General features: G+C 60.0%; 107 protein-coding genes and 2 tRNA genes (2 of these 109 running past the window's edge). 35 read left to right on the top strand and 74 right to left on the bottom strand.

The features are described from left to right. Positions 1-454, bottom strand: the beginning of a protein-coding gene (malZ, locus tag D781_RS04650) for a maltodextrin glucosidase (RefSeq protein ID WP_015671156.1). It extends 1,367 nt beyond the left edge of the window; the window shows 454 of its 1,821 coding nt (coding positions 1-454); it begins with the start codon at positions 452-454; its stop codon lies beyond the left edge, outside the window. 243 nt (positions 455-697) lie between these two features. Here malZ and D781_RS04645 point away from each other — a divergent pair, with 243 nt between their 5' ends. Continuing rightward, positions 698-1,963, top strand: coding sequence for a mechanosensitive ion channel domain-containing protein (locus D781_RS04645; RefSeq protein ID WP_015671155.1), 1,266 nt, complete (start codon positions 698-700; stop codon positions 1,961-1,963). A gap of 128 nt (positions 1,964-2,091) precedes the next feature. Continuing rightward, positions 2,092-2,349, top strand: coding sequence for a hypothetical protein (locus tag D781_RS04640; RefSeq protein ID WP_015671154.1), 258 nt, complete (start codon positions 2,092-2,094; stop codon positions 2,347-2,349). A gap of 450 nt (positions 2,350-2,799) precedes the next feature. Here the strand turns inward: D781_RS04640 and proY are convergent, their stop codons facing one another. The 6 genes from proY to phoB all read right to left on the bottom strand — a co-directional run bounded on the left by proY (position 2,800) and on the right by phoB (position 10,344). Further along, positions 2,800-4,191: a proline-specific permease ProY gene (gene proY / locus D781_RS04635; RefSeq protein WP_015671153.1), complete on the bottom strand. Its 1,392-nt coding sequence runs from the start codon at positions 4,189-4,191 to the stop codon at positions 2,800-2,802. A gap of 72 nt (positions 4,192-4,263) precedes the next feature. Further along, complete coding sequence (gene brnQ / locus D781_RS04630) at positions 4,264-5,580, bottom strand: branched-chain amino acid transport system II carrier protein (protein WP_015671152.1); 1,317 nt, start codon at positions 5,578-5,580, stop codon at positions 4,264-4,266. A 443-nt stretch (positions 5,581-6,023) separates the two neighbouring features. Continuing rightward, positions 6,024-7,130 (bottom strand): cobalamin-independent methionine synthase II family protein, encoded by a 1,107-nt coding sequence (locus tag D781_RS04625; RefSeq protein ID WP_015671151.1) that lies wholly within the window; start codon positions 7,128-7,130, stop codon positions 6,024-6,026. A 231-nt stretch (positions 7,131-7,361) separates the two neighbouring features. Next, a complete protein-coding gene (locus D781_RS04620; protein WP_015671150.1) occupies positions 7,362-8,297 on the bottom strand; it encodes a phosphate ABC transporter substrate-binding protein PstS family protein in 936 nt (311 codons plus the stop codon). A 16-nt stretch (positions 8,298-8,313) separates the two neighbouring features. Further along, entirely contained in the window at positions 8,314-9,630 is a 1,317-nt protein-coding gene (phoR, locus tag D781_RS04615; protein ID WP_015671149.1) for a phosphate regulon sensor histidine kinase PhoR, read from the bottom strand. Between the two features lie 24 nt (positions 9,631-9,654). Continuing rightward, positions 9,655-10,344 carry a phosphate response regulator transcription factor PhoB gene (gene phoB / locus D781_RS04610; RefSeq protein ID WP_015671148.1) on the bottom strand — a complete coding sequence of 230 codons (690 nt, stop codon included), beginning with the start codon at positions 10,342-10,344 and terminating at the stop codon, positions 9,655-9,657. Between the two features lie 254 nt (positions 10,345-10,598). Between phoB and sbcD the strand changes: the two genes are divergently transcribed. After that, the gene (gene sbcD / locus D781_RS04605; protein WP_015671147.1) at positions 10,599-11,825 is read left to right on the top strand and encodes an exonuclease subunit SbcD; all 1,227 of its coding nucleotides are present in this window, start codon (positions 10,599-10,601) and stop codon (positions 11,823-11,825) included. Continuing rightward, positions 11,822-15,076, top strand: coding sequence for an exonuclease subunit SbcC (gene sbcC, locus D781_RS04600; RefSeq protein ID WP_015671146.1), 3,255 nt, complete (start codon positions 11,822-11,824; stop codon positions 15,074-15,076). The genes sbcD and sbcC overlap by 4 nt, the downstream gene beginning before the upstream one ends. A 33-nt stretch (positions 15,077-15,109) precedes the next feature. On the opposite strand, the gene mak is transcribed toward sbcC, so the two are convergent. Beyond that, positions 15,110-16,018 (bottom strand): fructokinase, encoded by a 909-nt coding sequence (mak, locus tag D781_RS04595; RefSeq protein ID WP_015671145.1) that lies wholly within the window; start codon positions 16,016-16,018, stop codon positions 15,110-15,112. A 174-nt stretch (positions 16,019-16,192) separates the two neighbouring features. On the opposite strand from mak, the gene rdgC reads away from it, so the two are divergent. Continuing rightward, positions 16,193-17,104 carry a recombination-associated protein RdgC gene (gene rdgC / locus D781_RS04590; RefSeq protein ID WP_015671144.1) on the top strand — a complete coding sequence of 304 codons (912 nt, stop codon included), beginning with the start codon at positions 16,193-16,195 and terminating at the stop codon, positions 17,102-17,104. Between the two features lie 43 nt (positions 17,105-17,147). Here the strand turns inward: rdgC and ppnP are convergent, their stop codons facing one another. Both ppnP and D781_RS04580 read right to left on the bottom strand, forming a co-directional pair. Then, positions 17,148-17,438: a pyrimidine/purine nucleoside phosphorylase gene (gene ppnP / locus D781_RS04585; RefSeq protein ID WP_015671143.1), complete on the bottom strand. Its 291-nt coding sequence runs from the start codon at positions 17,436-17,438 to the stop codon at positions 17,148-17,150. A 106-nt stretch (positions 17,439-17,544) separates the two neighbouring features. Next, positions 17,545-17,943, bottom strand: coding sequence for a nuclear transport factor 2 family protein (locus tag D781_RS04580; protein ID WP_015671142.1), 399 nt, complete (start codon positions 17,941-17,943; stop codon positions 17,545-17,547). 100 nt (positions 17,944-18,043) lie between these two features. Between D781_RS04580 and D781_RS04575 the strand changes: the two genes are divergently transcribed. Next, entirely contained in the window at positions 18,044-18,778 is a 735-nt protein-coding gene (locus tag D781_RS04575; protein WP_015671141.1) for a helix-turn-helix transcriptional regulator, read from the top strand. Between the two features lie 6 nt (positions 18,779-18,784). Here D781_RS04575 and aroL read toward each other — a convergent pair whose 3' ends face one another. The 7 genes from aroL to D781_RS04540 all read right to left on the bottom strand — a co-directional run bounded on the left by aroL (position 18,785) and on the right by D781_RS04540 (position 25,365). After that, on the bottom strand, positions 18,785-19,312 hold the full coding sequence (gene aroL / locus D781_RS04570; protein ID WP_015671140.1) for a shikimate kinase AroL: 528 nt from the start codon (positions 19,310-19,312) through the stop codon (positions 18,785-18,787). Positions 19,313-19,389: 77 nt separating this feature from the next. After that, positions 19,390-19,905, bottom strand: coding sequence for a GNAT family N-acetyltransferase (locus D781_RS04565; RefSeq protein ID WP_015671139.1), 516 nt, complete (start codon positions 19,903-19,905; stop codon positions 19,390-19,392). Positions 19,906-19,939: 34 nt separating this feature from the next. Continuing rightward, positions 19,940-22,063 carry a TonB-dependent siderophore receptor gene (locus D781_RS04560; RefSeq protein WP_015671138.1) on the bottom strand — a complete coding sequence of 708 codons (2,124 nt, stop codon included), beginning with the start codon at positions 22,061-22,063 and terminating at the stop codon, positions 19,940-19,942. Further along, entirely contained in the window at positions 22,056-23,174 is a 1,119-nt protein-coding gene (locus D781_RS04555) for an ABC transporter substrate-binding protein (protein ID WP_041411719.1), read from the bottom strand. Before D781_RS04555 ends, D781_RS04560 begins: the two co-directional genes overlap by 8 nt. Positions 23,175-23,359: 185 nt before the next feature. Continuing rightward, positions 23,360-23,917: an rRNA adenine N-6-methyltransferase family protein gene (locus D781_RS04550; protein ID WP_015671136.1), complete on the bottom strand. Its 558-nt coding sequence runs from the start codon at positions 23,915-23,917 to the stop codon at positions 23,360-23,362. 195 nt (positions 23,918-24,112) lie between these two features. Next, entirely contained in the window at positions 24,113-24,397 is a 285-nt protein-coding gene (locus D781_RS04545) for a DUF1471 domain-containing protein (RefSeq protein ID WP_015671135.1), read from the bottom strand. Between the two features lie 209 nt (positions 24,398-24,606). Then, on the bottom strand, positions 24,607-25,365 hold the full coding sequence (locus D781_RS04540) for a nucleoside phosphorylase (protein ID WP_015671134.1): 759 nt from the start codon (positions 25,363-25,365) through the stop codon (positions 24,607-24,609). A 353-nt stretch (positions 25,366-25,718) separates the two neighbouring features. Between D781_RS04540 and aqpZ the strand changes: the two genes are divergently transcribed. Then, positions 25,719-26,414: an aquaporin Z gene (aqpZ, locus tag D781_RS04535; RefSeq protein WP_015671133.1), complete on the top strand. Its 696-nt coding sequence runs from the start codon at positions 25,719-25,721 to the stop codon at positions 26,412-26,414. A 128-nt stretch (positions 26,415-26,542) separates the two neighbouring features. Here the strand turns inward: aqpZ and D781_RS04530 are convergent, their stop codons facing one another. Then, positions 26,543-27,310, bottom strand: a complete 768-nt coding sequence (locus tag D781_RS04530) for a class I SAM-dependent methyltransferase (protein WP_015671132.1) — start codon at positions 27,308-27,310, stop codon at positions 26,543-26,545. Positions 27,311-27,411: 101 nt separating this feature from the next. Between D781_RS04530 and D781_RS04525 the strand changes: the two genes are divergently transcribed. Continuing rightward, the gene (locus tag D781_RS04525; protein WP_015671131.1) at positions 27,412-28,197 is read left to right on the top strand and encodes a helix-turn-helix transcriptional regulator; all 786 of its coding nucleotides are present in this window, start codon (positions 27,412-27,414) and stop codon (positions 28,195-28,197) included. Positions 28,198-28,302: 105 nt separating this feature from the next. Further along, a complete protein-coding gene (locus D781_RS04520; RefSeq protein WP_015671130.1) occupies positions 28,303-29,046 on the top strand; it encodes a DUF2076 domain-containing protein in 744 nt (247 codons plus the stop codon). Between the two features lie 130 nt (positions 29,047-29,176). Here the strand turns inward: D781_RS04520 and D781_RS04515 are convergent, their stop codons facing one another. The 3 genes from D781_RS04515 to D781_RS04505 form a co-directional block, all read right to left on the bottom strand. Further along, positions 29,177-29,434: a DUF454 domain-containing protein gene (locus D781_RS04515; protein ID WP_015671129.1), complete on the bottom strand. Its 258-nt coding sequence runs from the start codon at positions 29,432-29,434 to the stop codon at positions 29,177-29,179. A 138-nt stretch (positions 29,435-29,572) separates the two neighbouring features. Further along, complete coding sequence (locus D781_RS04510) at positions 29,573-29,899, bottom strand: hypothetical protein (protein WP_015671128.1); 327 nt, start codon at positions 29,897-29,899, stop codon at positions 29,573-29,575. A 198-nt stretch (positions 29,900-30,097) separates the two neighbouring features. Beyond that, positions 30,098-30,985, bottom strand: a complete 888-nt coding sequence (locus D781_RS04505) for a pirin family protein (protein WP_015671127.1) — start codon at positions 30,983-30,985, stop codon at positions 30,098-30,100. 127 nt (positions 30,986-31,112) lie between these two features. Here D781_RS04505 and D781_RS04500 point away from each other — a divergent pair, with 127 nt between their 5' ends. Continuing rightward, positions 31,113-32,018, top strand: a complete 906-nt coding sequence (locus D781_RS04500; RefSeq protein ID WP_233494128.1) for a LysR family transcriptional regulator — start codon at positions 31,113-31,115, stop codon at positions 32,016-32,018. A 78-nt stretch (positions 32,019-32,096) separates the two neighbouring features. Then, positions 32,097-32,708, top strand: coding sequence for a hypothetical protein (locus D781_RS04495; RefSeq protein ID WP_015671125.1), 612 nt, complete (start codon positions 32,097-32,099; stop codon positions 32,706-32,708). Between the two features lie 13 nt (positions 32,709-32,721). On the opposite strand, the gene D781_RS04490 is transcribed toward D781_RS04495, so the two are convergent. The 4 genes from D781_RS04490 to D781_RS23570 all read right to left on the bottom strand — a co-directional run bounded on the left by D781_RS04490 (position 32,722) and on the right by D781_RS23570 (position 34,575). Beyond that, positions 32,722-32,982 carry a DUF333 domain-containing protein gene (locus D781_RS04490; RefSeq protein WP_041412004.1) on the bottom strand — a complete coding sequence of 87 codons (261 nt, stop codon included), beginning with the start codon at positions 32,980-32,982 and terminating at the stop codon, positions 32,722-32,724. A gap of 98 nt (positions 32,983-33,080) precedes the next feature. Then, complete coding sequence (locus tag D781_RS04485) at positions 33,081-33,563, bottom strand: DUF2501 domain-containing protein (protein WP_015671123.1); 483 nt, start codon at positions 33,561-33,563, stop codon at positions 33,081-33,083. 135 nt (positions 33,564-33,698) lie between these two features. Then, on the bottom strand, positions 33,699-34,289 hold the full coding sequence (gene pagP, locus D781_RS04480) for a lipid IV(A) palmitoyltransferase PagP (protein ID WP_015671122.1): 591 nt from the start codon (positions 34,287-34,289) through the stop codon (positions 33,699-33,701). Between the two features lie 19 nt (positions 34,290-34,308). Further along, positions 34,309-34,575, bottom strand: coding sequence for a hypothetical protein (locus tag D781_RS23570; RefSeq protein ID WP_124014430.1), 267 nt, complete (start codon positions 34,573-34,575; stop codon positions 34,309-34,311). Positions 34,576-35,105: 530 nt separating this feature from the next. Between D781_RS23570 and D781_RS04475 the strand changes: the two genes are divergently transcribed. After that, positions 35,106-36,785 (top strand): thiamine pyrophosphate-binding protein, encoded by a 1,680-nt coding sequence (locus tag D781_RS04475; protein WP_015671121.1) that lies wholly within the window; start codon positions 35,106-35,108, stop codon positions 36,783-36,785. A 48-nt stretch (positions 36,786-36,833) separates the two neighbouring features. Here the strand turns inward: D781_RS04475 and D781_RS04470 are convergent, their stop codons facing one another. Further along, entirely contained in the window at positions 36,834-37,937 is a 1,104-nt protein-coding gene (locus tag D781_RS04470; protein ID WP_015671120.1) for a DUF1615 domain-containing protein, read from the bottom strand. A gap of 169 nt (positions 37,938-38,106) precedes the next feature. On the opposite strand from D781_RS04470, the gene tehB reads away from it, so the two are divergent. From tehB to D781_RS04455, 3 genes are all read left to right on the top strand, one after another. Then, entirely contained in the window at positions 38,107-38,715 is a 609-nt protein-coding gene (gene tehB, locus D781_RS04465) for a tellurite resistance methyltransferase TehB (RefSeq protein ID WP_015671119.1), read from the top strand. Positions 38,716-38,884: 169 nt separating this feature from the next. Then, on the top strand, positions 38,885-39,523 hold the full coding sequence (leuE, locus tag D781_RS04460) for a leucine efflux protein LeuE (protein ID WP_015671118.1): 639 nt from the start codon (positions 38,885-38,887) through the stop codon (positions 39,521-39,523). Positions 39,524-39,688: 165 nt separating this feature from the next. Next, entirely contained in the window at positions 39,689-41,188 is a 1,500-nt protein-coding gene (locus D781_RS04455; RefSeq protein WP_015671117.1) for an aldehyde dehydrogenase family protein, read from the top strand. Between the two features lie 27 nt (positions 41,189-41,215). On the opposite strand, the gene feaR is transcribed toward D781_RS04455, so the two are convergent. The 3 genes from feaR to D781_RS04440 all read right to left on the bottom strand — a co-directional run bounded on the left by feaR (position 41,216) and on the right by D781_RS04440 (position 43,188). Beyond that, positions 41,216-42,130 carry a transcriptional regulator FeaR gene (gene feaR / locus D781_RS04450; RefSeq protein WP_015671116.1) on the bottom strand — a complete coding sequence of 305 codons (915 nt, stop codon included), beginning with the start codon at positions 42,128-42,130 and terminating at the stop codon, positions 41,216-41,218. Positions 42,131-42,359: 229 nt separating this feature from the next. Further along, positions 42,360-42,572: a DUF4762 family protein gene (locus D781_RS04445; protein ID WP_015671115.1), complete on the bottom strand. Its 213-nt coding sequence runs from the start codon at positions 42,570-42,572 to the stop codon at positions 42,360-42,362. Positions 42,573-42,963: 391 nt separating this feature from the next. After that, on the bottom strand, positions 42,964-43,188 hold the full coding sequence (locus D781_RS04440; protein ID WP_015671114.1) for a DUF4762 family protein: 225 nt from the start codon (positions 43,186-43,188) through the stop codon (positions 42,964-42,966). A gap of 424 nt (positions 43,189-43,612) precedes the next feature. Between D781_RS04440 and D781_RS04435 the strand changes: the two genes are divergently transcribed. Next, on the top strand, positions 43,613-45,100 hold the full coding sequence (locus D781_RS04435) for a UbiD family decarboxylase (RefSeq protein WP_015671113.1): 1,488 nt from the start codon (positions 43,613-43,615) through the stop codon (positions 45,098-45,100). A 24-nt stretch (positions 45,101-45,124) separates the two neighbouring features. On the opposite strand, the gene D781_RS04430 is transcribed toward D781_RS04435, so the two are convergent. The 9 genes from D781_RS04430 to D781_RS04395 all read right to left on the bottom strand — a co-directional run bounded on the left by D781_RS04430 (position 45,125) and on the right by D781_RS04395 (position 56,167). After that, positions 45,125-46,426 carry a mechanosensitive ion channel domain-containing protein gene (locus tag D781_RS04430; protein ID WP_015671112.1) on the bottom strand — a complete coding sequence of 434 codons (1,302 nt, stop codon included), beginning with the start codon at positions 46,424-46,426 and terminating at the stop codon, positions 45,125-45,127. 84 nt (positions 46,427-46,510) lie between these two features. Continuing rightward, positions 46,511-47,542, bottom strand: coding sequence for an MBL fold metallo-hydrolase (locus D781_RS04425; protein WP_015671111.1), 1,032 nt, complete (start codon positions 47,540-47,542; stop codon positions 46,511-46,513). Positions 47,543-47,673: 131 nt separating this feature from the next. After that, positions 47,674-48,924: an MFS transporter gene (locus D781_RS04420; protein ID WP_041411717.1), complete on the bottom strand. Its 1,251-nt coding sequence runs from the start codon at positions 48,922-48,924 to the stop codon at positions 47,674-47,676. Positions 48,925-48,973: 49 nt separating this feature from the next. Next, complete coding sequence (locus tag D781_RS04415) at positions 48,974-52,057, bottom strand: beta-galactosidase (RefSeq protein WP_015671109.1); 3,084 nt, start codon at positions 52,055-52,057, stop codon at positions 48,974-48,976. 182 nt (positions 52,058-52,239) lie between these two features. Beyond that, entirely contained in the window at positions 52,240-53,310 is a 1,071-nt protein-coding gene (locus tag D781_RS04410; RefSeq protein WP_041412001.1) for a LacI family DNA-binding transcriptional regulator, read from the bottom strand. A 96-nt stretch (positions 53,311-53,406) separates the two neighbouring features. Further along, the gene (locus D781_RS04405) at positions 53,407-53,976 is read right to left on the bottom strand and encodes a L,D-transpeptidase family protein (protein WP_015671107.1); all 570 of its coding nucleotides are present in this window, start codon (positions 53,974-53,976) and stop codon (positions 53,407-53,409) included. A 779-nt stretch (positions 53,977-54,755) separates the two neighbouring features. Continuing rightward, positions 54,756-55,118, bottom strand: a complete 363-nt coding sequence (locus D781_RS23565) for a putative T6SS immunity periplasmic lipoprotein (RefSeq protein WP_015671106.1) — start codon at positions 55,116-55,118, stop codon at positions 54,756-54,758. A gap of 64 nt (positions 55,119-55,182) precedes the next feature. Next, positions 55,183-55,647: a DUF943 family protein gene (locus D781_RS04400; RefSeq protein WP_015671105.1), complete on the bottom strand. Its 465-nt coding sequence runs from the start codon at positions 55,645-55,647 to the stop codon at positions 55,183-55,185. A gap of 49 nt (positions 55,648-55,696) precedes the next feature. Next, the gene (locus tag D781_RS04395) at positions 55,697-56,167 is read right to left on the bottom strand and encodes a DUF943 family protein (protein WP_015671104.1); all 471 of its coding nucleotides are present in this window, start codon (positions 56,165-56,167) and stop codon (positions 55,697-55,699) included. An 867-nt stretch (positions 56,168-57,034) separates the two neighbouring features. Between D781_RS04395 and D781_RS22515 the strand changes: the two genes are divergently transcribed. Together D781_RS22515 and D781_RS04390 are read left to right on the top strand one after the other, a co-directional pair. Next, on the top strand, positions 57,035-57,403 hold the full coding sequence (locus D781_RS22515) for a tlde1 domain-containing protein (protein ID WP_015671103.1): 369 nt from the start codon (positions 57,035-57,037) through the stop codon (positions 57,401-57,403). Continuing rightward, on the top strand, positions 57,400-57,738 hold the full coding sequence (locus tag D781_RS04390; protein ID WP_015671102.1) for a hypothetical protein: 339 nt from the start codon (positions 57,400-57,402) through the stop codon (positions 57,736-57,738). The genes D781_RS22515 and D781_RS04390 overlap by 4 nt, the downstream gene beginning before the upstream one ends. 300 nt (positions 57,739-58,038) lie before the next feature. Here the strand turns inward: D781_RS04390 and D781_RS04385 are convergent. From D781_RS04385 to gpt, 6 genes are all read right to left on the bottom strand, one after another. Beyond that, positions 58,039-58,114 (bottom strand) — tRNA-Thr (locus tag D781_RS04385). 204 nt (positions 58,115-58,318) lie between these two features. Continuing rightward, on the bottom strand, positions 58,319-59,572 hold the full coding sequence (gene proA, locus D781_RS04380; protein WP_015671101.1) for a glutamate-5-semialdehyde dehydrogenase: 1,254 nt from the start codon (positions 59,570-59,572) through the stop codon (positions 58,319-58,321). A 9-nt stretch (positions 59,573-59,581) separates the two neighbouring features. Then, complete coding sequence (gene proB, locus D781_RS04375) at positions 59,582-60,685, bottom strand: glutamate 5-kinase (protein ID WP_015671100.1); 1,104 nt, start codon at positions 60,683-60,685, stop codon at positions 59,582-59,584. 107 nt (positions 60,686-60,792) lie between these two features. After that, positions 60,793-61,194, bottom strand: coding sequence for a sigma factor-binding protein Crl (gene crl / locus D781_RS04370; protein WP_015671099.1), 402 nt, complete (start codon positions 61,192-61,194; stop codon positions 60,793-60,795). Between the two features lie 60 nt (positions 61,195-61,254). Then, on the bottom strand, positions 61,255-62,502 hold the full coding sequence (frsA, locus tag D781_RS04365; RefSeq protein ID WP_015671098.1) for an esterase FrsA: 1,248 nt from the start codon (positions 62,500-62,502) through the stop codon (positions 61,255-61,257). 290 nt (positions 62,503-62,792) lie between these two features. Continuing rightward, positions 62,793-63,251 (bottom strand): xanthine phosphoribosyltransferase, encoded by a 459-nt coding sequence (gene gpt / locus D781_RS04360; protein WP_015671097.1) that lies wholly within the window; start codon positions 63,249-63,251, stop codon positions 62,793-62,795. 391 nt (positions 63,252-63,642) lie between these two features. Between gpt and pepD the strand changes: the two genes are divergently transcribed. Next, entirely contained in the window at positions 63,643-65,103 is a 1,461-nt protein-coding gene (gene pepD, locus D781_RS04355) for a beta-Ala-His dipeptidase (protein WP_015671096.1), read from the top strand. Between the two features lie 28 nt (positions 65,104-65,131). Here pepD and dinB read toward each other — a convergent pair whose 3' ends face one another. Beyond that, a complete protein-coding gene (gene dinB / locus D781_RS04350) occupies positions 65,132-66,196 on the bottom strand; it encodes a DNA polymerase IV (RefSeq protein ID WP_015671095.1) in 1,065 nt (354 codons plus the stop codon). 151 nt (positions 66,197-66,347) lie between these two features. Here dinB and D781_RS04345 point away from each other — a divergent pair, with 151 nt between their 5' ends. Next, the gene (locus tag D781_RS04345; protein ID WP_015671094.1) at positions 66,348-67,268 is read left to right on the top strand and encodes a glycerophosphodiester phosphodiesterase family protein; all 921 of its coding nucleotides are present in this window, start codon (positions 66,348-66,350) and stop codon (positions 67,266-67,268) included. 10 nt (positions 67,269-67,278) lie between these two features. On the opposite strand, the gene nqrM is transcribed toward D781_RS04345, so the two are convergent. The 9 genes from nqrM to D781_RS23560 are packed head-to-tail and all read right to left on the bottom strand — an operon-like array spanning position 67,279 to position 74,743. After that, complete coding sequence (nqrM, locus tag D781_RS04340) at positions 67,279-67,506, bottom strand: (Na+)-NQR maturation NqrM (RefSeq protein WP_015671093.1); 228 nt, start codon at positions 67,504-67,506, stop codon at positions 67,279-67,281. Positions 67,507-67,513: 7 nt separating this feature from the next. After that, positions 67,514-68,545 carry an FAD:protein FMN transferase gene (locus D781_RS04335; RefSeq protein WP_015671092.1) on the bottom strand — a complete coding sequence of 344 codons (1,032 nt, stop codon included), beginning with the start codon at positions 68,543-68,545 and terminating at the stop codon, positions 67,514-67,516. After that, a complete protein-coding gene (gene nqrF, locus D781_RS04330) occupies positions 68,546-69,769 on the bottom strand; it encodes an NADH:ubiquinone reductase (Na(+)-transporting) subunit F (protein ID WP_015671091.1) in 1,224 nt (407 codons plus the stop codon). It lies immediately after the preceding gene. A 27-nt stretch (positions 69,770-69,796) separates the two neighbouring features. Then, entirely contained in the window at positions 69,797-70,393 is a 597-nt protein-coding gene (nqrE, locus tag D781_RS04325) for an NADH:ubiquinone reductase (Na(+)-transporting) subunit E (RefSeq protein ID WP_015671090.1), read from the bottom strand. A gap of 6 nt (positions 70,394-70,399) precedes the next feature. After that, positions 70,400-71,029: an NADH:ubiquinone reductase (Na(+)-transporting) subunit D gene (locus tag D781_RS04320; RefSeq protein ID WP_015671089.1), complete on the bottom strand. Its 630-nt coding sequence runs from the start codon at positions 71,027-71,029 to the stop codon at positions 70,400-70,402. After that, positions 71,022-71,816: a Na(+)-translocating NADH-quinone reductase subunit C gene (locus D781_RS04315; RefSeq protein WP_015671088.1), complete on the bottom strand. Its 795-nt coding sequence runs from the start codon at positions 71,814-71,816 to the stop codon at positions 71,022-71,024. Before D781_RS04315 ends, D781_RS04320 begins: the two co-directional genes overlap by 8 nt. Next, complete coding sequence (locus D781_RS04310) at positions 71,806-73,047, bottom strand: NADH:ubiquinone reductase (Na(+)-transporting) subunit B (protein WP_015671087.1); 1,242 nt, start codon at positions 73,045-73,047, stop codon at positions 71,806-71,808. Before D781_RS04310 ends, D781_RS04315 begins: the two co-directional genes overlap by 11 nt. Before the next feature lie 3 nt (positions 73,048-73,050). Then, positions 73,051-74,397, bottom strand: a complete 1,347-nt coding sequence (locus D781_RS04305; protein ID WP_015671086.1) for a Na(+)-translocating NADH-quinone reductase subunit A — start codon at positions 74,395-74,397, stop codon at positions 73,051-73,053. Further along, positions 74,390-74,743 carry a hypothetical protein gene (locus D781_RS23560; RefSeq protein ID WP_124014429.1) on the bottom strand — a complete coding sequence of 118 codons (354 nt, stop codon included), beginning with the start codon at positions 74,741-74,743 and terminating at the stop codon, positions 74,390-74,392. Before D781_RS23560 ends, D781_RS04305 begins: the two co-directional genes overlap by 8 nt. A 361-nt stretch (positions 74,744-75,104) precedes the next feature. Here D781_RS23560 and dpaA point away from each other — a divergent pair, with 361 nt between their 5' ends. Beyond that, positions 75,105-75,896 carry a peptidoglycan meso-diaminopimelic acid protein amidase gene (gene dpaA, locus D781_RS04300; RefSeq protein ID WP_015671085.1) on the top strand — a complete coding sequence of 264 codons (792 nt, stop codon included), beginning with the start codon at positions 75,105-75,107 and terminating at the stop codon, positions 75,894-75,896. Here dpaA and D781_RS04295 read toward each other — a convergent pair. Together D781_RS04295 and lpcA are read right to left on the bottom strand one after the other, a co-directional pair. Beyond that, complete coding sequence (locus D781_RS04295) at positions 75,867-76,634, bottom strand: class II glutamine amidotransferase (RefSeq protein WP_015671084.1); 768 nt, start codon at positions 76,632-76,634, stop codon at positions 75,867-75,869. The two genes, dpaA and D781_RS04295, sit on opposite strands and share 30 nt — an antisense overlap. A 76-nt stretch (positions 76,635-76,710) precedes the next feature. Continuing rightward, a complete protein-coding gene (lpcA, locus tag D781_RS04290) occupies positions 76,711-77,292 on the bottom strand; it encodes a D-sedoheptulose 7-phosphate isomerase (protein WP_015671083.1) in 582 nt (193 codons plus the stop codon). A 247-nt stretch (positions 77,293-77,539) separates the two neighbouring features. On the opposite strand from lpcA, the gene fadE reads away from it, so the two are divergent. Continuing rightward, positions 77,540-79,996, top strand: coding sequence for an acyl-CoA dehydrogenase FadE (gene fadE / locus D781_RS04285; RefSeq protein WP_015671082.1), 2,457 nt, complete (start codon positions 77,540-77,542; stop codon positions 79,994-79,996). 62 nt (positions 79,997-80,058) lie between these two features. Here the strand turns inward: fadE and mtnK are convergent, their stop codons facing one another. Beyond that, entirely contained in the window at positions 80,059-81,258 is a 1,200-nt protein-coding gene (mtnK, locus tag D781_RS04280; RefSeq protein WP_015671081.1) for an S-methyl-5-thioribose kinase, read from the bottom strand. Positions 81,259-81,397: 139 nt separating this feature from the next. Here mtnK and mtnA point away from each other — a divergent pair, with 139 nt between their 5' ends. Beyond that, positions 81,398-82,426, top strand: coding sequence for an S-methyl-5-thioribose-1-phosphate isomerase (mtnA, locus tag D781_RS04275; RefSeq protein ID WP_015671080.1), 1,029 nt, complete (start codon positions 81,398-81,400; stop codon positions 82,424-82,426). 41 nt (positions 82,427-82,467) lie between these two features. Here the strand turns inward: mtnA and D781_RS04270 are convergent, their stop codons facing one another. Genes D781_RS04270 through D781_RS04260 form a run of 3 tightly spaced genes read right to left on the bottom strand, consistent with a single transcriptional unit; the run spans position 82,468 to position 84,307 of the window. Further along, positions 82,468-83,010, bottom strand: coding sequence for a hypothetical protein (locus tag D781_RS04270; protein WP_015671079.1), 543 nt, complete (start codon positions 83,008-83,010; stop codon positions 82,468-82,470). Next, the gene (mtnC, locus tag D781_RS04265; protein WP_015671078.1) at positions 83,010-83,696 is read right to left on the bottom strand and encodes an acireductone synthase; all 687 of its coding nucleotides are present in this window, start codon (positions 83,694-83,696) and stop codon (positions 83,010-83,012) included. The genes D781_RS04270 and mtnC overlap by 1 nt, the downstream gene beginning before the upstream one ends. Beyond that, the gene (locus D781_RS04260) at positions 83,693-84,307 is read right to left on the bottom strand and encodes a methylthioribulose 1-phosphate dehydratase (protein ID WP_015671077.1); all 615 of its coding nucleotides are present in this window, start codon (positions 84,305-84,307) and stop codon (positions 83,693-83,695) included. Before D781_RS04260 ends, mtnC begins: the two co-directional genes overlap by 4 nt. 133 nt (positions 84,308-84,440) lie before the next feature. Between D781_RS04260 and D781_RS04255 the strand changes: the two genes are divergently transcribed. After that, a complete protein-coding gene (locus D781_RS04255) occupies positions 84,441-85,601 on the top strand; it encodes a pyridoxal phosphate-dependent aminotransferase (protein ID WP_015671076.1) in 1,161 nt (386 codons plus the stop codon). Beyond that, positions 85,589-86,362: an amidohydrolase gene (locus tag D781_RS04250; protein ID WP_015671075.1), complete on the top strand. Its 774-nt coding sequence runs from the start codon at positions 85,589-85,591 to the stop codon at positions 86,360-86,362. Before D781_RS04255 ends, D781_RS04250 begins: the two co-directional genes overlap by 13 nt. 334 nt (positions 86,363-86,696) lie before the next feature. Here D781_RS04250 and D781_RS04245 read toward each other — a convergent pair whose 3' ends face one another. After that, positions 86,697-87,575, bottom strand: a complete 879-nt coding sequence (locus D781_RS04245) for a siderophore-interacting protein (protein ID WP_015671074.1) — start codon at positions 87,573-87,575, stop codon at positions 86,697-86,699. A gap of 21 nt (positions 87,576-87,596) precedes the next feature. Next, a complete protein-coding gene (locus tag D781_RS04240) occupies positions 87,597-88,799 on the bottom strand; it encodes an MFS transporter (protein WP_015671073.1) in 1,203 nt (400 codons plus the stop codon). A 138-nt stretch (positions 88,800-88,937) separates the two neighbouring features. Between D781_RS04240 and D781_RS04235 the strand changes: the two genes are divergently transcribed. The 5 genes from D781_RS04235 to D781_RS04215 all read left to right on the top strand — a co-directional run bounded on the left by D781_RS04235 (position 88,938) and on the right by D781_RS04215 (position 96,999). After that, a complete protein-coding gene (locus D781_RS04235) occupies positions 88,938-90,683 on the top strand; it encodes an IucA/IucC family protein (protein ID WP_015671072.1) in 1,746 nt (581 codons plus the stop codon). Beyond that, the gene (locus D781_RS04230) at positions 90,680-91,633 is read left to right on the top strand and encodes a GNAT family N-acetyltransferase (protein ID WP_102024954.1); all 954 of its coding nucleotides are present in this window, start codon (positions 90,680-90,682) and stop codon (positions 91,631-91,633) included. Before D781_RS04235 ends, D781_RS04230 begins: the two co-directional genes overlap by 4 nt. Then, positions 91,630-93,378, top strand: a complete 1,749-nt coding sequence (gene iucC, locus D781_RS04225; protein ID WP_015671070.1) for an IucA/IucC family siderophore biosynthesis protein — start codon at positions 91,630-91,632, stop codon at positions 93,376-93,378. The genes D781_RS04230 and iucC overlap by 4 nt, the downstream gene beginning before the upstream one ends. Continuing rightward, positions 93,375-94,703 carry a lysine N(6)-hydroxylase/L-ornithine N(5)-oxygenase family protein gene (locus D781_RS04220; protein WP_015671069.1) on the top strand — a complete coding sequence of 443 codons (1,329 nt, stop codon included), beginning with the start codon at positions 93,375-93,377 and terminating at the stop codon, positions 94,701-94,703. The genes iucC and D781_RS04220 overlap by 4 nt, the downstream gene beginning before the upstream one ends. Positions 94,704-94,800: 97 nt before the next feature. Further along, positions 94,801-96,999 (top strand): TonB-dependent siderophore receptor, encoded by a 2,199-nt coding sequence (locus D781_RS04215; RefSeq protein WP_015671068.1) that lies wholly within the window; start codon positions 94,801-94,803, stop codon positions 96,997-96,999. A 41-nt stretch (positions 97,000-97,040) separates the two neighbouring features. Here D781_RS04215 and D781_RS04210 read toward each other — a convergent pair whose 3' ends face one another. The 3 genes from D781_RS04210 to dalD all read right to left on the bottom strand — a co-directional run bounded on the left by D781_RS04210 (position 97,041) and on the right by dalD (position 101,232). Then, positions 97,041-98,321: an RbtT/DalT/CsbX family MFS transporter gene (locus D781_RS04210; RefSeq protein WP_015671067.1), complete on the bottom strand. Its 1,281-nt coding sequence runs from the start codon at positions 98,319-98,321 to the stop codon at positions 97,041-97,043. A gap of 70 nt (positions 98,322-98,391) precedes the next feature. Continuing rightward, entirely contained in the window at positions 98,392-99,855 is a 1,464-nt protein-coding gene (gene xylB / locus D781_RS04205; RefSeq protein WP_015671066.1) for a xylulokinase, read from the bottom strand. Between the two features lie 9 nt (positions 99,856-99,864). Then, positions 99,865-101,232: a D-arabinitol 4-dehydrogenase gene (dalD, locus tag D781_RS04200; protein WP_015671065.1), complete on the bottom strand. Its 1,368-nt coding sequence runs from the start codon at positions 101,230-101,232 to the stop codon at positions 99,865-99,867. Between the two features lie 238 nt (positions 101,233-101,470). Between dalD and D781_RS04195 the strand changes: the two genes are divergently transcribed. Further along, positions 101,471-102,412: a sugar-binding transcriptional regulator gene (locus D781_RS04195; RefSeq protein ID WP_015671064.1), complete on the top strand. Its 942-nt coding sequence runs from the start codon at positions 101,471-101,473 to the stop codon at positions 102,410-102,412. Positions 102,413-102,509: 97 nt separating this feature from the next. Here D781_RS04195 and D781_RS04190 read toward each other — a convergent pair. Both D781_RS04190 and dnaQ read right to left on the bottom strand, forming a co-directional pair. Then, a tRNA-Asp gene (locus D781_RS04190) sits at positions 102,510-102,586 on the bottom strand. A 156-nt stretch (positions 102,587-102,742) separates the two neighbouring features. Further along, a complete protein-coding gene (gene dnaQ / locus D781_RS04185; protein ID WP_015671063.1) occupies positions 102,743-103,480 on the bottom strand; it encodes a DNA polymerase III subunit epsilon in 738 nt (245 codons plus the stop codon). A gap of 72 nt (positions 103,481-103,552) precedes the next feature. Here dnaQ and rnhA point away from each other — a divergent pair, with 72 nt between their 5' ends. Then, positions 103,553-104,020, top strand: coding sequence for a ribonuclease HI (gene rnhA / locus D781_RS04180; RefSeq protein WP_015671062.1), 468 nt, complete (start codon positions 103,553-103,555; stop codon positions 104,018-104,020). Here rnhA and D781_RS04175 read toward each other — a convergent pair whose 3' ends face one another. Then, positions 104,021-104,740 carry a class I SAM-dependent methyltransferase gene (locus D781_RS04175; RefSeq protein ID WP_015671061.1) on the bottom strand — a complete coding sequence of 240 codons (720 nt, stop codon included), beginning with the start codon at positions 104,738-104,740 and terminating at the stop codon, positions 104,021-104,023. A gap of 44 nt (positions 104,741-104,784) precedes the next feature. Between D781_RS04175 and gloB the strand changes: the two genes are divergently transcribed. Together gloB and mltD are read left to right on the top strand one after the other, a co-directional pair. Continuing rightward, positions 104,785-105,540: a hydroxyacylglutathione hydrolase gene (gloB, locus tag D781_RS04170; protein ID WP_015671060.1), complete on the top strand. Its 756-nt coding sequence runs from the start codon at positions 104,785-104,787 to the stop codon at positions 105,538-105,540. 72 nt (positions 105,541-105,612) lie between these two features. Further along, positions 105,613-107,004: a murein transglycosylase D gene (gene mltD, locus D781_RS04165; RefSeq protein WP_015671059.1), complete on the top strand. Its 1,392-nt coding sequence runs from the start codon at positions 105,613-105,615 to the stop codon at positions 107,002-107,004. Between the two features lie 59 nt (positions 107,005-107,063). On the opposite strand, the gene D781_RS04160 is transcribed toward mltD, so the two are convergent. Continuing rightward, on the bottom strand, positions 107,064-107,843 hold the full coding sequence (locus D781_RS04160; protein ID WP_015671058.1) for an endonuclease/exonuclease/phosphatase family protein: 780 nt from the start codon (positions 107,841-107,843) through the stop codon (positions 107,064-107,066). Positions 107,844-108,122: 279 nt separating this feature from the next. Here D781_RS04160 and yafC point away from each other — a divergent pair, with 279 nt between their 5' ends. Further along, complete coding sequence (gene yafC / locus D781_RS04155; protein WP_015671057.1) at positions 108,123-109,019, top strand: DNA-binding transcriptional regulator YafC; 897 nt, start codon at positions 108,123-108,125, stop codon at positions 109,017-109,019. Positions 109,020-109,064: 45 nt separating this feature from the next. Here yafC and dkgB read toward each other — a convergent pair whose 3' ends face one another. From dkgB to D781_RS04130, 5 genes are all read right to left on the bottom strand, one after another. Beyond that, complete coding sequence (dkgB, locus tag D781_RS04150) at positions 109,065-109,868, bottom strand: 2,5-didehydrogluconate reductase DkgB (protein WP_041411997.1); 804 nt, start codon at positions 109,866-109,868, stop codon at positions 109,065-109,067. 139 nt (positions 109,869-110,007) lie between these two features. After that, the gene (locus D781_RS04145) at positions 110,008-111,237 is read right to left on the bottom strand and encodes a beta-ketoacyl-ACP synthase (protein ID WP_015671055.1); all 1,230 of its coding nucleotides are present in this window, start codon (positions 111,235-111,237) and stop codon (positions 110,008-110,010) included. Further along, complete coding sequence (locus D781_RS04140) at positions 111,234-111,965, bottom strand: 3-ketoacyl-ACP reductase FabG2 (RefSeq protein ID WP_015671054.1); 732 nt, start codon at positions 111,963-111,965, stop codon at positions 111,234-111,236. The genes D781_RS04145 and D781_RS04140 overlap by 4 nt, the downstream gene beginning before the upstream one ends. Further along, positions 111,962-112,435 (bottom strand): hotdog family protein, encoded by a 474-nt coding sequence (locus D781_RS04135; RefSeq protein ID WP_015671053.1) that lies wholly within the window; start codon positions 112,433-112,435, stop codon positions 111,962-111,964. Before D781_RS04135 ends, D781_RS04140 begins: the two co-directional genes overlap by 4 nt. After that, positions 112,432-113,470, bottom strand: partial view of a beta-ketoacyl-[acyl-carrier-protein] synthase family protein gene (locus D781_RS04130; protein WP_015671052.1) — the 3' portion only. 134 nt of this gene lie beyond the right edge of the window; the window shows 1,039 of its 1,173 coding nt (coding positions 135-1,173); the start codon falls outside the window, past its right edge; the stop codon is at positions 112,432-112,434. The genes D781_RS04135 and D781_RS04130 overlap by 4 nt, the downstream gene beginning before the upstream one ends.

Raw genomic sequence — 113,470 nt, 5'->3', positions numbered from 1 at the left:
GCGTGCCGGCCGCGTGATGCACGTAACTGCCGCTCTGGATCCCATGCTCACCGCCGCTGCAGGCGAAGCGATCGGGAAATATCTGGTAAAACAGCTGGTCCGCCACCCAGCCCGGGCCGTCGTCCGGCTCATCGAGCGCAAACTGCGCCAGCTGCGGCAGCGGCGTCAGCGACCAGCCCCGCGGGCCAAACCAGCGCTGGCGGTCGGCCCACAGCAGCTTAAAGCAGTAGCGCCGCGTCGCCTCCCCCTCATTCAGCGTCAGGCTGGCGCGATAGCACAGCCGGCCGTCAACCGCCTGCGCCGCCATCGGCAGCAGCCACTCTTCGTTATCCGGTTCCGCGCGCAGCAATACCTGCAGAGGCGGCGCTTCCGCCTGCACCCACAGCGTAATCTCCAACTGCTGCCCATTCTTAACCACAAACGGCGGTACCGGCAGATGCCAGGCTTCAAGCATAACTCCCCTCCTGCTGTTGTCAGCGCCAATCACACGATAGCTGGCGCCACCATGCCACGTCGCTCAGCGGCGTCCCTCATCTGCTGACGCTAAAAACGGGGGAGGAGCCGGGAGGCTGAGAGGAGGAAATCGTGCTAACTTAATGTAAAAATTGGTAAACCGGTACACATTGTGCGGCGTGGGCTTTAGGCTTACGCCCCTGCCCGTTTCGTGGCTATCGTTAACGCATTTTATGGAGGTGCTATGCAACAACGGATTGCTCAATGGTTAGATCAGTTTGGCATCGAATTTACCGACATCATGTCGCTAGTGCTGGTACTGGTGCTGATCGCCCTGATCTCGGTGGTTATTCACTTTATCCTGCACCGCGTGGTGCTGGCGGCGATTCAGCGCCGCGGCCAGCAGTCGCAGCGCGTCTGGCAGCAGGCGCTGACCCAGTACAAGCTGTTCCAGCGCGCGGCGCTGCTGCTGCAGGGCGTGATCATCAACCTGCAGGCGCTGCTGTGGCTGCACAGCGGCAGCCAGACCCAGGCGGTGATCGTTACCGCCGCGCAGGTGTGGATCATGGCCTACGCCCTGCTGACGCTGTTCTCGCTGCTGGATACCCTGCTGGCGGTGCTGCGCGAAAGCCCGGCCGCCAATCAGCTGCCGCTACGCGGCATCTTCCAGAGCGTGAAGCTGATCGCCGCCATTTTAATCGGCATCATGATCGTCTCGCTGCTGATGGGGAAATCACCGCTACTGCTGCTCAGCGGCTTGGGCGCCATGACCGCGGTGCTGATGTTGGTATTTAAGGATCCGATTCTGGGCCTGGTGGCCGGTATCCAGCTGTCCGCCAACGATATGCTGAAAATCGGCGACTGGCTGGAGATGCCGAAATACGGCGCCGACGGCGCGGTAACCGATATCGGCCTGACCACGGTCAAAGTGCGCAACTGGGACAACACCGTCACCACCATCCCGACCTATGCGCTGATCTCCGATTCATTTAAAAACTGGCGCTCAATGTCGGAGTCCGGCGGCCGTCGCATCAAGCGCAGCATCAATATCGACACCACCAGCGTGCACTTCCTCTCCGAGCAGGAAGAGCAGCGTCTGAACCGCAACCCACTGCTGCAGCACTATTTGAATCACAAAACGGAAGAGCTGGATCAGTACAACCAGCAGGCGCAGGTGGATCTCAGTTCGCCGCTTAACGGCCGCCGCCTGACCAACCTCGGCACGCTGCGCGCCTACCTGGAAGCCTACCTGCGCGCCCATCCGCATATCCACCAGCACATGACGCTGATGGTGCGCCAGCTGGCGCCGACGCCGGAAGGGGTGCCGCTGGAGATCTACGCCTTTACCAACACCACGGTCTGGGCGCAGTACGAAAGCATTCAGTCGGATATTTTCGACCATCTTTTTGCGGTGATTGGCGAGTTCGACCTGCGTATTTGCCAGACGCCGACCGGCTATGACATGCGCAGCATGCTGACAGAAGTCCGTCCGGCGGCCGACGTTTCCTGAACCAACCTGACGTAATTATTTCTGCTGGTAATTATTCGGCTCTGATTGCCAGCAGATATCTCCCAGCCCTGTTCTTTTCACGGCAAAACGGCGTTAATGCGACAAGACTCAACCATTGGGGAACACGCATGCGCCTGACACGGCTCAAACACCGCTTTTTCACCCTGCTCAGCACGCTGCTGTTTATCGGCTGCCTGCACAGCGCCGCGCGCGCCGAAGGGCGTCTGCAAACCACGCTGCAGCCGGCGCTGAGTATCGTAAGCAGCGATATGCAGGATATTCGTGAAGCGCTGACGCGCTATGCCGGTGAAGACGACGACGCCCCCAATCCCCTCTCCCGCGCCGAAACCCGCACCGCCGAACGCAGAGGCTCGGAGGAAGAGTGATAAAGCCGATACCGGGCCTTACCCTGTCAGGATATCTCTTAACATCAACATGATGGGTTAGTTTTCCCCGTAGCCACAGATTCGGGTGTTGACCTTTAGCGCGCATCACGGGCTGCCGAACAAGGAACCCGAGCCAGGGGCAACCGGACAGGGATGTCCGGTTGAGGCGACACAGGCAGGGATGCCTGTAGAGCCGACCCGCCCGGCGACGGTGACGCAGAGAGGGTACCCGCGTAGCGGGCAGAACGTGCCTAAGCGCGGGCGCGGGTGCAGGGGCCGCGCCTACGGCCCCTGCAATTGCCGTCCACAGTCGTTACAGAGAAATACCGCTCGTTTACGGCAATTCTTCCCGCTCATAACTTACAGAAAACGAAAAAATGCCGGTCAGTAAAAACTGACCGGCATACAGATATCACATCATATTAAATCGTACTAAAGCGCTAGAAAACCTTACGCCGTCTGCGCCCGCTTCTTCTGACGATTCACCTTCACCCAGTACCCCACCAGCAGCAGCACCACCCACACCAGCCCGGCATACAGCGACACGCGGGTCGTCGGGAAGTAACCAATCAGGCCGATAATAAAGGCCAGGAAAATAATCGCGATAACCGAGGTAAACACCCCGCCGCGCAGCGGGAATGCCAGTTCTTTCACCTGCTGTTTGTTCAGCGTGCGGCGGAACGCAATCTGTGAGAACAGGATCATAATCCACACCCACACGGTGGCGAAGGTCGCCAGCGAAGCAATCACCAGGAACACGCTTTCCGGCATGATGTAGTTGAGGTACACCGCAATCAGCAGCGCGGCCATCATCACCACCACCGTCACCCACGGAATGCCGCGTTTGGAGACCTTACTGAAGATTTTCGGCGCATGGCCCTGCTCCGCCATGCCGTGCAGCATCCGGCCGACGCCGAACACATCGCTGTTAATCGCTGACAGCGAGGCGGTAATCACCACAAAGTTGAGGATACCGGCCGCAACGGTGATGCCCATATGCTGGAAGGTGAGAACAAACGGGCTGCCGTTGGTGCCGACCTGATTCCACGGATAGATCGACATAATCACGAACAGCGTACCGACGTAGAACACCAGGATGCGCCACGGCACCGAGTTGATCGCTTTTGGAATCGATTTTTTCGGGTCGTTGGCCTCGCCGGCGGTGATGCCGATAATCTCAATACCGCCGTAGGCGAACATCACCAGCTGTAGCGACAGGATCATGCCCATCACGCCGTGGCTGAAGAAGCCGCCGTTGCTCCACAGATTGTGAATGCCGGTCGGCTGCCCGCCGTTGCCGATGCCCCAGATGATAATGCCGATACCGGCGGCAATCATGATAATGATGGTGGCAACTTTAAAGAACGAGAACCAGAACTCCAGCTCGCCGAACACCTTCACGCTCATCAGGTTGATGGCGCCGATAATCAGCACCACGCTCAGCACCCAGATCCAGTGCGGCACCTCGGGGAACCAGACGCCCATATAGATGCCGAACGCGGTCACGTCGGCAATGGCGACGATCAATATCTCAAAGCAGTAGGTCCAGCCGGTGATATAGCCGGCCATCGGGCCAAGATAGTCCTGGGCATAGCGCGAGAAAGAGCTGGCCTGCGGATTATTGACCGACATCTCTCCTAGCGCGCGCATAATGATAAAGGCGATCACACCGCCAATCAGATACGCCAGCAGAACGCTGGGCCCCGCCATTTTGATGGCGTCAGCAGAGCCGTAGAACAGCCCGGTGCCGATTGCCGACCCGAGCGCCATAAAGCGGATGTGGCGCGTGCTGAGGCCACGTTTCAACTTATTGGCGGCGGGTGTTACTGATTCCTGTTGCATTTAAAGACCTGTCTTCTTATACACAAAAAAGCCACGGACAAGTCCGTGGCCTCAAAATCAGACCGGGAAAAATTAATGCGCGGTCGCTTCAGAGCGCGAGCATACCCGATCGTAGATGGCGGCCAGTACCAGCATCAGTACGGAAGGCGGCAGCCATGCCAATCCCTGACCTGCCAGAGGCAGGTGCGTGCTCCATGCCGGCAGCAGATTTTCGAAGCCGGCGGCCTTCACCGCGTCAAGGATACCAAACAACAGGCTGACGAGCATCACCGGCGCAATCACCTTCGGCGCACTATTCCACATCCGCATGGTGAAGCTCAACACCACCAGCACGATGCACGGCGGATAAATGGCGGTCAGCACCGGGATCGACAGGTGAATCAGATGGCTCAGGCCCAGGTTGGAGACGAACATCGAGAACAGGCCCAGAATAAACACCAGCGTTTTATACGAGAACGGCAGGTATTGGGCAAAGAACTCGGCGCAGGCACAGGTCAGACCGACCGCGGTCACCATGCAGGCAATAAAGATCAGCGCCGCCAGGAAGAAGCTGCCCAGGCCGCCGAAGGTGTTCTGTACGTAGGCATGCAGGATCACCGCGCCGTTGGTCGCCTCCGGCACCAGCACGCCGCTGCCGGAACCCAGCTTGAACAGGCTCAGGTAAACCAGTGTCAGACCCACGCCGGCGATCAAACCCGCAAAAATGGTGTAACGGGTCAGCAGGCCGTTGTCTTTCACCCCGCGCGAGCGCGCGGCGTTAACGATAACGATGCCGAATACCATCGCCCCCAGCGTATCCATGGTCAGATAGCCATTCACAAAACCGGAAGAGAAAGGCACGTGCTGATAGGCATCTACCGCAGGAATCGGCGTACCGGCCGGCCAGATCAGCGCGGCGATGCCCAGCACGCCCAGCGCGACAATTTTCAGCGGCGCCAGAATATGGCCGACGGTGTCGAGCAGACGGCCCGGATAGAGGGAAATGCCGATCACCAACGCAAAGTAGACCAGGCTGTAGACCAGCAGCGGCATCGCGCCGTCGCCGGTCAGCGGAGCAATCCCTACCTCAAACGACACGGTCGCGGTGCGCGGCGTCGCAAACAGCGGCCCGACGGCCAGGTAGCAGACGGTCGCCAGCAGCAAGCCGGCGGTGCGGCCGATCGGCGTACTCAGGGCGTCCACGCCGCCGCCGACGCGCGCCAGCGCAATCACCGTCATCACCGGCAAACCAACGGCGGTAATCAGAAAGCCCAGCGCCGCGATCCAGACGTGCTCACCGGACTGCAGCCCCACCATCGGCGGGAAAATAATATTCCCGGCGCCGACAAACAAGGCAAAGGTCATAAAACCCAATGCCAGAATATCTTTTGACGTTAAACGATGACTCATAGGATGTCGTGTTGCCTGTTCAAATGAAAAAAAGTGTTCTTTTAACGGCGGTTCGCCATTCGCTGTCGGCCTGCCATTTCATCACAAGAGCAATAAGAGCAAGAAAACGCAGACCGCTCGGGCGTTTTGTCCTTATGCAAAATTGACCACTCTTGAAGATGGGCAGAATGTTAGAAGTTATAAAATGGAGGATTAGTCCAACAACGGAGGGTAAGTAAAACGTTTATAGCGCCAAAAGGCAAGGCTCACGGGGAAATGCAGAGCGATCGACCAGATAAATATTCATCACCAGTCGATCGCACCAGTCTTCAGGAAATATGCCCTACATGATTTGTATCATTTTTAACCAACACGCTCACAAAACGTGAAGCATTGCGGGTTAAACCGCGCGAAAACGCCAATATCAGCGGCATTTCCGCGCAGAACAAACGGCCGGCCGGCGGTTACCAGAGCTGGCCGGCAATGCTGACCACGCTGCTCAGTTTATCCCACTGCTGCTGCTCGCTCAGGCTGTTGCCCTCTTCGGTCGAGGCGAAGCCGCACTGGGTGCTCAGGCACAGCTGCTCAGGAGCGACGTACTGCGCCGCTTCCTGCAGACGCAGCTTAACCTGCTCCGGGTTTTCCAGCTCGCCGTCTTTGGTGGTGATCAGCCCCAGCACCACCTTTTGCTTGCCGGGCTTGATAAAGCGCAGCGGTTCGAAGCCGCCGGAACGCTCGTTATCGTACTCCAGGAAGAAGGCGTCGATATTCACCTGACCAAACAGGATCTCCGCCACCGGCTCATAGCCCCCCTCCGAGATCCAGGTGGAGCGGAAGTTGCCGCGACAGACGTGCAGCCCGATGGTCAGATCGTCCGGCTTGCCGGCGATCGCCGTATTCAGCACGTCGGCATAGATACGCGCCAGCTGGTCGGGATCTTCGCCGCGCTCGCGGATCTGGCGGCGCTGATCGTCAGAACAGAGGTAGGCCCACACCGTATCGTCCAGCTGCAGGTAGCGGCAGCCGGCGTCATAAAACGCCCGGATGGCATCGCGATAGGTTTGCGCCAGATCGGCAAAGTAAGCATCCAGCTGCGGATAGACCGCGCTGTCGATCGCCTGGCGCCCGCCGCGGAAATGCAGCACGCTCGGGCTGGGAATGGTCATCTTCGGCTGCGCATCGCCGGCAATCTGCTGCAGGAAACGAAAATCCGCCAGCATCGGGTGCTGCGGGTTAAAGCCCAGCTTGCCCGTCACCTTGACGCTACGCGCCTTGGTCTGCACGCCGTTGAACTGGATGCCCTGTTCGGCATCGTAACCCTGCACGCCGTCCAGCCCCTCAAGAAAATCAAAATGCCACCAGGCGCGGCGAAACTCACCGTCGGTCACCACCGCCAGCCCCAGCTGACGCTGTTTGTCCACCGCCTGGCGGATCTGCTCGTCTTCCACCGACCGCAGCTGCGCCGCATCAATCTCACCGCGCTGAAACTGCTGACGCGCGCTTTTCAGCGCCGCAGGACGTAATAAACTGCCGACAACGTCAGCGTGAACGGCATGATTGCAATTGCACATCTTTTCCACTCCCGGTGTCCGACAGATGCAGAGCGTGCGCCCGCCGGAATGATTTACACATTAAATGATTACGCTGGGTTACAACTAGACATCCAGACGTCTAAATAGCTAAAATCATCCTGTCATGGGTGATGCCCGGCGGCAATGGAGAAATTTTCATGGGTGTTGAAAGAAATTCATGATGGCGGGTATGCCCCGGCCGCAGCACCCGGCGTACGGCGGCGGAGGCGGCTACTTCAGCCCCAATTCAAGGCGGGTTTTACGCAGGGTTTCCGGCGACAGCGGCAGGTAGCCGTCCTGATTTACCAGCGCCTGTCCCTGCGCGGACAGCACCCGGTCGAGAAACGCCGCCGTCAGCGGCTCCAGCGGCCGCTGCGGCGCTTTGTTGATGTAAATATACAGATAGCGCGCCAGCGGATAACTGCCGTTGCGCACGTTGGCGACGCTGGGCGTCACGTAGCGATCGCCCCGCTCCGCCAGCGGCAACAGCCGGACGCCGCTGGCGCGAAAGCCGATGCTGGCATAGCCGATGCTGTTCAGCGAACCGGACACCGCCTGCACCACCGACGCCGAGCCGGGCAGCTCATTTACCCGCGCCATAAAGTCGCCGCCGCACAGCGCGCGCAGTTTGAAATAGCCGTAGGTGCCGGAAGCCGAATTGCGGCCAAAGCGCTGAATGCTGCGCTGCGCCCAGGCGCCCGGCAGCGCCAGCTGCCCCCATTTGTCCAGCGCCGCAGCCGCGCCGCAGCGGCGGGTGGCGGAGAAAATCTGATCCAGCTGGCCAAGATTCAGCCCAGGCAGCGGGTTGTCCTGATGCACCAGAACCACCAACGCATCGACCGCCACCGGCACCGCCAGCGGCGCATAGCCATAACGCTGTTCAAACGCCGCCAGCTCCGCCGCCTTCATCGGCCGGCTCATCGGCCCCAGCTGCGCGGCGCCGGCGGCCAGCGCCGTCGGCGCGGTCGATGAACCGGCGGCCTGCATCTGCAGGTTGATATTCGGGTAGTGCTGGCTGAAATCCTGCGCCCACAGCGACATCAGGTTCGCCAGCGTGTCGGAACCGACGCTGGAAAGATTGCCGGACAGCATGCCGTCCGGCTGCGCCCGCAGGCCGAAGCTGCACAGTAACAGCAGGCAGAGCCCTACCCCTCGGGTCAGTCGCATAGCGGTGCCTCACGCATTAATTGTTCAGCGCATTCTCTGACAAAGCGCCCGGTACAATCAACCGGTTAGGCAGGGTAAAGATAAAGCGGGTGCCGCTGCCCGGCTCGCTGAGCACCTCCAGCCGCGCATCGTGATGGCTGAGGGCGTGCTTGACGATCGCCAGCCCCAGCCCGCTGCCGCCGGTCTGCCGCGAACGCGCCTTGTCCACGCGGTAAAAGCGCTCGGTCAGGCGCGGCAGGTGCTCGGCGGCGATGCCCGGCCCGTTGTCGCTGACCTGGAACTGCGCCCCCTGCGGCGTCCGCTGCCAGCTTACCTCGATATGCGTGCCTGCCGGCGTGTGATTCACCGCGTTATACACTAGGTTGGACACCGCGCTGCGCAGCTGGTCATCGTTGCCGTAGACCTTCAGCGCCTCGTTAACGCGGAAACGAATCTCATGCCGGCCGCCGCTAAGCGACTGCGCCTCACGCTGCAGCACCCGCAGCATCAGGGGCACGTCCACCGTCTCATTCATCTCGATAATCGGCGCCGCCTCGATGCGCGACAGCGTCAGCAGCTGCTTCACCAGCCCGTCCATGCGTCGGGTTTGTTCCTGCATGGTGGCCAGCGCCTTACCGCGCAGCGAACCGTTCGGCTCGTCGTCGCCCATCATTTCCAGATAGCCCTGCAGCACGGTCAGCGGCGTGCGCAGTTCGTGGCTGACGTTGGCGAAGAAGTTGCGCCGCGCCCCTTCCAGCTGGCGCATCTGCGTCACGTCGCGCGCCACCATCAGCAGCTGCCCTTCCGAATACGGCATCACGCGGAATTCCACGTAGTGCTCATTATTCAGCTGCAGCGTCAGGGGTTTATCAAAGGACTGCTGTTGCAGATAGTGGCTGAACTCCGGGTAGCGCAGCAGGTTGAGAATATGCTGGCCGTTATCCTCCGGCCAGCGAAAGCCGAGCAGATGCTGCGCCAGCCCGTTGCACCAGAAAATATTGCCCTCTTCGGTGGTCATCACCACCGCATCCGGCAGCGATTCGGCGCCGCTGCGAAAGCGCTTGATCAACAGCGCCAGTTCGCGCCGCCGCCGGCGGTTGCGCTGCTGCATCTGGTACAGGCCGTAAAACAGCGGCTCCCAGCTCCAGCGCCCCGGCGGCGGCGTCATGCTGCGGTCGACCCACAGCCAGTGGGAAAGCTTCAGCTGGTTGTAGAAGTTCCAGCCCAGCGCCGCCAGCACGGCGATCAGCAGTAACCAGGGGAGATAGCCGAAAATCAGCCCCAACAGCAGGGCGGGCAGGCAAAAAAGGGCCAGCTCAAGAGCCAGCCTTTTCCAGGAAAGGCGTTCTAGCACGGCATGCTCTCCGACGCTGCGCGGTTAATAGCGCGTTGAAAAGCGGTAACCTGTGCCGCGAACGGTTTGGACCATTTTGTCATGACCACTGCTCTCCAGCGCCTTGCGCAGCCGGCGGATATGCACATCAACGGTGCGGTCTTCCACATAAACGTTAGTGCCCCAGACGTGATTAAGCAACTGTTCGCGGCTGTAAACGCGCTCCGGGTGGGTCATAAAGAAATGCAGCAGTTTGAATTCGGTGGGGCCCATGTCCAGCGGCTGTTCATTAGCCATCACCCGGTGTGATGACGGGTCGAGGCTCAGCCCCTGCATCTCAATCACCTCTTCCACCGCCATCGGTGAAATACGGCGCATCACCGCCTTGATGCGCGCCACCAGCTCCTTCGGCGAGAACGGCTTGGTGATGTAATCGTCAGCGCCGACTTCCAGGCCGCGCACCCGGTCTTCCTCTTCGCCACGCGCCGTCAGCATCATCACCGGAATGTCGCGGGTCAGCGCTTCGCGCTTCATATGTTTGATAAATTGAATGCCGGAACCGCCGGGTAACATCCAGTCCAGCAACACTAAATCGGGGAACGGCTCAGACAGGCGCGTTACGGCACTGTCATAATCTTCGGCTTCCAACGGTTGGTAACCATTCTGTTCCAACACAAAGCACACCATCTCGCGAATCGGCGCTTCGTCTTCCACCACCAGTATGCGTCTTGCCATCGTCAATCCTGCCAATGTGTTAGCGTTCACAATTTGTTTGCGGGCGCCATTATGCGTCAGTTTTGTGACAGATTTATGAAATTAACCACTCAGTAACATTCACACTATAAATGATTCTTACCATGGCGGGCGCGTAACCGCCGGAATAGATAGAAATAGCATATTTTTACCCGCCAACCCGTATAATCATCGTCAACGTTTTACCGCCGCCGCGTTTCGCCCCGGCCAAACGGCGGCCTATTCCCGGGAGAGTCATGCGCCTGATACACACCTCTGACTGGCATTTGGGTCAGTACTTTTTCACCAAAAGCCGCGCCGCCGAGCATCAGGCATTTCTGCGCTGGCTGATTGCGCAGATCGAACAGCACCAGGTGGACGCGTTGATCGTCGCCGGCGACCTGTTTGATACCGGTTCGCCGCCGAGCTACGCGCGCGAACTGTACAACCGCTTTGTGGTGGAACTGCAGCAGACCGGCTGCCAGCTGGTGGTGCTGGGCGGCAACCACGACTCCGTGGCGACGCTGAATGAATCCCGCGAGCTGCTCTCCTGCCTGAATACCACCGTGATCGCCAACGCGCAGCCCGACGCCGGGCAGCAGATCGTGACGCTTAACCGACGCGACGGCCAGCCCGGCGCGCTGCTGTGCGCCATCCCGTTCCTGCGTCCGCGCGATTTGCTGACCAGCCGCGCCGGCGAATCCGGCACGCAGAAGCAGCAGGCGCTGCAGGAAGCCATCGCCGGCCATTATCAGGCGCTGTATCAGGCGGCCTGCGCGCAGCGCGAGGCGCTCGGCCTGACGCTGCCGATCGTCGCCACCGGCCACCTGACCACCGTCGGCGTCACCACCTCGGATTCGGTGCGCGATATCTATATCGGCACGCTGGACGCCTTCCCGGCGCAGGCCTTTCCGCCGGCGGACTATATTGCCCTGGGGCATATCCACCGGGCGCAGCAGGTAGCCAAAAGCGAGCATATCCGCTACAGCGGCTCGCCGATCCCGCTCAGCTTTGACGAGCTGGGCAACGCCAAAAGCGTGTTTATGGTCGACTTCGCCGACGGTGGGCTGCAGCAGGTCACCCCGCTGTCGGTCCCGCTCTTCCAGCCGATGCAGCTGATCAAGGGCGATCTGGCGCAGATCGAACGGCAGCTGCAGCAGTTTGCCGATTATCAGGGCGAGCTGCCGGTATGGCTGGATATTGAGGTGGCGACGCAGGATTACCTCAGCGATATTCAGCGCCGCATTCAGGCGCTGGCGGATAATCTGCCGGTGGAAGTGGTGCTGCTGCGGCGCAGCAAGGAGCAGCGCCGTCAGGCCATTGAGCAGCAGGATAAAGAGACGCTGAACGAACTGAGCGTGGACGAGGTGTTTGAACGCCGGCTGGCGCAGGAAAGCGAACTGGAAGAGGCGCGGCGCGGCCGGATGCGCGACATGTTCCGCCAGACGGTGAACGCGCTGCAGGATGAGGAGCCATCGGCATGAAAATTCTGAGCCTGCGGCTGAAAAACCTCAACTCGCTGCAGGGCGAGTGGAAAATAGACTTCAGCGCCGAGCCGTTCGCCAGCAACGGCCTGTTCGCCATCACCGGCCCGACCGGCGCCGGCAAAACCACCCTGCTCGACGCCGTCTGTCTGGCGCTGTATCACCAGACACCGCGACTGCACGTCTCCCCCAGCCAGAACGATCTGATGACGCGCCACACCGCCGAATCGCTGGCCGAGGTGGAGTTCGAGGTCAAGGGCGTCGGCTACCGCGCCTTCTGGAGCCAGCGTCGGGCCAAAAACGATCCGAACGGCAATCTGCAGGCGCCGAAGGTCGAACTGGCGCTGCTGGCGGACGGCAAGATCGTCGCCGACAAGGTGCGCGACAAGCTGGAGGCGGTCGCCGCCATCACCGGCCTCGACTTCGGCCGCTTTACCAAATCGATGATGCTGTCGCAGGGGCAGTTCGCCGCCTTCCTCAACGCCGACGCCAACGACCGCGCCGAGCTGCTGGAGGAGTTAACCGGCACCGAAATCTACGGCCGGCTGTCCGAGCGGGTGTTCGAACAGCATAAGCAGGCCAAACTGGAGCTGGACGCGCTGCACCAGCGCGCCAGCGGCATTGAGCTGCTGAGTGACGAACAGCGCCAGCAGCTGGACACGCAGCTCGAGGCGCTGCGTCAGGAAGAGACCACGCTTAATCAGCGCGATGAGCAGCAGCGGCAGACGCTGGGCTGGCTGCAGCAGTGGCAGCGCCTGCACCAGCAGCGACAGCAAGGCCAGCAGCGCTTACAGGTGCTGCAGCAGGAGCAGGAACAGGCCGAACCGCAGCTGCAGACGCTGGCGCGCAGCGAACCCGCCGAGCGGCTGCGTCCGCTGCACAATGAGCGCCAGCGCTGCCGCGATGAGCTGCAGGCGTCGCAGCAGCAGCTGACCCGGCTCGACCAGCAGCTACAGCAACAGACCGCACAGCTGGCGCCGCTGCAGCAGGCGCTGGAGCAGGCGCGCGCCGAACAGCAGAAACAGGCGGAGCACCGCCAGCAACAGCAGCAGTTGATCGACGAACAGGTGCTGCCGCTCGATCACCAGATCGCACAGCTGAGCAAAAGCCGCGCTGAACTGCAGCAGAACCGCGACGAGGCCGTGCGCCAGTGCGGGCAACAACAACAGACGCTGGAGGCGCTGCGCGCCGAACGCGCCCAGCTGGCGACGCAGGCCGAACAGCATCAGACGCAGCTGAGCGCCCTGACCCAGGCGCTCGCCGCGCAGCAGCAGCAACAGAGCGCGCTGGAGGCCGAAACGCCGCTGGCCGCCCTGCGCCAGCGCCTGCAGCAGCTGAGCGATCTGCGCCCGACGCGCCAACAGCTGGCGACCCTGTCGTCGCTGGCGCAGCAGCTCGACCAGCGGCTGACGCAGCAGCGGCAGGAACTGCTCGCCGGTCAGCAACAATTGCAACAGCTGGCGCCGCAGTTAGAGCAGGCCAGACAGCAGTATCAACAACATAAAACTCTGCAGGCGGAGGTGGAAAAAACCCTCGAGCTTGAGCAGCGTATCGTCAGCCTGGAGGCCGAACGCGCCCGGCTGCAGACCGGCGCGCCCTGCCCGCTGTGCGGCTCCACCGAACATCCGGCCGTCACCGAGTACCAGACGCTCAATCCGTCGGCCAGCGCCCGGCGTCTTGATACGCTGCGCCAGCAGACCGAGACGCTGTATAAAAGCGGCGTCGAACTGCGCGCCCGTCACGACGGCCTGCAGCAGCAACAACAGCGCCAGCAGCAGGCGCTGGAGCAGGACGAGCAGCAGCTGGCGGCCCATCGGCAGCGCTGGAGCACCCTGACCGCCGAACTGGCGTTTGATTTCGATCTGCAGGAGAGCGAACGCCTGCAGCAGTGGCTAAGCGACTGCGACCGCGAAGAGCGGGAAGGCCAGCAGCACCTCAGCCGGCATGAGCAGGCGGCGCAGGCGGTACAGCAGGCCAAAGACGCGCTGAGCGCGCTGCAGAGCGCGCAGCAGCAGGCGCAGCAGCAGACGGCGCTGTTGAATGAACGCCTGACGCTGCTGGACAAACAGTATGCCGACGCCCGGCAGCAGCAACAGCGTCTGCAGCAGCAGTGGCAGGACAACGAGGAGCAGCTTGTCGCCCAACAACGGCAGCGGCAGGCGCTGTTTGGCGAACAGCAGGTGGCGCAGGTGCGCGAACAGCTGCGCGTCCGGCAGGCGGCCTGCGAACTCGCCAGCCAGCAGGCCGCCGAACGCTGGCAGCAGGCGCAGGAGCAGCGCGAACGCCTGAACGGTCAGTTGGCGGGGCTGCAGCAACAGCTGGCGCAGCAAACGCAGCGCGCCGAGCAGGCGCAGCAGCGCTGGCAGCAGGCGCTGGACGCCAGTGAATTTACCGATGACGCCGCCTTCCAGGCCGCCCTGCTGGACGATGGGCAGCGTCAGCAGCTACAGCAGTTGAAAGAACAGCTGCAGCAGCGTCAGGTGGAAGCCCGCGCGTTACTGGCGCAGGCCGAGCAGGCGCTGGAGCAGCACCGACAGCAGCGCCCGCCGCAGGCGGATGAAGAGCACGCCGACCTGGAAGCGCTGGCGCAGCAGCAGCAGGCGCTGACGCAACAGCTGAAGACGCTGCAGCTGCGTCAGGGCGAGCTGCGCAACCAGCTCACCAGCGACGCCGAGCGCCGCGGCAACCAGCAGGCGCTGTTCGCGCAAATCGCCCAAAGCCAGCGGCAGTATGACGACTGGAGCTATCTCAACCAACTGATCGGCTCAAAAGAAGGCGACAAGTTCCGCAAGTTCGCCCAGGGGCTGACGCTCGATCACCTGGTCTATCTGGCGAACAACCAGCTCAGCCGCCTGCATGGCCGCTATCTGCTGCAGCGGAAAAACAGCGATGCGCTGGAGCTGCTGGTGGTGGATACCTGGCAGGCGGACGCGCAGCGCGATACCCGCACGCTGTCCGGCGGCGAAAGCTTCCTGGTCAGCCTGGCGCTGGCGTTGGCGCTGTCCGATCTGGTGAGCCATAAAACCAGCATCGATTCGCTGTTCCTCGACGAGGGCTTCGGTACGCTGGATGCAGAGACGCTGGACACCGCGCTGGACGCGCTCGACAGCCTTAACGCCTCCGGCAAAACCATCGGCGTGATCAGTCACGTTGAGGCGATGAAAGAGCGCATTCCGGTGCAGATCAAAGTGAAGAAGGTCAACGGCCTGGGCATCAGCCGGCTGGAGCCGCAGTACCGCGTCGAGGGTTAAGTATACGCCGGGGCGGCGTCGCCCCGGTGATCATTACTGCTGCGGCCACAGCCAGGCGGCGCCGCGCACCCCGCTGGAGTCGCCGTGCACCGCCTGACGGATCGGCGTGGCGAACTCGCCGCCGAATACCCACTCGCTGACCTTCTGCGGTACCTGCCGGTACAGCCGTTCGACGTTGCTCATGCCGCCGCCCAGCACGATCACATCCGGATCGAACAGATTAACCGCATGCGCCAGCGACTTCGCCAGGCGCTGCTCATAACGGGCGATCGCCCGCTCGGCGATCGGATCCTGCTGCGCCGCCAGCGCCATGACCGCCTCCCCTTTCAGGGCGTTGCCGCTCAGGCGCGCGTAGTCGGTGGCGAAGCCGGTGCCGGAGATAAAGGTTTCAATACAGCCGGATTTGCCGCAGTAGCAGGGCACTTCATCGCGAAAGCGCAGTTCATCCTCATCCGACCAGGGCAGCGAATTATGCCCCCACTCGCCGGCGATGCCGTTGCCGCCGGCGTGCGCCTTGCCGTTAATCGCCACGCCGGCGCCGCAGCCGGTGCCGATAATCACCGCAAACACTACCGCCTTGCCCGCGCCGGCGCCGTCGGTGGCTTCCGATACCGCCAGGCAGTTGGCGTCATTCGCCAGCCGCACCTCGCGCTGCAGCAGCGCCGACAGATCTTTATCCAGCGGTTTACCGTTCAGCCAGGTGGAGTTGGCGTTTTTCACCAGGCCGGTAAACGGCGACAGCGAGCCGGGGATGCCGACGCCCACCGTGCCGCGTTCGCCGGTGTGCGTTTCCGCCAGCTGCACCAGACCGGCGATGGCCTGCAGCGTCTGCGCATAGTCATCGCGCGGCGTGGCGATGCGGTGACGAAACCGCTCGCTGCCGTCGTCCGCCAGCGCAATCACTTCAACCTTGGTGCCCCCTAAATCAATGCCAATACGCACTCTTTTCTCCTTCTGTACGGCGCGATCGTTTTTTGCTGCCACCGAGTGTGCCGCAATACGGATCCACGCGCAAATCAGAGGAAGCAGGCGATTTTTCAGCGCCGATTGGGTATCATGCCGCCCTGCTTTTGATGAACCAGCGTGCGAACGGCACGCCCAGTCAGGGATAACATTATGCTGTGGTTTAAGAATTTGATGGTTTACCGTTTGAGCCGCGACGTTGCGCTAAATGCGGATGAAATGGAAAAACAGCTCAGCGCCTTTTCCTTTACGCCGTGCGGCAGCCAGGATATGGCGAAAACCGGCTGGGTCTCCCCAATGGGCTCGCACAGCGACGCGCTGACGCACGTGGTCAACGGCCAGATTATCATCTGCGCACGTAAAGAAGAGAAGATCCTGCCCTCGCCGGTGATCAAACAGGCGCTGCAGGCGAAGATCGACCAGTTGGAAAGCGAACAGCACCGCAAGCTGAAGAAGACCGAAAAGGACGCGCTGAAGGACGAAGTGCTGCACAGCCTGCTGCCGCGCGCCTTCAGCCGCTTTAACCAGACCTTTATGTGGATCGACACCGTCAACGGCCTGATTATGGTCGACGCCGCCAGCGCCAAGCGCGCGGAAGACACCCTGGCGCTGCTGCGCAAAAGCCTCGGCTCGCTGCCGGTGGTGCCGCTGACGATGGAAAGCCCGATCGAACTGACGCTGACCGAATGGGTGCGCTCCGGCGAACTGCCGGCCGGTTTCGCCATTCAGGACGAAGCGGAGCTGAAGGCGATTCTGGAAGAGGGCGGCGTAATCCGCTGCAAGAAACAGAACCTGATCAGCGACGAGATCGCCGTGCATATTGAGGCCGGCAAGCTGGTGACCAAGCTGGCGGTCGACTGGCAGGAGCGTATTCAGCTGATGATTGCCGACGACGGCTCCATCAAGCGCCTGAAGTTTGCCGATGCGCTGCGCGAGCAGAACGACGACATCGACCGCGACGACTTCGCCCAGCGTTTCGACGCCGACTTTATTCTGATGACCAGCGAACTGGCGGCGCTGATCCAGAACCTGATCGAAGCCCTCGGCGGCGAAGCCCAGCGCTAAGCCCATAAACAACCAGGGCGCTGTCGCCAGCGCCCTGCTCTTACTACTTGCTCAAATAGCGGCACAAATAGGCCGTGGCGTCCGCCACCTGCACGTTGAACTCGCTGTGGCCCGGCACAAAGAACTTCTCGCCCGGCATAAACACCTGCCAGTCCGGCGCGCCCGGCAGCAGCACCCGCAACGCCCCGGTAATCACCGTCATCTCTTCCGGCTGATTGGTGCCGAAGGTGTACTCCCCTTCTTCCATCACCCCAACGCTGGTACGACCGATGCTGCTACTGTCAAAACCGATCGATTTCACTTTTCCGGCAAAATACTCACTTACATTCAGCATAGACTGGCACCCGCGTAGTTATCCGTATTGGAAACGCCATATTGGGGCATCGCCCGGCGGCTGTCACTGCTTTTCCCGCTAAAATGCGATCGTTATGCGCTGTCGCTCAATAGCGGCCGCCGAGATCGCGATCGGCATGCTCGCCCGACAGCTGACGCGTCAGTTCATCGCAGGCGATAATCTTGCCGTCGCGCAGCGTGAAATGCGCCATCACCTGGATTTCGCTGCGCGCGCCGTCGCATTTTTCCACCTCGACCCGGTGATGGCTCAGCACGCTGTTGCCCTGCGCCGCCAGCGCCTGCACCCGCAGCGTCATCCGCCGGGTAATCTGCTTGAGCAACGCCATATGGCTGACGAACTGCTGATAGTCCAACGATTTTCCGTCCACCGTTTGCCGGTAGTCGTCGGCGAAAAACTCGGCGATGACCGCCGGCTGATGCAGCGGCTGCGCCACCACCTGCTGCAGCGCCTGCAGCACGATATCTTGCGGGGTTAATTGCGTCATTATGGCTCTCCGTCAGAGGAATCAGGCTGAATTCTAGCCGGCGCAGCCCGTGGCGTGATAACCTGATTAAGCCTAAATATAATGTTAATCGGCCAATATTATGATCCTGCACGGCATACCGTTATCTCACCCCAACCGCCACCTTACCCCCTGGCACCAGCATGATGACGGGCAGATTTACCTGTTGACGCACGGCGCCATCGCGCTGGAAACCGAGCAGCGCCAGTGGGCGATGACCGCCGGCACGCTCGGCTGGCTGCCGCCGCGCTGCCGCCATCAGGCGCAGTCTTGCGGGCAGGTGGAGGGATGGCTGCTGTTTCTGTCGCCGGCAACCTGCCGTCATCTGCCCGGCAACGCGCGGCTGCTGGCCGCCAGCGACCTGGCGCAGGCGCTGGTGGCGCGCATCGCCGGCTTGCCGCCGTCGCCGTTACGGGCGCCGCAACGACGCATGGTGCAGGTGTTATTGGATGAAATGCAGGGGGAAGAAGAAACGACGCTGCAACTGCCGATGCCGCAGGACGCGCGGCTGTTAAAGATCGCCCGCGCGCTGCTGGATGACCCCGCCAGCACGCGGCGGCAGAGCGAATGGGCCAGCTGGGCCGGCATCAGCGTGCGCAGCCTCAGCCGGCTGTTTATGGCGCAGACCGGCATCGGCTTTGCCCGCTGGCGTCAGCAGGCGCGCATCATTCGCTCGCTGGAAGCGCTGTCGCGCGGGACGCCGGTCGCCAGCGTCGCCGCCGACTGCGGCTATGACAACGTCAGCGCCTACATCGCCGCGTTCCGCCGCCATTTCGGCGTCACGCCCGGCGGCTATTTTGCCGCGCCGCCCGCCTAACTACGCCTATTTCACCGCCTCCTGCAGGCGCAGCATCTCCATGATCTGCGCCACCACCCCGTGCGGATCCTGCGCGGCGTCCAGCACATGGTGCGCCGTCTCCTGATACAGCGCCTCGCGCGCGGCCAGCACCTCCAGCATCTCTTCGGCGATCGGCCGGCCGGTCAGGGTCGGGCGCTGCGCGTCCTGCGGAAACGCCTCCAGCCGCTGCGCCAGCACCTCCGCCGGCGCGCGCAGATAGATCACCGTGCCGTGCTGCCGCATAAAGCGGCGGTTCTCCTCCGCCAGCACCGCGCCGCCGCCGGTGGCAACAATGGTTGACGGTTTGGTCACCGCCTGCAGGGCGAGGCTTTCACGGCGGCGAAATCCCTGCCAGCCCTCCTGCGCAACGATCTCGGCGACGCTCATCTGCGTCGTCTGCTGCATAAACAGATCGATATCGATAAATCGATAGTCCATCGCCTGCGCCAGCGCGCGCCCCACGGTCGTTTTTCCTGCGCCGCGGGCGCCTACCATGAAAATGGTTTGTGTCATTACGTCTGTACCCTATACGGTGACTGAGTGGCGTTGCTGTTGATGCATCATACCGCCAGCCGTATGTATTTCAATCTTTACAACAGTGTAAATTTCATCGCACAGCGGCTGCCGAGCGGCAGCCCGTGCTCGGCCTCGGCGGCCATCTGCTCACGCAGACGCGGCGACAGCGCCACCGTGGGGATAATTTCAAACCCCAGCCGCTGGTAATACGGCGCATTCCACGGCACGTTGCGAAACGTGGTCAGCGTCAGCTGACGGACGCCCTGGCGGCCGGCACAGTCGGCCACCGCGACAATCAGCCGGCGTCCAATGCCGCGCCGCTGATGCTCGGCCGCCACCGACAGCTCGGCGATGTGCCACTCTGTCCCGTCGCGCCGTACGGCGATAAAACCAGCGATCGCCGCGCCGTCCTGCGCCAGCCATACGCCCTCTTCGGCAATCAGCGCCGCATGCTGCGCCGCCGACATAGTGTCGTCATCGGCAATAAACGCCCACTGCGGCAGCTGGCGAAACAGCGCTGCCGCCGAACGTTCCGCCGCCATCATCGCATCGATATCCGCAGGCTGCGCCAGACGAATCGTCACGCTCATCACACTCTCCTTAACCGCCGGCCGTCGGGCCGGTTTAAAAATCTACGCTGGCGCGCAACACCACCTCGCGGGGTTCGCCGACCGCCACCCGCAGGTTGCCGCCGCTGGACGGGTAATAGGTTTTGTCGAACAGATTATTGACGTTCAGCTGCCATTTTACCCGATAGCCGTGCAGCGGCATGCTGTAGGCGGCAAAGGCGTCGGCCACGGTGTAATTATCCAGATAGAAGCTGTTGGCGGCATCGCCCGGCCGGCGGCCGACATAGCGCGCCCCGGCGCCGACGCGCAGCTCATCGCCGCTGTACAGCCCCGTCGAACCCAGGTTCTGCGTCAGGAACAGCGAGGCGGTGTGGCGCGCCACGTTGGCCATCTCTTTACCTTTATTAGCCGGGTCATCCACCACCCGCGCGTCGGTATAGGCGTAGGCGCCGATCAGGCTGAGGCTGTCGGTAATATTGCCGGCCACGTCCAGCTCGACCCCCTGCGAGCGCACGCGCCCGGCGGTGCGGGTGACGCTTTCACCGTCTACCAGCTCGCTGACCATCACGTTGCGTTTGGTGATATCAAACAGCGCCAGCGTGCCGGTAATGCCGTTCGGCAAGGCGACCTTGCCGCCCATCTCCCAGGATTTCCCCTGCTCCGGCGGCAGCGAGCCAATCTGGGTGGCGATGGAGGAGTTAGGCTTAAAGGACTCGGTATAGCTGCCGTACAGCGAGACGTACGGCGTCAGCTTGTACACCACGCCGGCGCGCGGCACCAGTTTCGCGTCCGAGCTGTCGGTATTGACGTTAAACGGCCGCCCTTTGCCGGCATACACGTCAAACGTATCGTAGCGCAGCCCGCCCATCAGCAGCCAGTTATCGGTCAGTTGCACGGAATCTTGCATAAACCAGCCGTAGCTGGTCAGGTTTTCCCGCTGGTCGCTGTCTTTGGCGCTGACCGCCGTCGAAGGCGGCATCTGGCCGTATACCGGATCATAGATATTGAAATCGCTGTTTTTGCTGCCGCGGATCATATCGCCGCGGTAGGTGCGGCTATCTTCAAAATCGAAGCCGAACAGCAGCTGATGATTGATCCGCCCCCAGTCCACATCGCCGTTCAGCGTCAGCTGCACCGCGTTGGCATGGCTGACCGCATGGGCGGTAGCGTCCGCCTGACGCGTCAGCGTGCCGCTCTCCGGGTCCAGCTTGGTGGCGCGCGCCTGATTGTCGCTGTAGCTGTTGCGGTTATAGGCGTAGGTCAGCGAGCTTTTCCAGCGATCGTTCAGCACCTGATCGATCTGCAGCGTCACGCTGTCCTGATCGCCGCGGGTGGCGTTATAGGCCTCATCGAAGCGGCGATCGCGCGGCGTATTCACCGGCTTGCCGGTGCGTGAATCGATAATGGTGCCGCGGTCGAACGGCGTCAGGTACTCCATATGCTCATACGCCAGGCGCACCGTGGTGCTTTCGCCATACCACATCAGCGACGGCGCGATGGTCGTCTGGCGGTTGCGGCCGAAATTGCGCCAGTAATCGGTTTCATCATGGTCGACGATCATCCGATAGGCAAAGCCTGAGGTACCCAGCGGGCCGGTCACGTCCAGCTGGCCGCCGCCGCCCTTAAAGCTGCTGCCCCAGCCTTCCACGTGCGTATGCTGCTGCAGCTGCGGCTTTTTACTGATCATGTTGATCATGCCGCCCGGCTCGCCCATGCCGTACAGCATCGACGCCGGCCCCTTCAATACCTCAACCCGTTCGGTGGTCGGGGTAAAGTTGCGCGCCTGAACGGAACGCACGCCGTCGCGCAGAATGGAGCCGTCGCGGTTGTCGCCAAAGCCGCGCTTCATCACCGCGTCCTGCGTACCGCCCAGCGTATTGCTCTGGGTAATGCCGCTGACGTTGTACAGCGCCTCATCCAGGCTGCTGACCGCCCGATCGGTCAGCACCTGCGTCGCCACCACGTCAACCGCCTGCGGCACGTTCAGCAGGCTGGTTTCGCTGCGGGTGCCGGTGACGCTGGTCAACGGCTGATAGCTTTCGGCAGCAGGTGCCCGGCCGCTGCCAATGACCAGCATCGTCTCTGATTTATCGTTCGGGGTTTCGGCTCCGACGGCCGGCCATACGCTGCCGGCCGCCAGCGGAATGGCGCACAGCCAGCCGCGTTGATAGTTATTCACCTGTTAACTGACTCCAATAGGTCCCTGAAAATGGCAGCGGCAAAAATTGCTGGTAAAGCTGCTGAAAAGTGCGTTGCGGATCGAGATCGGCAAACAGCTGCGGATAAAACGCCTTGGCAAACATCTCGACCGCCACCACGTGGTACGGGCTTAGATAAAAGTTGTGCCAAATGCTCCAGGCCCGCTGGTTTTTTACCGCGTTCAGCCCGGCGATCATCGGTTGTTGTTGCATCAGGCGGCGGAAGCTGTCGTCCGCCTGCTGACGGCTGACCTGCGGCCCTAGCAGCAGATCGGAATAGCGTTTGCCCTGCACGCCGGCCATGCCGGTGGCCAGATACACGTCTGGGTTGGCGGTGAGCAGCGTTTCCGGGTTCAGTTCGCCGTACACGCCCTTGATGCTGGCGTTGGCGATGTTCTCGCCGCCGGCAAAGGTCACCAGATCTCCCAGGTTGCCGTGCGCGGCGGTGGTGCAGCAGGTTTCGCGCCGGCCAAGGTGCAGATGCAGCATCACTTTAGGCCGTTCGCCGTGATAGGCGGCCAGCCGCTCGCGGACCGCCGTCATATGCTGCTGATAGAAGGTGATAAACGCCTCGGCGCGCGCCTGACGATTAAGCAGTTCCCCCAGCAGGCGCACGCTCGGCACGGTGTTATGCAGCAGGTCGATACGCAGATCGACATACACCACCGGGATCCCGGCCTTGCCCAGGGCAGACACCAGCTGCGCCTGATCGCCGTCCTGGCGCGCATAGCGCGCCAGGATCACCAGATCTGGCCGCAGCTGGATCAGCCGCTCAGGGTTGATCTGGCGAAAGTTGTCGCCGCTGATCGTCGGGATCTGCGCCATATGCGGGAATTTCTGGCTGTACAGCTGCCAGCTCTGGGCGTCATAGCGCGCCAGATCGCGCGGCCAGCCCACCACGCGCCGGGCCGGATCCCCCGTCTCCAGCAGCGCCAGGGTATACAGCATGCGGCTTTCCCCCAGCACGATACGCTGCGGGTTATCGGGCACGTCAACGCGACGGCCCAGAATATCCGTCACCGTTTTCGCCTGGGCGCAGGACAGCACGGAAAACAGCAGGGAAGCCAGTAACAACAGAAAGGATTTACGCATGAGGGTGCCGGAAAGGAAAAATATCCACGCATGATAATCACTCTCATTATCAGTTTCAATCATTCGCCAGCGGTATGGCGTGAAACAGCGTGATTTTTCAGTTTTCCGGCTAAAACGCCGAAAACCCGCAGGAAACGGCGTTTAAAAAGTTAAAAAAGTGGCGGCATCAACAGCGAATCAGCCGCTTAACGCGGGGTGCAGACGTACACCAGCGCCGGCGGGAAATTACGCACCACGCGCTGCTTCTTCCAGTGGAAATAGCGCGACAGCAGCTTTTCCGACAGGTGGCTGTACTGGAACAGCACCAGCGTGCCGTTGCGCCCCTGCAGATTCTCCCGCGCCTGCTGCAGAATGCGCATGCTGATCCTGAGCGGTATCGACAGCAGCGGCAGGCAGGAGAAAATCACATCGTACTCCCGCGCCAGCTTTTCTGCCGACTGCGCCATCACCTGCAGGCGCGGCTCCTCAATCTGCTGCAGCCGCCGGACAAAGTTCGGCTGGATTTCATAGGCGTCCAGCCCGGCGTCAGCGCGCATCCGGCCGATAATACGCTTGGTCAGCACGCCGTCGGCCGCGCCCAGTTCGGCGATAGACAGCGTCCGGGTCCATTCGATCTGATCCAGCATCGCCTGGCACAGCCAGGGCGAGGATGGCGCCAGCGTGCCAACGGTGCGCGGTGAGGCCATAAACTGCTGGATATAGGAAAAGCGGTGTTTCAGTTGCAGCCGTGTCGCATTGATCATTCGAGGCTCCTTAACATGAACCCCTTAATCTGGGCGGAAAAGCTTAAAGATTCATTAATACCATTCCGAAAGCGGGCGATACAGTTGTAATAAAATGCAACAGCAACAAAAACGGCGGCGATCGCGATCGGCCAGCCGGCGCCCTATCGCCGGCTGCGGATCCCGTTCACCGCCGCCTTATTATGCCGTGGGCGCTTAGCGATAGATTTCCGCATTGCCGCGCCACAGGCTGGAATCCCCCGGCGTGTCGAGACCGATAATGCGATAGTGGGAAGCGCCCTGATCCGCGGCTTTTTCCTGCAGCTTTCTGACCGCGTCATCCGACGTGCCGGCCACGCCGGACACCGAAACCGCGCCCAGGCTCTGCAAACCAGCAGCCTGCTGGTTGTTAACCGCCGTAACGCTTAGCGGTGCGGCAAGCGCCGAAAACGAAGCGCCGGCTAGCAGCGCAGCTGTGAGGTAAGAATAAAAGTGTTTCATGATGGCTCCTGTTGCTTATTGGTTATTTATTTCATCGCAACGTTAATTATCTGTCGCCCGATGAAAACGGACGTCATGCAATGTAAAGAAGCTCAATCATTGTGAGAGGATTAAGGAGAATCTGTAGCGGGAGATAAACGAATACGCGCAGCAGGCTGCGGTATAACCAACATAGCGCAGCCACCGCGCGAATAAAACAACGACTATTCCTAATTGCCACCGCGCTGTTTATCCATCGCGATCAGAATTTTTATCGCTTCACAGGCGGTATCGATCGCCTTCGCCACCTCGGCGGCCTGATCCGACGCATCCGAGAACGCCATCACGCCGGACGCGCGGCAGCCGCGAATGGAGGAGATCACAAAAATAGCCGCCGACTCCATCTCGGAACACATCACGTTGGCGCGCTGCCAGATTTTCTGCCGCGCCTGCCACAGTTCGCCCGCCGGCACCGCGTCAGGGAACACCTGGGTGTAGAATGAATCTTTCGAGTGCGTGATGCCCTCCAGGAAGCGGTAGCCCAGCTTGTCCGCCGCCTCGGCCAGCGCCTGCACCACCCGCCGGTCGGCAACTGCCGGGTATTCAATCGGTAAATATTGCGTGGTGGTGCCTTCATCGCGGATCGCCGCCGTGACGATCGTACCGGAGACGCCGCCGTCATGCGCCGGCGCGGCCACCCGGCCGGCGGTGCCGACGCGGATAAAGGTATCGGCGCCGGCGGCAATCAGCTCTTCGACGGCGATGGCCGTCGACGGGCAACCCATGCCGGTCGAGGTGACCGACACCTTCTCGCCGTTTAACGTCCCCGTCCAGGTTTTATGCTCGCGCTGATGGGCCACCAACCGCGGATTATCCAGGCTCTGTGCAATGATATCGGTGCGGAACGGGTCCCCCGGCAGCAGCACATAACGCCCGATGTCCCCTTCCTTCAGGCCGATGTGGTAAAAAACGTCACCCTTTTTATACATATTATTATCCTTCGTCGGTTTTTTATTATCTGGGCGACTATTCTGCCGACTTAATTCGCCGGGCGTATTGATCTGCTTTCCACAACACGATTGTTATCCTGACGCCGCACGCGGAGATTTAACCATCAACCACAGAGAATAGTCCGAGTATTTCTCAGTGCAAAAAATGACAATTACGGGTTAATGGCCGTAATCCTATTTTTTACGTGGACAAAAACACACGGCGGAGATTTAATAGCGCGCGCGTTTAAATACCCATAGAGAAAATGGTCAAAACGTCCGCGACAAATTAACAAGGTGTTCTATAGTTTTTAGTGCTAACAGCCGTTAGCTATCCTGATAGGATGGAGTCTATGTTAAAGCGATTCTTTGCCGAATTTTTTGGCACATTTTGGTTGGTGTTTGGCGGTTGCGGCAGTGCCGTATTAGCTGCAGCCTTTCCTGAATTAGGCATCGGTTTTGCCGGCGTGGCGCTGGCATTTGGTTTAACCGTTGTCACCATGGCTTACGCCGTTGGCCATATTTCCGGCGGGCACTTTAACCCTGCGGTCACCGTAGGCTTATTTGCTGGCGGCCGTTTCCCGGCAAAAGACGTTATCCCGTATATCGTTGCTCAAGTCATCGGCGCTATTGCCGCTGCCGCCGCGCTGTATTTTATTGCCAGCGGCAAGGCGGATTTCGATGCCACCGCCAGCGGTCTGGCCTCCAACGGCTTTGGCGAACATTCGCCGGGCGGTTATTCCCTGCAGGCGGCGATCGTGATTGAATTATTATTAACCGCCTTCTTCCTGATTATTATCCACGGCGCCACGGACAAACGCGCACCGGCAGGTTTTGCGCCGCTGGCCATCGGTCTGGCGCTGACCCTGATTCACCTGATCAGCATTCCGGTCACCAATACCTCGGTCAACCCGGCGCGTAGTACCGGCGTCGCGATTTTCCAGGGAACCTGGGCGCTGGAACAGCTGTGGGTATTCTGGCTGGTGCCGCTTGCCGGCGGTATTATCGGCGGCCTGATTTACCGCTGCCTGCTGGAAGAGAAGCAATAAACACGACGTTAATCCGTCGGCGTATACCCGTCCTACTTCAAGCTGCAGGCACATTGGCTGCAACTCGAATTATTTAGGGTATAAATAGCAAATACGCGTAAGGCTGCAGTCACCGGCAGCCTTATTTTTTAACCGCGTCGCGCCACCAGCATCATAATATCGCTGGTAAAGGTTCCGTCCGGCTGAATGGCGAAATGCCTGACCACCTCCTCAGACATACTCCGCTGGAATTCCCGGATGGCGGCCACCAGCGTCTCCGGCGTGCGCATCCGCGCCACCCAGCTGTCAAACTCCAGCGGCAGACGGTCGGTAGTAACCTCTTCCACCAGCAGTCCCGCAGCCGTCAGCATGCCCGTCCACTCACCCGGCGCGTAGTTTCGCACGTGCGAGGTATCACGCAGCGCCTCAACGGTCTGCAGATAGATATCCAGCAACGGGTGCCCCGGCGAAACCACATCCATCATGATCGCCCGGCCGCCCGGCTTCAGCACCCGCTTCACTTCACGCAGTGCCTGCCCGACATCGTGCCAGTGGTGCGCCGAATAGCGGCTAATCACCAGGTCAAATTCGCCGTCGGCAAAGGGCAACGTCTCCGCCATGCCCTGCTGCGTCTGAATATTGTCCAGCCCCCGCGCCTGCGCCGCCTGCGCCACTACCGCCAGCATCTGCGCCGACAGGTCGTAGGCCACCACCTGCGCCACCTGCGCGGCCGCGGTAAAGCTGGCATGCCCGGCGCCGCAGCCCAGATCCAGCACCCGCGCCTGCGGGTGCGCCGCCAGCAGCTGGCCCAGCCGTTGCAAATCATTGCCCTGCGCATGCACCGCGCTGGTTAAATAAGCGTTTGCCTGCGCGCCAAACTGGCGGTCGACGACATCATGGTGGTTGTTATTGCTCATGGCAGCTCCTGACGGGTTGTGAATCACTGTCAGCGACTATAATCTGCTTACTATACGGGTACAATATAAGCATTTATCCTGGTATAAGAAGGTACCATGCTATGACATCAGAAGCTTTGTCAGGCCCGAAGGCCTTAGGCGCATTCCTGCGCGCCCACCGGGAACGCATCACGCCGGAGATGATCGGCCTGCCCAGTTCGCCGCGTCGCCGCACCAGCGGCCTGCGACGGGAAGAGCTGGCGCAAATCAGCGGCATCAGCGCCACCTGGTATACCTGGATTGAGCAGGGGCGCGAAGTGTCGATTTCCCCGCATACGCTGGCGCGCATCGCTAAGGCGCTGCGTCTGGGTCACGCGGAACGCCACTACCTGTTTACCCTGGCGCGCGTGGCCGACCCGCAGCAGACGCCGCAACAGGACGGCGTCAATCAGCTGCTGTTACACAGCGTAAACGCGGTAACGGTTCCCTGCTATCTGTTGGACATCACCTGGAATGTGTTGGCCTGGAACGCCGAGGCGCAGACGCTGTTTGCCGGCTGGCTGGGTCAGGAAAACCAGCCTAACCTGCTGCACTTTATGTTCTTCCACCCGCTGGCAAAAACGCTGGTTGAGGACTGGCCGGATCGCGCCCGCCGCGTGGTGGCGGAGTTCCGGGCGGAAACCAGCCATCACCAGAGCAGCGAGACGATGCGCGCTTTTGTGCGCCAGATGACGCACCACAGCGAGGATTTTAATCATTGGTGGCAACAGCACGACGTGATGGCGCGCGCCGGCGGGGAGCGCAGTTTCCGCCATGCGGATCGGGGCCTGGTGCGCTACCGGCAGCTGACCCTGCACCCGGCAGAAAACGGCGCGCTGAAGCTGGTGATGCTGATGCCGCAGCCGTAATTGGTAACAAATTTGCAGCCAGCTTTACCGACGTGCTATTTATTGCCGCCGCTAAAGCGGCTAACGTGACAACGATCAACCTCTATTTTTTCCTGGAGTCATCCGATGCAATCAGAAGAACAACGCCTTATCGACAGTCTGTTCGGCCGCCTGAAAGAGGCCGAAACCAAGACGGGACAACGGGATGCTCGGGCAGAACAGCAAATCAAGCAGCACCTGAGCGAGCAGCCCGCCGCGCCTTACTATATGGCGCAGGCGATCATTATTCAGGAAGCGGCGCTGAAACAGCTGGACCAGCGGGTCAAAGAGCTGGAAGGCCAAATCGCCCAGCTGCAGCAAAATGGCGCCGGCCAGCAGAGCAGCGGCGGTTTTCTCGCCGGCCTGTTCGGCGGCCGCAGCGCTCCCAGCCCGCAGGCGCAGGCTCAGGCGCGCCAGCAGAACAACGCCGCGTGGAATAATCAGCCGCAGGGCGGCTATGCACCGCAACAGCAACCGCAGCAAGCTGCGCCGTCACGCGCCAGCAGCTTCCTCGGCGGCGCGCTGCAGACCGCCGCAGGGGTGGCCGGCGGCGTGATGCTGGCAGATATGCTGACCGGCATGTTCCGCCATACCCAGCCGGAAGAGATTGTGAACATCATTAATGAAACGCCCACCGACGACGTGCAGAACGCCGCGCTGCAGGATGACAGTGCGATGCGTGAGTTTGATGCGTCCAATAACCTCGACACCTTTAACAACGGTGATGGCAGCTTCCTGTCGCAGGACAGCGGCTGGCAGAATGCCGATTATCAGAGCGATGACTTCGCCGACGATGACGGCTTCAGCGATGATGATGATTCATTTCTTTAACGGTTAACACCGCCCGTGATGCCAGCCAGCGCCGTCTGTCTGGCATTTTTATTGCCTGGCGTACAAGGGGTGGGTTGGTGTGCAGCACGCCGGGGCGGATAGCAACCCGCCGGCGCGATAGGGGTGAGGATTATTGCGGAACTTCGTCCGTTTCAATACGCGCCAGCGCACGACGGTAGGACTTAACCTTCTGGCGTTTCTTCAGCCAAATGGTGGTTGAGACCAAAAACATGGCGCCGGACATGGCCAGTACGCCGGTCGGATGGCCGTAAAAGACCATTAAAACAAAGTATACCGCCGAAACAATCGCTACCCACTTCGCCATATTACCGATGGCGTGTTTCTCCTGACTTTGGCGACGAATATACTCCTCTTCACTGATTCCCATATGCCTCTCCTTTTATCGTCGAATCATCATTATATGGGGATCAATTGCTGTAATTTCAAGCAGATTCTGCGTAAAGAAGCGTAAACGAGAGCAGTCTGAAGGTATGCCGACCGGGCTATTCCGGCCGGCTTAGCCGTCTTAAGGAGCAGGCGGCGCCGGCGGATGATCCGGCAATTCCACCACCGACACGCGCACTTCGTAGCGTTTGGCCTTGCCCGCCGGAATCACCGAGGTCAGCTTATTGATGGTTTCCGTCGGGTTATCGCTCAGCGATGAGGCGCAAAACAGCTCACCGCCGTGGCAGAAGCCAGGCATCGGATGCGGCCCCGGGAAAGGCGGGTGTCCTTTCCCCGCCATCTGCGGCGTAGGCGCCTCTTTGGCGGTCGGGGCCGATATCGCGCCGCTGCTGAACAATACCGCGGCGGCCAGCGCCGGCAGCGCCAGGGCTTTCAATCGTATATTCATCATACCACTCCTTATTAATCGGGAACGCCCTAACCTACTCCGCGCCGATGCGCCGAGAAAGCGGCTTTTCGCTACCTTTTCACCGTGCTGCAATTTGCTTACATCACGCAGGATTACGTAAGGAAAATACCCGCCGCGCCAATAAAAAATGCCGGTCAGCATACGCTGACCGGCAAGAGGACGGGGTAAACCGTTATTTCAACGTTCCGGCTGTGTTTCCACCGGTGACATAACGCCAAACTCGCCGCTGTTGAAATCATGAAACGCCTGCTGGATCTCCGCCTCACTGTTCATCACAAACGGACCGTAACCGACGATCGGCTCATCAATCGGCTCCCCGCTGAGCAGCAGCAGACTCACGTCGTTGTTCGCCTCAATGGTGAAACTGTCGCCGGCGCGATCCAGCCGCACCATCTGGGTTTCACGGACGATCTGCTCATCGTTGACCAGCACCGCGCCGTGCAGAATCACCAGCGCCAGCGTATGGCCTTCCGGCACCGTCAGCTGCGTGCGGTGGCCGGCGTTCAGCCTCATATCCCAGACATTCAGCGGGCTGAAGGTGCGCGCCGGGCCGTCGTGGCCGGCAAAATGACCGGCGATCACCCGCACCTGACCGGCGTTATCCGCCAGCGGAACCTGCGGAATGGCCTGGTTCAGCAGCGTCTGATAACCCGGCGCCGCCATTTTGTCTTTGGCCGGCAGGTTCACCCACAGCTGCACCATTTCAACGGTGCCGCCGCGGCGGGAAAACGCCGAGGAGTGGAACTCTTCATGCAAAATGCCGGAGGCCGCCGTCATCCACTGCACATCGCCGGGGCCAATCACCCCGCCGCCGCCGGTGGAGTCGCGGTGTTCCACTTCGCCCTGATAGACGATGGTCACGGTTTCGAACCCGCGGTGCGGATGCTGGCCAACGCCGCGCCGCCCGGTGGTTTCACGAAACTTGGTCGGCGCCGCGTGATCCAGCAACAGGAACGGGCTCATTTCGCTTCCCAGCTCGTTATACGAGAACAGGGAATTGACCAGAAAACCGTTGCCGACCCAGTGCGCCTGCGGGCTGTCATACACGCCAAGGATCTTTTTCATCACATTTCTCCCGTTGCGGACCTCGTGGCCCTATTTGATGACGACAGTGTAATTCAGCCCGAATTGCTCAGGTAGTCGGCAAGATATACACTCAGCGTTCTACCAGTGGAACAATGGAGCGACGGTGTTGGTTGATTTAAACGATCTGTTCTTTTTCGCCAGCGTGGTGGACCACAAAGGGTTTGCGCCGGCCGGCCGGGCGCTCGGCATTCCCAAATCCAAACTCAGCCGCCGGGTGGCGCTGCTGGAAGAGCGCCTTGGCGTACGGCTGCTGCAGCGCTCGACGCGCCGTTTTTCCGTCACCGAGGTCGGCCAGAGCTATTACCGCCACTGCAAGGCGATGCTGGTAGAGGCCGAAGCGGCGCAGCAGGCGATCGATCAGACCCGCGCCGAACCCTGCGGCACGGTGCGTATGAGCTGTCCGGTGGCGATTCTGCACACCCGCGTCGGCGATATGCTGGCCGCCTTTATGGCGGACTATCCGCAGGTCACGCTGCATCTGGAAGCCACCAACCGCCGGGTCGACGTGGTGGGCGAAGGCTTGGATCTGGCGCTGCGCGTGCGGCCGCCGCCGCTGGAAGACAGCGATCTGGTGCTGAAAGTGCTGGCGACGCGTCGCTGGTGCATCGCCGCCAGTCCGGCGCTGGTACGCACGCTGGGCGAAGTGCGCCGGCCGGACGACCTGCCGCGCTATCCCACGCTCGATCTCGGCCCGGCGCGCGCGCAGCACCAGTGGACGCTGTACGGCCCGGCGGACGCCACTTTCCGCTGGGAGCACCGTCCGCGGCTGGTCAGCGACGATATGCTGATGCTGCGTAAGGCGGCGATCGCCGGCGCCGGCATCGTGCAGCTGCCCCGCATGATGATGCACGATGAAATGCTGCGCGGTGATTTAACCCCACTGCTGCCCGACTGGCACCCCGAAGGCGGCATCGTGCATGCGGTCTACCCGTCGCGCCGCGGCCTGCTGCCGGCGGTGCGGCTGCTGCTGGATTATCTCGGCCAGCAGTTCGCCGCGCTGGAAGAAGAGTAATCTCCGCTGCGATGTTGGCTATACTGTGCAATAACAACGTTACCGCAGACGTAACGGTTTGGGCGCTAAAGGAAAACTATGATACTGAGAATTGCAAGGTGGCTGTTTCAATTACCCGGCAGGCTGTTTGGCATGGTATTCAGCCGTCGTCTGACGACCTTTATCTTTTTTATGCTGGTGGCACTCGGCGCGATCGCCGTGAAACGCTATCTGCGCACCGATCCGCAGGCCGAGCCGCTCTCTCCGGCTGCGCAGCCCCACTATGATATTCAGCGCGACGTGTCGCCGCGCGAGGCGCGCGGACAGTGCGGCGGGCCGCTGCACGACAATCAGGGCAGCCCCTGGCCGGATTCCGCCGGCTATTTACGCCAGCCCGACGCGCAGGAACGCGGCCGGACGCAGCGCATCACGCTGGATAACCAGCATAACGCCTTTGCCGTACGGGTAAAGTTGAGCAGTGCGGAAAACCCACAGTACGTCGCCGACCTGTTTATTCCCGCCGCCGCCAGCTTCAGCATCCAGACCAGTGCGGCGGAACGCTATGTAATGAAAGTAAAAAATATCCAAAGCGGCTGCAGCTACCGCTCACAGCCCTTTGCGCTGGCCAGCGATCACAACTGGCGGCTGCCCATCAGCCTGCACAGCCACGGCAAGGTGCAGTTTCAGGCCATCGACGCCGGGCAGTTCTGACCGCGCCAGGACGCTATTTTTTCACCGGATGGTCGCGGCGGAACAGCTGCCAGCTCTCAATCTCTTCGCCATTCGGCAGCGTGCAGGTGGCATACTGGCCGTGCTCGTTCTCTTTGGGGTTCAGCTTGCCGCCGATCTTCACGCAGTAGACATCGGCCGGGTTAGCCATGCCGATAACCCGCGGCGGCGGCGGCGCATCATCATTGGTTTTCATCTGACATCCTTGCAGCAGCGCTGCGCCTGCGAGCAGGGAAAGCAACAACGTTTTTTTCATCATTTCACGGAGATCCGGTCCGCGCCGTACAGCGCGAGGAGTAAAAACAACGACGCTGCGGCGCATCACGCCCCGCAGCGTCAGTTAACATCGGGGGCTTAGGAGATAAAGGATTTACCCTGCTTCAGCACCAGATCGCAGGCTTTCTGCTTCACTTTCTCAGTGATCTGCGAAGTGCCGAGGTTGTTCAGGTCCAGGCTCTTGCCTTCGCCGGTTTGCAGCAGACCGCCCAGCCCCTGCTGGTAATCTTCACTTTTGGCGTCAGAGTCGCTGCTGATGCCCAGTTTACCCAACAGTTTGTCTTTCACATCCGCCGCGCCGCTTTCCGACAGGACGTTGTTTTTCACGCAGTACTGCAGAATACCGGCCGCGTTGGTCATGCTGCCGGAACTCAGCGCCTTGTCGCCGCCGTTCAGCAGACCGGTCAGGGTCGACAGCGACGTACCGCCGCTTTCACCACCGGATTTGCTCAGCTCGCCGGCAGCGTTGCTGACGGAATCCATCAAACCGGCCTGCGCCGCGCCAGCGCTTAACGAGGTGGCCAATGCCAGCGCCAACAATACACGATGCTTATTATTCATAGTGCTCAAACTCCTGTCTTCTCTTCGGTAAGCGGCGATATCGCCGGAACATACATTCGGACGCTACGCGCGTCGACAAGTTCCCTTTAACTGTTCGCGCAGAAATTTTTAGGATTATGAGCAAGCTGCGGCAGCTTAAAACTGCCAGCGCAGCCAGGCGAAGAACACGTTGCCGTTATTATAGGTGCCGGGAATGTAGGTCGCCTGGAACGTCAGTTTTTTATAGCCGACGGACGCCAACGGCAGCGGCGCAGGGATCGGGATATAGTTCCAGTTATCGCGGGCGGTCACGCTGGCGGTAAAGCCCAGCCCCAGGCGGAAATCCTTGTCGTCCAGCGGGCGCCAGATTTTCTCATAGGCGTAGCCGCCGATCGGCTCCCATTTATTAAAGGAGTCTTTAAACGCCATGATATAAATGCCGTGCCAGTCACCGTCCTGGTCAAAGCGTGAAATGCCGTAGCCGGCGCCCCATGGCCGCTCGTTGTACTTGTCGATATGCTCATCGTCGTACGTCCAGCGGTTGTGCCAGGTGATCGCCGGGATATAGAGATCGTGATTTGGCGAGTTATTCCAGGTTTCCGCTACGTTATCTTTAAAGCGTTGCCACAGGCCCGGTTTTTCCGCCGGCGCGACGGTGCTATTTTCTGAACCAACCTCAGCCAGAGAAGGCAGTGCAGGAAATATCAACGCCATACAACCGGCCAGGCATGTCCGTTTTAACAACATAAAATAACTCCTGTACAAATTACGGCCGAGGATTCTTACCGATTGCACCTGCAAGATCAAGCCAAGGCAACACTTTCCCGCCGCAAACCGCCGTTCGTTGTCTTTTCGTTAAGTTTAGCTGCTGCACGCCAAACCTCGGTTTTATCCCGGCAAAACCGGGCAAATCGACGATGAAAATCGCCCCCGGCTGCGGCGTGCAAAAATATTTACCCCGGTCAAAAAGCAGAATGTGATCGTACGCAGCAGCGGCGGCCTGACCTGTTGCGGCAATTGTTAACTGCCGCACAAATTTTACCCGCTGGCGCACAGTTAATTACATGTAAAACATTTGTGACATATTGTGTAGGGAAAATAATTAGCACGGTTAACTATTGATTTCTCGTCGCTTGACGGCCGTTTACCGTCGTGCAGATATTAATCACCGTGCGCTCACATCGGCGCCTGCCGCAGCAGAACAATAGCGGCGGGTAAAAGTATCGGCCGCGCAGCCCTTCCCCTGACGGCACGCCGCCTGACCGAATAAACAGCGATTCCCCCTCACTGTCCGGCCGCTGAAAAATACCCGCGCCAGATTATCAGCCGGCCAATTTATCGTTTCCAGATAGTTTCATACGTAAAGCTTCCCATACATTCCCCGCCCCGCGCATCAGCCCCGCTCATCTTGAAGGCCGCCGGCGTTTACATAACTGTTATAGCAACGGACGCAGCGCCACTGATGCCTCGCGGCCTCTGTACACCGACAACTACAACATCGCCAGCAACCCCGCTTGCTGATTTCTACCTGAAACAAAAAAGACAATGAATTCGGAGCTAGAGATGAAAATCACTATCGGACAATTTCTCCTGCAACAACTTCGCGCCCTGAATATTGAGCATATCTACGGCGTGCCCGGCGACTATAATCTGGCGCTGCTGGAAATGATTGAGCATGACGATAGCGTGCAGTTTGTCGGCAACTGCAACGAGCTGAACGCCTCTTACGCCGCCGACGGCTATGCCCGTCTCAACGGCGCCGGCGCGCTGATTACCACCTACGGCGTCGGCGACCTGGCCGCGCTGTCCGGCATTGCCGGCGCCTACGCCGAATCGTCGCCGGTGATCTGCCTGGCCGGCACCCCGCCGCTGCACGCGATGAAGGATCACGCCCTGCTGCACCATTCGCTGGCGGACGGCAACTTCGACAACGTGATGAACTGCTTTAAACAGTTCACCGTCGCTCAGGCGCTGATTACGCCGGAAAACGCCGCCCGGGAAATCCCGCGGCTGATCGCCGCCGCCTGGACGGAGAAAAAGCCGGTCTATCTGCAGCTGCCGTCGGATATCTGCGAGGTGCAGATTGATATCGCCGAGCCGGTTGCCCCGCCGCAGCTGCCCGCCAGCGACGCCCACAACCTGCAGCTGGCCGCCAAGGCGCTGCTGCAGCGGCTGCGCGCCGCCAAATACCCGCTGATGCTGGTCGATCAAATGGTCGACCGCTATCAACTGCAACAGTTGACCATCGCCGTGGCGCAGCGCTTCGGCATTGCGCTGACCAATATGCCGACCGCCAAATGCATCATTCCGGAAACCACCGCCGGCTGGATGGGCGGCTACAGCGGCAACCTGTCGCGCCCGGAGCTGTTTGAGCTGATGGCAAAATCCGACTGCGTGCTGAGCTTCGGCGTACGCCTGGTGGATTCCACCACCGGTTACTTCTCCCATCAGATCCCGGCCGCAGCGCAGGTTGATATCCAGCCCTACTCGCTGAAGTTCGACAACACCGCCTACCCGGCGGTAGCGACCGCCGATCTGCTGCAGGCGCTGCTGGACGCCGACGATCGGCCGCACGCAGCGCCGATGGCGGTGCTGCCTAATCCGCACGCGCAGCTGGCGGCCCCCAGCGACGCGCCGCTCGATCAGGCCTATTTCTGGCAGCGGATGAGCCGCTTTATTCGTGAGGACGACGTACTGGTGGTGGAAAACGGCACCTCGGGCGCCGCAGTTGGCGGCATGCGCATGCCGGACGGGGTGAAAGTGGTTAACCAACCGATCTGGGGCTCCATCGGCTATACCCTGCCGGCGCTGCTCGGCACGCTGATGGCGGCGCCGCAGCGACGCCATATGCTGTTTATCGGCGACGGCTCCTTCCAGTTAACCGCGCAGGAGGTCTCCACCCTGCTGCGCTATGAGCAGAAACCGATCATCTTCCTGATCAATAACGACGGCTACACCATTGAGCGCTACATTCTGGGGGAAAATTCGTCCTACAACGATATCGGCCCGTGGGACTACGCCAAACTGCCGGCGGTGCTTAATACCCAGGCGCGGCCGTTCTGCGCGGCGGTGGAAACCAGCCAGCAGCTGGAGCTGGCGCTGGAGCACGCCTCGCGTCAGGAAACGCTGGCGTTTATCGAGGTCAAACTGCCGATGATGGATACGCCGCCGGTAATGAAAGAGTTCTGCAACCGCTGCAATAGCTTTAACTTCGGCCTGAGCAACCCGCGCCGCAGCGCATAACGCGTCCGGCGGCCGGCGTAAGGTTCCCCCCGCCGGCCGCCTCCCCGCTTAACGGGCGCGCGCCATACAGCTCTGACGCCGGTCGTCCACCCGCTTGGCAAACCAGGCGGTGGTCAGCTTACGGGTGATTTTCGGGCTTTCCAGGGTAATGCCCGGCAGCATCTCACGCGGCAGTTTTTTCCCGGCGGTTTTATCCGCCAGCGCAAACACCTGCCGATACAGATCGGTGTCTTCAAACTCCAGCGTGTCGCCTTTCTCCAGCGCGCGACGAATGGCGGAATGGCTGATATCCAGCCGCTTCGCCAGCGTACGCACCGCCAGTTCAGTGGTGCCCGGCTTATCGCTGCCGTAAATAATCAAATCACCGTCCAGCGCCAGCGGAATGCCGCTGGCCTGGCTGACCGCGCTCTGGAAGGCGGCGTTACGGCTGGCGTACCAGCCAGCGTTAAAGTCGGCGAAGCGATACAGCGAGCGGCTGTAATTGGCCGGATAGCCCAGCAGATGCATAATGCCGAAATACATGCCGCCGCGGCGGCTGAACACTTCGCGGCGAATCGAACCGTCGATCGGGTACGGGTAGCCTTTGGCATGCGCTTCGGCAAAGGCGATGCTGACCTGCATCGGCCCGCCGGTGCGCACCGGGTTTAGGCTGCCGAACAGGCGCTGCCCCATCGGCACCATATCGATAAAGTCGTCGAAGATGGCGCTCAACTCTTTTTCACTGCGCACCTTGTCCAGACGCTCGCTGTAGCTTTTACCGTTGGACGACTTGAGCAACAGCGCGGTACGCACCACAAAGTGCGGAATATGCAGCTTATCGGCGCGGCGATCGATCTCCTGCCAGGCGATCTTCGACAGCCCCGGCACCTGCGGGTCGGCGTGGAAGGTCGACTCCTGCCCGGTCACCGCCAGCACCGCGCACAGGTTCTCGTCGCTGGGATCCAGCCCCTGGGCGGCGAACGCGGCGGTGATATCGCCGGCCCACGCCTGTTTGTTCTGCGCGTTAGCCGGCATCAGCCTGACCACCTGCGCCTTCACCTCTGCCGGGCTGCGGCTGGGCGCCTGCGGCGTGATATTGCTGGTACAGCCGGCCAGCGCCAGCAGCGCGGTCAACGTCAGCGCGCGACCGGTGAACATTCGATAATTAGGCATCTTTTCCCTGATCGTTAAGGTATGTGCGCTCAAGACGTTATCCCAGCCGCGCCGGATGATCCAGCCCCGCAGAGGGAAAAGCCGGCGTATCGATCTGCGATGGCGGATCGGCGCAATAAGGTGTATTTTACATGCAATTTAAAAAACGCAATCCGTACAAGGAGCCCTCATGTCTGCAGACATTCAGCCGGAAGACTATTTTCATCAGAAATATGGCCTAACCCGCACCCATTCGGAAGTGGTCGCCGCCGCCGGCAAGATACCCGCCGGCAAGGCGCTGGACCTGGGCTGCGGCGGCGGACGCAACGCACTGTATCTGGCGCTGAAGGGGTTTGACGTCACCGCCTGGGATAAAAACGCCGTGGCGATCGCCGAGCTGAACCGCATTATCGATGCCGAAGGGCTGAGCAATATCCGCGCCACGGTGCAGGATCTGAACAGCCTGCGCTTCCAGGGCGACTATGATTTTATTCTCTCCACGGTGGTGATGATGTTTCTGCAGCCTGCGGCAATCCCGTCGATCATTCAGGATATGCAGGCCGCCACCGTCAGCGGCGGCCATAACCTGATCGTCGCCGCGATGGATACGCCGGACTTCCCCTGCCCGCTGCCGTTCCCCTTCGCCTTTAAGCCCGACGAGCTGAAGAGCTACTACCGGGAGTGGCAAATCGTAAAATACAATGAAGACGTCGGCGAACTGCATAGAACCGACGCCAACGGCAACCGCATCAGGCTGCGCTTCGCCACGCTGCTGGCGCGCAAGCCCGCCCCTCTCTGACGGCGCACCGCTGTCGCGCGGCAATCTGTGCGCTAGCGCGGGAATCGCGTTGCCAATCTCGGCGCGCGGCGTTAGGATCGCGCCCGGCCAAAAGACGGGCCAGGGATTACGCCGCGCCGCTTCACGACGATCAACGCGCAGGTGCGGCCAAGCATTTTGAGAGGTTATCGTGTTAGAAAGTTTCGGCGTCCTGAATTTATGGACCTACCTGGCCGGGGTGGTATTTATTATCGTGCTGCCCGGCCCCAACACCCTGTTCGTACTGAAAACCGGCATCTCGCGCGGCATCCGCGCCGGCTACACCGCCGCGCTCGGCGTATTTATCGGCGACGCCATTCTGATTTTCTGCGCCTATATCGGCGTGGCCACGCTGATCCGTACCACGCCGTTGCTGTTTACGCTGGTGCGCTATCTGGGGGCGCTCTATCTGCTGTTCCTCGGCGTGAAGATCCTCTACGCCAACTTTATGCAGAAGCAGCAGCCGGAGCACCAGGCGCTGGAAGGCAGCCACAGCATTCTGCGCAAGGCGCTGACGCTCAGCCTGACCAACCCCAAGGCGATTTTGTTTTACGTGTCGTTCTTCGTGCAGTTTATCGACTTTAACTACGCGCATACCGGGCTGTCTTACACCATCCTGGCGCTGATTCTGGAGTCGGTCAGCTTTATCTATCTGAGCACGCTGATCTTTGCCGGCAGCATGCTGGCGCACTTCTTCAGCCATAAAAAACGGCTGGCCAAGCTGGGCAACGGCCTGATCGGCCTGCTGTTCCTCGGCTTCGCCACCCGCCTGGCGACGCTGAGTTCCTGAGCCGCGCCACAACCGGGGCGCTCTGACGCCCCGGCCCTACCACCGCCATTTTGTCACGGCGGACAAACCAAATGTCAGGCAGAGCAAACTTTCCTCCCGCCATCGCGACTATGCTAAATCGGTAAAATTTTTCCCGATCGTTCTCTTCGTATGACAGGAGGGCATATGCCTGATACTACCGTAGCAGTGATGGACAACGTGTTGCGCTTTCTCGAACGTCAGCACGGCTTGTATATCGATGGGCAATGGCAAAGCTCGCAGTCCGCAGCGCGCCTGCCGGTGTATAACCCCGCCGACGGCCGGCAAATCGCCACCACCGCCGACGCCAGCGCCGGCGACGTCGACCGCGCGGTGCAGTCCGCCCATCGGGCATTTCGCGACGGCGTCTGGTCGCGGCGTCTGCCGGCCGAGCGCGAACGTATTCTGCTGCGCTATGCCGATCTGGTGGAACAGCACGCCGAAGAGCTGGCGCAGCTGGAAACGCTGGAGCAGGGAAAATCCATCAATATCTCCCGCGCGTTTGAAGTAGGCTGCACCCTGAACTGGATGCGCTATACCGCCGGGCTGAGCACCAAAATTACCGGCCAGACGCTGGACGTTTCCATCCCGATGCCGCCGGGCGCCAATTACCAGGTCTACACCCGCAAAGAGCCGATTGGCGTGGTGGCCGGCATTGTGCCGTGGAATTTCCCGCTGATGATCGGCATCTGGAAAGTGATGCCGGCGCTGGCCGCCGGCTGTTCGATCGTGATTAAACCGTCGGAAACCACGCCGCTGACCCTGCTGCGGATGGCCGAGCTGGCCAGCGAAGCCGGCGTGCCGCCGGGGGTCTTCAACGTGGTGACCGGCAGCGGCGCCGTCTGCGGCAAAGCGCTGACCGAACATCCGCAGGTCGCCAAAGTCAGCTTTACCGGCTCAACCGCCGTGGGCAAGGGCATTGCCCGCGCCGCCGCGGACCGGCTGACGCGCGTCACGCTGGAGCTGGGCGGCAAGAATCCGGCTATCGTGCTGAAAGACGCCGATATCCCGCAGGTGGTCGAAGGCCTGATGATGGGCAGTTTCCTCAATCAGGGGCAGGTGTGCGCCGCCAGCTCGCGTATCTATATCGAAGCGCCGATTTACGACCAACTGGTCGCCGGCTTTGAGCAGGCGGTGAAATCGCTCAGCGTCGGGCCGGGCATGGATCCGACGGCGCAGATCAACCCGCTGGTTTCCCGCGCGCACCGCGACAAGATCGCCGCCTATCTGGCGGACGCCAGAAACAAGCGCGCCGAACTGATCAGCGGCGCCGACGGCCCGGCGGGCGACGGTTTCTATATTCCGCCAACCCTGGTGGTCAACCCGGACGACAGCCTGAACCTGACGCGCGAAGAGGTGTTCGGCCCGGTGGTCAACCTGATCCGGGTGGCGGACGGTGAAGAAGCTCTGCAGAAAGCCAACGACAGCGATTACGGCCTGACCGCCAGCCTGTGGACCACCAGCCTGCAAACCGCGATGTCCTATACGCCGCGCATTCAGGCCGGTACGGTGTGGGTCAACACCCATACGCTGATTGACGCCAATATGCCGTTCGGCGGCTTTAAACAGTCAGGCAGCGGCCGCGACTTCGGGCCGGACTGGCTGGACGCCTACACCGAAAGCAAATCCGTCTGTATCCGCTACTGAGCAGCTTCCCCCGGCCCGGCCGGGGGATTACTGATAGCGCCTGCGGTATTCACTGGGTGAAACGCCAAAGTGCGTTTTAAACGCGGTGGAAAAATGGCTGTGGTCGCGAAATCCCCAGTCATCGCTGAGGCGGGAAAGTTTCTGCCGCGGCGGCGCATGGCGCAGCGCCTGCGCGCACAATTCCAGACGCCGATGCTTAATATACTGCGCCACCACCAGCCCGTGGCGGGCGAACATCCGGTACAGCGTGCGCAGCGACATGCCGTTCGCCTCTGCCACCCACTCCGGCCGTAGATGCTCAGACTGAATATGGCGGTCGATAAAGCTCAACGCCTGCTTAAAACCGCGATCGTTCTCCGCGTCCGTCCCCTCTCCGCCGGCCACCAACGGACGCAGCAGACTGGCCAGCGCGCTCAGCGTCGCCTCGCTCTCTGCCGCCGCCAGCATTGGGCTGTCGAGATAACCGCGCACCAGCTGCTGGCTGAACCTGACCAGCGAGCTGCCGGCTTCAAGACGCACGGCGCACTGCACCTTGCCCTGCCGCACCGACGTTTCAAGGTAGTCGCGCGGCAACAGCAGCGATATCTGCTGCGAGTCCTGCTGGAACAGAAAATTGCTGGGCTGCCCGGCGTCAATCAGCGTCATATCACCGGCCGACAGGCTGGCACGCCTTTCGCCCTGCTCCATCAGGGCGCTGCCGCGCAGCTGAAATACGGTAAAAAAATAGCCGCCGTTGCTCTGGGCGATTTCCCGCCGGGTGCGGTACAGCCGCGCCTGCGCCGCATCCACAATGCTCAGCCGCAGCGCATGCGTATGATAGGTTCGCATCGCGCCGCAAAACCCCGCCCCCAGCGTATTAGCGCAAAAACGCCCGCAGGCCGCGTTGATGCTTTGCAGCCATTCGTCAAAACCGGCACTCCGGGCCCGTACGGAAACCGCCATAATGTCCCCTTCCAGCTATCAGCCGTGACGCAGATAACAGCGGCGTCGATCATGCTGCCAACATAGTCACTCGTTAACCGTTAAGCAACAACGGACGGGAGATTTAACGGTGCGATCACAAGTTTGCGCCCGGCAGCGGCGTACGACGGGAGGATAACGGATAAAAAAACGGGTGCGGCAACGCACCCGGAGTTGTTACTGGTTTGGCCCGCACCAGCAGGCTCAGATCTTAAGGCGTCGGCGTTGGTTTGGCAGGACAGTAGTTATTCGCCACCGCGTTTATCGTCTTATTCGGCACACCAAACTTATTACGGCACTCAACAACCGAATAGCATGTGTTGCTATTTCCCCCGGCGCCCCATTCAAATTTTTCCGGGTTGCAGAAACGAATATAATAACCGCCGATCACCTTATCAGCTTTCTTCATGCTCATTTTTTTCATTTGAATATCCTTATATGATGACATTGATATATCAAATAAGAGAAACAGCCACACCGCAAACAGAGAATATATCAGGTGGTGTTTTCCTTACGTCATTAAGTTTAGTCACTAAAAAAACAAGAGTAAAATACTGTCGCCATAAACAGACAATAATGGGATATCACTGAACAATTTAAAGGAATACTCGCGTCATTCACCACGGGTTGGCACGGGGTAATCAACAAAATACAGGATGGTTAAACATCGGCGTAGCATACGCAAGGCAAAGCACTCAACCGATATCTACCGTGGGTAAAATTGACAGAAATGATGCAAATGAGGGCAGGAATACACCGGAATGTAAAACCTTCCGAGATCGGGTGCGGCAGCGCGCCACACCCGGTAAAACAGCTTACGGCGTCGTTGGAGGCGTGGTGGTACCGCCGCCGCTCGAGGCACAGTTGCTCACTGGCACATAGAACATCACTTTGGTCGGCTGACCAAACTTGTTGGTGCAGTTTCTGACGGCGGTACAGGCGTCAGCGCCGCCGATCGTGGTTTTTTCATAGCGGGTCTCGGAACAATTATAATAACCGCCAATGATATTGGATGATTCCATCATGGTCATCTTTTTCATTTTGACATCCTTAATAATGATATTGGTGTGTTTGCACAAGAAAACGCCCTGACCAATTAATAGTCAAGACAAAACATTACTCTCCTGCAAATCGATTATAGGTAGCGATAAAAAAAAGAGTCAATTCCATTCTCCGCCCCCTCAAAGATAAACAGATAACACCCCATGATTAGCAAGAATAATCACAGAAAAATAGCTAATTAAATTCATCAATAAAATAACAGTTGATGCTATAAAATAGAATTCTATCATTCAGCCGTTTTCTAACGCCGCAAGACAGCGATAGCAACAGCGGCGCCTCTCCCCTTTTCTCCCGGTATCGGCCGCCGCCGCGATACGCCACACCACCATCTTACGCACAGACCCATGGCTCCGTCTCGGCTACTCTGGAACGTGATAACAACCTGTTACTGAGGAGCAAAGTATGGACCATCTGCCTGCCGCCACGGACTTTCGCCAGTTTATCGCCTATCTGCGTGCACATCAGGAGCTGCTGGATATCGACGTCATCGTCAGCCCTGAGCTGGAAGCCGGCGCGATTACCCGTAAGGTGTATGAAACCGGCGCGCCGGCGCCGCTGTTTCAGACGCTGGGGAATAACCCGCACGGCTTTCGGATCCTTGGCGCCCCGGCCGGGTTAAGCCGTCGCGACGGCCAGCGCTATGCCCGGCTCGCCGCCCACTTCGGCCTGCCAAAACAGGCCACGCCGCGTGAAATATTGGAGACCATTATCGCCGCCGGCGATCGGACGCCCATCGCGCCGCGTCAGGTCAGCAGCGCCCCCTGCCAGCAGAACGTACTGCTGGGCGACGATGTCGATCTGCTGCGCTTTCCCATTCCGCTGCTGCATCAGGAAGACGGCGGCCGTTACTTCGCCACCTACGGCTTCCACGTGGTGCAATCCCCCGACGGCCGCTGGGACAGCTGGTCCGTGGCGCGCGCTATGCTGCACGATCAGCGCACGCTGGTCGGCCCGGCGATGGCGCAGCAGCATATCGGCATGATCCACCAAATGTGGCGCGAACAGGGCAAAAATACCCCCTGGGCGATGGTGCTGGGCGCACCGCCGGCGGCCATGGCGGTCGCCGGCATGCCGCTGCCCGCCTGGGTCAGCGAGCCGGGCTATATCGGCGCGCTGACCGGCCGACCGGTAGAGGTGGTCAAATGTCAAACCAACGACCTGTACGTGCCAGCATCGGCGGAAATCGTGGTGGAAGGTGAAATCAGTCTCGATCAGACCGCGATGGAAGGGCCGATGGGCGAGTACCACGGCTATGCCTTCGCCGAAGGCAAGCCGCAGCCGCTGTTCCACGTCAAGGCGGTGACCTACCGCGACCGCGCCATTTTACCCATCTGCGTCGCCGGCACGCCGCCGGAAGAGAACCACACGCTGTGGGGTACCATGATTTCCGCCGAGGCGCTGAAGCACTGTCGTCAACAGCAGCTGCCGATCGATATGGCCTGGTGTTCCTATGAGGCCGCCACCTGCTGGCTGGTGCTGTCGGTGGATAGGGAAAAATTAGCGGCGCTGAACACCGACGCCGACGGGCTGGTGCGGATGATTGCCGACAGGTTCTTCGCCTCGCATGTCGCCTGGCTGGTGCCGAAAATCATCCTGGTCGGCAACGATATCGATATTACCGATATCAATCAGGTGGTCTGGGCGCTGGCAACCCGCAGCCATCCGAAACGTGATTTCCATGACTTTAGCGACAGCCCCGGCATTCCTATGGTGCCGTACCTGGACGCCGAGGATAAGCAGGCCGGCAGAGGCGGAAAAATGATTATCAACTGCCTGTTTCCGGAAGCGTTCACCGGGCGACAGCGCGCCGCCACCGCCAGTTTTGAACACTCCTTTCCTGAGACAATCAAGCAGCAGGTGAACCGCCGCTGGCGCGACTACGGCTTTTAACCCCGCCGTATACGCTATGCCCGCCTAAAGGCGGCGCTCGATGTCCTGCACGCTAACTGCGTTGCCCCCCGCCGGCGGATCGGCGGGGAGAGCATGCCCGCCGTGGCGCGTTCTTTTCGGCATCATATTGTTCATATCAATACCCGATGGCTTCTGATAGATGCCCAGCGCGAAATAGCGGGCCGTGGCGTACATGTATTCGAAAATTTCCGACTGCGTATCTTCGTACTCGCTCCAGAACACCTTGGAGGTAAAGCAGTACACCTCGATCGGCAGACCTTCTGAAGTCGGGCTCAGCTGACGCACCACCAGGTACATATCATTACGGATATCGTCGCGCGCCTTCAGATATTCGAGCAGGTATTTACGGAACAGGCCGAGATTGGTGATGCCGTGGTGGATCAGTTGCTCATCGGACAGCGTCTCCATCTTGGTGCTGAGATAGTCGCTCAGCCCGGCGAACTTCACCGGCGAGACCGTTTTCAGCCGCTCCAGCAGCACGCCGTCGGCAAAGGTGATGCTGGACTGATCGATAAAGAAACTGCGCTTAATGCGTCGGCCGCCCGAGGAGAACATCGGCTGCCAGTTGGTATAGGTTTCGGTAATAAAGTTCTTGGTCGGCACCCGGGAGACGGTGTTGTCCCAGTTGCGGATGGTGATGGTATGCAGCGCAATATCCGTCACCTCACCGCTGATATTGCCCTGCGGCATCTCCACCCAATCCCCCAGCTGGATCACGTTGGAGGACGACAGCTGAATATTGGCCACCAGCGAAATCAGCGTATGCTGGAACACAAACATCAGCACCGCGGCAACCGCACCCAGGCTGGAGATAATGATCACCGGCGACTTGTTGGACAGCGTGGCGATCACCAAAATAGTGGCGATCGACGACACGATGATCTTGCCGATCTGCACATAGCCTTTGATCGAGTGGGATTTTTCGCCGTGTTTGCGAATGTAGGCGCTGTTGCTGATATCCAGCAGTTCATTAATCAACATCGCCGAGTCGATAATAAACAGCACGCCGCAGATCGCCTGAATGGTTTCCAGCAGCCCCGGCGGCAGCCCCATCACCAAACCCGACAGAAAATAAACCGTCACCACCGGCACAATATGGGCCAGCCGTTTGGCGACCTGCATATCCTTATCCAACGGATCGGATTTATGAGTATGTAATATAAAGCGTCTGACAATGCCCAGCAGGAACAGTTTACAGACAGCAAAAGAGAGGAAACCGGCGAATAACAGAAAGACGATCGACATCAGCGAATAAGTCAGCGGATTCGCCAGTAACCAGTTCCAGACAGATAACAGCTCTTGCATGTCAGAGATCTCAATCAAGGGAAAATACCCTGCCACAAGGATAGCGATTCTTCAGCGCTTTTTTTCACCAATTATGTGGTCAGCTTATGATTCAGTCCGCCACCAGCGGCTGCCGGCGTGCGGCTGCGTCAGATCGAGACGTTCCCCCATCATCGGCGTCGACAGTGAGATCGCACGCTCGGCGGCCAGGCGCGTCACCCGATCGAACGGATCTTCCCAGAGATGCATGCTTAGATCAAAGGTGCCGTTATGGATCGGCACCAGCCAGCGCCCGCCCAGATCCTGATGCGCCTGCACCGTCTGCTCAGGATGCATATGCACATAGGGCCACTGCTTGTCATAGGCGCCGGTTTCCATCAGCGTCACGTCGAACGGCCCGAACCGCTGCCCGATCTCGGCAAACCCGCTAAAGTAGCCGCTGTCGCCGCTGAAGAATAGCCGCATATCGTCGTCAATGATCACCCAGGAGGCCCACAGCGTACGATTGCCGTCGCGCAGGCTTCGGCCGGAAAAGTGCTGCGCCGGCGTGGCCGTCAGCTGCAGGCCGTCCACCTCCGTTCCCTGCCACCAGTCAAACTGCTGCACCTTCTGCGGCGCGATGCCCCAGTCGATCAGACGGTCGCCCACGCCCAGCGGCGCCAAAAACAGCGCCGTCTTGCCGTCCAGCGCGCGGATTGCGGCGGCGTCCAGGTGATCGTAATGATCGTGCGATAAAATCACCCCACGGATCGGCGGCAAATCGGCCAGCGCAATCGGCGGTGCATGGAAGCGCTTCGGACCAACGAACGACAGCGGCGAGGCGCGCTCGGAAAACACCGGATCGGTCAGCCACCACTGGCCGCGCAGTTTAATCAGCAGCGTCGAATGGCCCAGCCGGTACAGGCTGCGGTCCGGCGCCTGCCGCAGCATCTCCCGCGTCAGCGGGCTGAGCGGGATGTCGCCGTCCGGCACGGTGCCGCGCGGTTTATTGAAAAAGAAATTCCACCACACGCGTAGCGTCGAGGTCGGCAGTTCATCCGGCGCGGCGGCGCGGGCATTGCGAAAGCGTTGATCCACCGCCTGCGGCGACCACGAATAATCGCCGATAACGCGGCGGAAACGGGAAAATAGGCGCAATAGGGTTATCCTCAGGGCTACGAGCCGGCAACACGCGGGCAACACAGGATGTTAGTCCCTCGCCGCCTCCGCCACCAGAGGGAAATCGTGCTCTGCATCGGGCGCAGCATAACGCTGCGCCCCCGCCCGCGTTACAGCGCCTCTTTGGCCCGGCGACGCAGCGAGAACGGCCCGGGGCCGCTGAGGGTGAACGCCGACATCAGCGTAAAGCCCAGCGTGACCAGCCCCAGCACCAGATACGCGCCCTGGAAGCCGATGCTTTCATACATATTGCCGGCCAGCACCGACATAAAAATCATCGCCAGCTGTTTGAAGAAGCAGAAACACACCAGATAGACGGTGGCCGAAAAACGCACCTCAAACTGGCTAGTAATGTATTTGAAGCAGCCGACAATCAGGAACGGCACCTCAAACATATGCAGCGTTTTCAGGATCACCACTTCCAGCGCCGAGGTGGCGAACGAGGAGCCGATAATACGCACCGACATAATGGCGCCCGCCAGCAGCAGCGCATTCTTGCCGCCGATGCGGTTAACGATCAGCGGTGCAAAAAACATGATGGTGGCGTTCAGCAGTTCGCCCAGCGTGGTGACATAGCCAAACACCCGGGTACCCTGCTCGCCGGAGGCGAAGAACGAGGTGAAAAAGTTGGCGAACTGCTGGTCAAACACATCGTAGGTACAGGAGACGCCCACCACATACAGCGACAGGAACCACAGTTTCGGCTGCCTGAACAGCTCCAGGGCCAGCTTCAGGCTGAAGGCGTTCTGGTTAGCGCCCACGGCATCCGCCACCGCCGCGGAAGAGTGCGTCTCAGTGCGCGAAAAGAACAGCAGCAGCGCCAGAATAACGGCGCAGCCGGACCCCAGCCAGAACACAAACTCATTGTTGATGGTGAACATAACGCCGACGATCGAGGCGCACAGCGCCCAGCCCACGCAGCCGAACATGCGCGCGCGGCCGAATTCAAAACGGCTGCGGCGGCTGACCTTTTCAATATAGGCTTCGATCGCCGGCGCGCCGGCGTTGTAAATAAAGCCGAGATAGATCCCACCGACGATCGACCCCAATAAGATATTAAACTGTAATAACGGGCCGAAGACGTAAATAAAGAACGGGGCAAACATCACCAACATGCCGGTGATCGTCCACAGCAGGTGTTTACGCAAGCCAAGCTTGTCGGAAATCAGGCCGAAAACCGGCTGGAACAGCAGAGAAAACAGCGAAATACAGGCGAAAATCACGCCGGTGTCCCGCTGGCTGATATGGTTGATCTCATGCAGCCAGATGGGGAAGAACGGGAAATAGGCTCCCATAATAAAAAAGTAAAAGAAGAAGAAAAAACCGAACATCCAAAAATTAGTATTTTTTAAATAATACATCATGGATTTCCTCAGTTAAAAAATAGGCAGGCCCAGGCCTGCCCGCTTATTATTGTTGGCCCCAGACCAGCTGGTAGCGATAGCGCCCGGCGCTGAGCAGGTATTCCGGCGCGACGGAAGGGCTCCAGGAGTCGTCGCCGCCAATCCCCATATGGAAGCCGTCAATATTTAGCCAGACGCCCTCCTCCGGCTGCAGCAGATGGCGATGGCTGGTCTCCATCAGCTGCCGCTGGCCGTAACGGCTGATGTTGAACTGGAAGTCGCCGCGCCAGCGGTGCGCGCCATACTGCAGCTCGCGGGTGCCGCAGTGCAGGCCGTTTTCACACGGGAAGACGTACGGGGTGTACATCGCCTCCAGCGGCTGCTCCCAGCGGTCAAAACAGGCGGAACTCAGACGGTCCGGGTAGTTTTCATGCGGCCCCAGCCCCAGCCAGCTCACGCGCGGCGCCCGCTGCGCCAGCCGGCAGCTCAGGCCGATGCGCGCCGGCGGCGGCGTACCGTTGGCGATCGCCACCTCCGCCGTTATCTGCATCTCGCCGAGGCCGTTAATGCGGTAGGTTTTGCGGCTGATAAACAGCGTTTCGCCCTGATGCTTCCAGGCATGCGCGGTGGTAATCAGCACCGCGCGCGACAGCGCTTCGGCCTCGCACTGCAGCAGCACGGCTTCCGCCCGGTAGTGGCCGGCAGCCTTCCAGCGCTCGACCCAGGCGTTCGGATCGATGCGGGTCACCTCGCTGACGCCAATATCATTATCCAGCGGCGCGCGGGTGAACTGATCAAGCAGCGGGCTAAGCAGCTGCGGCTCTTCATCTATCCAGTACTGCGTCAGCACGCCCTGCCGACGGCAGAACGCCCAGCGCTGTCTGCCCAGCGCAATGCTGAACTGCGCCTCACTGCTGGAGAGCTGCGGCGCCTCGCCGGCGTGTACCACGGGCTGCGCGTCGAGTTTTTCTTCCAGCGCCCACTGCTGCCAGGCGCTGAGATGCCCGGCCGGCGACCATGCCGTCGCCTGCGGCTGCACCACCCGCACCGTCAGCCACAGCTGCCCCGCCGTTTCCGGCAGCGGCACCGCCGGCAGGGTAATCGTCTGACGTCCCTGCGGAGCGATATCCAGCACCGCTTCTCCCGCAGCCAGCGGCCGGCCATCCTGTGCAATCGACCAGTGCAGCACTTCGTTATCGCTGTGGCGGAACAGGTATTCGCTGGTGACCTCAATCCGCCGCTCCTCGCCCGGCAGCAGCGTAAACTGAAACAGCTGCTGCGCATGCTTGGCCTCATACAGCGAAGGATGCGGCGTGCGATCCGCAAACAGCAGCCCGTTCATACAGAACTGGCGATCGTTGGGCGTATCGCCAAAGTCGCCGCCGTACGCCGACCACGGCGTACCGTCTGCGTCGTGCTTGATCAGCGACTGATCCACCCAGTCCCAGACAAAGCCGCCCTGCAGCCGCGGATACTGACGGAAAGCCTGCCAGTACTTGGCGTAACCGCCCAGGCTGTTGCCCATCGCATGGGCGTATTCACAGAGGATCAGCGGGCGCTGCTCGCCCGGCATCGACAGCCATTTTTTGATCGACCACTTCGGCGCAACGGGAAACGGCTGATCCTGATCGACGCGCGCATACATCGGGCAGATAATATCGGTCGCCGCGCTATTCGCGCCGCCGCCTTCGTACTGCACCGGGCGCGACGGGTCGGCCGACTTCAGCCAGCGGTAAAGCGCGTCGTGATTGGCTCCGTGGCCGGACTCATTGCCCAGCGACCAGATAATAATGCTCGGATGGTTGCGATCGCGCTGCACCATCCGCGTTACGCGCTGGCTCATGGCCGGCAGCCAGTGCGGATCGTCGCTCAGGCGGCTCATCGGCGTCATGCCGTGCGTTTCGATATTCGCCTCGTCCACCACATACAGGCCGTAGCGATCGCAGAGCCTGTACCACAGCGGGTGGTTCGGGTAGTGCGAGCAGCGCACCGCGTTAAAGTTATGCTGCTTCATCAGCAGGATGTCCTGCTGCATGGTCTCTTCATCCATCACCTGCCCGCGCTGCGGATGATGTTCGTGGCGGTTGGTGCCGCGGATCAGCAGCGGTTTGCCGTTCAGTAGCAGCAGACCGTTTTCAATGCTGACCTGACGGAAGCCGACGTCGCAGGCTTCTGCCTCAATCAGCGTGCCGTCGGCACGCTGCAGCAGCACCAGCGCGCGATATAGGTGCGGGGTTTCCGCACTCCACAGCGCCGGATGCTCCACCTCCAGCCGCAGCGTGGTGCGCTCGGCATAGGCGCCGCGCTCATCGATAAGCGCGCTGCCGAAAGGCGCGCTGGCCTCCGCGCTCAGAGCGTTGTCCCGCCACAGCTGCACGGTAACGCGTAAGTCATCACTCACTTCCCCCGCCATGCGGACCTCGGCCTCCAGCTGCGCGCGGCTGAAATCAGCATTAAAGCGGGTGGCAATGTGCAGATCGCGGATGCGTACCGCCGGCTTATGCAGCAGGGACACATCGCGGAAAATACCGCTCATCCGCCACATATCCTGATCTTCCAGATAGCTGCCGTCGCTCCAGCGCAGCACCATCACCGCCAGGCGGTTTTCCCCCTGCTGCAGAAAATCGCTGAGATCAAATTCGGACGGCAGACGGCTGTCCTGGCCGTAGCCCACCCAGCGCCCGTTGCACCACAGGTGAAACGCGGAGCTAACGCCGTCAAAGATGATGCGGGTCTGCTCACCGCTTACCGTCCGCTTGTCCAGACTAAATGTGAGCGAATAACAGCCCGTCGGGTTATCGGCCGGCACGCGCGGCGGATCGACCGGGAACGGATAGGTGATGTTGGAGTAAATCGGCACATCGTAACCGTCCATCTGCCAGTTGGAGGGGACGGTTACGGTGTCGGCATCGGGCAGATCGCTCAGGCGCCAGCTTTCCGGCACCGCCTCCGGCGCGGCAAACCAGCTAAATTTCCAGTCGCCGTTCAGGCTGCGCAACCGATCGGAATGTTGGTCGCTGCGCGCCGCGTCGGCATTGCGCCAGCTGTAAAAAGGCGGATGCGCCTCCAGACGGTTAAGCTGCGTCACGCCGGGATTTTCCCAGTCGCGGCGCGCCAGTACCGCAGCGAGTGATTCCGTATTCATGGTCATGGCCGTGTCCTATTACAAATTGATATCCGCTCACAATTAACCAAGAACATACGGAGACGAAGCAAATACTGTAAAGGACCGGCTGTTTAATGAGTGAGCCGACTCACATTAATGATGATTAACGACGATAAATGTGAGCGCTTCGCCACACGGTTAACCCAGGTGATGGATAGCGCCTGCGCTTACAGACGTGACACCTGCCGTGCAAGCTGCAGCAGCGACTCGGCCAGCGCCTGAGGAGAGGAGGCCTGCGCGTCGGGCGGCAGGACAGTTTTGCGTTTGACCAGCGTGACCGGCAGCAGTTGATTGCCGGTCACGGCTTCACCATAGGAGAGCTGCAGCAGCCTGTCGACGCTGCTCTGCCCCAGCTGCGGGAAATCCTGCTTGATGGTGGTCAGCGGCGGGATATAGCAGGAGCTGTCTTCGGTATCGTCATAGCCGATCAGCGAAATATCGGTCGCGACGCGCAGGCCAAATTCGCTTATCGCACGCATCGCTCCCAGCGCCATCTGGTCGTTACCGACCAACATCGCCGTGGGAAGCGTGCCGTCATTCAGCATCTGCGACGTCTGCTGGAAACCGGACATTGCGCTCCAGTCGCCTTCGATTTGCGCCACGGGCTGCAGATGATGCTGCGCCAGATACTTGTGCCAGCCCGCCAGCCGCAGCCGCGCCGAGATGGAAGTTAGCGGCCCCGTCAACAGCGCAATACGTTGGTGACCGTGCTGCAGCAGGTGCTCAACCCCCAGCCGCGCGCCGTCGTCATGGGAGAAAATAATGCTGTTAACGGGGTAGCTGTCGGAGACATCGAGGAACACCACCGGCACGTTGCCGCAGGCCGCGGCCACCGCAACGGCGTCTTGTTCATCCAGCGGGTAGTTAACGATCAACCCGTTGACCCGCTGCGTCAGCAGGTTGTGCACCGCCGCCTGACACGCCTCTACGCCGCTGCGTTCCACCATGCCGACCACCACGCCGGCGCCGACGCGATCGGCGCGGGACTTAATGGCGGCGACAATCTGCGACGGCGCATGCAGCGCCAGGTTGGCGGTAACGACGCCGATCAGCGGCAGCTGCTTGCCCGCCAGCTGCTGGGCGACGCGGTTGGGAATGTAATTGAGCGCCGCCATCGCGGCTTCAACTTTCTCACGGGTTTTGGCGGAAACGTGGTTGGCCTGATTAACGACGCGGGAGACGGTCTGATAAGAGACGCCCGCGTGCGCTGCGACATCGTATAGCGTTACCGGTTTCACATTCATCCCCTGATTCCAAAGTGGTCCGCAGTATCATGCCACAGCCGGGAATATTTTTCGTCACCGGACAAGGGAGCGCCGCACGGCCCCGCCGGTTTACGGCTCAATGCGCACCGGCGTGCCGGTCGGCACCAACGACCACAGCTCCTTCATCTCGGCGTTGGTCACCGCAATGCAGCCATCGGTCCAGTCCAGACGCTGCAGCAGCGGCGACAGCCATCCCCAGCCGTTGGGCTGGCCGTGGATCATAATATGGCTGCCCGGAGAATAACCGCCCGCTTTGGCCCGTGCGCTATCATCAGCACCCGGGTAGGAGATATGCAGGCTGAGATAATACTTGGAGCGGGAGTTGCGCCAGTCGATGCTGTAGTCGCCTTCCGGCGTTTTCTGATCGCCCTCGCGCGTTTTGGCGCCGCCGTCCGCCGCACCGCCGAGCGCGACAGAATAGCTGACCACCACCTGATTATCCTTTAGCAGACTCAGCGTGCGCGACGCCTTGCGAATCAGCACCTGATCAACCTGCTCAGCCGCGGCGCGCTGCGCCGGCGGATCGCCGTAGCCAAAGCGCGCCATCAGCCAGCTATAGGCCAGCGGACAAAGCACCAGCAACGTGAAAAAAACCAGCAGGTAGCGGCCGACGCGGCCGGGACGCTTAAGACGATGCATAACGGTGAAATCTCCATAAAAATGGGCTGAACAAGGCGCTCAGCCTCTGTCCTTGCGTCCGCTTCTCCGCCGCCGTTCGGCATGTCACAACCGGCATGTGCCGATAAACGCGCGGAAAAAGTAACAACGAACCTTTCCATGATAACAAATCAGGCCATATATCCGCAGGCCTTAATCATAATATGTAAATTATTTCCTATTAAAACGGATAAATAACGGCGCTGCGCTCTTAAGCAGAGCATAAAAACAGCCCTGCGATGTCAAAAACCAAGTAAAAACACTTAAACAGAAGCATGCTGCGGAAGGCTATAAAAAGGATTAACATTAACCATTTAAAATATCAATAATTTATATTTTATTATTGAAAAATTGAAAATTTAATAGAGAAACAATCACTGCCGGCATGTCTGGCATGGCATTTTTCATCAGGGTATTCATCTGAGCCTTTCGAACGTGATATCACCAAAACGATACAGAGCCTTACGATGAAAGTAATAAGCAGCGTGAAGAAGTTATCGGTGAACTTGCTAAAGAAGAAAGCAATATGATCTCCCTAGTTTCCGCCAGAAAAATATCCTGTTCAAAATTCGGGGATACCAAATACGACTGTGAAGTAGAGATGGAAACCAAAATTCAGCTGGTAGGCATATCGAAAACCATCAGCACGTTACAGTTTATCAGAGACTGCAGCAAGTGGAGGCTGGTCCTAGGTTAACATGCAGCTAATAAAAATACTGGTCGTGTTTGGCCAGTATTTTTATCATTGAATTTAAATAGTTTCACTTGTTATCTCTACCTTGAAAATGAAACGTAGCCTGAATCAACCTTTGCCGCCTATCATTATCCAAGCCATAATAAACCACATACTCATTACCAGCTTTAAAATGATAATCAAAAGTAGGCAAACATTGGCTGCTCACAGGGTAAAAAGGGGAATCATCAAACAGTTTACTGAATGGCTTATCTGTTTTACTGGAGATTTGAATTGATGTAATACGTTCACCTAACTTAGCGGGGTATAATATACACGGTGATTTCCCCTTTAGCGTAACATCCGCATGTAACGTTTCTGGTAAGCGATCGCCAGGCCCCGGACAACCAGAGACAAGAAGAATAGAACATATAATAAAAAACATTTTCATTAGCCACCTCTAGTTAAGAGTTTACTCACTTATTCGTGCGTCCACTGTTTGCTAGTCAGGAGAATTATTCACGTTTAATCTTGACCACTTCTCTCTTATCGCTCAGTGAATAACGTCCATCACATGTAATAAAGAGCAGGCGATCGTTTTTGATCTGTCTAACGGAAAACAGGGGATTTTTATCGATACAATTACTCTTCGTTTTCATATCATCAAAGCACAGCCTGTCATATTTACCTTCTTCTTGATAGCCATTGCCAAAGTCCCAGAAGGTGATGGTAAAACTGCCGTAACTTGCCGGCTTGGGAATGTTATAGCGCTCCTTTAGCATGGATTTATTGTTCAGCCACCAGTTTATTTTCCCGTGGTCCGTGAGAGGAAATCCTTTGACCAAAACATCACTAAAATTATCATTCTCATGAACAGCGAAAATTTCAACTGTACGCAGCGAGATAAAAAATAAAGAGCCAATAAGGAGACAAGCAATCATTGTCAGTATATAGAGCAGATTTTTACTTTTTACTTTCATTCCGTTACAAACAACTCCTCAGGTAAAGTCCATGGCGTGAAAAGTCGTTTTACCACCCTTTAAGTTTCACAATGTCGCCATTATCTTTTATTATATAACGCCCATTGTCCACGGTGAAAAATATGCTGCCCGCACGGTTATTACTCACAATAAGTACGGCATCTTTTTCAATACAGTTCACATCTGTCTTCATCTCAGGAAAACAAAGCCTGTCGTATTTTTCTTTCTTTTTATAACCGTCACTGAAATCCCAAAAAGTAATGGAAAAACGCCCAGAATCAGGAGATGAGGTAGGTATACCATAGTTTTCACTTAACTTATCCTTATTCGCCAACCACCAGTTTATTTTACCTTTGTCGGTTAGCGGGAAATTGGTCACCAAGACGTCACTGAAGTTATCATTAGTATGAACTGCAGCAATCTCTGCTGTGCGTAACCATAAAGAGATCGCATATCCGGCAAGCATGCAACCAACCAGCAATGATGATGCATAGCGTAAAATGTTATGCCTTACTTTCATTACCTCCTCCATGTCCGTCTTATCTTAACAGCAGCTAATAATTCCAACACTGGACGCCATATAAATTCTCTGTGTAACGTGCCGGTCTAACATGAAAACCATCTCCTATAACAACCCTTTTCAGCACTAGCCTCCCGGAAAACACCGGATATATTATGGCTTTCCGTATGTTTTTGTTACCTTTTTATTTTCATCAGTTATAAATTCAAATCGGCAATACTGGCCGCCAAGCGCGTAGATAAGCTCATAGTTCGAAATCTTCCTCAATATGAATGGAATACAGGTATCAGGATATCTCTTTACGATCCCGTCCTCCATCGCCAGTGGTTTTCCATAATTATTAATTATTTTCTGATGAGGTTAATGAGTAATACTCCAGCGCATCCCCAGGAGTAGAAGCTATGCATATACGGCTTTTATCTACGGTAACATCACCCTCCTGATGAAAAGTAAGCCTATCGCCGCTACATCCCGTTAGAAGGATAAACAAAAAACATAAAGAAAGATGTTTAATCATTTAGGAAAACCCATTAATATTATTTTTAATCGAATCACTTACAAGTTTAGTTATACAACAACCTATAACCACCTTCATGTTTGAAATGGACCGCCATTAACAAACCAATAAAATATCAATATTGTAAATGCAAACACAATTATCATAGTTATAATTCAAATAAAAACAAATAAATATAGTGGCAAAACAATACCACATCGGTGTCACTTTAGCCCTTCACATATTATGAATAATTTGATCCATGCCAAAAATAACAAACAAGAAAGAAGAAATATAAAATGATTATGGCAAGATGTCTCTATAGATAGGAGTTAGTTATTTAAATTATTTATGGATGAGAGGGATTTCATATGGTATGGGTCTATCAGCAAAGCTCAGGAAAACTGTCCAGGAATGGGAAATTGATTGGCATTGGGTATGCAGGTGCAGATAAGGGAAAGAACAATCCTGAACTTCAGGACGTGAGCAACGTAGGCCCTCTGCCGAGGGGGAAATATATCATCACTGGACGTCCATTTAATCATCCTACCACGGGAAAATACTCCATTCGCCTGCAACCATGCCCATCAAATGAAATGTTTGGACGAGCTGGCTTCTTGATTCATGGTGACAGCATCACCCGGCCAGGGACAGCATCTACCGGCTGCATTATAATGCCACTACGAACGCGACAAGAAATATGGGCCAGTAACGACAGATACCTTGAGGTGATTCAATGAATAAACTTTTACTGATTGCCGGGCTGATGTTCGCCATGTCTGCCGGAGCGGCATCTCCCGGCTGCACATCATGGCCGATGAACATGGCCGAAGTCTGGATGAAAAATGAAAAAATCGTTGATATCGCGAATATTGATGAGACGCAAACAGAATCCAAGCTGCTGGCTATTGAGAAACATGACAAGGGAGAGTACACACAAATTTATCACTTTGTATTCCATGATAAAAATGGGAAAAAATACGAAGTGATCACGCAAAATGACGCATCGGCCGATGAGTGTTCCCTAAGTGACGTCACTGTGTTCTTGGTATCTAAAAGTACAGTCAACCACTGATAATAGTCGCCACCTCAACGCTGCCGCACTGAGCCTACAGTTGTTTAGAGCCGTTCAATACAGCGCCACTCTGATATAAAGCTCTAGTAAGGTGCGCAACCAGAAACTGGAGCAGGTCAGTTATGCGGAAGCCGGCTTTCAACTGACATAATCACCCGCTTCAAGCCTAGATACACAAACATGCACCCGCTTTGCGCGTGGGCTACAACAAACCATACCGCACTTTTGCGAGCGAATAGATTTGTATCTTATTTATTATCAATTAAAAAATTACTTCAAAAAACTTCTTCGAAAGTTTGATGGTGCCGATAATAGGAGTCGAACCTACGACCTTCGCATTACGAATGCGCTGCTCTACCAACTGAGCTATATCGGCTTTGAGGGGGTAGATCTGCGGGGCAGATCGGCGTGCGTTGAACAACTTATGCAAAAGCCGACGATGAGTCAATAGGCGGCTAATCGTTCGCTGAATATCTCATCAACCTTATACTTATTGTGGGCTAAATCCGGCGTTGACGACCAAAATAAACGGGGCGCAGCATGCTGCGCCCCGTCGTCTTGGTTAACTGCTGGCTGTGCGTCAGCCGCGCACCAGATCGTCACCGTAGCCGATCCACTTATAGGTAGTCAGCGCGTCCAGCCCCATCGGGCCGCGGGCGTGCAGCTTCTGCGTACTGACCGCCACTTCTGCCCCCAGGCCGAACTGGCCGCCGTCGGTAAAGCGGGTGCTGGCGTTGACGTACACCGCCGAAGAGTCCACCGCGCGGACAAAATACTCGGCGTTGCGCAGCGAACGCGTCAGGATAGCGTCGGAGTGGTTGGTGCCGTGGCTGCGGATATGCTCAATCGCCTGGTCGATATCCTCCACCAACGTCACGTTCAGGTCCAGCGACAGCCACTCGTCTTCATAATCTTCCGCCTTCACCGCGGTAACCTGCGCCGGGCCGCCCTGCAGCAGCGGCATCGCGCTGTCGCTGGCGTGCAGCGTCACGCCGGCCTCCGCCATGCGGGCGCTGAGCGCCGGCAGGAAGCTGTCGGCAATGCTGCGGTTCACCAGCAGCGTTTCCACCGAGTTACAGGCGCTGGGGCGCTGAATTTTGGCGTTTTCAATCACCGTCAGCGCCTTGTCGTAATCCACATTGTCGTCAACATAGATATGGCACACGCCGATACCACCGGTAATCACCGGAATGGTGGACTGTTCACGGCACAGCTTGTGTAGGCCGGCGCCGCCGCGCGGGATCAGCATATCCACATAGCGATCCATCCGCAGCAGCTCGTTCACCAGCGCCCGGTCCGGGCTGTCGATCGCCTGTACCGCCGCCGCCGGCAGGCCGCACTGCTCCAGCGCCTGCTGGATCACCTTCACCGTCGCCTGGTTGGTATGGTGCGTCTCTTTACCGCCACGCAGGATCACCGCATTGCCGGTTTTCAGACACAGGCTGGCGACGTCGATGGTGACGTTAGGCCGCGCCTCATAAATTACGCCGATCACGCCCAGCGGCACGCGGCGACGTTCCAGCTTCAGGCCGCTGTCCAGCAGGTTGCCGTCCAGCACCTGACCAACCGGATCGTTCAGGCGGCACACCTGCCGCACGTCGTTGGCGATCGCCGTCAGGCGCGCCGGCGTCAGCAGCAGGCGGTCCAGCAGGGCTTCGCTCATCCCGCTGGCGCGCGCCTGCGCCATATCCTGTTGGTTAGCCTGTAAAATGATGTCGCTGTCGGCTTCCAGTCTGTCGGCCATCACCGACAGCACCTGATTCTTTTGCGCCGTGCTGAGCACCGCCAATTGCCAGGAAGCCTGCTTGGCGGCCTTCCCCATCTGCTCGAGCATGCTTACTCCTTAACTTACGATCATATCGTCGCGGTGCACGGCCACCGGGCCGTATTCATAACCGAGAATATCACTGATTTGCTGCGAGTGGTGTCCGGCAATCATGCGCATGGCGTCGCTGTTATAGCGGCTGACGCCGTGGGCCAGATCGCGCCCCGCCAGGTTGCGGATGCGGATCACTTCGCCACGGGAGAAGTCCCCCTTCACCTCGCGGATGCCCTTCGGCAGCAGCGAGCTGCCGCGCGCCATAATGGCGTCAACCGCGCCGTCATCCACGGTGATTTCGCCGGCCGGCGGCGCGCCGAAGATCCAGCGCTTACGGTTCTCCAGCGGGGCTTCCTGCGCGTGGAAACGGGTGCCTACCGGGTTGCCGTCGATCACGTCGGCCACCACGCCCGGCTTGCCACCGGCGGCGATCACCACGTCGACGCCCGCGCGGCAGGCCACGTCGGCCGCCTGCAGTTTGGTGCCCATCCCGCCGGTGCCCAGGCCGGAAACGCTGTCGCCGGCAATCGCCCGCAGCGCATCGTCAATGCCGTGCACTTCGCGAATCAGCTCCGCCTGCGGGTTGTTGCGTGGGTCGGCGGTGAACAGGCCCGGCTGATCGGTCAGCAGCAGCAGTTTGTCTGCACCGGCCAGAATCGCCGCCAGCGCCGACAGGTTGTCGTTATCGCCGACTTTGATCTCCGCAGTGGCAACCGCATCGTTCTCATTGATCACCGGCACGATGCGGTTATCCAGCAGCGCATTCATGGTGTCGCGCGCGTTAAGGAAACGCTCACGGTCTTCCAGATCGGCGCGCGTCAGCAGCATCTGCCCGACGTGGATGCCGTAAATCGAAAACAGCTGCTCCCACAGCTGGATCAGGCGGCTCTGCCCCACCGCCGCCAGCAGCTGTTTCGAAGCGATAGTAGCGGGCAGCTCGGGGTAGCCTAGATGCTCACGCCCGGCGGCAATCGCCCCGGAGGTGACAATAACAATGCGGTGACCCGCAGCATGTTGCTGTGCGCACTGGCGCACCAGCTCGACAATATGGGCGCGGTTCAGACGCAGCGATCCGCCGGTCAACACGCTGGTGCCCAATTTCACAACCAATGTCTGGCTGCCGTTCATAATCATTCGCCGTTGAAATAGAAGAAGTGCAGAGGACTTTGTATCAGGAGAGACGCGTTATGCCAACAGGCACAACGCGAATTCAGTGCAATTGCCGGGGAAACCGCCTAAGCAGAAAGTTTGATCGGCTGCTCGTTAAAATCGTCGGCAGGTTCCAGCGACAGCTCCATCCCGTTCAGCAGCTCCGCCAAACGCTGATGGAAATCCCGCAGCGTGGTTTCCAGCTTACCTTTTACTTCAGCATCTTTAATCTTTTCTGGCTGCCATACACCTTCTTTATTAAACAACCCGAACTGATAGGTATAGGTAAAACGCGTATCGTCCGCCTGCAGCTCAATCCACCAGCCCCAGAACTCTCGCTTCTCCGGCGCGGGTTTCACGTTGACGCATACGGCCAGACAGTCAAAGAAAAACCGGTCGTTCTCACATTGCCCTTCACGCAGGTACGGCCCCAAGCTGGCAAATCGTTTCATTAGTCGGCTTTTAGGGTGACCACTCGGTAACGTCATACTTCAACCTCCTTAATGTAGACCCCTCTTTTTAACAAACTGTTAAAAATTAGCAACTATTTAACGCATTTTGTCGTGCAGCCAGCGGCTCATCTGCTGCAGCGCCTGATGGAAGCTGCGGTAGATCGGCGCGCGCGGGATCGCCAACAGTTTACCGTCCAGTGAGGAAGAAACGATCAGCTGCGATTCCGCTTTCGAACTGAGCGGGTCCTGTTCCCAGAAGCCGGACAGCATCGGCGTGTAGCAACGACGGCCGAGCAGGCCCTGCATTTTCAGCGAGTAGCGGTTCAGCTCCATCTTCAGCACGTGATCGGACGCGTCGGCCATGCCCATCCGGCTGGCCAGCACGTCCATATACATGTCCGGCACCTGCTGCTGGTTGCGGGCATCGCACAGCACGCCGTGCACCACCGGCCCGAGGCAGGCGACGCCGCGCAGGCGCTGCGGCTCCAGATATGCCAGCCGCACCGCCACGTTGGCGCCAAAGCGGAAGCCGAAGGCGGTCACCCGCTGATGGTCAATCCAGGGCACGCCGGGCAGCTGGCTCAGCACCTGCTGGTGCAGGAAGCTGGAATCCTGCGTCAGTTTCCATTTGGCGGAAGCGCCGATCGACGGCATATCGATGGTCAGCATCGCAATGCCCAGCGGTGCCAGATAGTCGTTAAACAGGCGGTGATAGTCGGTCTGCAGCGTATCAAGACTGCCGCACATCAGCACCGTCGGGAACGGCGCCTTGCCCTGCTCCGGCATATGCAGGAAGCCGGTGATCGGGCTGCCGCCGTCAATCTTGAACTCCAACTCCTTGAGCTGATACGGCAGCAGCAGCGCCGCTTCCTCATAGGCGCGGTTAGCCAGCACTTCGGCCTGTTCCGCCAGTTCGTCGCCTTTCAGGTGTGGATAGCCGGCGATACTGTAAAAGTTGGCGGCGCGCAGCCAGTGTTTGCCCGCCAGCAGCGGATCCTGCTGCTCAAGCGCGCGCTGCTGCCACTGCATGCCCTGATGCACCCACTCGTAAACCCAGTTGCCGTTGCGGTAGCCGACCACGGTATCGAGCAGGCGCTCGTCGCTGTGCTCTGCCGCAGAGGCGGCAATGCGCGACAGCACCTCCACGATCTCCACCGCGTCCACGCCGCGCCACGCCCACAGCAGGCGGTTCAGCATGCGATACCAGTTATTGGCGGTGTCGCCTTCCAGCGGCGAGTGCATGGTGGCGGAACGGGCGTGCGACGCACGCCGGATCAGCGTCGACGTCTCGCGGTGCTTGAATGAGGGCTTGAATAAAATCTCGGAAAGGTTGGCTTGTGCCATGGTAACAACAGCCTCCGTAAATCGGACGCAGGCAAAAACGGCCTGATGACTACCCGTAGTGTACCTAACTCTGGCGCGGGAAACCAATCTATCTCATTGTTAAATAGGCGTTAATTTTACGCTTCACTGCGGCAACGGTGTCCGCTAGCGCACTGATAACTAATCCGTTTATCGCTAATCACGGCGGAGAAACGGCGTCGGACGGCAGGAAAAAAACGGCGGGAATTTACAAAAATAAAGGCGGGAAATGACAACGCCCGGCATTACCGGGCGTTGCTGCGGTCAGGCGCTTAGCGGCCGCCGATAGGCGGCAGGAAGCTGACGCCCATATCCCAAGGCTGTTCGATCCAGGTATCCTGCGGGATGTCGACCACATAGTCGTCCACCAGCGGACGGCCGGCCGGCTTGGCGAAAATGGTGACAAAATGGGCTTTCGGGTACATCTCGCGGATGGCTTTCGCGGTGCCGCCAGTATCCACCAGATCGTCAACTACGATGAAACCTTCGCCGTCACCTTCAGCGCGCTTGAGGATTTTCATCTCGCGCTGGTTGTCGTGGTCATAGCTGGAAATGCAGACGGTATCGACGTGGCGAATCCCCAGTTCGCGCGCCAGCAGCGCCGCCGGCACCAGCCCGCCGCGGCTTACCGCGATAATGCCGGTCCATTTTTCAGCAGGCAGCAGGCGATGCGCCAGTTTGCGCGCTTGCATTTGCAACATATCCCAGGTAACAACGTATTTTTCGCTCATAAAAGGTGTCCCAGCCAGTGTAAAATCGGCTTACTCAAGTGTTCAGGGGAAAAAAGGTTGCGCGAGATTATAGAGATTGGACGCGCTGAATACCAGTTGAACCGAGGAATTCATCGCGAATTCCTTACCAGGCTCTTCTGGTCATTGATGCTGAAAAAGCAGGCAACTTGCTATAAAACCGCGCCATTTTGTCGATTATGCAGTGCGATAGCACGCGCGCACCGGCGCTAATAAAATGATATTCTCTGACTATCGTGCCGACGCGGCACACACTAGCCACGCTAACGGCAGCCGCCCCGGCCACGCGTTTATCTCCGCCGGGCATTGCCCTTAACTTAACCGCACGGCTTCCGCTGCCTGAGCCGGAAACGCCGTCAACAGGAGACTCAACGTGTCTGAATTGTCTCAACTTTCACCACAGCCGCTGTGGGACATTTTCGCTAAAATTTGCTCAATCCCGCACCCTTCTTACCATGAAGAAGCGCTGGCGCAGCATATCCTCGACTGGGCCAAAGAGAAAAACCTGCACGCCGAACGCGACCAGGTCGGCAACATCCTGCTGCGCAAGCCTGCCACCAAAGGCATGGAAAACCGTAAGCCGGTGGCGCTGCAGGCGCACCTGGATATGGTGCCGCAAAAGAACAATGACACCGTGCACGACTTCGCCAAAGATCCGATCCAGCCGTATATCGACGGGGAGTGGGTCAAGGCACGTGGCACCACGCTGGGCGCGGACAACGGCATCGGCATGGCTTCCGCACTGGCGGTGCTGGCGGATGACAGCGTTGAGCACGGCCCGCTGGAAGTGCTGCTGACCATGACCGAAGAAGCCGGCATGGACGGCGCATTCGGTCTGCAGCCGAACTGGCTGCAGGCAGATATCCTGATCAATACCGATTCGGAAGAAGAAGGCGAGATCTACATGGGCTGCGCCGGCGGGATTGATTTTATCACCACCCTGCCGCTGCAGCGTGAAGCGCTGCCGGCCGGCTACCAGACGCTGAAGCTGACCATCAAGGGCCTGAAAGGCGGCCACTCCGGCGCGGATATCCATCTGGGCCTCGGCAACGCCAACAAGCTGCTGGCCCGCTTCCTGTTCGCCCACACCCCGCAGCTTGGCCTGCGTCTGCTGGAGCTGAACGGCGGCACGCTGCGCAACGCCATCCCGCGTGAAGCCTTTGCCACCGTCGCGGTCGCCGCGGACCAGGTTGCTACGCTGAAGGCGCTGAGCCAGGCGTTCCTGACGACGCTACAGAACGAACTGGCGGCGAAAGAGAAAAACATCACCGTACTGCTGGAGCCAAGCGACAGCGCGCAGCAAGCGCTGACCGCCGACAGCCAAAAACGTTTCCTGGCGCTGCTGAACGGCACGCCGAACGGCGTGATCCGCATGAGCGACGCGGTGCAGGGCGTGGTGGAAACCTCGCTGAACCTCGGCGTGGTCACCACCAGCGACAGCGAAGCGGAAATCATCTGCCTGATCCGCTCGCTGATCGACAGCGGCAAAGACTACGTGGTGGAAATGCTGACCGCGCTGGGCCAGCTGGCAGGCGCCAACGTCGCGCCGAAGGGCGGCTACCCGGGCTGGCAGCCTGATGCCGATTCTCCGGTGATGCACCTGGTGCGCGAACTGTATCAGCGCCTGTTTAACAAGACGCCGAACATTATGGTGATCCACGCCGGTCTGGAGTGCGGGCTGTTCAAGAAACCGTACCCGGATATGGATATGGTCTCCATCGGGCCGACCATCACCGGGCCGCATTCGCCGGACGAGCAGGTGCAGATTGAAAGCGTCGGCCTGTACTGGCAGCTGCTGACCGAACTGCTGAAAGCCATTCCGGAACGCGACTGATAACGCATCAGGGCCGGGTTCCCCGGCCCTAGCCATCCCACGGCAGCAGCAGCTGCCGTTCTATCTGCGGATCCAGCAGCGTCACATGCAGCCCCACCAACCGGACGCCGCGCCCTTCGCGCCGCTCGCGCCACACCTGCTGCGCCACCGCCAACAAATCTTCCCGGTTCAGCACCGGCCAGACGTGTTCCTGCGTCGTCAGCTGGAAATCCTGAAACTTCAGCTTTACCCCCTGGCGGGCAATATGCAGATCGGGTTTTACCTTGTGCAGACGCGCTTCCAGTTCGGGGTAGAGTTTGTCGACAATCAGCGCTTCGCACTCCGCCCAGTCGTGGATATCCGCCGCCAGCGTACGCTCCACGCCGACCGATTTACGCAGCCGCTCCGACGATACCTGACGCTCGTCAATGCCCTGACTGCGCTCCCACAGCACCCGGCCGAACTTGCCGAAGCGCTTGAGCAGCGCGGCCAGATCGTAACGCTGCACGTCGGCGCAGGTGTGCAGCCCCAGTTCTTCCAGCCGCTTGGCGGTCACCTTACCCACGCCGGGTATTTTGCCGAGCGGCAGCTGCTGCAGAAAGGCGCCCACCTGCGCCGGCGGGATCACATACTGCCCGTTGGGCTTATTCAGATCGGAGGCGATCTTGGCGAGAAACTTGATCGGCGCCACGCCAGCCGAGGCAGTCAGCTGCAGTTCATCAAAAATAGCCTGTCGGATCTCTTCCGCTATTAACGTGGCCGAGCCGTTGCACTGCGGGCTGTCGGTCACATCCAGATAGGCTTCATCCAGCGACAGCGGCTCAATCAGCGAAGTGTAGCGCGCGAAGATCTGGCGGATATGCAGCGACGCCTCTTTATAGGCCGCCATGCGCCCCGGCAACAGCGTCAACTGTGGGCACAGTTTCAGCGCCATAGCGGTCGACATCGCGCTGCGCACGCCGTAGCGACGCGCCGGATAGTTGGCAGTGCTGATCACGCCACGCCGTTCGGCACTGCCCCCAATCGCCAGCGGAATATCCCTCAGGCTGGGATTGTCACGCATTTCCACTGCGGCAAAGAAGCAATCCATATCGACATGAATGATTTTACGCATCGCGCCCTCCAATAATACTGTATAAGTATACAGCAAAGTCGCGCACTCTCAATACGAACCTAGGCAATTTCCGAATACAGACGGCGGGGGTTAAAAAAAACGTCATTTTTCAACTGTATGATAGCGCCAGGTCAATTTCAGGAACGTTTTCATGCCACTACTCCGCGCCCTGCCCGCGCTGTTGCTACTGCTGTGCGCCCCGCTGTATAACGCCGTCGCTGCGTCACAGCCGGCCATTATCGCCCACCGCGGCGGCACCGCCGATGCGCCGGAAAATACCGTGCCGGCCATCCGCAGCGCATTGGCTAACGGTGCTGACGCCGTGTGGATCACGCTGCAGCTGAGTAAAGACGGGGTGGTCGTCCTCTATCGTCCCGCCGATCTGCAAGCGCTCACTAACGCCCGAGGGCCGGTCTCCGCCTACAGCGCAATGCAACTGGCGCAGACGGATGCCGGCTGGGCCTATACCCGCGGCGGCGGCCACCCGTACCGCGCCCAGGGCATCGGCATTCCCCGGCTGGCAACGGTGCTGCAAACCTTTCCGCACGCCACCTTCTACCTGGACATCAAGTCACCGGACGCCGATCCGGCCCGCTTCGCCGACGCGCTGCTGGCGACGCTGGAAGAGCAGCACGCGCTGGCACGCACCCGGGTCTATTCCACCGATGTCCGCTACCTGCAGGCGCTGCCACCGCAGATCGCGCGCTTTGTCAGCCGTGATGAAACCCGCAGCCTGCTGGCTAACGTCGCCATGGCGCACCGCTGCCAGCTGCAGCCGCATGACGCGACGCCCCGCTGGTACGGGCTGGAGCTGACGCGCGAAGTCGAGGTGGTGGAGAAATATACGCTGGGCGAAGGGCGCTCCAAGGCGCAGCTCAGCTGGGATGAGGAATCGATGGCCTGTTTCCGCTCGCAGGGAACGGCGCGGATTGTGTTATTCGGCATTAACTCGCCGGAGGCATACCGGCAGGCGCAAACATTGGGGGCTGACGCGGTGATGGTAGATTCGCCCGAACAGGCGCAGCAGTGGCGGAAGAGGAATCAGGGCGCAGCCAGCCGCGCCCTGGAATAATAGTGAACGGCTATAAAATGCGGTGCTTTTCCAACTGTTCCCGGCGCAGCGCCTCTTTCGCCAGACGCTTTTTGCGCGCATCGCAAGGTTCTGGACAGTCGCAGACTTTCTCCATCCCCAGCGCGGTGATACCGCCGCAGCTGCCCTGCAGACTTTTGCGTTTGAACACATAGCCCAGCGACATGCCGCCGATAATCAGCAGAAACAACACGAAGGTGGCAACAAATACCGTCAGCATAGCGGCCTCACAGGATTTTATTCATATACGGTTTGAAGGCCTCGGAATAGCGCTCTTCAAAGCCATCATCAGTTTTCACGATCATATAGACCGGGATCCCCAGCAGGTTGGCCAGCGCCATGCCGCGTTCCGGCCCCATTACGTCCAGCCCGGTAGACAGGCCGTCGGCGGTCATGCAGGTCGGGCTAATCACGGTAATCGACGCCAGACGGTGTTCAACCGGCCGGCCGCTACGCGGATCGATGGTATGCGAATAGCGTACGCCATCCTGCTCGAAGTAGTTACGATAATCGCCCGAGGTGGCAATCGCCATATTACCGGGCTGAATCACCAGCTGCGCGCGCTGCTCCCCGCCGCTGACCGGCCGCTCGATGGCAATCCGCCACGGCTGCTCCTTGCCGTTCAGCCCGCGGGTACGCACCTCGCCGCCGATATCCACCATGTAGTTTCTTACCTGCTGGGATTGCAGGTAGTTCACCACCACGTCAACGCCATAGCCCTTGGCGATTGACGACAGGTCGACATACAGCTCCGGAATATGCTTCACCAGCGCGTTACCCTGCACCGCCAGCTTGTCAATGCCGGTCCAGGCGCGGCGCTGTGCCAGCTCTGCGGCGTCCGGCACCTGACTTCTGCGCCCTTCCGGGCCAAAGCCCCACAGGTTGACCAGCGGCCCGACGGTGACGTCCAGCGCGCCGTCGGTCACGCGGTTAATGCGCAGCGCCTCGCTGACCACCTGCGCCGTCGCGGCGGAGACCGGGAACGGCGTATCGACCGCGCGGCTGCGGTTAAAGCGGCTCAGCTCCGAATCCGGCCGGTAGGTCGACATCTGGTCGTTCACCAGTTCCAGACGTTTATCGATCTCCGCCTGAATCGTGCTGGCCGACGGCGTATCATCGCCAGGCAGATAGCGGATCGAGTAGGAGGTCCCCATGGTTTTGCCATCAAGGTTCACCTGCATCGGCCCGCATCCGCTTAACAGCAGGGTGGCGCCAAGCGCCACCAGCGTTATCCAGCCTTTCACCGCTGACGCGCGCATTTAGCCACCAAAGTCATCAAGCATGATGTTTTCATCTTCAACGCCCAAATCCTTCAGCATCTTGATCACCGCGGCGTTCATCATTGGCGGCCCGCACATGTAGAACTCACAGTCCTCCGGCGCCGGGTGATTCTTCAGGTAGTTCTCCAGCAACACGTTGTGGATAAAGCCGGTGTAGCCGGTCCAGTTATCCTCAGGCTGCGGATCCGACAGCGCCACGTGCCAGGTGAAGTTTTCGTTCTCTTCCTGCAGATGATTGAAGTCATCTTCATAGAACATTTCACGCAGCGAGCGGGCGCCGTACCAGAAGGTGATTTTGCGCTTCGAGTGCAGACGCTTCAGCTGATCGAAAATATGCGAACGCATCGGCGCCATGCCCGCGCCGCCGCCGATAAAGATCATCTCGGCGTCGGTCTCTTTAGCGAAGAACTCGCCGAACGGCCCGGAAATCGTCACCTTGTCGCCCGGCTTCAGCGACCAGATGTACGACGACATGATGCCCGGTGGCACATCCGGATTGTTCGGCGGCGGCGTGGCGATACGCACGTTCAGCATGATGATGCCTTTTTCGTCCGGGTAGTTCGCCATGGAGTACGCGCGCACCGTGGTGTCGTCCACCTTGGAGCGGTAGCGGAACAGGTTAAACTTGTCCCAGTCGCCGCGATACTCTTCCGGCACGTCGAAATCGGCATAGCTGATATCGTGCGCCGGCGCTTCAATCTGAATAAAGCCGCCGGCGCGGAAAGGCACATCCTCACCGTCCGGGATCTTCAGCTTCAGCTCTTTGATAAAGGTCGCTTTGTTGTCATTGGAAATGACTTCGCATTCCCATTTCTTCACGCCGAAGATCTCCTCCGGCAGCTCGATTTTCAGGTTCTGCTTCACGTTGACCTGACAGGCCAGACGGCAGCCCTCTTTCGCTTCGCGCTTGGTGATATGCGACAGTTCGGTCGGCAGGATATCGCCGCCGCCTTCTTTGATCACCACCCGGCACTGGCCGCAGGAACCGCCGCCGCCGCAGGCCGAGGAGACGAAAATCCCCTGACCGGACAGCATATTGAGCAGCTTGTCCCCCGCCGGCGCGTGGAAGCTTTTATCCAGGTCGCCGTTGACTTCAACGGCCACGTCGCCCGTGTTCACCAGTTTGGACTTGGCAAACAGGATCAGTAGCGCCAGCACCATGACGATGCAGGTGAACATCGCTACGCCTAAAATAATTTCCATAAGTTTTCCGCCTTTATCTCTGGGTTATTACAACTGAACCCCGGAGAAGGACATAAAGCCCAACGCCATCAGCCCGGTGGTAATAAAGGTGATGCCCAGACCGCGTAACCCTGCCGGCACATCGGCATACTTCAGTTTTTCGCGGATCCCCGCCATCGCCACAATCGCCAACATCCAGCCGGTGCCGGAGCCGAAGCCGTACACCACGGATTCCGCGAAGTTGTAGTCACGCTGCACCATGAAGGACACGCCGCCGAAGATGGCGCAGTTCACGGTAATCAGCGGCAGGAAGATGCCGAGGGCGTTGTACAGCGACGGGAAGAAGCGATCGAGGATCATCTCCAGAATCTGCACCAGCGCCGCAATCACCCCGATAAAGGTGATGAAGTTGAGGAAGCTCAGGTCCACGCCATCCATCAGCGCGCCGTCGCGCAGGATCAGGTTGTAGACCAGGTTGTTCGCCGGCACCGCGATGCCCAGCACGATGGTGACGGCAATCCCCAGACCAAAAGCGGTAGAGACCTTCTTCGACACCGCGAGGAAGGTACACATGCCGAGGAAGAACGCCAGCGCCATGTTTTCAACGAAAACGGCGCGAACAAACAGACTGATATAGTGTTCCATCGCCGATTACTCCTTTTCAACCTGCGCAGGCTTCAGCGTGCGCAGCGCCCAGATCAGCAGGCCGATAATAAAGAACGCGCTCGGCGCCAGCAGGAACAGGCCGTTCGGCATGTACCAGCCGCCGTTCTGCAGCGTTTCCAACACCGGCACGCCGAACAGCTTGCCGGAGCCGATCAGCTCACGCAGGAAACCGACCAGGATCAGAATCACGCCGTAACCCAGCCCGTTGCCGATGCCGTCCATAAAGCTTTCGATCGGCGGCGACTTCATCGCATAGGCTTCGGCGCGTCCCATCACGATACAGTTGGTGATGATCAGGCCGACAAACACCGACAGCTGCTTGGAAATTTCAAACGCATAAGCGCGCAGCACCTGGTCAACCACGATAACCAGCGAGGCGATAATCGCCATCTGCACGATAATGCGCACGCTGTTGGGAATGTGGTGACGGATCAGGGAAATAAAGAAACTGGAGAACGCCGTCACCAGCGTTACCGCAATGGTCATCACCACCGCCGTCTCCAGCTTGGTGGTCACCGCCAGCGCGGAGCAGACGCCCAGCACCTGCAGTGCGATCGGGTTATTGTCAAACAACGGCCCGAACAGAACCCGTTTAATCTCTTTGGAATCAGCCATTTTTCAGCGCTCCTTCACGGACTTTTTTCAGGAACGGGCCAAAACCGTGTTCGCCCAACCAGAAATCAAAAGTGTGCTGTACGCCGTTGGAGGTCAGGGTCGCGCCGGACAGGCCGTCCACGCCGTGAATATCCCCTGCGGGCGCACCGCCTTTCACCACGCGGATTGCCGGCTTGCCGCCGTCGTCAAACAGCTTCTTGCCGATCCACTGCTGGCGCCAGGCCGGATTTTCCACCTCACCGCCCAGCCCCGGAGTTTCCCCCTGGTCATAGTAGGTGATGCCTTTGACCGTGTCGCCGTCGCCGTCAACGGCGACAAAGGCGTACATCATCGACCACAGGCCGGTGCCGTACACCGGCAGCACGATCTTGCTGACCGCGCCGGCCTCATCGCGCACCAGATAAATTTCCGCCTGGTTGCTGCGACGTTTGATGCCCGCCGGATCCTGCGCCGCCGGCAAGGCGATGCTCTTGGCGTTATCGCGCAGCGCCGCGGCCTGATCGAACGATGCCGCATCACCCTGCACGAAGTCGCCGCTGTTCAGATCCACCAGCCGCGCCTCAATACGCTTATCAAAGGTTTGTTTTACCTGCTCGCCGGGCATGGCCGGCTGCAGCAGCCCCGCCACGTCCAGAATATTGCGCTGCTTATCCAGCAGCTTTTGCTCCTGCTGTTTGGACTTCAGGCCGACGGCGGAGCCCGCCACCACCACTGAACACACCAGACACAGCAACAGTACTACCAGCAGCGTTTTACCGATGCCGTCATTTTTTGCTTCACTCGCCACGGGCTTTTCTCCGCTTGATGTTAGCCTGCACCACCAGATAATCGAACAGCGGCGCGAACAGGTTGGCGAACAGGATCGCCAGCATCATCCCTTCCGGATAGGCCGGGTTGACCACGCGAATCAACACGCACATCACGCCAATCAGGATGCCGTACCACCACTTCCCTTTGTTGGTGAAGGCGGCGGAAACCGGGTCGGTCGCCATAAAGATCATGCCGAAAGCGAAACCGCCCAGCACCATGTGCCAGTACCACGGCATGGCGAACATCGGGTTGGTGTCGGAGCCGATCGCGTTAAACAGGTAGGCGGTGGCGATCATGCCGAGCATCACGCCGGCGACGATGCGCCAGGAAGCGATGCGGGCAAACAGGATAATCGCGCCACCGATCAGGATCATCAGCGTGGAAACTTCACCGACCGATCCTGGAATGTTGCCGAGGAAGGCGTCCATCCAGGTGATGGAGTGACCGGTCGCCACGTTGCTCAACCCCTGCGCGCCGCCGGCGCTCCACTGGGCCAGCGGGGTTGCGCCGGAGAAGCCGTCCGCCGAGGTCCATACCAGATCGCCGGAAATCTGCGCCGGGTAGGCGAAGAACAGGAATGCGCGCCCTGCCAGCGCCGGGTTGAGGAAGTTACGCCCGGTGCCGCCGAAGATCTCTTTGGCGACCACGACGCCGAAGGTAATCCCCAGCGCCGCCTGCCACAGCGGCAGCGTCGGCGGTACGATCAGCGCAAACAGAATCGAGGTGACGAAGAAGCCTTCGTTAATCTCGTGTTTGCGGATGATGGAGAACAACACTTCCCAGAAGCCGCCGACGATAAACACTACGGCGTAAATCGGCACAAAGTAGGTTGCCCCCAGCACCATTTTGCTGACCCAACCGGCATCCGGCGCCAGCGAGGCGCCCAGCCACTGCGCCAGCACGTAGTGCCAGTCGCCCGCCAGCACCTGCTGCAGTTGCTCGCCGCTGTACAGCTGGTGCAGCGCGGGGATCGCCTGCTGTCCTACGTTGTACATGCCCCAGAACATCGCCGGGAATACCGCCATCCACACCAGAATCATCATGCGCTTCAGGTCGATGGCGTCGCGCACGTGCGAAGCGCCGTGCGTCACCGTGCCCGGCGTATAGAACACCGTGGTGGTGGCTTCATATAACGGGTACCACTTTTCCAGCTTGCCGCCCGGCGTGAAGTGATGCTCGATTTTCTCAAAATAATTCTTCAGGCCCATGGGTTATCCTTCCAGCTCAATCTTGGTCAGCACGTCGCGCAGCACCGGAGCGTATTCATACTTGCCCGGGCAGACAAAGGTGCACAACGCCAGATCCTCTTCATCCAGCTCCAGGCAGCCCAGCGCCTGCGCGCTGTCGGTATCGCCCGCCAGCAGATCGCGCAGCAGCAGCGTCGGCAGAATATCCAGCGGCATCACCCGCTCGTAGTTGCCGATCGGCACCATCGAGCGCTCGCCGCCGTTGGTGCTGGTGGAGAAGGCGAACAGCTTGTTCTTCAGGAAGTGCCCCAGCGTGGTGCGGGTAATGGTGAACTTGTTCGACGAAGGCAGCACCCAGCCGAGCAGCTCTTTTTCACGCCCCTCTTCCAGCACCGACACCTGGCTATGGAAACGGCCAAGATAGGCTTTCGGCCCCGCGGCGTGCGCGCCGCTCAGCACCGAACCGCTGATAATACGGTTCTCGCCCGCTTTCAGGCGGCCGGCGGTCAGTTCTTCCAGGCTGGCGCCCAGGCGGGTGCGCAGCAGCGTCGGCTGCTCCACCTGCGGCCCGGCCAGGGCAACCACGCGGCGCGTGTCGAGCTTGCCGGTGGTGAACAGCGTGCCGATGGCGATCACATCCTGATAGCCGATATGCCACACGGTTTTCTTGATGCTCACCGGCTCGATAAAGTGAATGTGAGTGCCTACTAGCCCCGCAGGGTGCGGACCGGCGAATTCGTTATAGGTAATTTGCGCGTTATCGGCGCCGGACAGTTTACCGCCGGCCGCCTGGCAGACGTGCACCTTGCCGTCGGTCAGACGCGTCAGCACCGTCAGACCGGCGTTAAACGCCGCCAGTTGATCGGCGATGATCACCTGCGGGTCGGCGGCCAGCGGCTGGGTGTCGATGGCGGTGACGAAAATGGCACGCGGCGTGCTGCCCGGGTGCGGCGTTTTGCTGAAAGGACGGGTGCGTAGCGCGGTCCACAGACCACTGCTCAGCAGCTCACCTTCCACCATGCCACGCTCCAGCTGCGCCAGATCGGCCGCCGAGTAATGGGCGAACTCCACCTGCTGCGCGTCGTCGTCAACGGCGATCACCACCGATTGCAGGACGCGGCGCTCGCCGCGGTTGATGGCGACAATCTTGCCGCCGGCCGGCGCGGTGAAGAACACGCCGGGATTCTTTTTATCTTCAAACAGCGCCTGACCAAGCTTAACGCTGTCGCCCTCCTGCACCAGCATGGAGGGACGCATGCCGATATACTCCTCCCCCAGCAGTGCCACATGCTTGAGATGCGGGCCGTCCTGAATCGCCTGAGCCGGTGCTCCGGCTATCGGCAGGTCTAACCCTTTTCTGATTTTAATCATAGGATTTATACGATGTTTTTATGGTTTCACATGTCGTCGTGGCCGGAGCCAGTATGGACAATGCCAGGATGATGAGACGCCACACGCCGCCTCCGGGTTGAATACCTGATGCCGTATTCAACATAAATTCTCGCGTATTGACGCTATGAGCAGAGAACAGCATTTCCATTGTCAGTGACGCCCCCTTCCCTCGCCAACCCTGCAACCGGCGTAACGCTGCTTCGCCGTTGGCGAAACGGCCGCTGAACGCGCACGGTTGGCTTGCTTGCCAATACCCGACCCGCCGGCCACAGCCCAGCGGTATCAAGCCGAAGATGCTAACATTTTTCGCAACATTTTTCTCCATTCGTCAGTGACCTGAGTCAAGCAAACGGAATTAATTTGTTGCTTATTTCCTGCAGAAATCGTTAAAAATTGGCGGTTAATTCACTTTTATCGAGCTTTGTAGTTTTTTTATACATATCCTATATTGCTAAATATCAACACGCTGGTAATCTGGCGTGGCGTAAATGCAACAAAAAGTCAGTGGCACGCAGGCGGTGACTCACCGTCGGCACATATAATATTTACTCTGAATAATTCTCGTCACTCCAGGACGGCGGCCGCACATCGGTTCCGCAGCAGGCAACGGCCGGCGGCGGAGCGCAACGGTACGACCGGCACGGCTATGACGCGACGTTATGACGGGGTATAGCAGGAATAATTGAATGAGCAGAATCGCGCTGTTATTTGCGATGCTGGTTTCTATGCCGATGATCACGGCCTGCAGCGCCAGCGAGCAGGTTCCTGAAACACCGGTTGTTAAACAGCAATTAATGGGTTCGCCGGTTTATATCCAGATATTTAAAGAAGAGCGGACGTTAGAACTTTACGCCAAGATGGGCAATGAGTTCCGTCTGGTGAATAGTTTTCCGATCTGCAACTATTCCGGCGGGCTGGGTCCAAAACGCGTTCAGGGCGACTTTAAAAGTCCCGAGGGCTTTTACAGCGTCGACGTACGCCATCTGAAACCCGATAGCCGCTATTATCGGGCGATTAACATTGGCTTCCCGAATGAATACGATCGCGCACAGGGCTATTCCGGCGCCTACCTGATGATCCACGGCGAATGTAAATCCATCGGCTGTTACGCCATGACCAACGGCTATATGGATGAAATCTATCGCTATGTGGCGGCGGCGTTCAACAACGGCCAGCGTCTGGTGGATATCAGCATCTATCCGTTCCGCATGACCGAGCAGAATATGATTCGCCACCGTTCATCGGTGTACGCCAGCTTCTGGCGTCAGCTGAAGCCGGGCTACGACTACTTTGCCAAAAACCACCAGCCGCCAACCGTGCACGTCGCCAACGGCCAGTACGTGCTGGGCCAGCCGCTGATGAGCGGCGGGCAGTCGAATACGCTGTTCGCCTCGACGACGCAGCCGGCAACCGGCACCGGCGCACAGTCCGGCAACCCGTTCAGCCAGTCACAGCAACCGCTCACCGTAGTGAAATAAGGCAAACTCACCTGGCGCAATCTTGTGCCAGGTTTCATTGCCGGTCAGCGGTTGGGTGGCAATCACCGTGACCACGTCGTTGGGCGTGGTCTGCTGCTGAAAATCAATTTCCACGTCCTGATCGAGCAGCGTCGCCTTGCCAAACGGCGCGCGGCGCGTGATCCAGTACAGGTTGGTCGAGCAGAACGCCATCACGTACTGGCCGTCCGACAGCAGCATATTGAACACGCCCTTACTGCGCAGCTGCTGCGCCAGCAGTGCGATATAGCGAAACACCGCCGGCCACTGCCCCGGCGTACGCGGGTATTTCAGCGACAATTGGTGCAGCAGCCAGCAGAACGCATATTCGCTGTCGGTCTGGCCGACCGGACGGAAGGTGCCGGTTTCCAGAGCGCGGTAGCCTTTCAGCTGGCCGTTGTGCGCATAGGTCCAGTTGCGTCCCCACAGTTCGCGGGTAAACGGATGGGTATTTTCCAGCGCCACCTCGCCGCGGTTAGCCTGGCGGATATGCGAGATCACCGCGCAGGACTTGATCGGATAGTCCTGCACCAGACGGGCAATCGGTGAATTAAAGCTGGGCTGCGGATCTTTAAAGGTGCGGCAGCCGTTGCCTTCATAGAAGGTGATGCCCCAACCGTCTTTATGCGGCCCGGTGCGGCCGCCGCGCTGCACCAGGCCGGTAAAACTGAAACAGATATCGGTCGGCACATTCGCGCTCATCCCGAGCAGTTCACACATCGAAAACCACTCCTTCATAGTGGGCGCCGCGCGCCCCTACATCATGAATACGGGGACGCATGGCCCCCGTTGGCCCTTAAGCCTTAACCATCTCTTTTTCGATCAGCTGAATCAAGATATGAATCGCTTTAATGTGGATTTCCTGAATGCGGTCAGCGTAGCCGAAGTGCGGCACGCGGATTTCCACATCGGCGGAACCGGCCATTTTACCGCCGTCTTTGCCGGTCAGGGTGATCACTTTCATCCCTTTGGCGCGCGCCGCTTCAATCGCCTTGATGATGTTGCCGGAATTGCCGGAGGTAGAGATGCCCAGCAGCACGTCGCCTTCACGCCCCACCGCTTCCACGTAGCGGGAGAATACGTAGTCGTAGCCAAAGTCGTTGCTGACGCAGGACAGGTGGCTGACGTCGGAAATGGCAATCGCCGGGTAGCCCGGACGGTTCTCGCGGTAGCGGCCGGTCAGCTCTTCGGCGAAATGCATCGCGTCGCAGTGCGAACCGCCGTTGCCGCAGGAGATCACCTTGCCGCCGGCTTTAAAGGAATCGGCCAGCAAAACGGCGGCGCGCTGAATGGCGTCGATGTTGGCGTCATCGCTGATAAATTTCGCCAGCGTATCCGCCGCTTCATTCAGTTCACTGCGAATCAGGTCGTGGTACATGAGATAGCCTCTTTTTATCGTCAATCTTCCGCCTTGCAGTGTAACGGATCGGGGAAAAACCGAGAAGCACTGCGCACTAAACAGCGCATCGGTTGAGGGCGTCCCGCGTTTTTTGACCTTTGGTGCTGTCAGTTTGTGACCTGAGTTGTAATTAAAGTGTAAATGCATTGATAAAAACAATCGCCTGAACTAAAACCAATCTATACACCAAACAGGTCAGACCTCTTACGACTTAGGAGCTGTAATCATGATGGTTCTTAGCATTGTTGTTTTACTGGCGCTTATCAGCGTGCTGTTTTACCACCGGGTAAGCCTGATACTCAGCAGCCTGCTGCTGCTGGCCTATACCGTCGTCATGGGCGCCATCGGCCTGTGGAGTTTCTGGATGCTGCTGCCGCTGGCCGTGATTCTGCTGCCGCTGAACGTCACCTCGCTGCGCCGCGGCTGGCTGTCCGCGCCGGCGTTAAAAGCGTTCCGCAAAGTGATGCCGCCGATGTCCACCACCGAGAAAGAGGCGATCGACGCCGGCACCACCTGGTGGGAAGGCGATCTGTTCCGCGGCGCGCCGGACTGGAACAAACTGCACAACTACCCGCAACCGCAGTTGAGCGCCGAAGAACAGGCGTTTATCGACGGCCCGGTGGAAGAAGCCTGCCGGATGGCCAACGACTTTCAGATTACCCATGAACTGGCCGATCTGCCGCCGGAGCTGTGGGCATACCTGAAAGAACACCGCTTCTTCGCCATGATCATCAAAAAAGAGTTCGGCGGACTGGAGTTCTCACCGTACGCCCAGGCGCGCGTGCTGCAGAAACTGGCGGGCGTCTCCGGCATTCTGGCGATCACCGTCGGCGTACCAAACTCCCTCGGCCCGGGCGAGCTATTGCAACACTACGGCACCGAAGAGCAGAAAAACCGCTACCTGCCGGGCCTGGCGCGCGGCGAAGAGATCCCGTGCTTTGCGCTGACCAGCCCTGAGGCCGGCTCCGACGCCGGCGCTATCCCGGACGTCGGCACCGTCTGCATGGGCGAATGGCAAGGCGAACAGGTGCTGGGCATGCGCCTGACCTGGAACAAGCGCTATATCACGCTGGCGCCGGTAGCCACCGTGCTCGGCCTGGCGTTCAAACTGTACGACCCGAATCACCTGCTGAGCGACAACGAAGCGCCGGGCATCACCTGCGCGCTGATCCCGACCAGTACGCCGGGCGTGGAGATCGGCAACCGCCACTTCCCGCTGAATATTCCGTTCCAGAACGGCCCGACGCGCGGCACCGACGTCTTCGTGCCGATCGACTACATTATCGGCGGGCCGAAAATGGCCGGTCAGGGCTGGCGCATGCTGGTTGAATGTCTGTCGGTCGGCCGCGGCATCACGCTGCCTTCCAACTCTACCGGCAGCGTGAAATCGCTGGCGCTGGGCATCGGCGCCTACGCCCATATCCGCCGTCAGTTCAAGATCGCCATCGGCAAGATGGAGGGGATCGAAGAGCCGCTGGCGCGCATCGCCGGCAACACCTATGTGATGGACGCCGCCGCCTCGCTGATTACCTATGCGCTGGTGCAGGGCGAAAAACCGGCGGTACTGTCCGCCATCGTCAAATATCACTGTACCCACCGCGGCCAACAGTCAACGATTGACGCCATGGATATCGCCGGCGGTAAGGGCATTATGCTGGGCGAGTCCAACTTCCTGGCCCGCGCCTATCAGGGCGCGCCGATCGCCATTACCGTGGAAGGGGCCAATATCCTGACCCGCACCATGATGATCTTCGGTCAGGGGGCGATCCGCTGCCATCCTTACGTGCTGCAGGAAATGGCGGCGGCGCAGAACAACGATCTGGCCGGTTTCGACCAGGCGCTGTTCGGCCACCTCGGCCACGTCGGCAGCAACAAGGTGCGCAGCTTCTGGCTCGGCCTGACCAACGGCCGCACCAGCTTCTCGCCGACCAAAGACGCCACCCGCCGCTACTACCAGCAGCTGAACCGCCTGAGCGCCAACCTGGCGCTGCTGTCGGACGTTTCCATGGGCGTGCTGGGCGGCGACCTGAAGCGTCGCGAGCGGATCTCCGCCCGTCTGGGGGATATCCTCAGCCAAATGTACCTGGCCTCCGCCACGCTGAAGCGCTTTGAAGACGAAGGACGTCAGAAAGACGATCTGCCGCTGGTGCACTGGGGCGTGCAGGACTGCCTGCATCAGGCCGAACAGGCGCTGGACGATCTGCTGCGCAACTTCCCGAACCGCTTTATCGCCGGAGCGCTGCGGCTGGTGATCCTGCCGTTCGGCCGCGTGCACCAGGCGCCGTCCGATCGTCTGGATCATCAGTTGGCGAAGATCCTGCAGCAGCCTTCCGCCACCCGCAGCCGTCTGGGGCGCGGTCAATACCTGACCGCCAGCGCGCATAACCCGATCGGCCTGCTGGAAGAGGCGTTGGAGGATGTGATTGCCGCCGAGCCAATTCACGCCCGCCTGTGTAAAGAAGCCGGCAAGAGCCTGCCGTTCACCCGGCTGGACCGTCTGGCACAGCGCGCGCTGGAAGAAGGCAAAATCAGCGATGACGAAGCGCGCATCCTGACCAAGGCCGAAGAGAGCCGTCTGCGTTCCATCAACGTGGATGACTTCGCGCCGGAAGCGTTGGCGGCGCAGCAGCCGGAAAAGCCGCAGCCGCAGGAGAAACGCCGCCAGCATACTGAAGCGGCGTAAGCGTACTCTTCCTGAGAAAAAGGGGCGATCTTCGCCCCTTTGTTATTCCTGCCGCCGTTCCCTTAACTGTGCTGGCGAATGCGCGCCAGCAGTTCATCGACGTTGGTTATCGGCGGTGCATTAACGATCAGCGCCCGGCCCAGACTCAGCGCATTACGCTGACACTCCGCGCGCATCTCGGCATCCTCTATCGCATCCAGATCGGCGACGTGCGCCAGACCGATAGTGCGGCGAATCAGCTCGGTGCCGCAATAGCCCACCGCGTCCTGCCAAACCTGCTGCAGAAACTGCTCGGCATAGCCGGAGGCCGCCAGCGCGGCGTCTGCGGTTTTTTGCTGGCACAACGCCAAAAAGCGATCGGCAAAAATCAGCCACAGCTCACGCACGTCCTGCAGCCGCTGTTCGCGGCCGGCGGCGGCGTCGCGCGGGCCAAGCAGCCCCGGCAGCCCGCAGTAGTTCAGCAGCAGGTTGCCCAGCGCGGTGCCCATGTCAAAGCCCATCGGCCCGTAGAAGCCGAACTCGGCGTCGATCGCCTTCAGCCGCCCTTCGGCGACAAATATTGAACCGCTGTGAATGTCGCCGTGCAATAACGCTTCGGCTTTGCTGAGAAAGCGGTGCTTCAGCCCGGCGACCGCCAGCTTCAGCGTCGCGTCGTGGCGCAGTTCGCGCACCAGCGGCAACAGCGCCTCGTCAAACTGGTTGCGCTCGTGGTCGCAGTAAGGATCGCTGAAAAACAGATCTTCGGTGATCTGGCACAGCTCAGGATTGGTAAAGCGGCTGACCTGCGCCTTTTTCTGCTGCGCGTCCTGGTAAAAATCAGAGGTGTGGAACAGCGTCTGCGCCAGATACTCCGCCAGCTGACCGACCGCCAGCGGATAATAACGTCCGGCAATCAACGCCTGGCGCCAGATTTGGTGGTCGGAGAGATCTTCCTGCACCATCACCGCCAGCTCCGCGTCATGATGCACTACGCGCGCGGTATGGCGCGGGCAGAACTCGCCGTGGGTCAGCAGCGTTTCCGCCTCGATGCGCGCCCGGTCGAGCGTCAGCGGCCAGGACTCGCCGACGCAGCGCACGTACGGCAGCGCCTGCTTGACGATAAGCCGGCTGACGCCTTCCCGATCGCGGATTTTAAACACCAGGTTCAGGTTGCCGTCGCCAATCTCCTCGGCGCTGACCAGCGTGTGCGGATCGGCCAGCTGTCCGAACTGGCGGGCGTATTCAACGGCATCGGCTGCCGTAAAGGTACGGTAAAGCGACATCTCAACCCCTCTGGTATCACTGACAAACAGGATCTTGTTTTTTTAGACGTAAAGGCATTTGGACATCTATACATCCGAAATTCATGTTGGCAGAATAGCGTTACAGATGCAATACGCTCGTAACAAGGATTTAACTGCTATGCGCCCTCTTAACACCACCAGTCTGACACTGCGCGACAACCGGCTGTGGATCCTCGATCAGCAGGCGTTACCTCAGGAAAAACGCTGGCTGGCCAGCGATAGCGTCGAACAGCTCGTCGGCCATATCCACGCCCTGCGCGTGCGCGGTGCGCCGCTGATCGGGCTGTCCGCCAGCCTGCTGCTGGCTCTGCTGGCCGAGCGCGGCCTGCCCCACGACGACGTGCTGCAGGCGCTGAGCACGCTGCGGGCGGCGCGGCCGACCGCCGTTAACCTGATGAATAATCTGGATCGTATCAAGCTGGCGCTGACGCAGCCCGACTGGCGCGCGGCAGTGGCCGAAGAAGCCTGGCGGCTGGTGGAAGAAGATCGCGCCCTGTGCGATCGCATCGCCGACCACGGCGCGGCGCTGGTCGCCCCCGGCAGCCGCCTGCTGACCCACTGCAACACCGGCGGGCTGGCGACCGCCGGCATCGGTACGGCGATTGGCGTTCTGCTGCGCGCCCACCAGCAGGGGAAAGTGGCGCAGGTATGGGTGGATGAAACCCGCCCGCTGCTGCAGGGCGGCCGCCTGACCGCCTGGGAGCTGGGCGAACTGCGGATTCCCTACCGGCTGATCTGCGATTCAATGGCCGCCAGCCTGATGGCGCAGGGCCAGGTTGATGCGGTGTGGGTCGGCGCCGACCGCATCGCCGCCAACGGCGACGTCGCCAACAAGATCGGCACCTACAGCCTGGCGGTGCTGGCGCATTACCACCGCATTCCGTTTTACGTCGCCGCGCCGCACACCACGCACGATCCGGCCTGCGCCGACGGCGTCGCCATTCCGATTGAGCAGCGCACCGCCGAGGAGGTCACCGGCGTCAATGGCAGCTTCGGTCAGTGTCGCTGGGCGCCGGATGACGCCGAGGTGTATAACCCGGCGTTCGACGTAACGCCGGCGGCGCTGATTAGCGGCTGGGTGCTGGACAGCGGCGTGATTACGCCGCAGCAGGTCGAGGCAGGGATATTCCGGCGTACGCTGGGGTAACGAGGAAACGGGGCCGCCGGCCCCGTTGATAACGCGGCGTCCTAATCCAGACGCGGAAATGCGCCGGCGATCGGATCGCCGGTGAACTGCGCGATCCACCCTTCCGGGTTATCAAACACGCGGATGGCGGTAAAATGCGGCGCGGCTCCCATATCAAACCAGTGCGGCGTGTGGGCCGGTACCGAGATCAGATCGTTTTTCTCACACAGGATCTGGTATACCCGCTGGTTCAGATGCAGGCAAAACAGCCCGGCACCTTCCACAAAGAAGCGGACCTCATCTTCGCCGTGGGTATGCTCCGACAAAAACTTCTGCCGCAGCGCCTCGCGCTGCGGATGATCCGGACGCATGGCGATCACATCCCAGCTTTGGTAGCCCTTTTCCGCCACCAGCCGATCGATGGCATGCTGATAGGCGGCGATCACCGCCTCCGGCTGCGGATCATCCCCTAACTCACGGTCGGCCTGCCAGCGTTCAAAGCGCACGCCGACCTGCTCCAGCTGCCGGCGTATCTGTTCACCGTCGCGGCTCTGCCACAGCGGCTGCTGCGGCTGTTCATCGCTATAAATGGTCAAAGCGCTCATCAGCAAAACTCCCCTAAGTCGATGCGATCAAAACGGTTAACCTGCGGGTGACGGCTGTCCGGATCTTCCTCGCCGCGAATCAGCTGGCAGCCGTGCCAGCCGGCATCGCACGCCGCATCCAGCTCCTGGCGGATATCGGACAGGAACAGCAGCGCCGACGGCGCCAGCCCGATGCCCGCGGCGATATTGCGGTAGGACCCTACCTCACGCTTGGCGCCGACGCGGGTATCAAAGTAGCCGCTGAACAGCGGCTGCAGATCGCCGGCTTCACTGTAGCCGAACAGCAGTTTCTGCGCTTCGACCGAGCCGGAGGAGTATACATACAGCCCGATGCCCTGCCGCTGCCACGCCGCCAGCTGTTCCGCCACCTCCGGATAGAGATGACCGCGAAAATCGCCGTTGTGATAGCCGCTGCGCCAGACGATGCCCTGCAGCGCCTTCAGCGCGGTGGACTTGCGATCTTCATCCATAAAGCGGTACAGCGTGGCGATCAGCTGCTCGTCGTCGGCCTGCGGCTGGGCGATTTCAACCCGCAGCGCCGCCAGCGCGGCGGCCACTTCGTCGCGATCCGCATGGCGGCGCACATAATCGGCCAGATGCCGGCGGGCATAGGGAAACAGCACCTGATGCACAAAGCGGATATCGCTGGTGGTGCCTTCAATATCGGTAACAATCGCGCGAATCATTGCGCCTCCAGTAAACGACGTTGCAGCTCACACTGGAATAAAAACTCCAGCCCTTCAAGATGGCGGCGCGCTTCCTGCACTTGCCGCCCCCAGCAGTACAGACCGTGGCCGCGCACCAGAAAACCGTACGCCAGCGGCGTCCGTTCGGCATAGGCCGCCACCTGCGCCGCCAGCCGGGGAATATCCTGATCGTTGTCGAAAATCGGGATGCTCACCACGTCCTGATGGCTGCGCTGGCCGCTGAGGGATTTTTGCATTTCATAGCCCTGCAGCCGCAGCGCATCGCCCTGTTCCACCCGCGACAATACCGTGGCATTCACCGAATGGGTATGCAATACCGCGCTCACCTGCGGGTAGAGCCGGTACAGCAGCGTATGCAGACCGGTCTCCGCCGACGGCGTACGTCCGTCCGGCGCATGGTTGCTGGCGATCTCCACCGGCAGAAAATCCTGCTGCCGCAGGCTGCCCTTATCTTTGCCTGATTCCGTCACCAGACAGTATTCATTATTCAGGCGCAGCGACATGTTGCCGCCGGTAGCCGGGCACCAGCCCTTGTCGCCAATCCAGTGACAAGCGGCCAGCAGCGCGCTGAGTTGCTCATTTTCGCTCATGGGTATCCCGCAGTAGAAAAAGCATGGTGACGCCGGCGACCACACAGATAGCCATCTAAACGTCTTGATTGCCAGATACTAGCATCGTGCTATATTGTCAGCAACATCAGCATAATGGGGCACCACATCGCTTATGACGCTTTCCGCACCGACTCCCGACAGTAAACTGCCCGCTCTCGGCACCACCATTTTCAGCCAGATGAGCGCGCTGGCGCAGCAGCATCAGGCCATCAACCTGTCGCAAGGCTTTCCCGACTTTGATGGCCCGGCCTATTTGAAACAGCGGCTGGCCTGGCACGTTGAGCAGGGTGCCAACCAGTACGCGCCGATGACCGGCGTCGCGCCGCTGCGCACGGCCATCGCCGATAAAACCGCCGAACTGTACGGCTGGCGCCCGGACGCCGAGACGGAAGTGACCGTCACCGCCGGCGCCACCGAAGCGCTGTTCGCCGCCATCAGCGCGCTGGTGCGGCCGGGGGATGAAGTAATCAGCTTCGACCCCAGCTACGACAGCTACGCCCCGGCGGTTCAGCTTTGCGGCGGGGTGATGAAACGCATCGCCCTGCAGCCGCCGGCGTTTAACGTCGACTGGCAACAGTTCCGCGAGCAGCTGTCGCCGCGCACCCGGCTGGTGATCGTCAATACGCCGCACAACCCGTCCGCCACCGTCTGGCAGGCCGAGGATCTGCAGCAGCTGTGGCAGGCCATCGCCGGGCAGGAGATCTATGTGCTCAGCGATGAGGTGTACGAGCACATCTGCTTTGCCGATGACGGCCACGCCGGCGTACTGGCCCACCCTCAGCTGCGCCAGCGGGCGATCGCCGTCTCTTCCTTCGGCAAAACCTTCCATATGACCGGTTGGAAAGTGGGTTACTGCGTCGCGCCGGCCGCGCTGAGCGCCGAAGTGCGCAAGGTGCACCAGTATCTGACCTTTGCGGTCAATACCCCGGCCCAGCTGGCGCTGGCGGATATGCTGCGCGCCGAGCCGGAGCACTGGCGACAGCTGCCGGCCTTTTACCGCGCCAAGCGCGACCGCTTTGTGCAGGCGTTAAGCCGCAGCCGGCTGGAAATTCTGCCCTGTGCAGGTACATACTTCTTACTGGCGGATTACAGCGCCGTATCGGATTTGGACGACGTGGCGTTTTGCCGCTGGTTAACGGAGCAGGCTGGCGTGGCGGCGATCCCGCTGTCGGTGTTCTGCGCCGATCCTTTCCCTCATAAATTGATCCGGCTGTGTTTCGCCAAACAGGATGACACGCTGGATGCGGCTGCGGAGCGGTTATGTCGACTTTAAAAATTACCCTGTTGCAGCAACCGCTGGCATGGCGCGACGGGCAGGCCAACCTGCAGCACTTTGACCGGCTGCTGGCCGATATTCACGGCCGCGATCTGATCGTGCTGCCGGAGATGTTCACCACCGGCTTTGCGATGGACGCCGGCGCCAGCGCGCTGCCTGAACGTAAGGTGATTAACTGGCTGCTCGGCTGGGCGATCAAAACCAACGCGGCCATTGCCGGCAGCGTGGCGCTGCAAACCGACAAGGCGGCGGTGAACCGTTTTCTGCTGGTGGAGCCGGGCGGCACGGTGCACGCGTATGATAAACGCCATCTGTTCCGCATGGCCGGCGAACACCAGCACTATCAGGCCGGCAAACGACGGGAAATCTTTGAATGGCGCGGCTGGCGGATTTTGCCGCAGATCTGCTACGACCTGCGCTTCCCGGTGTGGTCGCGCTGTCAGCAGGATTATGATCTGGCGCTGTACGTCGCCAACTGGCCGGCAGCGCGCAGCCAGCACTGGCAGACGCTGCTGGCTGCGCGCGCCATTGAAAACCAGGCCTATGTCGCCGGCTGCAACCGGGTCGGCGAAGACGGCAACGGGCTGAGCTACAGCGGCGACAGCCTGATTATCAGCCCGCAGGGGGAAACGCTGGCCAGCGCCGAGCCAGGCGCGGCCGCCCGGCTGGACGCCGACCTGTCGCTGGAAAACCTGCAGCTCTACCACACCGCCTTCCCCGCTTGGCGCGATGCCGACGATTTTCTGCGCCACGATTAATCAGCAAGGGCGCACTCAGGTGCGCCTGCTTCCCGCAGCGTCACCTGCCGGGCCAACAAGCCAACAAGCCAACAAGCCAACAAGCCAACAAGCCAACAAGCCAACAAGCCAACAAGCCAACAAGCCAACAAGCCAACAAGCCAACAAATTATTAGCTTAATAAGTCAATAGCAACATAAGCTTAGTCCCATAGACAAATAAGTTAATAATTTATTAAGTTAATAGCACAAGATATAAATAAGGCCGATAACCCTATGTGTTATCAGCCTTATTTGCTTTAATCGCATCATTAAAATAATGACTTATTAAGTTAATAGCGTTCTTATTTACGACGTTAACACCAGTAAGCCATAAAGTTGACCGTGGAGCGATCCAGATCGCACTCGCCGATCAGATAGCGGCGCAGCGATTTCACCGTCGAGGATTCAGCGGCGACCCAGGCATAAAAGCTGCAGGCGCCCTCCGCCCTTTCCCACAGCACGTCGCCGCCCAGGCTATTTTCCGCCAGCGACTGCGCCTCGGCGCGCGCCGAATCGGGAATAGTCACCCGACGGCGCACCGACTCCAGCAGTAGCGTGCCGTGCAGCTGCTGCGGCCCGACGTCGCGCGGCAGCCAGAACACCTCAGCAAACGGGAACTGCGCCACGCTGACGCAATCCCCGGCCAGCGGCACTTCAAAAAAGGCCTGCACCCGCGGCGGATTGTCCTGCTGCGCCAGCTGTTCGAGGATCCCCATCGCCGCCGGCAGCGCGGTTTCATCGGCAATCAGCAGCGCCTGGCGCATCTGCGCCGGCGGCGCCCACTCATAGCCGCCGCTGTCGCCGGCAAAATCGGCGTTGGGCGCCACGATCTGAATGGCGTCCCCCGGCTGTGCGTGCGTCGCCCAGGCCGAGGCCGGGCCGCCGTCGCCGTGCAGCACAAACTCAACGTCCATCTCCTGGCGTTCGCGGCGCAGCGCGCGCAGGGTATAGGTGCGCATCACCGGCCGCTGCGCCTTCGGTATCGCCATATAGTCGCGATACCAGTCATCGCCGTTCACCAACGGCGAAGCCTGCCCTTCCGCGCTCGGAAACAGCAGCTTGATACGCTGGTCCGGCGCTTCCAGCTTCATGCGGCTCACCTGCGGCCCGCTGAAGACGCAACGCACCAGCGACGGGGAAATCTGGCGTTTCTCAATTAACTGCACATCAAAAATGCGATAGCTCGCGGACATCTGACTGCCTCTCCCGCTCGTTTATTTTTCTCGCCGGCGCCATAGCCAGCCGCTTACGCCGCCCAGCAGGACGGCCATCGCCAGCGCCGCCGCAATCAGCTGCGACTCGCCGTAAAATTTCGCCACCGCCGGCACCATCAGTGCGCTCAGCCCGTAGCCCAGCGTGTGGCTGGTGGCAATCACGCCGGAACCTTTGCCGGTAGAGAGTTTGTCATTCAGCAGCAGCTGGTAGCCCGGCGTGGCCATCGCCGCGCCGAATGACGTCAGCGCACAGCCCAGGTAAAACAGCGCCAGCGGCTGCGCGCACATCAGCGCCAACCCTACCACCATCAGCGACGCGGCAATTAGCAGCAGTTGCGCCGGCGGAAAACGCTGGGGCCGCACCACCAGAAACTGCGCCAGCAGCGTGCAGCCCGCCGCCACGCTCAGCAGGATCGCGACGTGGTGGCTGACCACCGTTGCAGAGTGCTGGAACAGCCGGGTCAGATGCGGCGCCAGCCCCAGTTGCATCAGGCTGACCGCCGCCGCCAGCAGCAGAGCGCACAGCAGATACGGCAGCATATGCCACTGTAAACGGTTTTGCTGCTGCGCCACCGGCGGCAGCGGCGGATCGTTCTGCTGCCGGCACACCACCAGCAGGGCCAGCAACGGCGCCAGCGCCATCAGCCACAGCGGCGCCATCGGATGCAACGAGAGCGCCAGCGCCGCGCACAGCGGCCCCAATAGGCGGCCGCAGCTCAGCCCCGAGCTGATGGTGGCCAGCGCCGCCATGCGTCGCTCGTGACCGGCGCGCTGCAGCGCCCAGGTCTGGCTAGCGGGCACCATGCCGGATACCGTCAGGCCGTAAATGACGCGCGCCGCCACCAGCGCGCCCAGCCCCGCCAGCGAGGGCAGCCAGCCTGCCGCCAGCCCCCATACCGCCAGCGCCAGCAGCGCAAAGCTGAACAGATAGCCGCCCAGCGCCATCAGCACCACATACTTGCAGCCGCGCACTTCGCACTGCCGTCCCCAGTAGGGAGAGCCGACTAAAAACAGCATCGAACCGAGCGTCAGTAACCCCGCCCAGACCGACAGTGACAGATGGGTCATGCTGACCAGCACCGGCAGCGCGACCAATAAACCATTTTGCCCGATGCCCAATAAACCGGCGCAGAACGCCAGGGGCCAGTTGGCGGGCGCGCTTTTGGCGCCGGCAAGGAGATCGGGTTGTGGGGATAGGCTCATGAAAAGTAAAGTAACCGTTAAGAAAGTAAGAGTTATATGTTTGGTTTATGATAAAAATTGTACCATGGGATTATTGTGAATGTTAACCATTCTTGATATAAGAATCATTCTCAATTGTTTCATAGTGAATCTGGGATCATGACTATTCAGTTTGCAACCGCAAAGACCGATGTGGCTGCGCAGTGTTTTCTCAACGCATTAATGCGCGAAACCCGGGATTGGCAAGTTATTCCGGCTACCGACCACCAGCAACATCCTCAGTTACATATTCCTCTTAATCAGCATCAGGCGATCCGCATTAATCTGCGCTACACCTCACCGACGCAGCACCACCACTACCTGTTCCCGGCCACGCTGCATCAGTCAGATGACGGCCAGGCCACGACGCTCAGCGTTGAGCAACTGGTGGATCTGCTGTTGGCCAAGCCTGCGGTAAAAGGCGAACTGAACGACCAGACCGTGGCGCAGTTCCGCCAGCGCGTACTGGAGAGCCACGACAATACGCAGCAGGCGATCGCCGTACGCCTCGACTGGCCGACGCTGCGCGACCGGCAGCTGAACTTCGCCGAGGCGGAACAGGGACTGCTGGTCGGCCATGCGTTTCACCCGGCGCCGAAATCCCACGAACCGTTTAACCCGCAGCAGGCGCGGCGCTATCTGCCGGACTTCGGCGCGCGCTTCCCGCTGCGCTGGTTTGCCGCCGATAAGCGCGTGGTGTGCGGCGACAGCCTGACGCTGACGCTGCAGCAGCGCCTGCAGCGCTTTGCTGCCGAAAGCGCGCCGCAACTGCTGGCGCACTTTACCGACGACGTCTGGCTGCTGCCGATGCACCCGTGGCAGGCCGACCATCTGCTGGCCCAGTCGTGGTGCCGTGAGCTGGTTGAGCAAGGACTGCTGCGCGATCTGGGCGAGGCCGGCGCACGCTGGCTGCCGACCAGCTCCTCCCGCTCGCTGTACTGCGAAACCAACCGCGACATGATCAAATTCTCCCTCAGCGTGCGCCTGACCAACTCGGTGCGCACGCTGTCGGTCAAAGAAGTCAAACGCGGTATGCGGCTGGCGCGGCTGGCGCACACCGATCGCTGGCAAACGCTGCAGGCGCGTTACCCCACCATGCGCGTGATGCAGGAGGACGGCTGGGCCGGCCTGCGCGCCGCAGACGGCCAGATTCAGGAAGAAAGCCTGATGGCGCTGCGGGTCAACCTGCTGTTCGATCGCCCGGATACGCAAACCAACGTGCTGGTGACGCTGACCCAGGCCGCGCCGGACGGCGGCGATAGCCTGCTGGCGGCGGCGGTGCGCCGCCTGGCCGCCCGTCTTGATCTGCCGCTGGCGCAGACCGCCCGCTGCTGGCTGGACGCCTACTGCCGACACGTACTGCTGCCGCTGTTCAGCGCCGAGGCGGACTACGGCCTGGTGCTGCTGGCGCACCAGCAAAATATTCTGGTGGAAATGCAGCAGGATCTGCCGGTCGGCATGCTGTACCGCGACTGCCAGGGCAGCGGCTTTACCTCCGACGCCACGCCGTGGCTCGATCAGATCGGCGAAGCCGAGGCGGAAAACCGCTTCAGCGAACAGCAACTGCTGCGTTACTTCCCTTATTACCTGCTGGTGAACTCTACGCTGGCGGTCACCGCCGCGATGGCCGCGGCCGGTTTTGACAGCGAACAACAGCTGATGGCGCAGGTGCGCGACGCGCTGGCCGGCCTGCGCGCCACGGCGCGCAACACCCGCTGCCTGGACTACGTGCTGGACAGCAGCCACTGGAACTGCAAAGGCAACTTCTTCTGCTATCTGCACGATCACAACGAAAACACCATCGTCGATCCCGCGGTGATCTATTTCGACTTCACCAACCCGCTGCGCGCGCAGGAGGATAAATAATGTCGATCGCCAAACTGATGCATGCCGCCGGCGGCTTCCGCTGCGAAACGCTGGGGCAGAATCTGCCGCTGGGCCTCGGGCTGGACGGCAGCGCGGTGCTGCACCCGCCGGGCGTCGCCCTGCCCGCCGGCTGGCTGGTACAGGCGCTGGACCAGCTGCTGGTCGCCGCGCCGCAGCTGACCGGCATCGCCCTGCCGTATGCCGCATGGCGCGAAGAGCCGCAGGCGCAGGCGCTGTTCGCCCTGGCGCACGGCGACTATCTGGCGCGCGAAACCTTTTATCAGCTGCCGCTGTGGCTGACGGCGCCGCGCGCGCCGGCTGACGGGCAGATGCAGTACGACGCCGAGCGCGAACTGTGGTTCCCGCAGCGCCCGGCGCGTCCGCAGGGCGAGGTCTACCGCCGTTTCGATCCGCAGATTAAGCACACGCTGAGCTTCCGCCTGCCGGACGTGGCGCAGGACGCCGAACGCTTCACCCGCTGGATGAACGCCCCGCGCGTCGCCGCCTTCTGGGAGATGACCGGCCCGCTGGAGCAGCAGGCCGCCTACCTGCAGCGTCAGCTGGATTCCAGCTACTGTTATCCGCTGCTGGGCTGCTTCGACGACCAGCCGTTCGGCTATTTCGAAGTTTACTGGGCGGCGGAAGATCGCATCGGCCGCCACTACCGCTGGCAGCCGTTCGATCGCGGCCTGCATATGTTGGTGGGCGAAGAGTCATGGCGCGGCGCGCAGTTTATCCGCAGCTGGCTGCGCGGGCTGACCCACTATCTCTATCTGGACGAACCGCGCACCACCCGCGTGGTGGCCGAGCCGCGCGCCGATAACCAGCGCCTGTTCCGCCATCTGCCGGCGGCCGGCTATCAGACGGTGAAGGAGTTTGATTTCCCGCATAAGCGTTCGCGTCTGATCGTCAACCAGCGTCACGACTTCTTTCAGGGGCAAGCGGTATGAATCTCACGGAATACGCGGACTGGCAGCACGTTAACCGCCAGATGATCGCCAAGATCCTTGCGGAGCTTGAGTATGAGCGCACGCTGCGCGCCGAAGCCGAGCAAGACGGTTGGCGCATCACGCTGGGGGATGCGGTTTACCGCTTCCGCGCCCGGCGCGGCATCTGGGGCTGGCTGCATATCGACGCCGATTCGCTCTCCTGCGGCGACCAGCCGCTGGCGGCGGACCAGACGCTGCGTCAGCTGGCGCAGGTGCTGAACATGAACGACGCGCAGATCGCCGAGCATCTGGAAGATCTGTACGCCACCCTGCGCGGCGATCTGCAGCTGCGGGCGGCGCGCCACGGCATGAGCGCTCAGGATCTGATTGCGCTCGATCCCGACGAGCTGCAGTGCCTGCTGGCCGGCCACCCGAAGTTTATCTTCAATAAGGGCCGCCGCGGCTGGGGTCTGGAGGCGCTGCAGCGCTATGCGCCGGAGTATCAGGGGCAGTTTCGCCTGCATTGGGTGGCAGCGCGGCGCGACAGCTTTGTCTGGTGCGCCGACGACGACTATCCGCTGGATAACCTGCTGGACAGCGTCATGGACGTCAGTGAGCGTCAGCGTTTCGACCGCCGCTGGCGTGAACTGCAGCTGACGCAGGATTGGATCCCGCTGCCGCTGCACCCGTGGCAGTGGCAGCAGAAGGTCGCCCTGCACTTCCTGCCGCAGCTGGCAAGCGGCGAACTGGTGGAACTGGGCGAATTCGGCGACGACTATCTGGCCCAACAATCGCTGCGCACGCTGACCAACGTCAGCCGCCGCTCGGCCTTTGATATCAAGCTGCCGCTGACCATTTACAACACCTCCTGCTACCGCGGCATTCCCGGCAAATATATCGGCGCCGGCCCGGCGGCCTCCCGCTGGCTGCAGCAGATCTTCGCCGCAGACGGCACGCTGCGCGCCAGCGGCGCCCAGATCCTGGGCGAACCGGCGGCCGGCTACATGGCGCACCCGACCTACGCCAGCCTGCCGCAGGCGCCTTACCGCTATCAGGAGATGCTCGGCGTGATCTGGCGCGAGAACCCGTCCGGCTATCTGCAGGAAGGCGAACAGGCGATACTGATGGCGACGCTGATGGAAACCGACAACCACGGCCAGCCGCTAATCGCCGCCTATATCGAACGCTCCGGCCTCAGCGTCGAAGCCTGGCTGAGCCAGATGTTCCGGGCAGTGGTGATCCCGATGTACCACCTGATGTGCCGCTACGGCGTGGCGCTGATCGCCCACGGTCAGAACATCACGCTGGTGATGAAGGATCACGTGCCGCAGCGCGTGCTGCTGAAGGATTTTCAGGGCGATATGCGCCTGGTGGATCAGGAGTTCGCCGAAGCGGCGTCGCTGCCGCAGTCGGTGAAGGACGTCACCGTGCGCCTGCCGGCCGACTACCTGATTCACGACCTGCAGACCGGCCACTTTGTCACCGTGCTGCGCTTTATCTCGCCGCTGATGGCTGCTTGTCAGCTCAGCGAGGAACGTTTCTATCAACTGCTGGCGACGGTGCTGCAAGACTATATGGCGCAGCACCCGGACATGGCGGAACGCTTTGCACTTTTCAGTCTGTTTAAACCACAAATTATTCGCGTGGTGCTCAACCCGGTGAAACTTACCTATTCAGAACACGATGGCGGCAGCCGTATGTTGCCGAACTATCTGCAGGATCTGGATAACCCGCTTTATTTGGTCACCAAGGAGTCTGCCCAATGAATCAGCCCCTCGATTTCATCGGCATCGGTATCGGTCCGTTCAACCTCAGCATTGCCGCGCTGGGCAGCGAAGTCGCCGGTTTCAACAGCCTGTTTCTTGAGCGCAAGCCGCATTTTTCCTGGCATCCGGGCATGATGGTGCCGGACTGCCATATGCAAACCAGCTTTCTCAAGGATCTGGTCAGCGCGGTGTCGCCGACCAATCCGTACAGTTTTCTCAACTACCTGGTGAAGCGCAAAAAGTTTTACCGCTTCCTGACCACCGAGCAGCGCACCGTATCGCGCGAAGAGTTTGCCGACTACCTCGACTGGGCGGCCAACGGGCTCGAGTCGCTGGCGTTCAGCCAGGAGATTGAACAGGTGGCCTTCAACGATCAGCAGCGGCTGTTTGAGGTCACCACCCAGCGCGGTATGTTCCAGGCGCGCCACGTGTGCCTCGGCATCGGTAAAAAACCGCTGCTGCCGGCCTGCGTCAGCGAGCAGAACGATCGCTGCTTCCACGCCAGCGAAATGGCGCTGCGCAACCCGGATCTGGCCGGCAAACGCGTCACCGTGGTCGGCGGCGGCCAGAGCGGCGCCGATCTGTTCCTGAATATTTTCCGCGCTGAATGGGGGCAGCCGGTGCAGCTCAACTGGGTGTCGCGCCGCAATAACTACAACGCGCTGGACGAAGCGGCGTTCGCCAACGAGTACTTTACGCCGGAGTATGTGGAGAGCTTCTACACCCTGAACGACAGCGCCAAACAGCGCATGCTGACGGAGCAGAAGATGACCTCGGACGGCATCACCACGGAATCTCTGCTGGCGATTTACCGCGCCATGTATCACCGCTTTGAAGTGCTGCGCGAAACGCCCTGGGCGCGCCTGCTGCCGAGCCGTTCGCTGGCGGCGATGCAGCCGCAGGGCAACGGCTACCAGCTGGTGACCCACCACCATCTCGATCAGGGCAAAGAGACCTTTGACAGCGACGTGGTGATTTTCGCCACCGGCTATCAGCCGGAGCGCCCGGCGTTTCTGGCGCCGCTGGCCGGGCGGCTGCAGCTGACCGAGGATGACAACTATCGCGTGGCGCCGGACTTTACCCTGGCGTGGGACGGCCCGGCGGAAAACTGTCTGTTTGCCGTCAATGCCGGCATGCACAGCCACGGCATCGCCGAACCGCAGCTGAGCCTGATGGCCTGGCGCGCGGCGCGCATCCTCAACCGGGCGCTGGGCCGGGAAGCGTTTGATTTAACGGCAACCCCGTCGCTGATCCAGTGGCGCAGCCAGCAAGTCGGAGAAACCTCACGAAATAGTCAATCTATGCTGAATTATTCCGAATTTTAGTTTTTAATATCCATCCCTGCGGCGGACAAGACGCGCGAAGCCGCGTCGCCACAGGGATGCGCAATAATCACAACCATGGGAAAGATTGGGAATAACGATGAAACGCAAGCACCTCTGGATACTGAATCCCTGCCTGCTGGCCATGCTGGCGCCGGCCGCCTGGGCAGACGATCAAAAAAATGAAGACCAGTTGGTGGTTTCCGCCAACCGTATGCACCGCAGCGCGGCGGAAATGGCGCAGACGACCTGGGTGATTGAAAGCCAGGAAATTGAACAGCAGGTGCAGGGCGGCAAAGAGATTAAAGAGATCCTCGCCCAGCTGATCCCGGGGATGGACGTCAGCAGCCAGGGGCGCACCAACTACGGCATGAACATGCGCGGCCGTTCGATGTTGGTGATGATCGACGGCGTGCGCCAGAACTCCTCGCGCACCGACAGCCGCCAGCTCGACTCGATCGACCCGTTCAACATCGACCATATTGAAGTTATTTCCGGCGCCACCTCGCTGTTCGGCGGCGGCAGCACCGGCGGCCTGGTGAATATCGTCACCAAAAAAGGCCAGCAGGAAAAACAGGTGGAGCTGCAAATCGGCGGCAAAACCGGCTTCGGCGGCCATAACGACCATGATGAGAACGTGGCGGCGGCGGTCAGCGGCGGCAACGAGCACGCCTCCGGGCGCCTGTCGGTCTCCTACCAGCGCTACGGCGGCTGGTACGACGGCAAGGGCAAAGAGGTATTGATCGACAATACCCAGACCGGCCTGCAATATTCCGACCGCATCGACGTGATGGGCACCGGCACCCTGAATATTGATGACCACCAGCAGCTGCAGCTGACCACCCAATATTACAAAAGCCAATCTGACGGCGACCACGGCCTGTACCTGGGCGAGAATTTCTCGGCGGTCACCGGCAACGGCCAGGCCTCCAACAGCGGCAACCTGAATTCCGACCGTATCCCCGGCACCGAACGCCATCTGATCAACCTGCAGTACTCCAACACCGACTTCTGGGGCCAGGATCTGGTGGCGCAGGTCTATTACCGCGATGAATCGCTAACCTTCTACCCGTTCCCGACCCTGAGCAAACAGGGCGACGTCACCAGCATCGGCGCATCGCAGCAGAAAACCGATTTCTACGGCGGCAAGCTGACGCTGAACAGCAAGCCGGTCGACGGCCTGACGCTGACCTACGGCGTCGACGCCGAGCATGAAAGCTTCAACGCCAACCAGCAGTTCTTCGATCTGGACAAGGCGAAGCAGTCCGGCGGCATGGATCTGCAAAACAGTTACAACGTCGGCCGCTACCCCGGCTACACCACCACCAACCTGGCGCCGTTCCTGCAGGCCAGCTATGACATTAACCCGATCTTCACCCTGAGCGGCGGCGTACGCTATCAGTACACTGAAAACAAGGTGGATGACTTTATCGGCTACGCGCAGCAGCAGGGCATCGCCAACGGCCTGGCCAACTCCGCCGACGCCGTGCCGGGCGGTAAAACCAGCTACAATAATGCGCTGTTCAACGCCGGTCTGTTGGCGCACCTGACCGAGCGTCAGCAGGTGTGGTTCAACTTCTCGCAGGGCTTTGAGATCCCGGATATCGCCAAATACTACGGCTCCGGCAACTATGATCTGGTCAACGGCCACTATCAGCTGAAAAACAGCGTCAACGTCAATGACTCCAAGCTCGACGGCATCAAGGTCAACGCTTACGAACTGGGCTGGCGCTACACCGGCGACAATCTGCGCACCCAGGTAGCGGCTTATTACTCGCTGTCTGACAAGACCATTTCGATCAATAAGACCGATATGACCATCAACCTCGACGACGACAAGCGCCGGATTTACGGTGTGGAAGGGGCGGTGGACTACTTCTTCGACGACAGCGAATGGAGCGCCGGCGCAACCTTCAACCTGATCAAGTCGCAGACCAAGGTTGACGGCAAGTGGGAGAAACTGACCGTCGACAGCGCCAGCCCGTCGAAAGCCACCGCTTACGTCGCCTGGGCGCCGGGCGACTGGAACCTACGCGTGCAGTCGCAGCAAACCTTTGACGTTTCCGACGCCGACGGTAAAAAAATCGACGGCTATAACACCGTCGATTTCCTGGGCAGCTACCAGCTGCCGGTGGGGAAAGTCAGCTTCAGCGTCGAGAACCTGCTGGACAAAGACTACACCACCACCTGGGGCCAGCGGGCACCGTATCTGTACAGCCCGACCTACGGCGCGCCTGAGCTGTATAGCTATAAAGGCCGCGGCCGCACCTTTGGTCTGAACTATTCGGTACTGTTCTGATCCCTGCCTGACCGGGGGCGCACCGCGCCCCCGCATTTCCCTTATGACGAGATACCGGCGGTTTCGCCCTCGCCGCTTGCCTGACGGCCAATGCCCGGCTGCTCGACGCGAATCAGCGGACAGAGGAAAAACGCCAGCACGTACAGCACCGTGTACGCCACTACTACGCCGATGGTACTGAAGTACGGCAGCAGCACCACCGCAATCGCCGGCGCCAGGAAGTTCGACAGCCCGGCGGACAGGTTGTACACCGAAATCGCCGCGCCTTTATGCTTCGGCTCCAGCGCCGGGAACACCGCCGCCATCGGCACGAACGCCGCCACGAAGATCCCCAGCGCAATCGCCGGAATCAGCGCCATGGCGAAGTTATGGCCGAAATGCTGCGGAATGTAGTAAAACGCCAGGCTGGAGAGCGCCATCCCTACGCAGCCGAACCAGCGCACCACCTTCATCCAGCCCATTTTCTCCGCCACAATGCCCCAGAATACGTTGGAGAAAATGGTGGTAAAGAAGAACACCGCCCACACCTGCAGCCACTCCGGCGTGGTGAAGCCCAGCTCATCGACGAACATCAGCGGCATGATGACCGCAAAACCGAACAGCGACAGCGTGTTGATGATGCGCACCATGCTGGAGAACAGAATGCTGCGGTTGGTGTACAGCAGCGTCACCGCGCGGCTCAGCTCGCCGAACTTTTCCCGGGTGGTAAGGTTGCGCATATGGCGCGGCGTTTCGGTATTGCGCAGCGCCACCATCGAGATAATGCCGCCGATCACGCAGAACACCAGCGCCAGCCACAGGGTGCCCAGTTCGCCGATCTGCGGAATGGTAAAGCTCGGGATATAGCTGCCGAGCACGCCGATGCCGATCGAATACACCGCCCAGAACCAGCCCAGCGCGGAGCTTGCTCTGTCGCTCGGCACGTTATGCACGATGGCGACGATAAACGCGTACAGGAACAGCGGATAGGCCAGCCCGCGGATGCCGTAGAACAGCAGAATCAGCGGATAGTTGGCATTGCCCAGGCCGAACACCAGGAACAGCACGTGGAAAACGCACCACATAACAAAACCGATCAGCATGGTTTTCTGCGGCGTGATAATCTCCGCCACGACGCCGGAGATCCAGGCGGCCAGCGCCGCCGCCAGCCCGTACAGGGTGAAGGCGAAAGAGGCCTGCGCCGGCGTGAAGCCCAGCTCTTTAATGTAGTGCGACAGGAAGGCCAGCTCGAAGCCGTCGCCGGTCATAAAGACCGCAATGGCGATATATCCCCATATCAGATTCAGGGGCAGTCCGAGCCACTGTTTGTTATTTACCGACATAATGACCTCGTTTTCAGGGTACTGAGGGCCGCTCTCCGCGAGCGGCCGCGATGTATTATTGTTATTAAAATCAGTGCTTACGGTAATTCAGGTCGTTGACATACAGCGCGTTGAACTGCGCATGGCGCGCCGTCAGCCGCTGATGCCGCGCCGGATCGGGACGCCAGGTCTGAAACACGTCCGGCTTGGCGCACACCGCCGCCAGCGGTTTGCCGGCCGCCAGACAGGCCAGACGCGCCGCGCCGAGCGCGCCGCCGGTTTCGCCGCCTTTATGCGTCACCACCGGCAGGTTCAGGGTATCCGCCAGCAGCTGCGCCCAGAACGGGCTGCGGGCGCCGCCGCCCACCAACGAGCACTGTTCGATTCGGGTGCCGCTTTGCGTAAGCACCCGCAGGCCGTCCGCCATGCCGAAGCTCACGCCCTCCAGCACCGCATAGCCCATCAGCGCGCGCTGGCTGGCGTGATTCAGCCCCCAGAACATACCGCCGGCATCCGGGTCGTTATGCGGCGTGCGCTCGCCGGACAGGTACGGCAAAAACAACGGCGCGGCGGCTTTTTCTTCCTCGCTCAGCTGGGCAATCTCTTCCAGCAGCGCGCTTTCCGTTACCCCCACCAGCCGGCAGAACCACTGCAGACAGCTGGCGGCGCTGAGCATCACGCTCATCTGATGCCACAGATTCGGCAGTACGTGACAGAAGGCGTGCACCGCCGACTGCGGCGCCGGCCGGTAGGCGTCGGTGACCACAAACAGTACGCCGGAGGTGCCCAGCGAGATAAACGCATCGCCCGGCGACACCGCGCCGACGCCGATGGCGCTGACGGCGTTATCCCCGCCGCCGCCGGCCACCGGCACGGACGGGTTCAGCCCCCAGCGTGCGGCCAGCTGCGGCTCCAGCGTGGCGGAAACCTCACAGCCTTCCACCAGCGCCGGCATATGGCGTCGCGACAGGCCGCACTTGGCCAGCAGCGCGTCAGACCAGTCGCGGCGCGCCACGTCCAGCCACAGCGTGCCGGCGGCGTCCGACATATCAGAGATTTTCTTACCGGTCATGCGGTAGCGCAGGTAATCCTTCGGCAGCAGCACCGTCGCGGTGCGGGCAAAATTCTCCGGCTCATGACGGCGCACCCACAGCAGCTTCGGCGCGGTGAAGCCCGGCATCGCCAGATTACCGGCCACCTGATGCAGCTCCGGCGCGATCTCTTCCAGCTCTACGCACTCCTGCGCGCTGCGGGTGTCGTTCCACAAAATGGCCGGGCGAATCACCTCGCCGCCGTCATCCAACAGCACCGCGCCGTGCATCTGCCCGGACAGGCCGATCGCCTTGATGGCGGACCAGTGCTGACCGCACTTTTCCCGCAGCGTGGCCATCAGGTAGTCCGTAGCTTCCCACCAGGCCTGCGGCGCCTGTTCCGACCAATGTGGCTGCGGCCGCTGAATGGTCAGCGGCGCGCTGTGGCTGGCGACAATCGCGCCGTTTTCATCCACCACCAATGCCTTGACTTCGGATGTGCCAAGATCGATGCCTAAATACATAGCCGCCCCTCAGTTAATCAGCGCGTAAACCGCGGCAATCTTCTCGCGCAACAGCGCGGCAAAATCGGCACGCTGCGTCAGTTCGCCAAACAGCGCGCTATCCTGCGCATAGGCGGCGATCGGATCGTCCGCTTCGAACATCGCATGCACCGCCGGCGCATTGAGGATGCCGTCCTGATAGTCGTACGGCAGCGCGCCCTGATGCCACTTCTCCATAAACACGAAGAACAGCGCCGGCAGCATGGCGGTGGCCTCCGGCCGTACGCCGCGCTGGTAGCACTCCTGCAGGGTAGGCGCGATCATCGCCGGGATCTTGGAGAAACCGTCCGCCGCCACCCGCTGGTTGGTATCCTGAATATGAGGATTGGTGAAGCGCTTGAGCACTACATCGCGGTAGGTCGGCAGATCGATGCCGTTGTCCCCCAGGCTGGGGATCACGTCCTGCGTGACGTAGCGGTCGGCAATGGCGTAAACCGCCGGGGTCAGCGTGCTCTCATGGATATATTGCTGGCCGAGCAGCGTGCCGGCCCAGGCGATGCAGCTGTGTGAGGCGTTAAGAATGCGGATTTTCGCCTCTTCGTAAGGGATCACCGACGCCACCAGCTCCACACCCACCGCGGCCAGATCCGGGCATCCGGCGCGGAAGTTGTCTTCCACCACCCACTGGATAAAGCTCTCCCCCATTACCGGCGCCCGGTCGTCGATCCCGGTTTGCGCCTTAATGCGCGCCGGCAGATCCGCCGCCGGACGCGGCGTGATGCGGTCAACCATGGTGTTCGGGCAGCTGGCGTTGGCCGCCAGCCAGTCGCTGACCGCGCTTTTGCCGCTCAGCTGCAGGAACTCCGCCAGGCCGTCGCGGAAGCGGTCGCCGTTGTGGCGCACGTTATCGCAGCTCAGCAGCGTCAACGGCCCGGCGTTTTGCGCCATGCGCTGCTCCAGTATTTTGGTCACCGCGCCGTAAATAGTTTTGCAGCCGCCGTTCAGGTCAGCCGCCAAATCGGCATTGCCCACGTCCAGCCGGTGGCTGGTGTCCAGGTAGTAGCCGCCTTCGGTCACGGTGAAGGCAATCACCTTGGTCTGCGGCCGGGCGCCCTCGTCAATCAGCGGCTGCAGATCCGGCTGCCACGGCAGCAGTTTGCGGATCGAGGCGATCTCCTCATACTCGCGCTCGCCGTCCGGGCTGACGGTTTCCAGCACGTAGCGCCCGTCTTGCGCCGCCAGCGCCTGTACCACCTGTTCGGCATCGTTACGGATATTACCGGCGGCGATATGCCAGCGTTGGTCGCCGGCGGCGATCAGGCGGTGCAGATACCACGCCTGATGCGCGCGGTGAAAAGATCCCAGGCCGATATGCAGCCACGTATTTTGATCGTTCATGGTTCAACTCCCCAGTGCGGTTATGCTGCTCACTGTAGATGATCATTTGAGTTGAATAAGAGCCGTAGATCACAAAAGAGCAAAAGACCAACAAAATTACATATGACCAGAACCGAGCAAATAACTTGCCTGAAGACATTGCTATCGACACAATGAGGCTCATATTTCGTCAGGCGTTGCCCGTTCGCATTGCGTGGCTATGGCTGCAGTACGGCGGCAGTTACTTGAGGCAGAGTTCGTGAGCAAAGAAGATGATATCCGGCTGGATCAGAAGGTCCGCGCCGCGTGGATGTACTACATCGCCGGTCTTAACCAGAGCGAAATCGCCAGTCAGCTCGGCACATCGCGGCCCGTGGTGCAGCGGCTGATCGCCGCGGCGAAGGAAGAAGGCATCGTCTCGATCGGGTTACACCATCCGGTGGCCAACTGTCTGGACTATGCCCAGCTGCTGCAGGAAAAATACCGCCTGCTGGAGTGCAACGTGGTGCCGGCTTACGGCGGCGAAGGCACGCTGGACAGCGTCTCTTTCGGCTGCCAGCAGATTATGGCGCGCTATCTGCGCGACGCTCAGGCCAAGGTGATCGGCATCGGCTCCGGGCTGACGCTGAAAAAAACCATTCACCGCATCGATTTCGACAGCCAGAATACCCGCTGCGTCGCCTTGATCAGCGCCATGAACGAAAATGGCGAGTGCAACTATTACGACGATGTACCGCTGCTGCTGGCGCGGAAAATCCAGGCGAAATATTACCAGTGGCCCGCGCCGCGCTATGCGCAGACCACGCAGGAGCACGCCATGTGGTGCGGCAGCCGTCTGTACCGCAACGTCTCGGCGGAGGCGGAGAACTCGGATGTGATTTTTGTCGGCATCGGCGCCCTGGGGACGCAAAGCCCGATCTTCAAAGACGGCTTTATCGATCGCCAGCAGCTGGATGAGCTGACCGCGCTCGGCGGCGTCGGTGAAATTCTGGGGCGCTTTATCCATGCCGACGGCGAAGTGCTCGACTGCGCGATCAACCGACGCAACACCAGCTACGATATCCGCCGCAGCGATTGCCCGCGCATCGCCGCGGCCTGCGGCGAAGATAAGCGGCCGGCGATACTGGCAGCGCTGAAAGGCGGCTGGATCAATGGGCTGGTGACCGACGAGCACAGCGCCCGCTGGTTGCTGACGCGCTGAGTCCGCCGCTGCGCGGCCGGCGGGCCGTGCGGCGCAGACCGGATGGCAGATACGAAAAAGCCCGATGTTATCGGTTGATAACATCGGGCCTGAATAGTGGCGGAACGGACGGGGCTCGAACCCGCGACCCCCTGCGTGACAGGCAGGTATTCTAACCAACTGAACTACCGCTCCGCGCCGTTCCCTCTTGCGGGGGAACGACGCGAATATTACGGATGAGCGCGCATTCCGTCAACGCCTTTTTTCCAGGAAAAATACCGTTTGCACAGTTTTTCAGCTAACCGGGCAAGCGGGTGATTTTGCAGTGCTTTTTTTCGCCGTGAAACGCCGTTATTCTGCGCGCCACAGGCAGTTGCCGCCGCCCTTTTTCGCCACCAGATCCAGACGCGCCTCGTGGGCAACCAGCTCTTCATCGCTGGCGTACACCACTTTCATCGCATTGGCCGGACGCACGACGCGCTGCACCTCCTGCACCGAGTCGCTCTGCTGGGTGTCCCCTTCCATCTGGAAGGCCATCGAGGTCTGGCCGCCGGTCATCGCCAGATAGACTTCCGCCAGGATCTCGGCATCGAGCAATGCGCCGTGCAGCGTACGCTTGCTGTTATCGATTTCGTAACGGCTGCACAGGGCATCCAGGTTGTTGCGCTTGCCCGGGAACAGGCGGCGCGCCATCATCAGGCTGTCGGTGATGGTACAGAAGGTATCGGTATTCGGGATATTCCGCTGCAACATGCGGAACTCGTGATCCATAAAGCCGATATCGAACGACGCGTTGTGAATGACAAGCTCACCGCCGCGGATAAAGTCGAGGAACTCGTCGGCAATCTGATCGAAGGTCGGCTTGTCGGCCAGGAATTCGTCGCTGATGCCGTGTACGCCGTAGGCTTCTGGATCCACCAGCCGGTCCGGTTTGACGTACACATGATAGTGACGGCCGGTCAGGCGCCGGTTGATCACCTCTACCGCACCAATTTCGATGATGCGGTGCCCTTCATAGTGAACCCCTAGCTTGTTCATACCGGTGGTTTCGGTATCAAGAACGATTTGTCTGGTTGGTGTAGTGATCATATTGCAGTGCTCATCGCGCTCGTTTATGTCAGACTTGGCTTTTAAAACCTAATTAGGAAGAGTCTACCAGAGATGCTCAAACAGGTAGAAATTTTCACCGACGGCTCCTGCCTTGGCAACCCCGGCCCCGGTGGTTACGGCGCTATTTTGCGCTACAAACAGACGGAAAAAAGCCTCAGCGCCGGCTATCGGCTCACCACCAACAACCGTATGGAGCTGATGGCGGCGATTGTCGCGCTGGAAACCCTGACCGCGCCCTGCGCGGTAGTGCTCAGCACCGACAGCCAGTACGTCCGCCAGGGGATAACCCAGTGGATCCACAACTGGAAAAAGCGCGGCTGGAAAACCGCCGACAAAAAGCCGGTCAAGAACGTCGATCTGTGGCAGCGGCTGGATCTGGCGATCGCCCGCCATACCGTGCAGTGGGAATGGGTCAAGGGCCATGCGGGCCACCCGGAGAACGAACGCTGCGACGTGCTGGCGCGCGAGGCGGCCGGCAACCCGACCCAGGAAGACAGCGGCTACCAGCCGGACGCCTGATTACGGCAGTTTGCGGTAACTCTTGGTCGCGCCGACCGCGCGGCCAAGGGACGGTTTGCGCGCCCCCATCTTCAGCGGCGTCGGCGTCAGCGGCAAGGTCCGCTTGCGCGCCACAATCATGCTCATGCAACCCAGCGCCGGCAGATGGGTGCTGAGGAACTTCCCCCCCTTACGGTGCCACGGCAACACGTGGAAGCGCGTCTGACACAGCACTTCATAATTCAGCAGGCTCAGCCAGTCCAGCAACCGCATCTGGGTAAACATACGGCTGGCGTACGGCTGCCGCTGACGCAGCCGCGGCACCAGCTTCGCCAGCCCCAGCAGGCTGAGCGGGTTAAAGCTGCTGATCACCAGCCAGCCGTCGTCAATCAGAATGCGGTCCACTTCGCGCAGCATCCGGTGCGGATCGTCGGCGTAAGGCAGACTGTGGGCCAGCAGGCAGGCATCCACCGACTTGGCGGCGAACGGCAGCTGATAGGCGTCGGCGCGCACCTGCAGCCCGGCGCCGCTCATCCCCACGTTGACCTGATGGGAAATGGCGCACTTGTCGGTGGTCAGCTCCGCGCTCAGGCTGCCGATTTTCAGCAGATGGAAGCCGAACAGTTTCGGCCACCAGGGTTGCAACTGCTGTTCCAGCGCGGCACGATAATATTCTCCCCATGGCAACTCGGCCCACGACTGCGGACTTTGAAGCTTTTGTAGAGTGTGGGCTGGTTTCATGATTTATTATCTTCTTTCAAGCCGTTGCCAACGAGAGGTGTCCCATGAATCTTATCAGCATTCCTGCCTTCCAGGACAATTACATTTGGTTATTAGACGACCAGCAAGGCCACTGCGTTATTGTCGACCCGGGCGAGGCGCAGCCGGTGCTGGATGCGCTGCAGCGACTGCAGCTGACGCCGGACGCCATTCTGCTGACCCACCATCACCACGACCACGTGGGCGGCGTGGCGCAAATTGTCGCGCAGTATCCGGCGCTGCCGGTATACGGTCCGCAGGAAACCGCCGATAAAGGGACAACGCAGGTGGTTAAAGGCGGCGATACCGTCAATGCCGGCGGCAGACGCTATCAGGTCATGGCGGTTCCCGGCCATACGCTGGGCCATATCGCCTTTTACAGCGCCCCGTATCTGTTCTGTGGCGATACGCTGTTTTCCGCCGGCTGCGGACGCCTGTTTGAAGGTACCGCAGAGCAAATGCATCACTCATTGCAACAATTCGCGCAACTTCCCGATAACACATTAATTTGCTGCGCGCATGAATATACGCTGGCAAATCTTAAGTTTGCGCGGGCTATTCTGCCGCAAGATCGACAAATAGAAACATATCAGCAACAGGTTGAAGCGTTACGGGCAAAAGGCCAACCCAGCCTGCCGACAACCCTGCAATTAGAGCGAAAAATAAACGTATTCTTACGTTGCCATGACACTGATTTACAAAAAGAATTAGGATTAAACTCTCCGCCGGACGACCTTGCTTCAGCTTTTTCCGAATTACGACGTCGGAAGGATACCTTTTGAAGCTTTTGGTTGTGTTGATTGGCGAAGCACAGTATTATTGCTCGTCTTTTAAGCAACCACATTGACACACACATGAAGGCTAAAGCGATATTACTCGCCTCAGTCTTGCTTGTTGGTTGCCAGTCGTCCAAGCAGGACGCACCGGCTCCTGAACAGCATGCACAGAGTTTGTCTTCGGCAGGTCAAGAAAGTGAAGCAGGAAAGTACACAGCAAATAGTCGAGCGAGCTCGGCGCAGTGGCTGAATAAAAACGGCAACAGCGCCCAACAGCAAGACCTGTGGAACTTCATTAGCGACGAGCTGAAGATGGAGGTTCCGGAAAACTCCCGGATCCGTGAACAAAAAAGAAAGTATTTAAAAAGTAAGAGCTATCTCCACGATGTAACATTACGGGCTGAGCCGTACATGTACTGGATAGTCGAGCAGATTAAAAAACGCAATATGCCGATGGAACTGGTACTGCTACCCATAGTGGAGAGCGCTTTTGACCCACACGCCACATCGAGCGCCAACGCCGCAGGGCTTTGGCAGATTGTGCCGCAAACGGGTCGTAACTATGGTTTGAAGAACAACAAATGGTATGACGGGCGTCGTGACGTCGTCGCCTCAACCACGGCGGCGCTGAACATGATGGAATACCTGAACCGCATGTTTAAGGGCGACTGGCTGCTGACCGTTGCCGCCTATAACAGCGGCGAGGGTCGCGTGATGCGCGCCGTCAAGGCGAACCGCCGTCAGGGCAAACCGACCAACTTCTGGGCATTGTCGCTTCCGCGTGAAACGTCAATCTATGTCCCGAAAATGCTGGCGCTGAGCGAGATTATCAAGCACAGCAAAAAGTATGGCGTGCGTTTGCCGAAAACGGATGAAAGCCGGGCGTTGGCGCGTATCGACGTCGGCCAGCAGATGCGCCTGACCCAGGCAGCCGAGCTGTCCGGGTTGTCGCTGACCAAGATTAAGGCGTTTAATCCAGGTTACAAGAAAGGCGTGACCGCACCTAACGGGCCCCATTACATCATGGTTCCTCAGGGGCATGCCGATCAGCTGAAAGGGTCACTGGCTAACCGCGAGGTTGCCGTGACGCAGCCAACCACCCAGTTGGCGAAAAACAGCGGCCTGACCGGCGGCAGCACCTATAAAGTGCGCTCCGGCGACACCTTGTCGGGCATTGCCCAGCGGCTGAACCTCAGCACCAGCGATCTGCAGAGCTGGAACAATCTGCGCAGCAAAAGCACGCTGAAGGTTGGACAAACGCTGCAGGTAGCCCGTAATGGCGGCAGCAACAGCAGCATCACCTACCGCGTACGCAAGGGTGACTCGCTGGCCAGCATTGCACGTCGTCACGGCGTTGAAATTAACGACGTGATGCGCTGGAACAGCGCGCTCGAACGCAAGAACAGCAGCTTGCAGCCGGGCCTGACGCTGACGTTGTTTGTCGACAACAATGTCTCGCCGGATACCTGACCGCGCGTAAACGTAAAAAAAGCACCTCTCGAGGTGCTTTTTTATTGCCCGCCGCCCGGCTAGCGCGCCGGCTGAAACTCCACCAGCAGCGGATTATGATCCGAAGCGCGCGTCACCAGCACCGAGGCCTCCGCCACGCCCAAATCGCGGTAGAACACAAAGTCCAGCGGGCGGCCAAAGGCTTTGCGCCGATGATCGTCAGTAAAGTTCACTTCGCGCAGCGCCATATCGCCGGCAAACTGGTACAGCGCATTGATGCGTCTGCGGCTCCAGGCGTTAAAATCTCCCGCCATGATCACCGGCCCGCGATGGCTGGCAATCTGTTCGCCGATCGGCCCCAGCTGCTTACTGTAAACGTCCACGCCCAGGCTGAAATTAACCGCATGGATGTTCACCACCATCAGCAGCTCATCGTTAAACAGTGGGTAGACGGTGATCAGCGCCGACTTCGCCAGGCGCAGCAGCGGCTCCTTCTCACGCAGCGGGCAACAATACACCGGGTGCGCCGCCGCCAGCGTCATCACGCCGGAGGGATGCTGCGGCAGGGAAAAGGCCGGCACCTGATCGGCCGCCAGATAGTTGGAGGTGGCAAACTGCACCAGTTCCGGCGTGGTTTGCGCCTCCTGCAACAGTACCAGTTGTGCGTCCTTGCCGAAGCTTTTCAGCACCGACAGCCAGTCGGCACGCTGCTGTTTAAAGATATTCCAGACCATCACCCGCAGCGCACCACCGGTGGGCAACGCGGCGCCCGGCGGCAACGGTGCGTTGTGGGCGCCAGGGAAAATCCGCTCTACCGGTTGGCCTGCAACATACCTCATGGCGTAAGTTCGTTTCGGCACGCTATTCGCCTATTCCCCATTAAAAGGACGGTAATTATTCCCGCCAACAATGAATTGATTATACGCCGCTCCTGGCCACTTGTTAGGCTTTCCGCTGCATAACCTTATCTGTTATAGGGGCGACGCGGCGGCTTTTCAATCACCAAGGCGCTTCCCGTCTGTAAAGATAGCGCTGGTGGGCCGCTACGCCGGTTCAGATTGCTGACGCCCCTTATCCCCTTTATGCTTAACTGATAAAAATGCTCAAAGTTTTAAGTCAGCCTTGCTAGCGGAGCAACAATGAAAGCGAATTCGGACGAACTGATCACCTTTGTCACGGTGGTGGAAAACGGCAGTTTCAGCCGCGCGGCGGAACGCCTGGGGCAGGCCAACTCCGTGGTGAGCCGCACGGTCAAAAAGCTGGAAAACAAGCTGGGCGTCACCCTGCTCAACCGCACCACCCGCCAAATCAGTCTGACGCAGGAGGGGGAAAACTATTTCCGCCAGGTGCAAAAGGTGCTGACGGAGATGGCGGCGGCGGAAAATGCGCTGATGGAGAGCCGCCAGCGGCCGCAAGGGCTGCTGCGCGTCGACGCCGCTACGCCGGTGGTGCTGCACGTTCTGGCGCCGCTGGTGGCCGAGTTCCGCACGCTGTACCCAGAGATGTCGCTGTCGCTGGTGTCGTCGGAAACCTTTATCAACCTGATTGAACGCAAGGTGGATATCGCCATTCGCGTGGGAGAGCTCACCGACTCCAGCCTGAAGGCGCGCAAGCTGATGAACAGTTATCGCAAAGTGCTGGCCTCGCCGGACTATCTGACCAAACACGGCACGCCGACCACGGTGGAAGAGCTGCGTCAGCACTGCTGCATCGGTTTTAACGACCTGGTGGCGCTCAACCGCTGGCCGCTCTCCTGCGCCGACGGCCGTCAGCTGGAGATCGAACCGGGGCTGACCAGCAACAGCGGCGAAACCCACCGCCACCTGTGTCTGTATGGCAACGGCATCGCCTGCCTGTCCGACTTTATGAGTGATGAAGACGTCAGACGCGGCGATCTGGTGCCGATCCTGGCCGAACAGACGCTGCCGCTCGCCATGCCGATTAACGCGGTATATTACAGCGACAGCGCGGTCAGCAACCGTCTGCGCAGCTTTATCGACTTTCTCAGCGCGCGTCTCGGCAGCGCTCAGCCGTAAAAAAGGCGCCTTGCGGCGCCCGTACGTCAATCGTCCAACCGGCGTTTAGTCCCACGCCGGCGCCAGACCTTCCGGGCTGACCAGACGGCCGCCGCACTCCAGCGCGGCGATCTCGGCCATATCCTGCCCGCTCAGCGTCAGCTGCTGCGCCAGCAGGTTACTGGCCAGGTTGTCGCGCTTGGTGGATGACGGAATCACCGCATAGTCCTGCTGCAGCGCCCAGGCCAGAATCACCTGCGCCGCGGTGGCATTATGGCGGGCGGCGATGGCGTTGATAACCTCATCCTGCAGCGCCTTACCGTAGGCCAGCGTCATGTAGGAAGTAATAGCGATGCCGTGCTGACGGGCAAACTCTACCACCTGACGGTTCTGCAGATATGGCGACAGCTCGATCTGGTTGGTGGCAATCTCCTCCGCCCCCACCGCGTCGATCGCCTGCTGCATCAGCGCCACGGTAAAGTTGGAAATACCGATCTGACGCGTCAGCCCCTGCCGTTTCGCCTCCAGCAGTTCCGCCATAAACTCCGCCACCGGCACTTCATCGTTCGGCGACGGCCAGTGGATCAGCGTCAGGTCGACGTAGTCGGTTTTCAGCTTTTGCAGGCTCTCCTGCAGGCTGGGGATCAGTTTTCCCTTTGCCAGGTTGGCGGTCCAAATCTTGGTGGTGATAAACAGCGCTTCACGCGCGACGCCGCTCTCGGCAATCGCCTCGCCCACCGCCGCTTCGTTGTCATAGATCTGCGCGGTGTCGATGGCGCGGTAACCCAGTTCAAGCGCGTTGCGTACGGAATCTTTCACCACCTGATCCTGCAGGCGGAAAGTGCCCAAACCAAATGCTGGAATGCTCATCATCTCTCTCTCAATTTGTTTAATGAAATACCACTGACGAGAGTATGACAGCGCTTTTGTTGATCAAAAACAGCAGGAAATGCAGAAGACTTTTAGCTGCAACGCAATAATGGCCGGAGATTGCTCCGGCCGGATGCGGCTACGCCCAGCGGCGCAGAATCAGCGAGGTATTGATGCCGCCGAAGGCGAAATTGTTCGACTGAACAAATTCGGTCTCGATGGCGCGGTAATCACCCATGATGTAATCCAGATTGCCGCAGGCGCTGTCCGGTTCCGTCAGGTTAATCGTCGGTGCAAACTGACCGTCGCGCATCATCTCCAACGCCAGCCAGGCCTCAAGCGCACCGCAGGCGCCCAGCGTGTGGCCGAAGTAGCTTTTCATCGACGAGATTGGCGTTTGGTTGCCGTAGATCGCCGCGGTCGCCAGACTTTCGGCAATATCGCCCCGATCGGTGGCCGTGCCGTGCGCGCTGATATAGCCGATATCGCCAGCCGTCAGACCGGCGATATCCAGCGCCTGCTGAATGCAGATCTGCATGGTTTCACGCTGCGGCTGGGTAATATGCGCGGCGTCGCAGTTGGTGGCGAAGCCGACGATCTCGCCGTAAATCGTCGCACCGCGCGCCTGTGCATGCTCCAGCGATTCCAGGATCAGCGTGGTAGCACCTTCCCCGATCACCAGCCCGTCGCGCTGGCGATCAAACGGCCGCGGCGTCAGATCCGGCCGCTGGTTCTGCTGGCTGGTGGCGAACAGGGTATCGAACACCGCCGCTTCCGACGGGCACAGCTCCTCCGCGCCCCCCGCCACCATCACCGTCTGGTAACCGTGGCGGATGCTCTCATAGGCATAACCGATCGCCTGACTGCCGGAGGTGCAGGCGCTGGAGGTCGGGATCACCCTTCCGCGCAGGCCGAAGAACAAGCCGGTGTTGACCGCCGCAGTGTGCGGCATCATCCGCACATAGGTGGTGCCGGTAATATTGTGGGTGTGCTTTTCGGTCAGCATGGTGGCGAACTCGCTGACCGAGTCGGTGCTGCCGCTCGACGAACCGTAGGCGATGCCGGTCGCGCCGCTGGTCAGCACCGCATCCTCCAGCAGGCCGGCCTGCTCCAGCGCCAGCTCCGTGGCGCGGGTCGCCAACAGCGACACCCGCCCCATCGAGCGAATGCGTTTACGCGTGTAGTGATCCGGCAGGGCAAAATCGTCCACCGGCGCGCCCAGCCGCGCATTCAGCCCCAGGTACGCTTCCCACTGTGCCATATAGCGCACCGCGCTTTTCCCCTGCCGCAGTCGCGCATCAATCTGCCGCCAGTCGTTCCCAAAGGCGGTGATGCCCGCCATGCCGGTGATCACCACCCGCTGCGTCATACCATGCCTCCGTTAATGGAAATCACCTGCCGCGTCACATAGCCGGCAATGTCCGACATCAGGTAGCTGGCCAGCCCGGCGACCTCCTCGGCCGTGCCCATGCGTTTTAACGGAATGGCGCGCATCGCCTCATCCCTCGCCAGCGGCTCCATATCAACCATACCGGTATCAATCAGCCCGGGGGCAATACAGTTCACGGTGATTTTGCGCTTCGCCAGCTCAACCGCCAGCGCCTTACAGGCGCCGATTACGCCCGCCTTGGCGGCGCTGTAGTTGACCTGCCCGCGGTTGCCCATCACGCCGGACACCGACGACAGCGCGATAATCCGTCCGCCTTTACGCAGACCGATCATCGGCATCACGCACGGGTGCAGCACGTTGTAAAAACTGTCGAGGTTGGTATGGATCACGCCGTCCCAGTCGCCGTCGCTCAGCGCCGGGAAAGCACCGTCGCGGGTGATGCCGGCGTTATTCACCACGCCGTAGTAGGCGCCGTGGTGCTCGATATCCTGCTCCAGCCGCTCGCGGCACTGAACGCGATCGCTGATATCAAACTGAATCAGCCGCCCCTGACCGCCGGCCGCCGTAATCTGCTGCAGCGTCTGTTCTGCGCCGGCCCTGTCACGGTGATAATGCACCACCATATAAAAACCATCGGCCGCCAGACGACAGGCGATCGCCTGTCCGATTCCTTTGCTGGCGCCGGTGACTAAAACGGAACGCGTCATGCGTTGCCCCCTGGATTGGTTAGTTGAGTAATTTCCTGCTGGTCGGGCTGGTAGGTATTGAGCCTGCCGTGCGCAACCTGCTGCTCGTTCAGCGTCAGCGTGCATTCAAAACAGGCCAGTTTCTCATCGCGGAACAGCTGCCGGGCGCTGACCACCAGCTCGCTGCCGGCGGCGAACGCCGGCTGCTCACAGCGAATGGCGCGGCCGCCCAGCAGCATGCCCAGCGCCGGCGGCAGACCGGACTGACGCCCGTGCCAGCCGCTCCAGACGCCGATGGTCTGCGCCATCAGCTCCACCGCATACCAGGCGGGTAATGCGCCCTGCTCATCGAGAAACGGCGCCAGCACGCCGCGGTCGCTGACCCGGACCGTACAGCTGGCGCCTTCTTCATCCACGCTGACGACCTGCTCCAGCAGCACCATCGGCGCTTCATGCGGCAAATAGTATTCAGCAGCCTGATAACAACTCATGGCAGCGCTCCTAACAACAGGCAGGCATTGTTGCCGCCAAAAGCAAATGAATTCGACAAAATCGTCCGCCGCGTCAGCGCCTGCGGCGCGGTCAACAGATCGATCGCCGCCAGCTCGCCGTCACGCGGCGCCTGGCTGAAGTCCTGCACCGGCAGCGGCAGATCTTCCGTCAGCAGCAGCCAACTCAGCCCGGCCTCCACCGCGCCGGCGGCGCCCAGCGTATGGCCGGTCAGATGTTTGGTCGAGCTGCACGGCGTGGCGGCGCCAAACATACGCTGCACCACCTGCGCCTCCATCGCGTCATTCAGACGGGTCGCGGTGCCGTGCAGATTGATGTAGCCAATATCCTGCGGCTGCAGCCCGGCAGTCTGCAGCGCCATCGCGATCGCCCGCTCCGCCCCCAGCCCCTGCGGATGCGGCGCCGACATATGCCAGGCGTCGGACGATTCACCCACGCCCAACAGCGCCACCGGCGCCGGCTCGGCGCTCAACAGGATCAGCGCCGCGCCTTCACCGATATTGATGCCGCTGCGCCCCTGGGCAAAAGGCGTGCAGCGCGTCGCTGACAGCGACTCCAGGCTGCGGAAACCGTTAATCGCCATCTGGCACAGGCTATCGGCACCGCCGACAATCGCCGCATCCACCAGCCCGGCGTCAATCAGGCGTTTGCCGCTGATGATCGCCCGCGCGCTGGAGGAACAGGCGGTCGACAGCGTATAGGCCGGCCCCTGCACGCCAAGCAGCGCGCTCAGAAACTGCGCCGGATCGCCCAGCTCCTGCTGAGCATAATCATAGCCCGCCGGCCACTCGCCGTGCTGCTGGTAATACTGCAGCCCCAGCTCCCCTTCGTGGATCCCCGAGGTGCTGGTGCCGAGGATCACCGCCACGCGATCCGCGCCGTAGCGCGCTATCGCCTCTTCGACCTGCGGCGCGATCTGCGCCAGCGCCGCCAGCAACAGACGATTATTACGCGAGTCGTGACGGCGCAGCGCCGCCGGCAGCGTCGGCAAGTCTCCCATCACCGCACCATACCAT

Source organism: Serratia sp. FGI94 (genome assembly GCF_000330865.1).
GTDB lineage: Bacteria > Pseudomonadota > Gammaproteobacteria > Enterobacterales > Enterobacteriaceae > Serratia_B > Serratia_B rubidaea.
Note: the sequence above shows the minus strand (reverse complement) of the source record. Positions and strands in the feature narration are given on the sequence as shown.

What these genes read in the sequence shown, in the direction of transcription:
- D781_RS04490 (WP_041412004.1), bottom strand. Translation starts at nt 32,982, where the DNA reads ATGAAAAAAACGTTGTTGCTTTCCCTGCTCGCAGGCGCAGCGCTGCTG.
- D781_RS04540 (WP_015671134.1), bottom strand. Translation starts at nt 25,365, where the DNA reads ATGTATAAAAAGGGTGACGTTTTTTACCACATCGGCCTGAAGGAAGGG.
- brnQ (WP_015671152.1), bottom strand. Translation starts at nt 5,580, where the DNA reads ATGAGTCATCGTTTAACGTCAAAAGATATTCTGGCATTGGGTTTTATG.
- D781_RS04210 (WP_015671067.1), bottom strand. Translation starts at nt 98,321, where the DNA reads ATGTCGGTAAATAACAAACAGTGGCTCGGACTGCCCCTGAATCTGATA.
- D781_RS04455 (WP_015671117.1), top strand. Translation starts at nt 39,689, where the DNA reads ATGCCTGATACTACCGTAGCAGTGATGGACAACGTGTTGCGCTTTCTC.
- phoB (WP_015671148.1), bottom strand. Translation starts at nt 10,344, where the DNA reads ATGGCAAGACGCATACTGGTGGTGGAAGACGAAGCGCCGATTCGCGAG.
- D781_RS04215 (WP_015671068.1), top strand. Translation starts at nt 94,801, where the DNA reads ATGAAACGCAAGCACCTCTGGATACTGAATCCCTGCCTGCTGGCCATG.
- D781_RS23565 (WP_015671106.1), bottom strand. Translation starts at nt 55,118, where the DNA reads ATGAAAATGTTTTTTATTATATGTTCTATTCTTCTTGTCTCTGGTTGT.
- lpcA (WP_015671083.1), bottom strand. Translation starts at nt 77,292, where the DNA reads ATGTACCACGACCTGATTCGCAGTGAACTGAATGAAGCGGCGGATACG.
- iucC (WP_015671070.1), top strand. Translation starts at nt 91,630, where the DNA reads ATGAATCTCACGGAATACGCGGACTGGCAGCACGTTAACCGCCAGATG.
- D781_RS04640 (WP_015671154.1), top strand. Translation starts at nt 2,092, where the DNA reads ATGCGCCTGACACGGCTCAAACACCGCTTTTTCACCCTGCTCAGCACG.
- D781_RS04245 (WP_015671074.1), bottom strand. Translation starts at nt 87,575, where the DNA reads ATGTCCGCGAGCTATCGCATTTTTGATGTGCAGTTAATTGAGAAACGC.
- gloB (WP_015671060.1), top strand. Translation starts at nt 104,785, where the DNA reads ATGAATCTTATCAGCATTCCTGCCTTCCAGGACAATTACATTTGGTTA.
- proB (WP_015671100.1), bottom strand. Translation starts at nt 60,685, where the DNA reads ATGAACGGCAGCCAGACATTGGTTGTGAAATTGGGCACCAGCGTGTTG.
- feaR (WP_015671116.1), bottom strand. Translation starts at nt 42,130, where the DNA reads ATGGCGGTTTCCGTACGGGCCCGGAGTGCCGGTTTTGACGAATGGCTG.
- sbcC (WP_015671146.1), top strand. Translation starts at nt 11,822, where the DNA reads ATGAAAATTCTGAGCCTGCGGCTGAAAAACCTCAACTCGCTGCAGGGC.
- dpaA (WP_015671085.1), top strand. Translation starts at nt 75,105, where the DNA reads ATGAGCAGAATCGCGCTGTTATTTGCGATGCTGGTTTCTATGCCGATG.
- D781_RS04345 (WP_015671094.1), top strand. Translation starts at nt 66,348, where the DNA reads ATGCCACTACTCCGCGCCCTGCCCGCGCTGTTGCTACTGCTGTGCGCC.
- D781_RS04320 (WP_015671089.1), bottom strand. Translation starts at nt 71,029, where the DNA reads ATGGCTGATTCCAAAGAGATTAAACGGGTTCTGTTCGGGCCGTTGTTT.
- D781_RS04575 (WP_015671141.1), top strand. Translation starts at nt 18,044, where the DNA reads ATGATCCTGCACGGCATACCGTTATCTCACCCCAACCGCCACCTTACC.
- D781_RS04145 (WP_015671055.1), bottom strand. Translation starts at nt 111,237, where the DNA reads ATGACGCAGCGGGTGGTGATCACCGGCATGGCGGGCATCACCGCCTTT.
- gpt (WP_015671097.1), bottom strand. Translation starts at nt 63,251, where the DNA reads ATGAGCGAAAAATACGTTGTTACCTGGGATATGTTGCAAATGCAAGCG.
- D781_RS04510 (WP_015671128.1), bottom strand. Translation starts at nt 29,899, where the DNA reads ATGAATATACGATTGAAAGCCCTGGCGCTGCCGGCGCTGGCCGCCGCG.
- D781_RS04515 (WP_015671129.1), bottom strand. Translation starts at nt 29,434, where the DNA reads ATGGGAATCAGTGAAGAGGAGTATATTCGTCGCCAAAGTCAGGAGAAA.
- D781_RS23560 (WP_124014429.1), bottom strand. Translation starts at nt 74,743, where the DNA reads ATGGAGAAAAATGTTGCGAAAAATGTTAGCATCTTCGGCTTGATACCG.
- yafC (WP_015671057.1), top strand. Translation starts at nt 108,123, where the DNA reads ATGAAAGCGAATTCGGACGAACTGATCACCTTTGTCACGGTGGTGGAA.
- D781_RS04545 (WP_015671135.1), bottom strand. Translation starts at nt 24,397, where the DNA reads ATGAAACACTTTTATTCTTACCTCACAGCTGCGCTGCTAGCCGGCGCT.
- tehB (WP_015671119.1), top strand. Translation starts at nt 38,107, where the DNA reads ATGTCTGCAGACATTCAGCCGGAAGACTATTTTCATCAGAAATATGGC.
- D781_RS04625 (WP_015671151.1), bottom strand. Translation starts at nt 7,130, where the DNA reads ATGTGCAATTGCAATCATGCCGTTCACGCTGACGTTGTCGGCAGTTTA.
- proY (WP_015671153.1), bottom strand. Translation starts at nt 4,191, where the DNA reads ATGCAACAGGAATCAGTAACACCCGCCGCCAATAAGTTGAAACGTGGC.
- D781_RS04565 (WP_015671139.1), bottom strand. Translation starts at nt 19,905, where the DNA reads ATGAGCGTGACGATTCGTCTGGCGCAGCCTGCGGATATCGATGCGATG.
- D781_RS04260 (WP_015671077.1), bottom strand. Translation starts at nt 84,307, where the DNA reads ATGAGCGAAAATGAGCAACTCAGCGCGCTGCTGGCCGCTTGTCACTGG.
- D781_RS04390 (WP_015671102.1), top strand. Translation starts at nt 57,400, where the DNA reads ATGAATAAACTTTTACTGATTGCCGGGCTGATGTTCGCCATGTCTGCC.
- D781_RS04495 (WP_015671125.1), top strand. Translation starts at nt 32,097, where the DNA reads ATGATACTGAGAATTGCAAGGTGGCTGTTTCAATTACCCGGCAGGCTG.
- rnhA (WP_015671062.1), top strand. Translation starts at nt 103,553, where the DNA reads ATGCTCAAACAGGTAGAAATTTTCACCGACGGCTCCTGCCTTGGCAAC.
- D781_RS04440 (WP_015671114.1), bottom strand. Translation starts at nt 43,188, where the DNA reads ATGAAAAAGATGACCATGATGGAATCATCCAATATCATTGGCGGTTAT.
- D781_RS04250 (WP_015671075.1), top strand. Translation starts at nt 85,589, where the DNA reads ATGTCGACTTTAAAAATTACCCTGTTGCAGCAACCGCTGGCATGGCGC.
- D781_RS04505 (WP_015671127.1), bottom strand. Translation starts at nt 30,985, where the DNA reads ATGAAAAAGATCCTTGGCGTGTATGACAGCCCGCAGGCGCACTGGGTC.
- D781_RS04645 (WP_015671155.1), top strand. Translation starts at nt 698, where the DNA reads ATGCAACAACGGATTGCTCAATGGTTAGATCAGTTTGGCATCGAATTT.
- D781_RS04620 (WP_015671150.1), bottom strand. Translation starts at nt 8,297, where the DNA reads ATGCGACTGACCCGAGGGGTAGGGCTCTGCCTGCTGTTACTGTGCAGC.
- crl (WP_015671099.1), bottom strand. Translation starts at nt 61,194, where the DNA reads ATGACGTTACCGAGTGGTCACCCTAAAAGCCGACTAATGAAACGATTT.
- mltD (WP_015671059.1), top strand. Translation starts at nt 105,613, where the DNA reads ATGAAGGCTAAAGCGATATTACTCGCCTCAGTCTTGCTTGTTGGTTGC.
- D781_RS04295 (WP_015671084.1), bottom strand. Translation starts at nt 76,634, where the DNA reads ATGTGTGAACTGCTCGGGATGAGCGCGAATGTGCCGACCGATATCTGT.
- D781_RS04175 (WP_015671061.1), bottom strand. Translation starts at nt 104,740, where the DNA reads ATGAAACCAGCCCACACTCTACAAAAGCTTCAAAGTCCGCAGTCGTGG.
- aroL (WP_015671140.1), bottom strand. Translation starts at nt 19,312, where the DNA reads ATGACACAAACCATTTTCATGGTAGGCGCCCGCGGCGCAGGAAAAACG.
- ppnP (WP_015671143.1), bottom strand. Translation starts at nt 17,438, where the DNA reads ATGCTGAATGTAAGTGAGTATTTTGCCGGAAAAGTGAAATCGATCGGT.
- D781_RS04555 (WP_041411719.1), bottom strand. Translation starts at nt 23,174, where the DNA reads ATGCGTAAATCCTTTCTGTTGTTACTGGCTTCCCTGCTGTTTTCCGTG.
- mtnA (WP_015671080.1), top strand. Translation starts at nt 81,398, where the DNA reads ATGCGCCCTCTTAACACCACCAGTCTGACACTGCGCGACAACCGGCTG.
- D781_RS04335 (WP_015671092.1), bottom strand. Translation starts at nt 68,545, where the DNA reads ATGCGCGCGTCAGCGGTGAAAGGCTGGATAACGCTGGTGGCGCTTGGC.
- D781_RS04470 (WP_015671120.1), bottom strand. Translation starts at nt 37,937, where the DNA reads ATGCCTAATTATCGAATGTTCACCGGTCGCGCGCTGACGTTGACCGCG.
- D781_RS04255 (WP_015671076.1), top strand. Translation starts at nt 84,441, where the DNA reads ATGACGCTTTCCGCACCGACTCCCGACAGTAAACTGCCCGCTCTCGGC.
- xylB (WP_015671066.1), bottom strand. Translation starts at nt 99,855, where the DNA reads ATGTATTTAGGCATCGATCTTGGCACATCCGAAGTCAAGGCATTGGTG.
- nqrM (WP_015671093.1), bottom strand. Translation starts at nt 67,506, where the DNA reads ATGCTGACGGTATTTGTTGCCACCTTCGTGTTGTTTCTGCTGATTATC.
- mtnK (WP_015671081.1), bottom strand. Translation starts at nt 81,258, where the DNA reads ATGTCGCTTTACCGTACCTTTACGGCAGCCGATGCCGTTGAATACGCC.
- D781_RS04435 (WP_015671113.1), top strand. Translation starts at nt 43,613, where the DNA reads ATGGACCATCTGCCTGCCGCCACGGACTTTCGCCAGTTTATCGCCTAT.
- sbcD (WP_015671147.1), top strand. Translation starts at nt 10,599, where the DNA reads ATGCGCCTGATACACACCTCTGACTGGCATTTGGGTCAGTACTTTTTC.
- dkgB (WP_041411997.1), bottom strand. Translation starts at nt 109,868, where the DNA reads ATGAGCATTCCAGCATTTGGTTTGGGCACTTTCCGCCTGCAGGATCAG.
- nqrE (WP_015671090.1), bottom strand. Translation starts at nt 70,393, where the DNA reads ATGGAACACTATATCAGTCTGTTTGTTCGCGCCGTTTTCGTTGAAAAC.
- D781_RS04445 (WP_015671115.1), bottom strand. Translation starts at nt 42,572, where the DNA reads ATGAAAAAAATGAGCATGAAGAAAGCTGATAAGGTGATCGGCGGTTAT.
- D781_RS04520 (WP_015671130.1), top strand. Translation starts at nt 28,303, where the DNA reads ATGCAATCAGAAGAACAACGCCTTATCGACAGTCTGTTCGGCCGCCTG.
- D781_RS04270 (WP_015671079.1), bottom strand. Translation starts at nt 83,010, where the DNA reads ATGAGCGCTTTGACCATTTATAGCGATGAACAGCCGCAGCAGCCGCTG.
- D781_RS04220 (WP_015671069.1), top strand. Translation starts at nt 93,375, where the DNA reads ATGAATCAGCCCCTCGATTTCATCGGCATCGGTATCGGTCCGTTCAAC.
- dnaQ (WP_015671063.1), bottom strand. Translation starts at nt 103,480, where the DNA reads ATGATCACTACACCAACCAGACAAATCGTTCTTGATACCGAAACCACC.
- D781_RS04235 (WP_015671072.1), top strand. Translation starts at nt 88,938, where the DNA reads ATGACTATTCAGTTTGCAACCGCAAAGACCGATGTGGCTGCGCAGTGT.
- D781_RS04140 (WP_015671054.1), bottom strand. Translation starts at nt 111,965, where the DNA reads ATGACGCGTTCCGTTTTAGTCACCGGCGCCAGCAAAGGAATCGGACAG.
- D781_RS04400 (WP_015671105.1), bottom strand. Translation starts at nt 55,647, where the DNA reads ATGAAAGTAAAAAGTAAAAATCTGCTCTATATACTGACAATGATTGCT.
- D781_RS22515 (WP_015671103.1), top strand. Translation starts at nt 57,035, where the DNA reads ATGGTATGGGTCTATCAGCAAAGCTCAGGAAAACTGTCCAGGAATGGG.
- frsA (WP_015671098.1), bottom strand. Translation starts at nt 62,502, where the DNA reads ATGGCACAAGCCAACCTTTCCGAGATTTTATTCAAGCCCTCATTCAAG.
- proA (WP_015671101.1), bottom strand. Translation starts at nt 59,572, where the DNA reads ATGCTCGAGCAGATGGGGAAGGCCGCCAAGCAGGCTTCCTGGCAATTG.
- D781_RS04415 (WP_015671109.1), bottom strand. Translation starts at nt 52,057, where the DNA reads ATGACCATGAATACGGAATCACTCGCTGCGGTACTGGCGCGCCGCGAC.
- D781_RS04405 (WP_015671107.1), bottom strand. Translation starts at nt 53,976, where the DNA reads ATGCATCGTCTTAAGCGTCCCGGCCGCGTCGGCCGCTACCTGCTGGTT.
- D781_RS04485 (WP_015671123.1), bottom strand. Translation starts at nt 33,563, where the DNA reads ATGAATAATAAGCATCGTGTATTGTTGGCGCTGGCATTGGCCACCTCG.
- D781_RS04550 (WP_015671136.1), bottom strand. Translation starts at nt 23,917, where the DNA reads ATGATCAATGCGACACGGCTGCAACTGAAACACCGCTTTTCCTATATC.
- D781_RS04530 (WP_015671132.1), bottom strand. Translation starts at nt 27,310, where the DNA reads ATGAGCAATAACAACCACCATGATGTCGTCGACCGCCAGTTTGGCGCG.
- dinB (WP_015671095.1), bottom strand. Translation starts at nt 66,196, where the DNA reads ATGCGTAAAATCATTCATGTCGATATGGATTGCTTCTTTGCCGCAGTG.
- D781_RS04240 (WP_015671073.1), bottom strand. Translation starts at nt 88,799, where the DNA reads ATGAGCCTATCCCCACAACCCGATCTCCTTGCCGGCGCCAAAAGCGCG.
- D781_RS04420 (WP_041411717.1), bottom strand. Translation starts at nt 48,924, where the DNA reads ATGTATTATTTAAAAAATACTAATTTTTGGATGTTCGGTTTTTTCTTC.
- D781_RS04395 (WP_015671104.1), bottom strand. Translation starts at nt 56,167, where the DNA reads ATGAAAGTAAGGCATAACATTTTACGCTATGCATCATCATTGCTGGTT.
- rdgC (WP_015671144.1), top strand. Translation starts at nt 16,193, where the DNA reads ATGCTGTGGTTTAAGAATTTGATGGTTTACCGTTTGAGCCGCGACGTT.
- pagP (WP_015671122.1), bottom strand. Translation starts at nt 34,289, where the DNA reads ATGTTGTTAAAACGGACATGCCTGGCCGGTTGTATGGCGTTGATATTT.
- D781_RS04305 (WP_015671086.1), bottom strand. Translation starts at nt 74,397, where the DNA reads ATGATTAAAATCAGAAAAGGGTTAGACCTGCCGATAGCCGGAGCACCG.
- fadE (WP_015671082.1), top strand. Translation starts at nt 77,540, where the DNA reads ATGATGGTTCTTAGCATTGTTGTTTTACTGGCGCTTATCAGCGTGCTG.
- D781_RS04580 (WP_015671142.1), bottom strand. Translation starts at nt 17,943, where the DNA reads ATGACGCAATTAACCCCGCAAGATATCGTGCTGCAGGCGCTGCAGCAG.
- D781_RS04525 (WP_015671131.1), top strand. Translation starts at nt 27,412, where the DNA reads ATGACATCAGAAGCTTTGTCAGGCCCGAAGGCCTTAGGCGCATTCCTG.
- aqpZ (WP_015671133.1), top strand. Translation starts at nt 25,719, where the DNA reads ATGTTAAAGCGATTCTTTGCCGAATTTTTTGGCACATTTTGGTTGGTG.
- D781_RS04135 (WP_015671053.1), bottom strand. Translation starts at nt 112,435, where the DNA reads ATGAGTTGTTATCAGGCTGCTGAATACTATTTGCCGCATGAAGCGCCG.
- nqrF (WP_015671091.1), bottom strand. Translation starts at nt 69,769, where the DNA reads ATGGAAATTATTTTAGGCGTAGCGATGTTCACCTGCATCGTCATGGTG.
- D781_RS04430 (WP_015671112.1), bottom strand. Translation starts at nt 46,426, where the DNA reads ATGCAAGAGCTGTTATCTGTCTGGAACTGGTTACTGGCGAATCCGCTG.
- D781_RS04475 (WP_015671121.1), top strand. Translation starts at nt 35,106, where the DNA reads ATGAAAATCACTATCGGACAATTTCTCCTGCAACAACTTCGCGCCCTG.
- dalD (WP_015671065.1), bottom strand. Translation starts at nt 101,232, where the DNA reads ATGAACGATCAAAATACGTGGCTGCATATCGGCCTGGGATCTTTTCAC.
- mtnC (WP_015671078.1), bottom strand. Translation starts at nt 83,696, where the DNA reads ATGATTCGCGCGATTGTTACCGATATTGAAGGCACCACCAGCGATATC.
- D781_RS04310 (WP_015671087.1), bottom strand. Translation starts at nt 73,047, where the DNA reads ATGGGCCTGAAGAATTATTTTGAGAAAATCGAGCATCACTTCACGCCG.